Annotated in this window: 104 protein-coding genes, 4 tRNA genes, 4 pseudogenes and 2 CRISPR repeat arrays (1 of these 114 running past the window's edge); of the genes and pseudogenes, 79 read left to right on the top strand and 33 right to left on the bottom strand. The window is 71.8% G+C overall.

The window, feature by feature from the left end; translation table 11 throughout:
• Together L6E12_RS26525 and L6E12_RS26520 are read right to left on the bottom strand one after the other, a co-directional pair.
• Positions 1-552 carry the 5' portion of a phosphatidic acid phosphatase gene (locus tag L6E12_RS26525; protein ID WP_236230632.1) on the bottom strand. 174 nt of this gene lie to the left of the window's left edge, so 552 of the gene's 726 nt are visible here — the first part of the coding sequence; it begins with the start codon at positions 550-552; its stop codon lies off the left edge, out of view.
• 60 nt (positions 553-612) lie between these two features.
• Positions 613-1,458: a PPK2 family polyphosphate kinase gene (locus L6E12_RS26520; RefSeq protein ID WP_236230631.1), complete on the bottom strand. Its 846-nt coding sequence runs from the start codon at positions 1,456-1,458 to the stop codon at positions 613-615.
• Positions 1,459-1,583: 125 nt separating this feature from the next.
• Here L6E12_RS26520 and rocD point away from each other — a divergent pair, with 125 nt between their 5' ends.
• Both rocD and L6E12_RS26510 read left to right on the top strand, forming a co-directional pair.
• Positions 1,584-2,798: an ornithine--oxo-acid transaminase gene (gene rocD / locus L6E12_RS26515; RefSeq protein WP_236230630.1), complete on the top strand. Its 1,215-nt coding sequence runs from the start codon at positions 1,584-1,586 to the stop codon at positions 2,796-2,798.
• Between the two features lie 90 nt (positions 2,799-2,888).
• Complete coding sequence (locus tag L6E12_RS26510; RefSeq protein WP_236230629.1) at positions 2,889-3,881, top strand: hypothetical protein; 993 nt, start codon at positions 2,889-2,891, stop codon at positions 3,879-3,881.
• Positions 3,882-3,888: 7 nt separating this feature from the next.
• Here the strand turns inward: L6E12_RS26510 and L6E12_RS26505 are convergent, their stop codons facing one another.
• Genes L6E12_RS26505 through L6E12_RS26490 form a run of 4 tightly spaced genes read right to left on the bottom strand, consistent with a single transcriptional unit; the run spans position 3,889 to position 8,665 of the window.
• Positions 3,889-4,884 (bottom strand): TIGR03842 family LLM class F420-dependent oxidoreductase, encoded by a 996-nt coding sequence (locus L6E12_RS26505; RefSeq protein ID WP_236230628.1) that lies wholly within the window; start codon positions 4,882-4,884, stop codon positions 3,889-3,891.
• A gap of 10 nt (positions 4,885-4,894) precedes the next feature.
• A complete protein-coding gene (gene hydA, locus L6E12_RS26500; protein ID WP_236230627.1) occupies positions 4,895-6,280 on the bottom strand; it encodes a dihydropyrimidinase in 1,386 nt (461 codons plus the stop codon).
• Positions 6,281-6,291: 11 nt separating this feature from the next.
• Positions 6,292-7,134 (bottom strand): nitrilase-related carbon-nitrogen hydrolase, encoded by an 843-nt coding sequence (locus tag L6E12_RS26495; RefSeq protein WP_236230626.1) that lies wholly within the window; start codon positions 7,132-7,134, stop codon positions 6,292-6,294.
• The gene (locus tag L6E12_RS26490) at positions 7,127-8,665 is read right to left on the bottom strand and encodes an NCS1 family nucleobase:cation symporter-1 (RefSeq protein WP_236230625.1); all 1,539 of its coding nucleotides are present in this window, start codon (positions 8,663-8,665) and stop codon (positions 7,127-7,129) included. Before L6E12_RS26490 ends, L6E12_RS26495 begins: the two co-directional genes overlap by 8 nt.
• 229 nt (positions 8,666-8,894) lie before the next feature.
• A CRISPR array of direct repeats spans positions 8,895-9,774; the repeat unit is 28 nt; unit sequence GGAACAGCCCCGCTCGCGCGGGGAAGAC.
• 628 nt (positions 9,775-10,402) lie between these two features.
• Between L6E12_RS26490 and cas3 the strand changes: the two genes are divergently transcribed.
• Genes cas3 through cas2e form a run of 8 tightly spaced genes read left to right on the top strand, consistent with a single transcriptional unit; the run spans position 10,403 to position 19,250 of the window.
• Positions 10,403-13,144, top strand: coding sequence for a CRISPR-associated helicase Cas3' (gene cas3, locus L6E12_RS26485; protein WP_236230651.1), 2,742 nt, complete (start codon positions 10,403-10,405; stop codon positions 13,142-13,144).
• Positions 13,131-14,759 carry a type I-E CRISPR-associated protein Cse1/CasA gene (casA, locus tag L6E12_RS26480; RefSeq protein WP_236230624.1) on the top strand — a complete coding sequence of 543 codons (1,629 nt, stop codon included), beginning with the start codon at positions 13,131-13,133 and terminating at the stop codon, positions 14,757-14,759. Before cas3 ends, casA begins: the two co-directional genes overlap by 14 nt.
• Positions 14,760-14,776: 17 nt before the next feature.
• The gene (gene casB / locus L6E12_RS26475; protein WP_236230623.1) at positions 14,777-15,412 is read left to right on the top strand and encodes a type I-E CRISPR-associated protein Cse2/CasB; all 636 of its coding nucleotides are present in this window, start codon (positions 14,777-14,779) and stop codon (positions 15,410-15,412) included.
• 20 nt (positions 15,413-15,432) lie between these two features.
• Positions 15,433-16,578 (top strand): type I-E CRISPR-associated protein Cas7/Cse4/CasC, encoded by a 1,146-nt coding sequence (gene cas7e / locus L6E12_RS26470; protein WP_236230622.1) that lies wholly within the window; start codon positions 15,433-15,435, stop codon positions 16,576-16,578.
• Positions 16,575-17,288: a type I-E CRISPR-associated protein Cas5/CasD gene (gene cas5e, locus L6E12_RS26465; protein WP_236230621.1), complete on the top strand. Its 714-nt coding sequence runs from the start codon at positions 16,575-16,577 to the stop codon at positions 17,286-17,288. The genes cas7e and cas5e overlap by 4 nt, the downstream gene beginning before the upstream one ends.
• Entirely contained in the window at positions 17,285-17,953 is a 669-nt protein-coding gene (gene cas6e, locus L6E12_RS26460; RefSeq protein WP_236230620.1) for a type I-E CRISPR-associated protein Cas6/Cse3/CasE, read from the top strand. Before cas5e ends, cas6e begins: the two co-directional genes overlap by 4 nt.
• Positions 17,953-18,909: a type I-E CRISPR-associated endonuclease Cas1e gene (gene cas1e / locus L6E12_RS26455; RefSeq protein ID WP_236230619.1), complete on the top strand. Its 957-nt coding sequence runs from the start codon at positions 17,953-17,955 to the stop codon at positions 18,907-18,909. Before cas6e ends, cas1e begins: the two co-directional genes overlap by 1 nt.
• The gene (gene cas2e, locus L6E12_RS26450) at positions 18,906-19,250 is read left to right on the top strand and encodes a type I-E CRISPR-associated endoribonuclease Cas2e (RefSeq protein WP_236230618.1); all 345 of its coding nucleotides are present in this window, start codon (positions 18,906-18,908) and stop codon (positions 19,248-19,250) included. The genes cas1e and cas2e overlap by 4 nt, the downstream gene beginning before the upstream one ends.
• 61 nt (positions 19,251-19,311) lie before the next feature.
• Positions 19,312-19,767: direct repeats of the CRISPR family, unit length 28 nt; unit sequence GTCTTCCCCGCGCGAGCGGGGCTGTTCC.
• 33 nt (positions 19,768-19,800) lie between these two features.
• Here cas2e and L6E12_RS26445 read toward each other — a convergent pair.
• The gene (locus tag L6E12_RS26445; RefSeq protein ID WP_236230617.1) at positions 19,801-21,411 is read right to left on the bottom strand and encodes a PucR family transcriptional regulator ligand-binding domain-containing protein; all 1,611 of its coding nucleotides are present in this window, start codon (positions 21,409-21,411) and stop codon (positions 19,801-19,803) included.
• A 95-nt stretch (positions 21,412-21,506) separates the two neighbouring features.
• On the opposite strand from L6E12_RS26445, the gene L6E12_RS26440 reads away from it, so the two are divergent.
• Together L6E12_RS26440 and L6E12_RS26435 are read left to right on the top strand one after the other, a co-directional pair.
• The gene (locus L6E12_RS26440) at positions 21,507-22,814 is read left to right on the top strand and encodes an aspartate aminotransferase family protein (protein ID WP_236230616.1); all 1,308 of its coding nucleotides are present in this window, start codon (positions 21,507-21,509) and stop codon (positions 22,812-22,814) included.
• Positions 22,811-24,301, top strand: a complete 1,491-nt coding sequence (locus tag L6E12_RS26435) for a CoA-acylating methylmalonate-semialdehyde dehydrogenase (RefSeq protein ID WP_236230615.1) — start codon at positions 22,811-22,813, stop codon at positions 24,299-24,301. The genes L6E12_RS26440 and L6E12_RS26435 overlap by 4 nt, the downstream gene beginning before the upstream one ends.
• Positions 24,302-24,353: 52 nt before the next feature.
• Here L6E12_RS26435 and L6E12_RS26430 read toward each other — a convergent pair whose 3' ends face one another.
• Positions 24,354-25,718 (bottom strand): trypsin-like peptidase domain-containing protein, encoded by a 1,365-nt coding sequence (locus L6E12_RS26430; protein ID WP_236230614.1) that lies wholly within the window; start codon positions 25,716-25,718, stop codon positions 24,354-24,356.
• 134 nt (positions 25,719-25,852) lie between these two features.
• Here L6E12_RS26430 and L6E12_RS26425 point away from each other — a divergent pair, with 134 nt between their 5' ends.
• Positions 25,853-27,925: a S9 family peptidase gene (locus L6E12_RS26425; protein ID WP_236230613.1), complete on the top strand. Its 2,073-nt coding sequence runs from the start codon at positions 25,853-25,855 to the stop codon at positions 27,923-27,925.
• Between the two features lie 55 nt (positions 27,926-27,980).
• On the opposite strand, the gene L6E12_RS26420 is transcribed toward L6E12_RS26425, so the two are convergent.
• The 3 genes from L6E12_RS26420 to L6E12_RS26410 all read right to left on the bottom strand — a co-directional run bounded on the left by L6E12_RS26420 (position 27,981) and on the right by L6E12_RS26410 (position 31,212).
• Positions 27,981-28,808, bottom strand: a complete 828-nt coding sequence (locus L6E12_RS26420; RefSeq protein ID WP_236230612.1) for a helix-turn-helix transcriptional regulator — start codon at positions 28,806-28,808, stop codon at positions 27,981-27,983.
• An 88-nt stretch (positions 28,809-28,896) separates the two neighbouring features.
• Positions 28,897-29,847, bottom strand: a complete 951-nt coding sequence (locus L6E12_RS26415; RefSeq protein WP_236230611.1) for an LLM class F420-dependent oxidoreductase — start codon at positions 29,845-29,847, stop codon at positions 28,897-28,899.
• Positions 29,848-29,997: 150 nt separating this feature from the next.
• Positions 29,998-31,212 (bottom strand): folylpolyglutamate synthase/dihydrofolate synthase family protein, encoded by a 1,215-nt coding sequence (locus L6E12_RS26410; RefSeq protein WP_236230610.1) that lies wholly within the window; start codon positions 31,210-31,212, stop codon positions 29,998-30,000.
• 52 nt (positions 31,213-31,264) lie between these two features.
• Here L6E12_RS26410 and L6E12_RS26405 point away from each other — a divergent pair, with 52 nt between their 5' ends.
• From L6E12_RS26405 to L6E12_RS26335, 15 genes are all read left to right on the top strand, one after another.
• Positions 31,265-31,885, top strand: a complete 621-nt coding sequence (locus tag L6E12_RS26405) for a cyclodeaminase/cyclohydrolase family protein (RefSeq protein WP_236230609.1) — start codon at positions 31,265-31,267, stop codon at positions 31,883-31,885.
• Entirely contained in the window at positions 31,878-32,720 is an 843-nt protein-coding gene (locus L6E12_RS26400) for a bifunctional 5,10-methylenetetrahydrofolate dehydrogenase/5,10-methenyltetrahydrofolate cyclohydrolase (protein ID WP_236230608.1), read from the top strand. The genes L6E12_RS26405 and L6E12_RS26400 overlap by 8 nt, the downstream gene beginning before the upstream one ends.
• Before the next feature lie 98 nt (positions 32,721-32,818).
• Entirely contained in the window at positions 32,819-34,162 is a 1,344-nt protein-coding gene (locus tag L6E12_RS26395) for an aminotransferase class V-fold PLP-dependent enzyme (protein ID WP_236230607.1), read from the top strand.
• Complete coding sequence (locus L6E12_RS26390; protein WP_236230606.1) at positions 34,159-35,439, top strand: lysine N(6)-hydroxylase/L-ornithine N(5)-oxygenase family protein; 1,281 nt, start codon at positions 34,159-34,161, stop codon at positions 35,437-35,439. The genes L6E12_RS26395 and L6E12_RS26390 overlap by 4 nt, the downstream gene beginning before the upstream one ends.
• The gene (locus tag L6E12_RS26385) at positions 35,436-37,196 is read left to right on the top strand and encodes an IucA/IucC family siderophore biosynthesis protein (RefSeq protein WP_236230605.1); all 1,761 of its coding nucleotides are present in this window, start codon (positions 35,436-35,438) and stop codon (positions 37,194-37,196) included. The genes L6E12_RS26390 and L6E12_RS26385 overlap by 4 nt, the downstream gene beginning before the upstream one ends.
• Before the next feature lie 64 nt (positions 37,197-37,260).
• Positions 37,261-38,622: a glutamine synthetase gene (locus L6E12_RS26380; RefSeq protein ID WP_236230604.1), complete on the top strand. Its 1,362-nt coding sequence runs from the start codon at positions 37,261-37,263 to the stop codon at positions 38,620-38,622.
• Positions 38,623-38,962: 340 nt separating this feature from the next.
• Positions 38,963-39,304: a hypothetical protein gene (locus tag L6E12_RS26375; RefSeq protein ID WP_236230603.1), complete on the top strand. Its 342-nt coding sequence runs from the start codon at positions 38,963-38,965 to the stop codon at positions 39,302-39,304.
• Positions 39,305-39,386: 82 nt separating this feature from the next.
• A complete protein-coding gene (locus L6E12_RS26370; protein WP_236230602.1) occupies positions 39,387-40,061 on the top strand; it encodes a DUF6766 family protein in 675 nt (224 codons plus the stop codon).
• A 244-nt stretch (positions 40,062-40,305) separates the two neighbouring features.
• A complete protein-coding gene (locus tag L6E12_RS26365) occupies positions 40,306-41,109 on the top strand; it encodes a TIGR03084 family metal-binding protein (protein WP_236230601.1) in 804 nt (267 codons plus the stop codon).
• Positions 41,106-42,776, top strand: coding sequence for an acyclic terpene utilization AtuA family protein (locus tag L6E12_RS26360; RefSeq protein ID WP_308075325.1), 1,671 nt, complete (start codon positions 41,106-41,108; stop codon positions 42,774-42,776). Before L6E12_RS26365 ends, L6E12_RS26360 begins: the two co-directional genes overlap by 4 nt.
• Complete coding sequence (locus L6E12_RS26355) at positions 42,773-43,918, top strand: acyl-CoA dehydrogenase family protein (protein ID WP_236230600.1); 1,146 nt, start codon at positions 42,773-42,775, stop codon at positions 43,916-43,918. Before L6E12_RS26360 ends, L6E12_RS26355 begins: the two co-directional genes overlap by 4 nt.
• A gap of 88 nt (positions 43,919-44,006) precedes the next feature.
• Positions 44,007-45,605, top strand: coding sequence for an acyl-CoA carboxylase subunit beta (locus L6E12_RS26350; RefSeq protein WP_236230599.1), 1,599 nt, complete (start codon positions 44,007-44,009; stop codon positions 45,603-45,605).
• A gap of 5 nt (positions 45,606-45,610) precedes the next feature.
• Positions 45,611-47,578, top strand: coding sequence for a biotin carboxylase N-terminal domain-containing protein (locus tag L6E12_RS26345; protein WP_236230598.1), 1,968 nt, complete (start codon positions 45,611-45,613; stop codon positions 47,576-47,578).
• The gene (locus L6E12_RS26340; protein WP_236230597.1) at positions 47,575-48,732 is read left to right on the top strand and encodes an acyl-CoA dehydrogenase family protein; all 1,158 of its coding nucleotides are present in this window, start codon (positions 47,575-47,577) and stop codon (positions 48,730-48,732) included. Before L6E12_RS26345 ends, L6E12_RS26340 begins: the two co-directional genes overlap by 4 nt.
• Before the next feature lie 10 nt (positions 48,733-48,742).
• Entirely contained in the window at positions 48,743-49,345 is a 603-nt protein-coding gene (locus tag L6E12_RS26335) for a TetR/AcrR family transcriptional regulator (RefSeq protein ID WP_236230596.1), read from the top strand.
• Between the two features lie 192 nt (positions 49,346-49,537).
• Here L6E12_RS26335 and L6E12_RS26330 read toward each other — a convergent pair.
• The 3 genes and pseudogenes from L6E12_RS26330 to L6E12_RS26320 form a co-directional block, all read right to left on the bottom strand.
• Positions 49,538-50,457, bottom strand: a pseudogene (locus L6E12_RS26330) (PIN-like domain-containing protein).
• Between the two features lie 92 nt (positions 50,458-50,549).
• Positions 50,550-51,914 (bottom strand): cytochrome P450, encoded by a 1,365-nt coding sequence (locus L6E12_RS26325; RefSeq protein WP_236230595.1) that lies wholly within the window; start codon positions 51,912-51,914, stop codon positions 50,550-50,552.
• A 252-nt stretch (positions 51,915-52,166) separates the two neighbouring features.
• Positions 52,167-53,354 (bottom strand): TetR/AcrR family transcriptional regulator, encoded by a 1,188-nt coding sequence (locus L6E12_RS26320; protein WP_236230594.1) that lies wholly within the window; start codon positions 53,352-53,354, stop codon positions 52,167-52,169.
• A 130-nt stretch (positions 53,355-53,484) separates the two neighbouring features.
• On the opposite strand from L6E12_RS26320, the gene L6E12_RS26315 reads away from it, so the two are divergent.
• The 5 genes from L6E12_RS26315 (at position 53,485) to L6E12_RS26295 (ending at position 58,515) form a co-directional block, all read left to right on the top strand.
• Positions 53,485-54,699, top strand: a complete 1,215-nt coding sequence (locus L6E12_RS26315; RefSeq protein WP_236230593.1) for an acetyl-CoA C-acetyltransferase — start codon at positions 53,485-53,487, stop codon at positions 54,697-54,699.
• Positions 54,700-54,709: 10 nt separating this feature from the next.
• Complete coding sequence (locus L6E12_RS26310) at positions 54,710-56,872, top strand: 3-hydroxyacyl-CoA dehydrogenase NAD-binding domain-containing protein (protein WP_236230592.1); 2,163 nt, start codon at positions 54,710-54,712, stop codon at positions 56,870-56,872.
• 121 nt (positions 56,873-56,993) lie between these two features.
• Positions 56,994-57,377 (top strand): helix-turn-helix domain-containing protein, encoded by a 384-nt coding sequence (locus tag L6E12_RS26305; protein WP_236230591.1) that lies wholly within the window; start codon positions 56,994-56,996, stop codon positions 57,375-57,377.
• A complete protein-coding gene (locus L6E12_RS26300; protein WP_236230590.1) occupies positions 57,374-58,192 on the top strand; it encodes an alpha/beta fold hydrolase in 819 nt (272 codons plus the stop codon). The genes L6E12_RS26305 and L6E12_RS26300 overlap by 4 nt, the downstream gene beginning before the upstream one ends.
• Entirely contained in the window at positions 58,189-58,515 is a 327-nt protein-coding gene (locus L6E12_RS26295; protein WP_236230589.1) for a DUF4180 domain-containing protein, read from the top strand. The genes L6E12_RS26300 and L6E12_RS26295 overlap by 4 nt, the downstream gene beginning before the upstream one ends.
• Positions 58,516-58,940: 425 nt before the next feature.
• Here the strand turns inward: L6E12_RS26295 and L6E12_RS26290 are convergent, their stop codons facing one another.
• Both L6E12_RS26290 and L6E12_RS26285 read right to left on the bottom strand, forming a co-directional pair.
• Positions 58,941-59,762: a siderophore-interacting protein gene (locus tag L6E12_RS26290; protein ID WP_236230588.1), complete on the bottom strand. Its 822-nt coding sequence runs from the start codon at positions 59,760-59,762 to the stop codon at positions 58,941-58,943.
• A 43-nt stretch (positions 59,763-59,805) separates the two neighbouring features.
• Positions 59,806-61,254, bottom strand: coding sequence for a PucR family transcriptional regulator (locus L6E12_RS26285; RefSeq protein ID WP_236230587.1), 1,449 nt, complete (start codon positions 61,252-61,254; stop codon positions 59,806-59,808).
• Positions 61,255-61,378: 124 nt separating this feature from the next.
• On the opposite strand from L6E12_RS26285, the gene uraD reads away from it, so the two are divergent.
• The 5 genes from uraD (at position 61,379) to L6E12_RS26260 (ending at position 66,710) form a co-directional block, all read left to right on the top strand.
• Positions 61,379-61,873: a 2-oxo-4-hydroxy-4-carboxy-5-ureidoimidazoline decarboxylase gene (gene uraD / locus L6E12_RS26280; protein WP_236230586.1), complete on the top strand. Its 495-nt coding sequence runs from the start codon at positions 61,379-61,381 to the stop codon at positions 61,871-61,873.
• Positions 61,870-62,184, top strand: coding sequence for a hydroxyisourate hydrolase (gene uraH / locus L6E12_RS26275; RefSeq protein WP_236230585.1), 315 nt, complete (start codon positions 61,870-61,872; stop codon positions 62,182-62,184). The genes uraD and uraH overlap by 4 nt, the downstream gene beginning before the upstream one ends.
• Complete coding sequence (gene pucL, locus L6E12_RS26270) at positions 62,184-63,044, top strand: factor-independent urate hydroxylase (RefSeq protein ID WP_236230584.1); 861 nt, start codon at positions 62,184-62,186, stop codon at positions 63,042-63,044. Before uraH ends, pucL begins: the two co-directional genes overlap by 1 nt.
• On the top strand, positions 63,041-64,438 hold the full coding sequence (locus tag L6E12_RS26265; protein ID WP_236230649.1) for an 8-oxoguanine deaminase: 1,398 nt from the start codon (positions 63,041-63,043) through the stop codon (positions 64,436-64,438). Before pucL ends, L6E12_RS26265 begins: the two co-directional genes overlap by 4 nt.
• Positions 64,439-64,703: 265 nt before the next feature.
• On the top strand, positions 64,704-66,710 hold the full coding sequence (locus L6E12_RS26260) for a diguanylate cyclase domain-containing protein (RefSeq protein ID WP_236230583.1): 2,007 nt from the start codon (positions 64,704-64,706) through the stop codon (positions 66,708-66,710).
• 70 nt (positions 66,711-66,780) lie between these two features.
• Here L6E12_RS26260 and L6E12_RS26255 read toward each other — a convergent pair whose 3' ends face one another.
• On the bottom strand, positions 66,781-67,044 hold the full coding sequence (locus tag L6E12_RS26255) for a hypothetical protein (protein WP_236230582.1): 264 nt from the start codon (positions 67,042-67,044) through the stop codon (positions 66,781-66,783).
• Between the two features lie 341 nt (positions 67,045-67,385).
• Positions 67,386-67,904 (bottom strand): ATP-binding protein, encoded by a 519-nt coding sequence (locus L6E12_RS26250; protein WP_236230581.1) that lies wholly within the window; start codon positions 67,902-67,904, stop codon positions 67,386-67,388.
• A gap of 166 nt (positions 67,905-68,070) precedes the next feature.
• On the opposite strand from L6E12_RS26250, the gene L6E12_RS26245 reads away from it, so the two are divergent.
• Complete coding sequence (locus tag L6E12_RS26245; protein WP_236230580.1) at positions 68,071-68,493, top strand: hypothetical protein; 423 nt, start codon at positions 68,071-68,073, stop codon at positions 68,491-68,493.
• Positions 68,494-68,614: 121 nt separating this feature from the next.
• On the opposite strand, the gene L6E12_RS26240 is transcribed toward L6E12_RS26245, so the two are convergent.
• The 3 genes from L6E12_RS26240 to L6E12_RS26230 are packed head-to-tail and all read right to left on the bottom strand — an operon-like array spanning position 68,615 to position 71,957.
• A complete protein-coding gene (locus L6E12_RS26240; RefSeq protein ID WP_236230579.1) occupies positions 68,615-69,610 on the bottom strand; it encodes a polyprenyl synthetase family protein in 996 nt (331 codons plus the stop codon).
• Positions 69,607-70,587: a hypothetical protein gene (locus tag L6E12_RS26235; RefSeq protein ID WP_304523917.1), complete on the bottom strand. Its 981-nt coding sequence runs from the start codon at positions 70,585-70,587 to the stop codon at positions 69,607-69,609. Before L6E12_RS26235 ends, L6E12_RS26240 begins: the two co-directional genes overlap by 4 nt.
• Positions 70,584-71,957 carry a cytochrome P450 gene (locus L6E12_RS26230; protein WP_236230578.1) on the bottom strand — a complete coding sequence of 458 codons (1,374 nt, stop codon included), beginning with the start codon at positions 71,955-71,957 and terminating at the stop codon, positions 70,584-70,586. Before L6E12_RS26230 ends, L6E12_RS26235 begins: the two co-directional genes overlap by 4 nt.
• 358 nt (positions 71,958-72,315) lie before the next feature.
• Between L6E12_RS26230 and L6E12_RS26225 the strand changes: the two genes are divergently transcribed.
• From L6E12_RS26225 to L6E12_RS26195, 7 genes are all read left to right on the top strand, one after another.
• Positions 72,316-73,128 (top strand): PP2C family serine/threonine-protein phosphatase, encoded by an 813-nt coding sequence (locus L6E12_RS26225; RefSeq protein WP_236230577.1) that lies wholly within the window; start codon positions 72,316-72,318, stop codon positions 73,126-73,128.
• A gap of 208 nt (positions 73,129-73,336) precedes the next feature.
• The gene (locus tag L6E12_RS26220; protein WP_236230576.1) at positions 73,337-74,059 is read left to right on the top strand and encodes a DUF2306 domain-containing protein; all 723 of its coding nucleotides are present in this window, start codon (positions 73,337-73,339) and stop codon (positions 74,057-74,059) included.
• 51 nt (positions 74,060-74,110) lie between these two features.
• A complete protein-coding gene (locus tag L6E12_RS26215) occupies positions 74,111-74,611 on the top strand; it encodes a (2Fe-2S)-binding protein (RefSeq protein WP_236230575.1) in 501 nt (166 codons plus the stop codon).
• On the top strand, positions 74,608-75,612 hold the full coding sequence (locus L6E12_RS26210) for a xanthine dehydrogenase family protein subunit M (protein ID WP_236230574.1): 1,005 nt from the start codon (positions 74,608-74,610) through the stop codon (positions 75,610-75,612). The genes L6E12_RS26215 and L6E12_RS26210 overlap by 4 nt, the downstream gene beginning before the upstream one ends.
• Positions 75,609-77,690 carry a molybdopterin cofactor-binding domain-containing protein gene (locus L6E12_RS26205; RefSeq protein ID WP_236230573.1) on the top strand — a complete coding sequence of 694 codons (2,082 nt, stop codon included), beginning with the start codon at positions 75,609-75,611 and terminating at the stop codon, positions 77,688-77,690. The genes L6E12_RS26210 and L6E12_RS26205 overlap by 4 nt, the downstream gene beginning before the upstream one ends.
• 199 nt (positions 77,691-77,889) lie before the next feature.
• The gene (locus L6E12_RS35540) at positions 77,890-79,107 is read left to right on the top strand and encodes a cytochrome P450 (protein WP_236230572.1); all 1,218 of its coding nucleotides are present in this window, start codon (positions 77,890-77,892) and stop codon (positions 79,105-79,107) included.
• Between the two features lie 41 nt (positions 79,108-79,148).
• On the top strand, positions 79,149-79,748 hold the full coding sequence (locus tag L6E12_RS26195; RefSeq protein WP_236230571.1) for a phosphoribosylanthranilate isomerase: 600 nt from the start codon (positions 79,149-79,151) through the stop codon (positions 79,746-79,748).
• Positions 79,749-80,365: 617 nt separating this feature from the next.
• On the opposite strand, the gene L6E12_RS26190 is transcribed toward L6E12_RS26195, so the two are convergent.
• Both L6E12_RS26190 and L6E12_RS26185 read right to left on the bottom strand, forming a co-directional pair.
• Complete coding sequence (locus tag L6E12_RS26190) at positions 80,366-81,631, bottom strand: hypothetical protein (protein ID WP_236230570.1); 1,266 nt, start codon at positions 81,629-81,631, stop codon at positions 80,366-80,368.
• A 140-nt stretch (positions 81,632-81,771) separates the two neighbouring features.
• Positions 81,772-83,013 (bottom strand): lipase family protein, encoded by a 1,242-nt coding sequence (locus L6E12_RS26185; protein WP_308075317.1) that lies wholly within the window; start codon positions 83,011-83,013, stop codon positions 81,772-81,774.
• A 419-nt stretch (positions 83,014-83,432) separates the two neighbouring features.
• On the opposite strand from L6E12_RS26185, the gene L6E12_RS26180 reads away from it, so the two are divergent.
• From L6E12_RS26180 to L6E12_RS26160, 5 genes are all read left to right on the top strand, one after another.
• Complete coding sequence (locus L6E12_RS26180) at positions 83,433-85,034, top strand: PP2C family protein-serine/threonine phosphatase (protein ID WP_236230569.1); 1,602 nt, start codon at positions 83,433-83,435, stop codon at positions 85,032-85,034.
• Positions 85,031-86,113, top strand: a complete 1,083-nt coding sequence (locus L6E12_RS26175) for a B12-binding domain-containing protein (RefSeq protein ID WP_236230568.1) — start codon at positions 85,031-85,033, stop codon at positions 86,111-86,113. The genes L6E12_RS26180 and L6E12_RS26175 overlap by 4 nt, the downstream gene beginning before the upstream one ends.
• Positions 86,110-86,460: an STAS domain-containing protein gene (locus L6E12_RS26170; RefSeq protein ID WP_236230567.1), complete on the top strand. Its 351-nt coding sequence runs from the start codon at positions 86,110-86,112 to the stop codon at positions 86,458-86,460. The genes L6E12_RS26175 and L6E12_RS26170 overlap by 4 nt, the downstream gene beginning before the upstream one ends.
• Before the next feature lie 46 nt (positions 86,461-86,506).
• A complete protein-coding gene (locus tag L6E12_RS26165; protein WP_236230566.1) occupies positions 86,507-86,821 on the top strand; it encodes an STAS domain-containing protein in 315 nt (104 codons plus the stop codon).
• A gap of 78 nt (positions 86,822-86,899) precedes the next feature.
• On the top strand, positions 86,900-87,652 hold the full coding sequence (locus L6E12_RS26160) for an SDR family NAD(P)-dependent oxidoreductase (RefSeq protein WP_236230565.1): 753 nt from the start codon (positions 86,900-86,902) through the stop codon (positions 87,650-87,652).
• A 68-nt stretch (positions 87,653-87,720) separates the two neighbouring features.
• On the opposite strand, the gene L6E12_RS26155 is transcribed toward L6E12_RS26160, so the two are convergent.
• Complete coding sequence (locus tag L6E12_RS26155) at positions 87,721-88,530, bottom strand: TrmH family RNA methyltransferase (protein ID WP_236230564.1); 810 nt, start codon at positions 88,528-88,530, stop codon at positions 87,721-87,723.
• Positions 88,531-88,786: 256 nt separating this feature from the next.
• On the opposite strand from L6E12_RS26155, the gene L6E12_RS26150 reads away from it, so the two are divergent.
• Positions 88,787-89,848, top strand: coding sequence for a methyltransferase domain-containing protein (locus L6E12_RS26150; protein WP_236230563.1), 1,062 nt, complete (start codon positions 88,787-88,789; stop codon positions 89,846-89,848).
• A gap of 56 nt (positions 89,849-89,904) precedes the next feature.
• On the opposite strand, the gene L6E12_RS26145 is transcribed toward L6E12_RS26150, so the two are convergent.
• Together L6E12_RS26145 and L6E12_RS26140 are read right to left on the bottom strand one after the other, a co-directional pair.
• On the bottom strand, positions 89,905-90,585 hold the full coding sequence (locus L6E12_RS26145; RefSeq protein WP_236230562.1) for a TetR/AcrR family transcriptional regulator: 681 nt from the start codon (positions 90,583-90,585) through the stop codon (positions 89,905-89,907).
• A gap of 86 nt (positions 90,586-90,671) precedes the next feature.
• Positions 90,672-91,973: a cytochrome P450 gene (locus L6E12_RS26140; RefSeq protein ID WP_236230561.1), complete on the bottom strand. Its 1,302-nt coding sequence runs from the start codon at positions 91,971-91,973 to the stop codon at positions 90,672-90,674.
• Positions 91,974-93,037: 1,064 nt separating this feature from the next.
• On the opposite strand from L6E12_RS26140, the gene L6E12_RS26135 reads away from it, so the two are divergent.
• Positions 93,038-93,436, top strand: coding sequence for a type II toxin-antitoxin system death-on-curing family toxin (locus L6E12_RS26135; protein WP_236230560.1), 399 nt, complete (start codon positions 93,038-93,040; stop codon positions 93,434-93,436).
• A gap of 711 nt (positions 93,437-94,147) precedes the next feature.
• Here L6E12_RS26135 and L6E12_RS26130 read toward each other — a convergent pair.
• Both L6E12_RS26130 and L6E12_RS26125 read right to left on the bottom strand, forming a co-directional pair.
• Positions 94,148-94,936 (bottom strand): hypothetical protein, encoded by a 789-nt coding sequence (locus tag L6E12_RS26130; protein WP_236230647.1) that lies wholly within the window; start codon positions 94,934-94,936, stop codon positions 94,148-94,150.
• Positions 94,937-94,938: 2 nt separating this feature from the next.
• Entirely contained in the window at positions 94,939-95,766 is an 828-nt protein-coding gene (locus tag L6E12_RS26125) for a hypothetical protein (protein ID WP_236230559.1), read from the bottom strand.
• A 120-nt stretch (positions 95,767-95,886) separates the two neighbouring features.
• Here L6E12_RS26125 and L6E12_RS26120 point away from each other — a divergent pair, with 120 nt between their 5' ends.
• From L6E12_RS26120 to xerC, 17 genes are all read left to right on the top strand, one after another.
• Positions 95,887-96,246 carry a YdcP family protein gene (locus L6E12_RS26120; RefSeq protein WP_236230558.1) on the top strand — a complete coding sequence of 120 codons (360 nt, stop codon included), beginning with the start codon at positions 95,887-95,889 and terminating at the stop codon, positions 96,244-96,246.
• Between the two features lie 393 nt (positions 96,247-96,639).
• The gene (locus L6E12_RS26115) at positions 96,640-96,894 is read left to right on the top strand and encodes a hypothetical protein (protein WP_236230557.1); all 255 of its coding nucleotides are present in this window, start codon (positions 96,640-96,642) and stop codon (positions 96,892-96,894) included.
• A gap of 1 nt (position 96,895) precedes the next feature.
• Positions 96,896-97,084, top strand: coding sequence for a hypothetical protein (locus L6E12_RS26110; protein WP_236230556.1), 189 nt, complete (start codon positions 96,896-96,898; stop codon positions 97,082-97,084).
• A gap of 109 nt (positions 97,085-97,193) precedes the next feature.
• On the top strand, positions 97,194-98,591 hold the full coding sequence (locus L6E12_RS26105; protein ID WP_236230555.1) for an FtsK/SpoIIIE domain-containing protein: 1,398 nt from the start codon (positions 97,194-97,196) through the stop codon (positions 98,589-98,591).
• Positions 98,591-98,761: a hypothetical protein gene (locus L6E12_RS26100; protein WP_236230554.1), complete on the top strand. Its 171-nt coding sequence runs from the start codon at positions 98,591-98,593 to the stop codon at positions 98,759-98,761. Before L6E12_RS26105 ends, L6E12_RS26100 begins: the two co-directional genes overlap by 1 nt.
• Positions 98,761-99,711 carry a hypothetical protein gene (locus tag L6E12_RS26095; protein WP_236230553.1) on the top strand — a complete coding sequence of 317 codons (951 nt, stop codon included), beginning with the start codon at positions 98,761-98,763 and terminating at the stop codon, positions 99,709-99,711. The genes L6E12_RS26100 and L6E12_RS26095 overlap by 1 nt, the downstream gene beginning before the upstream one ends.
• 15 nt (positions 99,712-99,726) lie before the next feature.
• Complete coding sequence (locus L6E12_RS26090; RefSeq protein ID WP_236230552.1) at positions 99,727-99,978, top strand: hypothetical protein; 252 nt, start codon at positions 99,727-99,729, stop codon at positions 99,976-99,978.
• 2 nt (positions 99,979-99,980) lie between these two features.
• A complete protein-coding gene (locus L6E12_RS26085; RefSeq protein ID WP_236230551.1) occupies positions 99,981-100,307 on the top strand; it encodes a hypothetical protein in 327 nt (108 codons plus the stop codon).
• Positions 100,304-100,621, top strand: coding sequence for a hypothetical protein (locus tag L6E12_RS26080; RefSeq protein ID WP_236230550.1), 318 nt, complete (start codon positions 100,304-100,306; stop codon positions 100,619-100,621). Before L6E12_RS26085 ends, L6E12_RS26080 begins: the two co-directional genes overlap by 4 nt.
• Before the next feature lie 12 nt (positions 100,622-100,633).
• On the top strand, positions 100,634-100,870 hold the full coding sequence (locus L6E12_RS26075) for a hypothetical protein (RefSeq protein ID WP_236230549.1): 237 nt from the start codon (positions 100,634-100,636) through the stop codon (positions 100,868-100,870).
• Positions 100,867-101,214, top strand: a complete 348-nt coding sequence (locus tag L6E12_RS26070; protein WP_236230548.1) for a hypothetical protein — start codon at positions 100,867-100,869, stop codon at positions 101,212-101,214. Before L6E12_RS26075 ends, L6E12_RS26070 begins: the two co-directional genes overlap by 4 nt.
• A 33-nt stretch (positions 101,215-101,247) precedes the next feature.
• Positions 101,248-101,682: a hypothetical protein gene (locus tag L6E12_RS26065; RefSeq protein WP_236230547.1), complete on the top strand. Its 435-nt coding sequence runs from the start codon at positions 101,248-101,250 to the stop codon at positions 101,680-101,682.
• A 59-nt stretch (positions 101,683-101,741) separates the two neighbouring features.
• Positions 101,742-102,575: a hypothetical protein gene (locus L6E12_RS26060; protein ID WP_236230546.1), complete on the top strand. Its 834-nt coding sequence runs from the start codon at positions 101,742-101,744 to the stop codon at positions 102,573-102,575.
• Between the two features lie 23 nt (positions 102,576-102,598).
• Positions 102,599-102,952: a hypothetical protein gene (locus L6E12_RS26055; protein ID WP_236230545.1), complete on the top strand. Its 354-nt coding sequence runs from the start codon at positions 102,599-102,601 to the stop codon at positions 102,950-102,952.
• A 43-nt stretch (positions 102,953-102,995) separates the two neighbouring features.
• Positions 102,996-104,369 carry a replication initiator gene (locus L6E12_RS26050; protein ID WP_236230544.1) on the top strand — a complete coding sequence of 458 codons (1,374 nt, stop codon included), beginning with the start codon at positions 102,996-102,998 and terminating at the stop codon, positions 104,367-104,369.
• The gene (locus L6E12_RS34870; RefSeq protein ID WP_236230543.1) at positions 104,362-104,562 is read left to right on the top strand and encodes an excisionase family DNA-binding protein; all 201 of its coding nucleotides are present in this window, start codon (positions 104,362-104,364) and stop codon (positions 104,560-104,562) included. The genes L6E12_RS26050 and L6E12_RS34870 overlap by 8 nt, the downstream gene beginning before the upstream one ends.
• Positions 104,562-105,782 carry a tyrosine recombinase XerC gene (xerC, locus tag L6E12_RS26040; RefSeq protein ID WP_236230542.1) on the top strand — a complete coding sequence of 407 codons (1,221 nt, stop codon included), beginning with the start codon at positions 104,562-104,564 and terminating at the stop codon, positions 105,780-105,782. The genes L6E12_RS34870 and xerC overlap by 1 nt, the downstream gene beginning before the upstream one ends.
• A gap of 80 nt (positions 105,783-105,862) precedes the next feature.
• Here the strand turns inward: xerC and L6E12_RS26035 are convergent.
• Both L6E12_RS26035 and L6E12_RS26030 read right to left on the bottom strand, forming a co-directional pair.
• Positions 105,863-105,934, bottom strand: a tRNA-Val gene (locus tag L6E12_RS26035).
• Between the two features lie 49 nt (positions 105,935-105,983).
• The gene (locus L6E12_RS26030) at positions 105,984-106,394 is read right to left on the bottom strand and encodes a TIGR02611 family protein (protein WP_308075306.1); all 411 of its coding nucleotides are present in this window, start codon (positions 106,392-106,394) and stop codon (positions 105,984-105,986) included.
• Between the two features lie 386 nt (positions 106,395-106,780).
• Here L6E12_RS26030 and L6E12_RS26025 point away from each other — a divergent pair, with 386 nt between their 5' ends.
• The 5 genes from L6E12_RS26025 to L6E12_RS26005 all read left to right on the top strand — a co-directional run bounded on the left by L6E12_RS26025 (position 106,781) and on the right by L6E12_RS26005 (position 108,443).
• A complete protein-coding gene (locus L6E12_RS26025; protein ID WP_035281092.1) occupies positions 106,781-107,206 on the top strand; it encodes an SsgA family sporulation/cell division regulator in 426 nt (141 codons plus the stop codon).
• A 109-nt stretch (positions 107,207-107,315) separates the two neighbouring features.
• Positions 107,316-107,388: transfer RNA gene (locus L6E12_RS26020), tRNA-Gly, on the top strand.
• 53 nt (positions 107,389-107,441) lie between these two features.
• Positions 107,442-107,513 (top strand) — tRNA-Cys (locus L6E12_RS26015).
• Position 107,514: 1 nt separating this feature from the next.
• A tRNA-Val gene (locus L6E12_RS26010) sits at positions 107,515-107,589 on the top strand.
• 401 nt (positions 107,590-107,990) lie between these two features.
• Entirely contained in the window at positions 107,991-108,443 is a 453-nt protein-coding gene (locus L6E12_RS26005) for a MarR family winged helix-turn-helix transcriptional regulator (protein ID WP_236230540.1), read from the top strand.
• Here L6E12_RS26005 and L6E12_RS26000 read toward each other — a convergent pair.
• Positions 108,413-108,985, bottom strand: coding sequence for a carboxymuconolactone decarboxylase family protein (locus L6E12_RS26000; RefSeq protein WP_236230539.1), 573 nt, complete (start codon positions 108,983-108,985; stop codon positions 108,413-108,415). The two genes, L6E12_RS26005 and L6E12_RS26000, sit on opposite strands and share 31 nt — an antisense overlap.
• A 231-nt stretch (positions 108,986-109,216) precedes the next feature.
• On the opposite strand from L6E12_RS26000, the gene L6E12_RS25995 reads away from it, so the two are divergent.
• The gene (locus L6E12_RS25995) at positions 109,217-110,590 is read left to right on the top strand and encodes a PepSY domain-containing protein (RefSeq protein ID WP_236230538.1); all 1,374 of its coding nucleotides are present in this window, start codon (positions 109,217-109,219) and stop codon (positions 110,588-110,590) included.
• Positions 110,591-110,753: 163 nt separating this feature from the next.
• Entirely contained in the window at positions 110,754-111,023 is a 270-nt protein-coding gene (locus L6E12_RS25990; RefSeq protein WP_236230537.1) for a hypothetical protein, read from the top strand.
• A gap of 164 nt (positions 111,024-111,187) precedes the next feature.
• Here the strand turns inward: L6E12_RS25990 and L6E12_RS25985 are convergent.
• Positions 111,188-111,607: pseudogene (locus tag L6E12_RS25985) on the bottom strand (helix-turn-helix domain-containing GNAT family N-acetyltransferase); the annotation flags it as partial.
• A gap of 47 nt (positions 111,608-111,654) precedes the next feature.
• Here L6E12_RS25985 and L6E12_RS25980 point away from each other — a divergent pair.
• A pseudogene (locus L6E12_RS25980) lies at positions 111,655-112,721 on the top strand (flavoprotein); the annotation flags it as partial.
• A gap of 40 nt (positions 112,722-112,761) precedes the next feature.
• Here the strand turns inward: L6E12_RS25980 and L6E12_RS25975 are convergent.
• Positions 112,762-112,932 (bottom strand): annotated as a pseudogene (locus tag L6E12_RS25975) (low molecular weight phosphatase family protein); the annotation flags it as partial.
• 565 nt (positions 112,933-113,497) lie between these two features.
• Between L6E12_RS25975 and L6E12_RS25970 the strand changes: the two are divergent.
• Positions 113,498-114,127 (top strand): DUF2382 domain-containing protein (locus L6E12_RS25970; RefSeq protein WP_236230536.1); only part of this gene is annotated, 630 nt, incomplete at its 3' end.

Below are 114,127 nucleotides of genomic sequence, written 5' to 3'. Positions count from 1 at the left end.
ACTCGGGTAGTGGTAGGCGAGCCCGACGATCGCGGAGGCCGCGACCGCGGTCAGGACCAGCCCCGCCGCCCCCGACAGCAGCGCGGTCCGCAGCCGGGTGCCCGCCGGGGCGCTGCCCGCGCCCACCAGGGTGATCACCGCCAGGATCGACACCAGCGTGCCGGTGTGCCCGCTCGGGTAGGCGAGGTAGTCGTCGTGCGTGCGGTCGAACAGCGGCTTGAGCACCCAGGTGTTCACGGCGGCGGTGAGCACCGGCCCGGCCACCGCCAGCAGCGCCACCCGCGGCCTGCGCAGCCGCAGCGCGATCACCACCAGCACCACCATGAGCCCGACCATCGCCGCGGGGTGCGTCGAGTACGACAGCGGCTCCAGCACGCCGGGCACCCCGGCGAACACCCGGTCCACCGCCCCGGTCACCGCCGCGTCCGCGGCCCCGGCGTCGGCCTGGCCCGCCACCGGCAGCCCCAGGGCGAGCACGGCGGCGAAGCAGACCGCGGCCACCGCGGCGGCGGGACCGCGCAGCGGTCGGGGCAGCAGGCGGTCTCGTTCCACGGTTCCACTATGCCCGAGGCCCCGGTCCGTCCACACTGGTCGGTCGCCCCGGGGCGCCGATCAGCCCCAGGGGTCGGCGTAGGTGATCCGGGCCAGCTCCGCGGCCACGTCGTAGGTCGGCTCGGGCGGCGTCGGCGCCAGCTCCTCCAGCGTCTCCAGCAGCACGTTCGCCACGGCCCAGTTCCGGTACCACTTGCGGTCGGCGGGGACGATGTACCAGGGGGCCGCCGCGGTCCCGCACCGCTCCAGCGCCGCCCGGTAGGCCTCCTCGTACTCCGTCCACCGCGACCGGGCCACCAGGTCGGCCGGGTCGTACTTCCACTGCTTGGCCGGGGTCTCCAACCGGGCGATCAGCCGCTCCCGCTGCTCCTCCGGGGAGATGTGCAGGAACACCTTCACCACGGTCGTCCCCGCCTCGGCCAGCTCGGCCTCGAACTCGTTGATCGCGAAGTACCGCGCGTCCCACACCTCGCGCGGCACCAGCTCCTCCACCCGCGCGATCAGCACGTCCTCGTAGTGCGAGCGGTCGAACACGCCGATGTACCCCGGTGGGGGCACCTGCTTGCGGACGCGCCACAGGAAGTCGTGCCGCAGCTCCTGCCGCGTCGGCGCCTTGAACGAGGTGATCCGCAGGCCCTGCGGGTTGACCAGCCCGCAGACGTGGGAGACCGTGCCGCCCTTGCCGGAGGTGTCCATCCCCTGCAGCACCAGCAGCACCGAGCGCCGGGACTCCGCGTACAGCGCCTCCTGCAGCACGGCGAGCCGGTCGCCCGTCGCGGCGAGGAGGTCGGCCGCCTCGGCCTTGGTCGCCGGGCCCACCGGGGTGTCGCGCGGGCCCAGGTGCAGACCCGAGCCGGGGCGCACCCGCAGCGCGTCCCGGACGGACGGGACCGTCTTCTTCGCCATGCCCGAGAGCGTAGCCGGGTGGATGCAACGAACCCGCGCCAGAGTCGGTCAGCGCGCAACGAATGCACGCCACAAGCAACACCCGACGGCTGAAACCGACGCCCGCGTGCGCCTAGCCTGGTCGCATGACCGCGACCGTGCCCCCCGCCACCACCCTGCCCGACCACATCGCGCTGGCCGAGGAGTGGAGCACGCACAACTACCACCCGCTGCCGGTGGTGGTCGCCGAGGCGCAGGGGGCCTGGGTGACCGATGTGCACGGTCGGCGGTACCTGGATTTCCTGGCAGGCTACTCGGCGCTCAACTTCGGGCACCGCCACCCCGAGCTGGTCGCCGCCGCCGTCGACCAGCTCGGGAAGCTGACCCTGACCAGCCGCGCGTTCCACCACGACCAGTTCGGGCTGTTCTGCCGGGAACTGGCGGAGCTGACCGGCACCGACCTGGTGCTGACGATGAACACCGGCGCCGAGGCGGTCGAGTCCGCCATCAAGGTCGCCAGGAAGTGGGCGTACCAGGTCAAGGGCGTCCCGGCCGACACCGCCGAGATCATCGTGGTGGGCGGCAACTTCCACGGCCGCACCACCACCATCGTCTCCTTCTCCACCGACCCCACCGCCCGCGAGGGCTTCGGCCCGTTCACCCCCGGTTTCCGCGTGGTCCCCTACGGCGACACCGCCGCGCTGGAAGCGGCCATCACCGACCGCACCGCCGCCGTCCTCGTCGAACCCATCCAGGGCGAGGCGGGCGTGGTCGTCCCGCCGGTGGACTACCTCCCCGCCGTCCGCCGCCTCTGCGACGCCAACGACGTGCTGCTCGTCGCCGACGAGATCCAGTCCGGCCTGGCCCGCACCGGCACCCTGTTCGCCCTCGACCACGAGGGCGTCCGCGCCGACCTCTACACCCTGGGCAAGGCCCTCGGCGGCGGCATCCTCCCCGTCTCCGCGGTCGTCGGCCGCCGCGACGTGCTCGGCGTGCTGCGCCCCGGCGAACACGGCTCCACCTTCGGCGGCAACCCGCTGGCCTGCGCCGTCGGCCGGGCCGTGGTGCGCCTGCTGGCCACCGGCGAGTTCCAGGAGCGCTCCACCACCCTCGGCGCCCACCTGCACGGCAGGCTCGGCGACCTCGTCGGCCACGGCGTGACCCGTGTCCACGGCCGCGGCCTGTGGGCGGGCGTGGAACTCACCGACCGAACCGGCCGCGCCGCGTCGGAGGACCTGATGGCGCGCGGTGTGCTGTGCAAGGAAACCCACGGCACCACGCTGCGCATGGCCCCGCCGCTGGTCGTCACCGAAGCCGAGGTCGACCACGCCGTCGACACCCTGGCGCAGGTCATCGCCTGACCGCAGGCAGGCGTTGCCAACCGACCGCCCTGCCACAGGCGAGGCTGCCGGGGGCATTTCGGTCGACAACCCGTGGGTCGCATCGGTTGAATGGCCGACGTGCGGGTGATCCTCGATACCAATCTCTGGTCCTCGATCGGGGACGAGGGGGTGGTGGACGAGTTCACCCGGCTCATGGCCGCGCACTCGCTGCGGGTGTTGATGCCGCCGAGCATCCTCATGGAGGTCCTCAGGATGCCCGCCTCGGCAGCTGAAGCCCGAGGGCGCATCGTCCACGCGCTGGTACGGGGTTCTCGCCACCGGTTGAGCACCGAGGCCGAGTCGGAGGCCGCCGAGGTCGTCGCCGAGGTCAAGCGGTTGCGGCCCGCGTGGCTGCGCGCCATGCCCGACACCGCGCGAGTGGCCTCACTGCATGGCTTCTGGACGAAGGCGATCTGGCGGCAGGCGAGCCGGGATTCGTCACCTCTGCACCGGTACGAGGTCGCGAACACGCAGAAGCACGACCACGTCATTGCCACCCAGAAGCGGCAGCGCAGCCTGTTCCTCCAGGACAAGGCCCCGCTGCGCCCGCTCACCGGGCTGATGGTCCACGAAGCGGCCGACGCGGGCCGTCACCTACCCGGGTGGGACGGTCGGCCGGTCGAACCCTGGCGGGTCGCCGCCCGGGCGTTCCACTGGTACGAGTTGGTCCAGGTGACCGCTCGGGCGTTGCTCACGCGAGAGGACACCACCACTGCCGACTGGGTGGGGGCTCACGTCGACCTCGCGCGACTGCGCGCGGATCCGGAGGACTTCACCAGGTTCTGGTTGCAGGATGTGCGAGTCGACGCCCTGCGCAGGCAGTGGGTGAGGTGGGCGGTGAACCTCCTGCAGGCCGACCAGAAGATCACCAAGGGGAACCCCGCTGACGAGCAGCACTGCTCGTACCTCGTCGACTGCGACCTCTTCCTCTCGGCTGACGCACGCTGCGTCGCCGTGTTCGAGATCGTCAACGAGGATGCGCCGTTCCCCGTCGCGCGACCCGTTCTCGTGTCCGGCGATCGGGGCGTGCCGGTGTTGGAGCGGATCGCCCGCGTGCTGTGAGGGCTGGTCAGCGCAAGGCCGGGATGACCTCGTCCCCGTAGGCCGCCAGCGTCTTCTCCCGCTCGTCGTGCATCAGGTAGACCGCGAACTGGTCCACGCCCAGCTCCTTGAGCTGCCGGAGCCTTTCCACGTGCGCCGAGGCGGGACCCACCAGGCAGAAGCGGTCCACGATGTCGTCGGGCACGAAGTCCGTCGACGGGTTGCCCGCCTTGCCGTGGTGGGCGTAGTCGTAGGACTCGCGGCCCCGGATGTACTCGGTCAGCTCCTTGGGGACCGGCCCGGACTCGCCGTAGCGGGCGACCAGGTCGGCCACGTGGTTGCCGACCATGCCGCCGAACCAGCGCAACTGGTCGCGCTGGTGCGGCAGGTCGTCGCCGACGTAGGCCGGGGCGGCGACGCACACCGTGATCCCACCGGGGTCGCGCCCCGCTGCGCCCGCCGCCTCGCGCACCGCGCCGATGGTCCACTCGGCGATGGCCGGGTCGGCGGTTTGCAGGATGAACCCGTCAGCGTGCTCGCCGACCATCTTCAGCGCCTTGGGCCCGTACGCGGCCATCCACACCTCCAGCCGCCCGTCGCGCACCCACGGGATGCGGACCGGTCCGCCGTGGTGCTCGACCTCGCGGCCCTCGGCCAGCTCCCGGATGACGTGCATCGACTCGCGCAGCACCGCCAGCGACGCGGGCCGTTGCCCGATTACCCGGCGGGCCGAGTCACCCCGGCCGATGCCGCAGACGGTGCGGTTGCCGAACATGTCGTTGAGCGTGGCGAACAGCGACGCCGTCACCGACCAGTCGCGGGTGCTCGGGTTGGTCACCATCGGCCCGACCACCAGCGACCGGGTCTGCGCCAGGATCTGCGAGTAGATGACAAACGGTTCCTGCCACAGCACGCACGAGTCGAACGTCCAGCCGTGGCTGAACCCGCGCTGCTCGGCCTCCACCATCAGCCGCACCACGTCGCTCGCGGGCGGGTCGGTCTGCAACACCACACCGAAGTCCATGCCGAGCCTCCTAGAGCAGGTACTGGGAAAGATCGCGCTTCAGAAATCGGCCGTGCCCGGGCTTCCCGTGGAACGCGCCGTCGGCGATGACCACCGAACCCCGGGAGAGCACCACCTCGACCCTGCCGGTGATCTCCATGCCCTCGTAGGCGGAGTAGTCCACGTTCATGTGGTGGGTCAGCGCGGAGATGGTCTGCGTCGCCGCCGGGTCGTAGACCACCACGTCGGCGTCGGCCCCGGGGGCGATGGTCCCCTTGCGCCCGGCCAGGCCGAACATCCGCGCCGGGGTGGTGGAGCTGATCTCCACCCAGCGCTCCAGGGTGATCTCCCCGGCCACCACGCCCTGGTGCAGCAGGTCCATCCGGTGCTCCACGCCGGGCATCCCGTTCGGGATCTTCGAGAAGTCGTCCTTGCCGAGCACCTTCTGGTCCGCGAAGCAGAACGGGCAGTGGTCGGTGGAGACCACCGACAGGTCGTTGGTCCGCAGCCCCCGCCACAGGTCCGCCTGGTGGTCCCTGGTCCGTAGCGGCGGCGAGGCCACGTACTTGGCGCCCTCGAAACCGGGTTTCGCCATGTCCTCGATCGACAGGTACAGGTACTGCGGGCAGGTCTCGGCGAACACGTTCTGCCCGGTGTTCCTGGCCGCCGCCACCGCCTCCAGCGCGTGCCGGGCCGACAGGTGCACGATGTAGAGCGGCGCCCCGGTGACCCCCGCCAGGGCGATCGCCCGCGACGTCGCCTCGCCCTCCAGCTCCGGCGGCCGGGTCAGCCCGTGCTCCACCGGGGCGGTCCGGCCCTCGGCCAGCGCCTGCGCCACGAGCTGGTCGATGGCGATGCCGTTCTCCGCGTGCATCATGATCATCGAGCCGGTCTCGGTGGCCCGCCGCATGGCGCGCAGGATGTCGCCGTCGGTGGAGTAGAAGACGCCGGGGTAGGCCATGAACATCTTGAAGCTGTTCACCCCCGCGTCGATGCACGGCCGCATCTCCTTGAGCGAACCGTCGTCCACCTCGGAGATGATCATGTGGAAGCCGTAGTCGACGGCGCAGTTGCCGTCCGCCTTCGCGTGCCACTTGTCCAGCGTCGACAGCAGCGACGTGCCGCGTGCCTGCACCGCGAAGTCGATGATCGTGGTGGTGCCGCCCCACGCCGCCGCCTCGGTGCCGGTGGCGAAGGTGTCGTGCGAGAACGTCCCGCCGAAGGGCATCTCCATGTGCGTGTGCGCGTCGATGCCGCCGGGGATGACGTACTTGCCGGTGGCGTCGATCCTCCGGTCCGCCTCGGTGATCAACCCCGGTGCGGTGACCGCGGTGATGACCTCGCCGTCGACGACCACGTCCGCGTGCGCGCGGCCGGTGGCGTTGACGACGGTCCCTCCCGTGATGATGGTGCGCATCCGTGGGCCTCTCAGGGCTTGGTGAGCGAGTCGTAGCTGTCGGGGCGGCGGTCCCGGTAGAACTGCCACAGGTCCCGCACCTCGGCGAGCAACCCCATGTCCAGGTCGCGGACCACGACCTCCTCCTCGGTGTCCGACGCCGCCTCCCCGACGAGCTGCCCGCGCGGGTCGGCGAAGTAGGTCTGCCCGTAGAAGTCGTTGTCACCCAGCGGCTCCACGCCGACCCGGTTGATCGCGCCGACGAAGTACTCGTTCGCCACGGCCGCCGCGGGCTGCTCCAACCGCCACAGGTACTGCGACAGCCCCCGGCTCGTCGCCGACGGGTTGAACACGATCTTCGCCCCGGCCAGGCCCAGCGCCCGCCAGCCCTCCGGGAAGTGCCGGTCGTAGCAGATGTAGACGCCGATGCGGCCCACGGCGGTGTCGAAGACCGGGTAGTCCATGTTGCCGGGGCGGAAGTAGAACTTCTCCCAGAACCCCTTCACCTGGGGGATGTGGTTCTTGCGGTACTTGCCCAGGTAGGTGCCGTCGGCGTCGATCACCGCGGCGGTGTTGTAGTAGACGCCCACCTGCTCCTGCTCGTACATCGGCGCGACGATCACGATCCCGTGCCGGGCCGCGACCTCGCACAGCAGCTCGGTCGTCGGGCCGTCGGGGATGCCCTCGGTGTAGGAGTAGTAGTCCGCGTCCTGCACCTGGCAGAAGTACGGGCCGTAGAACAGCTCCTGCAGGCACACCACCTGGGCGCCCTGCGACGCCGCGGTCGCGATGTGGTCCACCGCGGCCCTGATCATCGAATCCTTGTCGCCGGTCCACTTCTGCTGGATGAGACCGGCCCTGACGACGTCAGACACGGACTTCCCCTTCCTGTGGGCGGGAGTTGTCCCGGTTGGGCAGTGACACAATGGTGTGGACGAGGAGGGCGGACACGAACCCGACCGCCCAGTTGTAGTCGTAGAGCGGCTTGAGGAACGGGATCAGCCCGTCGTCGGGGAACGGCCCGCCGTACGCGCCGCCCACGGCCAGCACGGCACCGACCACCGACGCCAGCACGGCCTTGGGGTTCCACCCGCCGGTGAACCAGTAGCGGCCCCCCTCGGTGTAGAGGTCGGCCACGTCGAGCCGGGTCCTCAGGACGAACCAGTACCCCGCGACCAGCACCCCCGCGATCGCCGCGAGCACCCCGCCGTAGAAGCCCAGCCAGGCGAAGATGTAGATGCCCGGGTCCGAGATCAGCCGCCACGGCATGATCACGATCCCGATCACCCCGGTGATCAGCCCACCCGCGGCGAAGGTGATCCGCTTCGGGAACGCGTTGGAGAAGTCGTAGGACGGGCTGACCACGTTCGCCGCGAGGTTGCACGAGACGGTCGCCAGCACCAGCGCCACCAGGGCGATCACCACCAGCACGGGGTTGTCGAACTTCGCGGCCAGCAGCGCCGGGTCCCACAGGTCCGGGTCCTCCCCGTAGAGAAGCTGCCCACCGGAGGTCGTCAGGATCGCCACCACCGCGATGAACGTCATCGTCGTCGGCAGCCCCAGGACCTGCCCCCGCACCTGCGTCTTCTGCCCGCCACCGAACCGGGTGAAGTCCGGCATGTTCAGCGACAGCGTCGCCCAGAACGCGATCATCGCCATCAGCGAGGGCGCGAACACCGCCCAGAACCCCGAACCCCACCCCAGCTTCGACGGCGCCGCCAGGATCGGCCCCAACCCACCGGCCTTGACCAGCACGTACCCCAGCAGGATCAGGAACCCCACCGACACCAGCGGGGCGGTCCAGTTCTCAAACCGCCGGATCGCCTCCATCCCCCGCCAGATGATCGCCATCTGCACGACCCAGAACAGCAGGAAGCTCACCCACAGCGTCCACGGCTGCCCGGCCACCCGCGCCGCGTCCACCCACCCGGCCCCGGCGAGCTTGCCCACGATGACGTACACCGCCTGCCCGCCCACCCAGGTCTGGATGCCGAACCACCCGCAGGCGATGAACCCCCGCAGCAGCGCGGCCAGGTTCGCCCCGCGCACCCCGAAGAACGCCCGGGCGAACACCGGGAACGGGATGCCGTACTTGGTGCCCGCGTGGCTGTTGAGCAGCATCGGCACCAACACGATCAGGTTGCCGATCACGATCGTCATCAACGCCTGCACCCAACTCATCCCCAACGCGATCAACGAGGCGGCGAGGGTGTAGCTGGGGATGTTGTGCGCCATGCCCATCCACAGCGCGAAGTAGTTGTAGGTCGTCCAGGTACGCTGCGCCACCGGCACCGGCGCCAACTCGGCGTTGTGGAACCGGCTGCCCTCGATGCCGGACGGGTCGGTGAGTTCGACCCGGCCGTCCGGGAGGGTGCGCTGGGTGCCGCCGGTTTCCGCAGTGGCCATCGTCTGCTCCGATGCTCGGGATCAGAGTTCCATCCCGGCATCCTTCGGGCAGGTTGAGGTCACCCGGCAGTGTCACTGTGTTCAGCCTTCAGCCGGATGACACGCACACTGCCGATTGCCAATGGGGCCGTGGGTGTGTTGCCGAGACGCGATTTACGCCATGGCAATTGCACTGTCATCCCTCGGGCGATCGAGAATTCGGCGATTACATCGGTTGCGGCCAGCTCGGCCGGAATAGCCCCGCTCGCGCGGGGGGCGCACGCTCACCAATCCGACCACCAACCCAGGCCCGGGAACAGCCCCGCGCGCGGGGAAGACGTGCTGAGCTACTCGACCCTCGGCACGAGCTGGGAACAGCCCCGCTCGCGCGGGGAAGACGCCCTGCACCTCCGTTGAACCCCCGCCCGCTGCGGAACAGCCCCGCTCGCGCGGGGAAGACAAGTGTCGCAAAGCGCGAGAAGTCTTTATCGGGGGAACAGCCCCGCTCGCGCGGGGAAGACGGCCCGCAGGACGCATGGGTGATCAGCACCGACGGAACAGCCCCGCTTGCGCGGGGAAGACCCCGCCGATCAGCGTGAGCGGCTCCTCGGGGCGGGAACAGCCCCGCTCGCGCGGGGAAGACAGCCCGACCCGCTCCACCCGCCAGCGCGCCGCCGGAACAGCCCCGCTCGCGCGGGGAAGACGGAGGCTTCTCCGGCGTCGAGGCGTGTCGCAGCGGAACAGCCCCGCTCGCGCGGGGAAGACGAAGCCTGGCAGTCAGCGGCCTTGGGCACGGAGGGAACAGCCCCGCTCGCGCGGGGAAGACGGCCCGCCCCGGCCCGGCTGGACGTCCTTGAGCGGAACAGCCCCGCTCGCGCGGGGAAGACCCGTGGGTGGTGGGGCGGGGGGTGTACAAGACGGAACAGCCCCGCTCGCGCGGGGAAGACAGCGCCACCAGTGCTGCTCTGGTCGGGTCGGGGGGAACAGCCCCGCTCGCGCGGGGAAGACGATTGTTGGTCGAGCGTGGTTCGGTGTCGAATGGGAACAGCCCCGCTCGCGCGGGGAAGACTGACGCACCGCCGCAGACCTGTGCTCCGAGGTGGGAACAGCCCCGCTCGCGCGGGGAAGACACTTGTTGACCTGGACGTTTACGACGCTTGGAGCGATTTTAGCATCACTTTCAAGCGAGCCAGAGACTTAAGTAGCGACATGGTCACACTCTGTGATAGTAGATTGATTCTGGTTGTCTCGTGCCGTAGCGGCTGCGGATGTGAGTTGGGCAAGACCGCCTCCTGGCATCCATCGCATGCGTTCGGCTGCACTGTTGGCTGACAGGCATCTTGTCGGTGCGCGAACCCCGTCCGTGTGATCATGGGGTGGAAGGTGTGGGTGGGTGGCTCGGACCCGCTGGTCTCGCTTTCGCTGCGAAGCGTCATCGTTGCATCGCCTTCGATGGAGATCGAAACCGAGAGGGTGCCCATGGGTGTGCTGGTGCTGTCGCGGATGCTTGTCGGTTGATCACTGGGGTGGCCCGGACGACATGGTCGGCGTGGTGCCGGGGTGCTGGGTGGCCGGTGCTATGACTCTGGGTCGGACAGATCGGATGAGGGCTGTCGGGGGTCTGCTGTCTGGGGCATTGGTTTGCTTCGTTGGGGCCATTCGGGTGAATCCGGGTTGATCCCGAAACGAAATCGAGGGGTCTGGGGATTTGAGACGGCAGTACGCCGAACGCTTGATGGGGGGATCTTGACGACGCTTGTGGACGCTTGGGCGACCGTCTGGGCGAAGACCGAGTTCGATCCTGATGGGTCAGCCCCCGAGTGGTTGCCGTTGTGGCAGCACCTCGATGACACCGCCGGTGTTGCCGCTCTGCTCGTCCGGGAGTGGTTGTCCCCCTTGGTGATCGCTCGGATGGCGCGGGAACTCCCCGGTGGTCGGGAGGGTGTCGTCCACCTCGCACAGTGGCTCGCGGGCGTGCACGACGTGGGGAAGGCCAGTCCGGCGTTCGCCGTGCAGGCGACCGCAGTGCGGGCGGACGGCCTCCTCGACCACATGCGACACGCGGGTCTCGTGGTCGACCTGCGGCTCCAGCATGATCCCCAGCGGGGCGCGGTGAACCACGCCCTCGTCGGTCACCTGGCCGTGCGGGATTGGCTTCGGGGTCGCGGGTTCGACCGGCGGATTGCGGGTCAACTCGCATCGGTGGTCGGCAGTCACCACGGCATGACGCCGAACGGCGACCAGTTGGCCAACGCTGGTGACCGGGCGGAGCTGGCGGGCGTCGGGGTCTGGGGAACAGTGCGGGCCGCGTTGCTTTCCCGCGCGGCCGACCGGTTCCCCGGGCTCGGGGAGTTCTCGACGTCGGACCTGAGTGTGCCGACGCAGGTGATCTTGACCGGGGTTGTCATCGTCGCCGACTGGATCGCGTCCAACTCCGAGCTGTTCCCGTTGTGGCCCCTGCACTGGCCTCCCTCCCTTCCCGACGACGAGGTCACCGCTCGACGGGTGGCCGACGGTTGGGGGCGGTTGGCCCTCCCGCGCGGGTGGCGGGCGACCGCGTTGGGTGGGGACCCCGATGCGGTTTTCCGGGCGCGGTTCGACAAGCCCTCGGCCAGGCCGGTGCAGCGGGCCGCCGTCGCCGTGGCCGAGGGGGGTGAGCCGGGGATCGTGGTGATCGAGGCGCCGATGGGGTCGGGCAAGACCGAGGCGGCCCTGTTGGCCGCAGAGGTGCTCGCCCACCGGACCGGGGCCGACGGGTGCTTCCTCGCCCTGCCGACGCAGGCGACCACGGACGCGATGTTCAGCCGGGTTCGCCACTGGATCGACCGGTTGCCCGCCGACGCGGCGGTGTCGGTCACCCTCGCCCACGGCAAGGCGCACCTCAACGACGAGTACTCCGGGCTGGTCCGCCGTGGCCGCTACGTCGGGGTCGGTGAGGGCGACGACGACTGCGGCGCGGTCGCGCACCAGTGGCTCAGCGGGCGGAAGAAGGCCGGGCTCGCGTCCTTCGTGGTCGGCACCATCGACCAGGTCCTCTTCGCGGGGCTCAAGAGCAGGCACCTGATGCTGCGCCACCTCGCGCTCGCGGGCAAGGTCGTGGTGATCGACGAGGTGCACGCCTACGACGTCTACATGTCCCGTTACCTGCACCGGGTACTGCACTGGCTCGGCGCCTACGGTGTCCCGGTCGTCCTGCTCTCGGCCACCCTGCCCGATGCCCGCCGCGCGGAGTTGGTGCGCGCCTACTCCGAGGGGAAGGGAGTGGTTGCGACGATCGCCGATGGCCATCCCGGCTATCCGGCGATCACCACGGCCGCGGGGTCGACACCGGTCCACGACACCGTTGTGCCCACCGCCGTCCACCTCGACCGGCTCGCCGACGATCTGGACACGCTTGTCTCCCACCTCCGGGAAAACCTCGTTGACGGCGGGTGCGCAGTGGTCGTGCGCAACACCGTCACCCGCGTGCAGGAGACCGCCGAGCGGCTCGCCGCCGAGTTCGGTGCCGACGCCGTGACCATCGCCCATTCCCGTTTCCTGGCCTGCGACCGCGCCGAGATCGACCGGTCCCTGGTGCGCCGGTTCGGCCCCGGTGGCGCCGATCGGCCCGGCCTGCACATCGTGGTGGCCTCGCAGGTGGTCGAGCAGTCCCTCGACGTCGACTTCGACCTGATGGTCACCGACCTGGCGCCCATCGACCTGGTGCTCCAGCGCCTGGGCAGGCTGCACCGGCACGACCGTGTCCGCCCCGACCGGTTGCGGGCGCCGCGGTGCGCGCTGGTCGGCGTCGAGGATTGGGCCGCCGGTCCGGTGGCGCCGGTGCCGGGGTCGCGTCGCGTCTACGGTGATCAGACACTGCTGCGCTCGGCCGCGTTGCTGGTGGACCGCGACCGGATCGTCCTGCCCGACGACATCGCCCCGCTCGTGCAGCGCGGCTACGGCGAAGGCGTGCTCGGCCCCGAGTCCTGGCAGCGGGCGATGGCCGCCGCCGCGTCGGTGGCGCTGGTGAGCCAGCGGCAGCGGACCGAGGCCGCGGACGCCTTCCTGGTCGGGCGAGCGGTCGACCCCGGCTCGCTGGTGGGCTGGTTGGTCGCCGGGGCGGGCGAGGCGAAGGACGAGGTGCGGGGCGCGGCCCAGGTGCGTGACGGCGCGGAATCGCTCGAAGTCCTGGTCGTCCAACGCGATGCGGACGGTGGACTGCTGGTGCCCGACTGGGTCAAGGGCGGCGGTGAGCAACTCCCGCTGTTCGAGCAGGTGCCCCGGGCGCAGGCGAAGGTGGTGTCGGCGTGCTCGGTGCGGCTGCCGGTTGCGTTGAGCCACGGCGGGGTCATCGACGCCGTCATCGCCGAGTTGGAGCGGACCCGCATCACCTCCTTCGACCTCACCCCCCTGCTCGCGGGGCAGCTCGTTCTCGTGCTCGACCACGACCGCCAAGCCGACCTGCACGATTTCCACCTGACCTACGACCCGCGCCGAGGACTGCTGCATGAGCGACTCTGAACCCTCCTTCGACCTGATCGAGCAGCCTTGGATCCTGGTCAGGCTGGACAACGGCGACGTGGTCGAGCTGTCCCTGGTGGACACCGTGCGGCGCGCGAAGGAGGTCGTGGCCCTGCTCGGAGACGTGCCCACCCAGGTCTTCGCCGTGACCCGCCTGCTCTTGGCGGTCCTGCACCGCGCGGTCCGCGGACCCGCTGACCTGGACGAGTGGGAGCGGATGTGGTCCGGGGGGCTCCCGGTCGACACCGTGCGGCGCTACCTCGACGAGCACCGGGAGCGCTTCGACCTGCTGCACCCGCTCACCCCGTTCCTCCAGGTGGCCGACCTGCACACCCCCAAGGGCGAGTTCTCCGAGCTGAGCAAGCTGATCGTCGACGTGCCCAACGGCCGCCCCTTCTTCACCACCCGCATCGGTGGCGGGCTCAGCCTCTCGTTCGCCGAGGCGGCCAGGTGGGTCGTGCACTGCCAGGCCTTCGACCCCTCCGGCATCAAGTCCGGCGCGGTCGGCGACGAGCGCGTCAAGGGCGGCAAGGGGTACCCGATCGGCCAGGCCTGGTCGGGTCACCTCGGCGGGGTGCTGGTCGAGGGCGGGAACCTGCACGAGACGCTCCTGCTCAACCTCGTCACCACCGACTTCGAACGGGCCGAATCCGATCGGGAGGACCTCCCGGTGTGGGAGCGGCCGGTGCTCGGTGCCGCTGAAGAGGTGCCTGGAGGTCGCGCCCCCGCAGGCCCGGTGGAGTTGTTCACCTGGCCGAGCCGCCGCATCCGCCTCGCCGTCACCGGTGATGAGGTCACCGGTGTGCTGATCTGCAACGGTGACCGGCTCACCCCGCAGAACCTGAACCGCTTCGAGCCGCACACGGCGTGGCGGCGCAGCAAGGCCCAGGAGGCCAAGCACAAGCAGGCGACCGTCTACATGCCGCTGGAGCACGACCCCTCGCGGGCGATCTGGCGCGGATTGCAGGCCATGCTCCCGGCCGCGACCGCCTCCCCGGGCGGCGGCGAACCGCCTCCCCGGCTCTCACCCGGGGTGGTTCGCTGGGTGGGGCGCCTCAGGGTGGAGGAGGCACTGCCCGCCGACTACCCGGTCCACCTGCACACCCTGGGCGTGCTCTACGGCAGCAACAACTCGGTCGTCGACGAAATCGTCGAGGACCGCATGTCGGTCGCCGCGATGCTGCTCACCCAGGACGCCGCCGCTCTCACCGCGGTGGTCCTCGCGTGCGTGGCCGCGGCCGAGGCGGCGGCCAAGGCGCTGGGATCGCTCGCCGCCAACCTGGTCGAAGCGTCCGGTGGCGAGCACGCCGGGCCCCGGTCCCGCGCCCTGGAATCCGCCTACGACGCGCTGGACCCGCTGTTCCGGTCCTGGGTGGGCGGGTTGGGCCCGGACACCGACCCCACCACCTGCCAGCAGGAGTGGCACGAGAGGGCCAAGCGGGCCATTCGCGCGCTCGGCGTCGACCTGCTCGCCCAGGCGCCCGCGGTGGCGATGGCGGGCCGGTCCCGCGGCGGTCGCCTCCTCACCGCCTTCCACGCCGACCGCTGGTTCGACAAAGCCCTGCGCGACGCCTTCCCGATGGCCGGTCGGCGCGTTCCCGAGCCGATCGCTTGAACACCCTGGGAGAGTCCATGACCACCGAAACCACCGGGGTACCGGCAACCCCCGAGCAGCCAGTCGAGGAGCGCCCAGCTCGGGACCACTCGACCCTGAGCGGGATCGTCGGTGCCCGCGCGACCGCGTTGCAGAGCGGCTACCTGCGCAACGTGTCCTCCAGCGTGGCGGCCCTGGCCCAGTTGCGGCGGGCCGTGGGCAAGGAACCCGGGAGCGTCCCGGAGATCCTCGTCCACACGCTGCACCCGGTCTTCGCCCGCGGCGCGCGCTCCGACGAGCCGACCCACGACGAGATCGCCGCCCACCACTGCCTGACGCTGTTCGCGCTGCACCAGCAGTCCCAAGCGCAGTGGATGCACAAGCGCGGCGTGCGCCTGGGCGCCGCGATGCGTCAGCTCGTCAGCCCGGACAGCCCCCCTGACAACCCGGTCCTGCGCCGCTTCGCGATGCTCAGCACCGCGGACTCCCCGCAGGAACTGGTCCACCACCTGCGAGGGGTGGCGCAGTTGTTGCGCGGCAGGCGGATCCCCCTCGACTACGGGCAGCTCGCCCAAGACCTGTCCGACTGGCAGCGTGGTGGAGACCGGCGGACCAGGGTCGTCCTGGCCTGGGGCCGTGGATTCCACTTCGTCACCACAACCGACCAAGCCTGACCACCGAGAGGAACGGCACCGTGCCGCGCACCATCGTCGACATCCACGTTCTCCAGACCGTCCCGCCGAGCAACCTCAACCGCGACGACACCGGCAGCCCCAAGAGCGCCGTCTACGGCGGTGTCCGCCGCGCCAGGGTCTCCAGCCAGGCGTGGAAGCGCGCCACCCGCGACGCGTTCGACGGCCTGCTCGACCCCTCCGACCTCGGTGTCCGCACCAAGCGGGTGGTCGAACTGCTCACCGACGAGATCACCCGCCAGGACGCCGCCCTCGCCGACTCGGCGCCCGCGCTGGCCAAGGACGTGCTGACCGCCGCGGGCATCAAGATCGTGGCGGCGAGGAAGAAGAAGGATGCGCCCGAGGTGCCCGACGAGTCCGGCTACCTGCTGTTCCTCAGCAACCGGCAGGTCGAGAACCTGGCGGCACTGGCCGTGGCGGCCGCCCACGCCGCCGACGGCGGGAAGGTCACGATCGAGAAGTCGGCGGCCAGGGCGCGCGCCGACCGGGCCCACTCGGTGGACGTGTCGCTGTTCGGCCGCATGGTCGCCGACGACACCGCCCTCAACGTCGAGGCCGCCGCCCAGGTCGCGCACGCCATCAGCGTGCACGCCGTGGCGAACGAGTACGACTACTTCACCGCCGTGGACGACCACAAGAAGGCCGACGAGGACGAGGACGCGGGCGCCGGGATGATCGGCACGGTGGAGTTCAACTCCTCCACCCTCTACCGCTACGCCAACGTCGACGTCGACCAGCTCCACGCCAACCTGGGCGACCCCGAGGCCACCAAGCGCGCGGTGGCCGCGTTCGTGCGCGCGTTCGTGGCGAGCATGCCCACCGGCAAGCAGAACACCTTCGCCAACCGCACCCTGCCCGACGCCGTGCTCGTCGTGGCCCGCGAGACCCAGCCGATCAACCTGGCGGGTGCGTTCGAGGAAGCCGTGGTCGATGGGGAGAAGGGCGGTCGGGTCGCCGCGTCCATCGCGCGCCTGGCGGACCAGGCCACCGAACTGCACCGCGCCTTCGACGAGACCCCGATCGGCTGCTGGTCGTTCGGGGTGGGGGAGCGGATGCAGCCGTTGGACGAACTGGGCACCCGCTCGACCTTCGACGCCACCGTGCGCGCCGTGGCCGACCTGGTCGAGCAGCGCGTGGGGCAGCCGTGACCGCCCTCCTGCTGCGGTTCGCGGGCCCGTTGCAGTCCTGGGGCACCGCCAGCCGGTTCTCCCGGCGTGAGACCGGTCGGGTGCCGAGCAAGAGCGGGGTGATCGGCTTGCTCGCCGCCGCGGACGGCCGCCGCCGGGTCGACTCGATCGCGGATCTGGTCGACCTGCGGGTCGGGGTGCGGGTGGAACAGCCGGGGCGGATCGAGCGCGACTTCCAGACCGCCCGGTCGCGCGACGGCTCCGAGTCCATGCCGCTGTCCTACCGGTTCTACCTGTCCGACGCGGTGTTCCTGGTCGCGGTGGAGGGCGAGGAAAGCCTGCTCACCGGCCTGCGCGACGCATTGCGGCGGCCCGCGTTCCCCCTGGCCCTGGGCAGGCGGTCCTGCCCCCCGGTCGGCAAGCTCGAACACGGTCTGCACCCCGGAACCGCCGAACAGGTGCTCACCGAGGCGCCGTGGATGGCGTCCAAGCGGACGGTCGCTGGCACCCGCACGCGGTCGGTCACCCTCGATCTCGTCGTCGACTGCGCCCCCGATGCCGTCGGCGCGGACCTGGTCCGAGACCAACCCGTCACCTTCGACCCGGCCAATCGCTCCTACGCCTGGCGGTCAGTGGTCCGCCGTCCGGTCACCGTGCCGAACCCGTCGTGGACCACACCCCCGGCGCAGGCCGCCCACGACCCGATGGACCTGTTGGAGCCCCAGCGATGAGCGCCTTCCTCACCCGGTTCGAGATCAACAAAGCCCGGCGGGGTGCGCGGGACCTGCTCTCCTCACCACACCGCCTGCACGCCGCCGTCCTCAACGCCTTCCCCGCCGCGCACCGCACCCCGACCGACGAGGGCCGGGTGCTGTGGCGGCTGGACCGGGACGAGCACAGCACCCTGCTCTACGTCCTCAGCCCACACGAACCGGACCTGACCCACCTCGTCGAGCAAGCGGGGTGGCCCACCACCCAGGGTTGGGACACCCGCGACTACACGCCGCTCCTGGACCGGGTCGCCGTCGCCGACCGCTACGCCTTCCGGCTTACCGCGAACCCGGTCAGGAGCCAACGCCGCAAGGCCACCGCCACCCGGTCGCAGCGGTACGCGCACGTGACGGTCACCCAACAAACCCAGTGGTTGCTCGACCGGGCGGACAAACACGGCTTCACCATCTCCGCCGGGGTGGAGAAGGAACCGGACGTCGCCGTGCACGCCCGCCACACCTGGCGCTTCACCCGCGAGACCAGCACGGTGACCCTGTCGACCGCCACCTTCGGGGGGCTGCTCGAAGTGACCGAGCCCCAGGCTCTCCGCGCCGCGCTGGTACACGGAATCGGACCGGCCAAGGGCTACGGCTGCGGCCTGCTCACCCTGGCCGCGGTCCGCTGATGGAGATCCCGGGCGCCCGGCCGGTCCCGATCTCCCAGCTCAGCCGAGCACAGGACCGGCTGACGTTCGTCTACCTCGAACACTGCGTGGTCCACCGCGACGCCAACGCCATCACCGCCAGGGACGCGCGCGGAACCGTGCACATCCCCGCCGCCACCGTGGGGGCACTGCTCCTCGGCCCGGGGACGAACGTCAGCCAGCAAGCCATGGTGCTGCTCGCGGAAAGCGGCTCCACGGCGGTGTGGGTGGGGGAGCACGGTGTGCGGTACTACGCGCACGGGCGCACCCTGGCCCGGTCGTCACGGCTGTTGGAGCGGCAGGCCGAACTGGTCTCCAACCGCACCTCGCGCCTGCGGGTCGCCCGGTCGATGTACGCCATGCGCTTCCCCGACGAGGACACCTCGGGCCTGACCATGCAGCAACTGAGGGGCCGAGAAGGATCACGCGTCCGGCGCATCTACCGCGACCACGCCAAGCGGACCGGGGTGCAGTGGGAACGCCGGGACTACGACACCTCGGATTTCGACAGCGGCACACCGATCAACCAGGCCCTGTCCGCCGCCAACACCAGCCTCTACGGGGTCGTGCACGCCGTCACGGTCGCCCTGGGCTGCGCCCCCGGTCTCGGCTTCGTCCACACCGGACACACCAGGTCGTTCGTCTTCGACATCGCCGACCTCTACAAGACAGAGATCACCATCCCGACCGCCTTCGACATCGCCGCCCGCGAGGTAGCCGACATCGGCGCCGAAACCCGCCGCGCCATCCGCGACCGGATGAAGGACGGCAGGTTCCTCGAGACCTGCGTCCGCGACATCAAGGCACTACTGGCGGACGAGGACGACGTGGTCGAATACGGCCCCGAGTCGTTCGAGGACCCGGACGTCGTGATGCTGTGGGACTACAACGGCCGCAACGTCGCAGGGGGCGTCGCCTACGACGAGGACGAGGGATGACGGTCATCGTGGTGGCGGCATGTCCCGTCGGTCTGCGCGGCCACCTCACCCGATGGCTCCTGGAGATCTCACCGGGCGTGTTCGTCGGCCGCATCAGCGCCAGGGTGCGGGGCCTGATGTGGGAACGGGTGGTCGAAATGGTCAAGACCGGCCGCGCCATCATGGTCCACCAAGCCGACAACGAACAGGGCCTGGCCTTCACCGTCCACGCCAGCGAATGGGTCCCGGTCGACTTCGAGGGCGTCACGCTGATGCTGCGCCCGTCGGCGGTGGATGAGGCACCGGGAACCGGCGCCAAGAAGGGCTGGAGCACCGCAGGAAGACGCCGCCGCTACGGCTAACGATAGACAAAAAGTGAAGCAGAAACACTGTTACCGTTTGGAAACTCGCAGGTCAACAAGTGTCTTCCCCGCGCGAGCGGGGCTGTTCCGCGGTGGAGCGAAGAAGCCGGGCGGCAAGAGCAGTCTTCCCCGCGCGAGCGGGGCTGTTCCCCGGCAGCGAACGCCACGTTTGCCAGGTCGGCAGTCTTCCCCGCGCGAGCGGGGCTGTTCCCCCGCACCGCGACCGGCCGCCTCTTCGTCAGCGGTCTTCCCCGCGCGAGCGGGGCTGTTCCCACCGCGGTGTCGTCGGGCAGTGCGCAGGCCAGGTCTTCCCCGCGCGAGCGGGGCTGTTCCTCTCGGTGAACGAAAGGACGGAACCCGGGGCGCGTCTTCCCCGCGCGAGCGGGGCTGTTCCCCGCCACGCCGACCTCAACCAGTGGCAACTGGAGTCTTCCCCGCGCGAGCGGGGCTGTTCCCCGGGCGACGGTGAGCAGCATCCGATCCCCGGCCGTCCTCCCCGCGCGAGCGGGGCTGTTATGACCGAACTGTGACAGAGCGGGGCCCGTCCCGGTCACTCGGCCGCGGGTGGCCGGTTCGTGCGGATCTCGGTGGCCAGCAGGGCGACGTGCAGGGACAGCACCGACTCCGCGGACTCCAGGGACACACCCAGGATCTGCTCGATCCGCGCCAACTGCTGGTAGTACGCCGTCCTCGACATGTGCGCCGCCGCAGCGGCGGCGGACTTGTTGCCGCCGTGGTCGCAGTAGTGGCGGAGGGTGTCCACCAGGCGGCTGCCGTGCGCCTTGTCCCTGGCGGCGAGGGCGCCGAGTTCGCGGTCGGCGAAGGCGAGCAGGCGGTCGTCGTCGGCCAGGAGGTGCAGGAGGCCGCGGAGGCGGACGTCTTGGAGGCGGTGGAAGGGTTTCGCCGAGGGGGTGCTCAGGGCGGCTTGGGCGACGTGGGCGGCTTCGGTGAGGCTGCGGCGGGCTTGGCCCACCTCGGTGACCGTGGTGCCCGCGGCCAGGACCACCGGTTGGTGCAGTTCGCGCGACAGGCGGTTGAGCACACCCTCCACATCGGCCGCCGTGGTCAACGACAGCAGGGTGCGCACGCTGACGTCGTCCACGATGCCCACCAGGGCCGCGACTCGGGCGCGGCGGGCGGCCAGCGCTGTCGCTTCGGCGAGGTCGCGCAGGGTTTCCGCCACGGCCATGGCGTGCGCTGTGCCCACCGCCGTCGACGGGCGCACGCACACGCCGACCAGTCGCCGGGCCCGCAGCGGGATTCCCAGTGCCTCCGAGCGGGCCACGAGGTCCCCCGGCGGTGTCGGGGAGGCCAGCAGTTCCGCCAGCAGCGTCCGGTGCGCGTGCCGCTCCAGCCCCTCCCGCTCCCGGGCCGCCAACCGGTGCACCGCCAGCGCCGACGCCGCCCGTTCGGCGATGACCACGTGCCGGTGCGCGGGTTCCGACGGGCACAGCAGGACCAGCCGCCCCCAGTCGTTGCCGCGGGCGCCGACCACCGTGACCAGCCAGCCCGCCTGCGCGTGGTAGCCCGTTCGCTCCGACAGGACCACGGTCCTGGACCGCTGCGCCCAGTCCGCCAGGAGTTCCCCCGGTGGGCCGCCCGCGGTGTCGTAGGCCAGCACGTCGTGCCCCAGGGTTTCCAGGACGACCGGGAGCCCCGCCGACCGGGCCACCTCCCGCAGGACCTCCGCGGGTTCCGCCCCGGCGACCGTCAGCGCGGTGAACGTCTCGTGCACCTGTCCGGCCGCCCGCAGTTCCGCCACCTGGGCGTCCACGATGAGCCCGGCGACGGCCTCGGTCACCGCGACGAAGCGGGTTTCCCGGCCCAGCGTGACCAGGGGCAGCCCGCGCCGCTCGGCGGCCGAGGACAGGGCGGGGGGCAGGGCGTCGCTCCAGTGGCGGACCAGTTCCACCACCAGGCCCGCGGCGCCGACGTCGGCCAGGTCGTCGACGTAGCGGGTCAGGCCGGGTGGGTCGTCGGGGAGGGCGATGCCGGTGGTGAGGACGAGTTCGCCACCGCGCAGCAGGCCCGCGATGTCGGCGACCTCGGCCGCGTGCACCCAGCGCACCCGCGACGACAGGCCCGCCGCCCCGGCCACCACGGTCGGGACCCCGTGGCGGAACACGGGCAGGGCGAGGACTTCCGAGACCGTGGGGTACACCGGCACAGTGTAGGGACAGGTTGTGCGGTCGGAGTGGTTCGACCGGCACACTTTGTCCATGGCGCCGGGGTCGGTGGGCGGTCACACTCGCGACCATGGCCGACACCGAGCAGATTCCGCTGATCGACCGCCACCGGGCCGTGCTGCCGTCCTGGCTGGCCCTCTACTACCAGGACCCGATCGAGATCACCCGCGCCGAGGGCAGGCGGGTGACCGACTCGACCGGCACCACCTACCTCGACTTCTTCGCGGGCATCCTGACCAACGCCATCGGCTACGACGTGCCCGAGATCAGCGGCGCGATCCGCCGCCAGCTCGACACCGGGGTGCTGCACACCTCGACGCTCTACCTGATCCGGCAGCATGTGGAGCTGGCGGAGAAGATCGCGGAGCTCTCCGGCATCCCGGACGCGAAGGTGTTCTTCACCAACTCCGGCACCGAGGCCAACGAGACCGCCCTGATGCTGGCCACCCAGTTCCGCCGCAGCAACCAGGTCCTGACGCTGCGCAACTCCTACCACGGTCGCGCTTTCGGCACCGTCGGCATCACCGGCAACCGCGGGTGGTCCACGAGTTCGCTCTCCCCGGTGAAGGTCAGCCACGTGCACGGCGGCTACCGCTACCGCAGCCCGTTCGGGCACCTGCCCGACGCCGACTACGTCGCCGCCTGCGTCGAGGACCTGCGCGAGGTCCTGCTGACCACCACCTCCGGCGACGTGGCCTGCATGATCGTCGAGCCCATCCAGGGCGTCGGCGGGTTCAGCTCCCCGCCCGACGGGCTGTTCGGGGCGTTCAAGGAGGTCCTCGACGAGACCGGCATCCTGCTGATCTCCGACGAGGTGCAGACCGGCTGGGGCCGCACCGGTGACCACTTCTGGGGCATCTCCGCCCACCGGGTGACCCCCGACGTGATGACCTTCGCCAAGGGCCTCGGCAACGGCCTGGCCATCGGCGGCGTGGTCGCGCGCGGCGACGTCATGGACTGCTTCACCGCCAACTCCATCTCCACCTTCGGCGGCAACCCGCTCGCCACCGCGGGCGCCAAAGCGGCCCTGGACTACCTGCTGGACAACGACCTGCAGGGCAACGCCGCCAAGATGGGCGCCCGCCTGAGCGCGGGCCTGCACGACATCGCCGCGGGCAACCCGGTGGTGGGGGACGTGCGCGGCAAGGGCCTGATGCTCGCCGTCGAGCTGGTCGAGCCGGGCACCCGCGAACCCGACCCGGCCGCGGCGGTGACCGTGCTGGAGCAGACCAGGGCCCGCGGGCTGCTGGTCGGCAAGGGCGGCCTGCACAACAACGTCATCCGGCTCGCGCCGCCGATGACGCTCACCGAGGACGAGGTGGACGAGGCGCTCGACGCGCTCGGCCACGCCGTCGCGGCGGTCGGTGAGGGCGAGTGAGCAGGCTGATCACGCACTGGATCGGCGGCGCGGCCTGGTCGGGCACCGCCGAGCGGACCGGTGAGGTGTTCGACCCGGCGACCGGACGGGTGGCCGGGCACGTCGACTTCGCCGGGCCCGCGGAGGTCGAGGCGGCGGTGGCCGCGGCCCGCGCCGCCTTCCCGGGGTGGCGGGACGCGTCGCTGGCCCGCCGGTCGAGCGTCCTCTTCGGATTCCGCGAGCTGCTCAACGCGCGCCGCTCCGAGCTGGTCGAGATCGTCACCGCCGAGCACGGCAAGGTCCTCGACGACGCCGCGGGCGAGGTCCAGCGGGCGCTGGAGGCCGTCGAGTTCGCGTGCGGGGTGCCGACGCTGCTCAAGGGCGGGTACAGCGAGAACGTGTCGGGCAACGTGGACGTGTACTCGATCCGGCAGCCGCTGGGCGTGGTCGGGGTGATCTCGCCGTTCAACTTCCCGGCGATGGTGCCGCTGTGGTTCGTGCCGAACGCGGTGGCCTGCGGGAACGCGGTGGTGCTCAAGCCCTCGGAGAAGGACCCGTCGGCGGCGGTGTTCATCGCCGAGCTGTTCGCCGAGGCCGGGCTGCCCGCCGGTGTGCTCAACGTCCTGCACGGTGACAAGGTCGCCGTCGACGGCCTGCTGGAGCACCCCGACGTCCGCTCCATCTCGTTCGTCGGTTCCACCCCCATCGCCCGGTACGTCTACGAGACCGGCACCCGCAACGGCAAGCGCGTGCAGGCCCTCGGCGGCGCGAAGAACCACATGGTCGTGCTCCCCGACGCCGACCTGGACCTGGCGGCGGACGCGGCGGTCTCGGCCGGGTTCGGCTCCGCGGGCGAGCGGTGCATGGCGGTGTCGGTGGTCGTCGCCGTCGACCCGGTCGGCGACGACCTGGTGGCCCGGATCACCGACCGCATCGGCAGGCTCAAGGTGGGTGACGGCAGGCGGCCCGGCTGCGAGATGGGGCCGCTGGTGACCGCCGCGCACCGCGACCGGGTCGTCTCCTACGTCGAGGACCCCGAGGGCGCCACCCTCGCCGTCGACGGCCGCGGCCACGAGGTCGACGGCGACGCGGGCGGTTTCTGGCTGGGTCCGACCCTGTTCGACCACGTCCGCCCCGACACGGCCCTCTACCGGGACGAGATCTTCGGCCCCGTGCTCTGCGTGGTCCGCGCCCAGTCCTACTCGGACGCCCTGGAATTGGTCAACGCCAACCCCTACGGCAACGGGACCGCCATCTTCACCAACGACGGCGGCGCCGCCCGGCGCTTCCAGAACGAGGTGGAGGTGGGCATGGTCGGTGTCAACGTCCCCATCCCGGTCCCGGTCGGCTACTACTCCTTCGGCGGCTGGAAGGACTCCCTCTTCGGCGACACCCACGCCTACGGCCCCGACGGCATCCACTTCTTCACCCGGACCAAGGTCGTCACCAGCCGCTGGCCAGACCCCTCCCACGGGGGTGTCAACCTGGGCTTCCCCCGCAACACCTAGGCGAGCCGGTGCCCGAGTCCGTCCGGGGAGGCGGGCTCGGGCACGGGTGGGTTCAGCTGATCCTGGAGATCACCTCCTCGGCGGTGTCGATCGGGATCGAGAAGCCGATGCCGACGCTGCCCGCCGCGCCGTCCGAGGTGGACACGGGGGAGTAGATGGCGGAGTTGATGCCGATGACCCGGCCCGCGGTGTCGAACAGCGGTCCGCCGGAGTTGCCCTGGTTGATCGAGGCGTCGGTCTGGATCGCCTTGTAGGACACCGTCGAGCCGCCGGACACGCGGCTGGTGGGGCCCTCCGAGCCGATGTTCACGTCGCGGTCGAGGGCGCTGACGATCCCCGTGGTCACCGTCCCCTGGAGACCGGCGGGGGAGCCGATGGCGATCACCTGGTCGCCGACCTTGACCGAGGAGGAGTCGCCCAGGGTGGCGGCGGTCAGCCCGCTGACGCCCTGGGCCTGGATCACCGCGAGGTCCGCGCCGGTGTCGGAGCCGACGACGGTGGCCGGGGCGGTCCTGCCGTCGGAGAAGGTCACCGTGATGTCGCGGGCACCCTCGACGACGTGGTTGTTGGTCAGGATGCGGCCGTCGGCGCTGAGCACCACCCCGGAGCCGATGCCCTCGGCGTTGCCCAGCCGCACGGTGATCTGCACGACGCTCGGCATCACCTTCGCGACGATGGCGGACACGTCGGTGGCCGTGGTCGCCGACAGCGGCGCCGCGTTCGTGGTGGTGGTGGTCGAGGTCGCGGTGGATGCCCCGTCGGAGCCGATGACCGCCCCCGCCGCTCCGCCGAGCAGACCCGCGCCGAGCACCGACGCTGCCACCAGGGCCACCGCGCCCCGCCGGAGCCTGCCCTGCCTCGGCTGCGGCAGCACCTGCCGCTGGTGGAAGGCGGGGATCTGGCCCTGCTCACCCCGGCCCTGCTGGGCACCCGCGGCCTGCTGGTGAGCCGCCTGTGGGTGGCCCGCCTGCGCGGCGGCCGGGTTGTGCTGCCCGCTCGGGGCCTGGTGGCCGCCGGGGTGGGGGAACCGGTGGTTGCCGGGCCGCTGCCCGTGCCCGCCCTGCTCCACACCTGCGGCTTCCGGGACAGCGGCCTGGTTGGGGCCTGCCTGCGGGTGGCCTGCCTGGGCGGTGGTCGGGTTGTGCTGTCCGGTCTGGGGTTGGTGGCTGCCGGGGTGCTGCGACTGCTGGGCGGTCTGGTGCGGGGCACCCGTGGCCGGGGGCTGCGGACCGGGGACCGCGGCCTGGGGTGCCTGCGGGGCCGGGCGCTGCTGCGGGTGGCCGGGTCCGCCCGGACCGGCAGGCTGCTGCCACGGCTGCGGGAGGCCGCCGGTGGACGCGGGGTGCTCCCGCGGTGGCTGCCACGCGGCGCGCGGTTCGGGGGTCTCGTTCGGCTGCTGCGGTCCGGGGTTCGTCATGGCATGGACTCTCCTGCCGGATCTTGAGAACAACCTGTGCGCAGGCGAGGGATTGCCCAAGAGAGCGGACCCGCCCCCGGCGGCAGCGGGTCGTCGGGTCCCCTCGCCCGGTCCGCCCGACTAGGTTGGGGGCCGTGACCAGTGACACCTCCTTCCTCCGCCTCCAGGCGCGCACCCAGCGCTTCACGCTCGGCTCCCCCCGCGAGTTCCGCGTCGCCGCCGACGGCAGCCACGTCCTGTTCCTGCGGTCGTCCTCCGGGGAGGACCGCACGCACGCCCTGTGGTTGCAGGACCTGTCCACCGGGCAGGAGACCCGGCTGGGCGACCCCGGCGAGCTGCTGCTGGGCGGCACCGAGGAGCTGTCGGCCGAGGAGCGGGCCCGGCGCGAGCGCTCCCGCGAGCAGGGCGGTGGCGTGACCGGCAACGCCACCGACGCCGCCGCCAGGGTGTGCGCGTTCGCGCTGTCCGGGCGGCTGTTCGTGGCCGACGCGCTGACCGGCGCGGCGGGCGAGGTGGCCACCGCCACCCCGATCATCGACCCGCGGCCCGACCCCGGCGGCACGCACGTCGCGTACGTGTCCGGGGGTGCCCTGCGGGTGGTCGGCATCGATGGCGCCGACGACCGGGCGCTGGCCGAGCCCGGCGGCCCGGACGAGACCTACGGGCTCGCCGAGTTCATCGCCGCCGAGGAGATGGGCCGCTCGCGCGGCTTCTGGTGGTCCCCGGACGGCACCCGGCTGCTGGTCGCGCACGCCGACAAGAGCGCGGTGCGGCGCTGGCACATCGCCGACCCGGCCGACCCCGCCGCCACCCCGCACGTGGTGTCCTACCCGGCCGCGGGCACCGACAACGTGACCGTCCGCCTGGAGGTCATCGGCCTCGACGGCACCCGCGTCCCGGTCGACTGGGACAACCGGGCCACCCCGTACCTGGTGACGGTGCACTGGTCGGCCGCGGGCAAGCCGCTGATCGCCGTGCAGTCCCGCGACCAGAAGACGGTCGAGGTCCGCGCCGTCGACCCGGACACCGGCGCCACCGAGCTGCTGCACACCGACACCGACGACACCTGGGTCGAGATCTCCCCCGGGGTGCCCGCGTGGACCCCGGGCGGTGACCTGGTCCGCATCGCCGCCAGCGACGGCGCGAACCGGCTCTTCGTCGGCGACGAGTGCGTCAGCGGCGACCTCCAGGTGCGCTCGGTGCTGCACGTCGGCGACGACGTCCTGTTCTCCGCCTCCGCCGAGGACCCCACCCAGGTCCACGTCTACACCTCCGGCCCGAACCGGGTGTCCACTGAGGACGGAGTGCACAGCGCGACCCGGGCGGGCGACGTCATCGTGCTGGTGTCCTGGTCGCTGGAGTGGGCCGGGCCGAAGGTGCGGGTGCTGCGCGGCGGCGAGGAGATCGGCACCATCACGAGCCTGGCCACCGAGCCGCCGATCGTGCCCGACGTCCGGCTGCTCACCGTCGGCGAGCGCGGGCTGCGGGTGGGCCTGCTGTACCCGACCGGGCACGTCCCTGGCACCAAGGTCCCGGTGCTGATGGACCCCTACGGCGGCCCGCACGCGCAGCGGGTGCTCTCGACCCGCAACGCCTTCGTGAACCCGCAGTGGCTGGCCGACCAGGGCTTCGCCGTCCTCGTCGCCGACGGCCGCGGCACGCCGGGGCGCGGCCCGGAGTGGGAACGGGCGATCGCCGGGGACTTCGCGGGCGTCACCCTGGCCGACCAGGTCGACGCGCTGCGCGCCGTCGCCGCCGAGCACCCCGACCTCGACCTGGACCGGGTCGGCATCCGCGGCTGGTCCTACGGCGGCTACCTGTCCGCGCTCGCCGTGCTGCGCGCCCCCGAGGTGTTCCACGCCGCCATCTCCGGTGCCCCGGTCACCGACTGGCGCCTGTACGACACCCACTACACCGAGCGCTACCTCGGCCACCCCGACGAGCGGCCCGAGGTGTACGCGCGCAACTCGCTCATCGACGACGCGCCCAACCTGGACCGGCCGCTGCTGCTCATCCACGGCCTCGCCGACGACAACGTGGTGGTCGCGCACTCGCTGCGGCTGTCCACCGCGCTGGTGGCGGCGGGCCGCCCGCACGCCCTGCTGCCGCTGCCCGGGGTCACGCACATGACCCCGCAGGAGGACGACGTGGCGGAGAACTTCATGCTGATGCAGTTGCGCTGGCTCAAGGGCGCCCTCGGCGGGTGAGCGCCGCGGCGGCGGGGAACCCCGGTGGCAGAACGGGTTCCCCGCCGCCGTCGTTTCAGCTCCGGTCGTGATCGGCCGCGATCCGGGTCATCAAGTTCACCGAATCGATATGGTCGAGCGCCGCCGAGGCGATGGTGGCGGTGATCGCGGTGAACAGCTCGACGTGCTCGGGGGCGTCCAGGAACCCCGAGGAGCCCTCGTGCTCCAGGTAGACCAGCGGGGACGACTTGCGGAAGCGCAGCACCGCGAACCGCCCCGGGTTGCGGTAGCCGCCGTGGCGGAACGGCACCACCCGGACGGTCACGTTGGACTGCCGCGCCCGGCTGATCAGCCACCGGATCTGCGCGGCCATCGCCACCCCGCCGCCCACCGGCCTGCGCAGCACGGCCTCGTCCAGGAACGCCACGTACTCCGGCGCGGACAGCTTCGACAGCACCGCCTGCCGCCCCACCCTGGCGCGCACCCGCTGCTCCAGCGCGGTGCCGAACTCCATGCTCTGCGCCTGCGCGGCCCGGGCGTACTGGGCGGTCTGCAGCAGCCCGGGCACCGAGGTCGGGGCGAAGTCGACGATCGTGGTCGCCTGCGCCTCGAACCGGGCCAGCGCGGCCGGGTCCGGCGCCATCCCCAGCCAGCCGGGGACGGGGAGTTCACCCGCCAGTTCCAGCACCGCCCTGCGGTCGTCGGTGGTGGCGCCGTAGACGGCCAGCATGCCGCCCAGTTCCTCGGTGGAGGCCTCGCGCTTGGCGTTCTCGGTGCGGTTGAGGCTCGCCGAGGAGATGCCCAGCCGCCGGGCGGCGCCCCGGGTGGTCAGCCCGGAGCGGACCCGCAGCGTGGTCAGCTCGGTGGCGAGCGCCCGCATCCGCGCGGACAGTCGTTCACTCATGCGGCCACAATGGGCACTCGCGGGCCGCGAAGCAACCGCCGCAGATGGTGGAATGGTTGCAGGACTTGAAATCCAGCGTGAGAGCCGGTTACTTCGGCGCCAGCGCCCGCACCATGTCGGCCGGGTCGGCCGCGGTGGGCAGCACGGCGATGACCGGGGTGGTCAGCCCGTTGTCCACGTAGGACTGGACCTGCTCCCGGCAGCTCTCCGGCGACCCGTGCACGACCAGGTCGTCGACCACCTCGTCGGGGATGGCCGCGTTGGCGGCCTTGCGGTCGCCCGCCGCCCACGCCTCGTGCATCGGGCGCAGCAGCTCACCGCGGCCGAGCCAGTCGTGGAAGGCGGCGTAGGCGGGGACGGTCAGGTAGCTGCTGATCAGTAGCCTGCCCAGCCCGCGCGCCGCCTCGGCGTCCTCGGTCGGGCAGACGAACACCCTGGCCACCAGCTCGGCGTCCGACCCCATCTCGGCGCGCACCCTCGGCACGTCGCGCGCGCCCAGCCAGTTGGTGATCGCGCCGTCGGCCTCGCGCGCGGCCAGCCGCAGCATCCCCGGCCGCAGCGCGGCGAGCAGGATCTCCGGCGCGGTGGCGGGCGGGCGCTCCAGCCGGAACTTCGACACGGCGAAGGTGTCGTACTCGGCGCTGACCTTCTCCCCGGCCAGGGCCGCGCGCAGGAACCGCAGCGTGTCCCGGGTCCGCTTGAACGGCTCGGTGAACTCGGCGGCGTTCCACCCCTGCACGATCGTCGGCGACGAGGTGCCGATCCCCAGCGCGAACCGGCCGGGGGCCAGCTCGGCGATGGTGGCCGCGCTCATCGCCAGCAGCCCGGGACCGCGGGTGTAGACCGGGACGATGGCGGTGCCCAGCCGCAGCTCCGGTGCCCACTCGGCGGCCAGCGCCAGCGGGGTGAACGCGTCGGTGCCCGCCGTCTCGGCCGTCCAGGCGTCGGTGTACCCGAGGTCCGGCAGCTCCTTGACCAGCTCGCGGTGCGCGGCCAGCGGCACCCCGGTCAGCGGCAACGTGATACCCCACCGAGCCATAACGACCTCCTCGTCCGAACCGTCGAGGCCGACCCTACCGCGTGGTAACCCCGGCGGTGGTGGTCGTGCGCGGGTGGCACGGCCCGCCGGGTCGCCAGTTCGTCCACATGAGACAAGTGGTCGCCCCAGCCGATCTTCCTGTCCGAAGCGCTAGAGCGCTTGCCCGGGGTCCGACAGCAGCGCCCGCACCTGGCTGACCAGGTAGAGCGACCCGGTGACCAGGTGCGTCGGCTCCGGCCGGGCCCGCAGCACGGCCAGCGCCCCCGGCAGCCCGGGGCACACCTCGACCGAGGTGAACCCCAGCGCGGTGGCCCGCTCGGCCAGCTCCGCGGCGGGCACGGAGCGCTTCGGCAGGTCGCCCAGCACGGTGAACTCCGGGACCACCAGGTGGGCCGCCAGCGGGCGCAGCGCCAGCAGGGCGGCGTCCAGCTTCGCCGGGGGTGACACCAGCAGGTTGGCCAGGACCGCGGCCGAGGTCACCCCGCGCTCGGCCAGGCTCTCCCGCAGCGCGTCGAGCTTCTGCGGGTTGTGCGCGCCGTCGAGCACCAGGTCGCCGTACTGCTCCAGCCGCCCCGGCGGTTGCGCGGACACCAGCGCCGACGGCGTCACCGCCCGGCCCAGGACCGCCGACGTCGCGGCCCTGGCCAGGGACCAGTTGCGGCGCTGGAACAGCGGCAGGTCGGCGGGTCCCTCGTCGTGCACCACGGTCAGCTCCGCGCCCACCCGGTCGGCGTGCCCGCGCACGACGGCCATCGCCACCGGGTCCTGCGCCAGCAGCAGCGCGGTGTTGCCGGGGTGGATGATCCCGGCCTTCTGCGCGGCGATCTCCGGCAGCGTCTCGCCGAGGACCTCGGTGTGGTCGAGGCCGATGTCGCCGATCGCGCACACCTTGTCGGCCCGGGTGGCGGTGTTGGTCCCGTCGAGCAGGCCGCCGAGGCCGGTCTCGACCACCGCGACGTCCACCTCCAGCTCGGCGAACGCCCAGTAGGCGAAGGCGACCAGCACCTCGAAGTAGGTCAGCGGACCGGTGACCTTCGGCAGGAACCGGTCCAGCAGCTCCAGGAAAACCGGCTCCGGCAGCGGTTCCCCGTCGACCTGCACCCGCTCGGTGATCGAGGTGATGTGCGGCGACACGGTCAACCCCGTCCGCACTCCGGCCTCGTGCAGCATGGCGCGGGTGAAGTAGGCGGTGGAGGTCTTGCCGGAGGTCCCCGCCACGTGCACGACCCGCAGCCGGTCCTGCGGTGCGCCGACGTCGTCGAGGAAGGACCGCAGCCGGTCGAGGGAGTAGCCGACGCGCAGCGCGGCACTGCCCGGGACGAACCGGTACAGCTCGGCCACGGCCTCGTCCAGGGACCTCAGCACCGCCGCTCCCGCACGCGTCTCCCGATCGGCGAGCCCGGTTACTATCCGGGCCATGAAGGATTCGACTATCGGCTCGTGGCTCGCCGAACTCGGGGATCGTACCCCCACGCCCGGCGGGGGCGGCGCGGCCGCGCTGCTGGCCGCGACCGGCGCCTCGCTGGTCGGCATGGTGAGCTCGTACACCACCGGGGGCAAGTGGGCCGACCGCGAAGCCGACATGCTGGCCGTCAAGGCCGAGTCCGACCTGCTGCGCGAGCAGGCCCTCGCCCTGGCCGACGCCGACGCCGAGGCGTTCGCCGCGGTCGGCGCCGCCTACGGCCTGCCCCGCGCCACCGACGAGGACAAGGCCGCCCGCCGCACCGCGATCCAGGCCGCGCTGCGCGGCGCGGCCGAGCCGCCCGCCGAGGTCGGCCGGGTCGCCACCCGGATCGTCGAGCTGGCCGACGGCCTGGTCGAGCGGGGCAACCCCAACGTCGTCTCCGACGTGGCCGTGGCCGCCTCCAGCGCCGCCGCCGCGCTGGAGTCCGCAATCGTCAACATCGAGATCAACGTGGCCTCGATCAAGGACACCGAGGTCGCCGAGGGGCTGCGCGCCAGGGTCACCGAGCTGACCGGGGCGATCGAGCGCGCCCGCGGGATCGTCGAGCGCGTCCGGGAGGGTCTGCGTGGCTGAGAACCTGAGCGGCAAGGCACTCGCCACCGCCATCCGCGCGGACGTCGCCGAGCGCGCCGCGAAGCTCACCGCCTCCGGGGTCACCCCGGCGCTGGCCATCGTCGTGGCCACCGACGACGACGGCACGCTCTGGTACGTGCGGTCGATCGTCAAGGCCGCCGAGAAGGTCGGGGTCCGCGCGGTCATCCACACCGTGGACGACCCCACCGCGGACGCCATCGCGGCCACGCTGACCGAGCTGGCCGCCGACGACGACACGCACGGCATCATCCTCCAGACGCCGCTGCCCGAGGGCGTTTCCCTCACCGACCTGGCGCACCTCATCCCGGCCGCCAAGGACATCGACGGGGCGAGCCCGGTCAGCGCGGGCAACCTGGTCATCGGCACCCCGGCGTTCGCCCCGGCCACCGCCGAGGCGTGCCTGGAGCTGCTGGCCCACCACGGTGTGCCGCTCAGCGGCAAGCGCGCGGTCGTCATCGGGCGCAGCGCCGTGGTCGGCAAGCCCGTGGCGCAGTTGCTGCTGCGCGCCGACGCCACGGTGACCGTGACGCACTCGCGAACCGTGGACCTCCCGGCGGTCGCGCGCACAGCCGAGGTGCTGGTCGTGGCCATCGGGCGGGCGGACTTCGTGACCGTCGAGCACGTGTCGCCGGGCGCGGTCGTGATCGATGTGGGCACGAACACCGCGGCCGACGGGTCGCTCGTCGGCGACGTCGAGGCGGCGTCGGTCGACGGGGTGGCGGGCGGGCTGTCCCCGGTGCCGGGCGGTGTCGGGCCGGTGACCACGGCATTGCTGCTGCGGCACGCGGTGGCGGCGGCCGAGGGCGGCTTCTGAACCCGTCGCGGGCTGCGGGGCACGTCACCATCGCCGGGGGGTGATCCACTCGTATTGTCGGTAAGGGTTGCCTCACTTGTCGACGTCGAAGGGGTCAGATGACCTACGAGCCCGCGGCCCTGGCCGCGCCGGACGCGGTGCGCGCCCTGGTGTCGGTGGCGCTGGATGCCCTGGCCGAGGGGGCTCGCCAGCGCGGCGGGCCGGTGCCCGCGGGCGGACCCGCGGCGCTGGCCGTCGCCGACGACCCGGTGCCCGCCACCGGGGTCGGCGCGGTCGCCGCGCTGGCCGCGCTGACCAGGCGGTTCGCCGCCGGGTCAGCCGACCCGGCCGACCCGTGGTGCGCGGCGCACCTGCACTGCCCGCCGCTGGCCGTGGCCGCCGCGGCCGACCTGGTGGCCAGCGTGCTCAACCCGTCGATGGACTCCTGGGACCAGGCGCCGGTGGCCAGCGAGCTGGAGGGCGAGCTGACCAGGGGACTGGCCCGGCTCTGCCACCCGGCGGCCCCCGCGCCGGACGCGCTGGTCACCACCGGCGGCACCGAGTCGAACCTGATCGCCCTGCTGCTCGCCAGGGAGGCCCTGGGGCCGGTGACCGTCGTCTGCGGGCGCAACGCCCACCACAGCGTCGCCCGCGCGGCGTGGCTGCTGGGGCTGGCCGAGCCGGTGCCGGTCGACTGCGTGGGCGACCGGATCGATCCGGCCGCGCTCGACGCCGCGCTGGCGCGGATCGCGGGCCCGGCCGTGGTCGTGGCCACCCTGGGGACCACCAACACCGGCGCCATCGACCCGCTGCCCGAGATCGCCACCAGCGCCCGCGCGGCCGGGGCGTGGCTGCACGTCGACGCCGCCTACGCGGGCGCGCTGCTGTTCAGCGACCGCCGGTCCCTGCCCGCACTCGACCAGGCCGATTCCGTCGCCCTCGACCTGCACAAGTTCGGCTGGCAGCCGATCGCGGCGGGCCTGCTCGTCTGCGCCGACTCCGAGGTCCTGCGCGCGCTGAGCACCAGCGCCGACTACCTCAGCGCCGACGACGACGCCGAGGCCGGCCTGCCCGACCTGCTCGGCCGCTCGCTGCGCACCTCCCGCCGCCCGGACGCGTTCAAGATCGCCGTCACGCTGCGCGCGCTGGGCCGCTCCGGGGTGGGCGCCCTGGTCGACCACTGCTGCGACACCGCCACCGCCGTCGCCGGTGCCGTCCGCGCCCACCCCCGGCTGCGGCTGTGGGCGGAGCCGACGCTGTCGACGGTCCTGTTCCGGCCGGTCGACGCCCCCGACGCCCAGGTCGCCGAGATCCGCCGCGACCTGCTGCGCTCGGGCACCGCCGTGCTCGGCCGGGCCCAGGTCGACGGCGAGCTGTGGCTCAAGCTGACGCTGCTGCACCCGCACACCGCGGTCGAGGACTACGCGCCGCTGCTGGACCTCGTCGCCGGGCGGGCGGGATGACCCCGCTCGACCTCGCGGGCATCGGCGTCGGCCCGTTCAACCTGTCGCTGGCCGCGCTCGCCGACGGGGTCGACGGGCTGTCGACCGCCTTCTTCGAGCGCGAACCCGGGTTCCGGTGGCACCCGGGGATGATGATCGACGGGACGACGCTCCAGGTCCCGTTCCTGGCCGACCTGGTCAGCCTGGTCGAGCCCGCGCACCCGCTGTCGTTCCTGAGCTACCTGCGCGCGCACGACCGCCTGTTCCCGTTCTACTTCGCCGAGAAGTTCCACATCCCGCGCGCGGAGTACGACGACTACTGCCGGTGGGCCGCGCGCCGGTTGCCCTGCCGGTTCGACAGCCCGGTGGGCTCCGTCCGGTGGTCCGACGCCGAAGGGGCGTTCGTGCTCGATGTGGCCGGTGAGCGGGTTCTCGCGCGCTCGGTCGTCCTGGGCGTGGGAACCGGCCCTGTCCTCCCGGAACCACTACGGGGACTGGACCGCGTGACCCACTCCGCGCAGTACCTCGCCGCCCGTGACCGGTTGGTCGACGCCGACGACGTCACCGTCATCGGCTCCGGGCAGTCGGGCGCGGAGGTGTTCCTCGACCTGCTCCGCCGCCGCCGGGGCGCGGTGCGCTGGCTGACCAGGACCAGGGCCTTCGCGCCGATGGAGTACTCCAAGCTGGGGCTGGAGCAGTTCACCCCGGACTACACCCGCTACTTCCGCGGCCTCGCCGGACCGGTCCGCGCCGCCCTGGTGCCCGCGCAGTGGCAGCTCTACAAGGCGATCAGCGCCGAGACCATCGACGAGATCCACGACGAGCTGTACCGGCGCACGGTCGGCGGCGGCTGGCCCGACGCCACCCTCGCCCCCGGCGTCGAGGTCGTGGCGGCGACCGCGGCGCCCGACGGGGTGGAGCTGCGGCTGCGACACGTCGACGCGGGGACGACCAGCTCACTGCGCACCACCGAGGTCGTGTGCGCCACGGGTTACGCGGAACGCGACCTGGGCGGGCTCCTCGGTGACCTGCCCGCCTACGACGACGAGGGCAGGCTCGTCGTGGACGGCGACTACCGGGTCGCGGTGCGCCCCGGGGTGACCGGCCGCCTCTACGCGCAGAACGCCGAACGCCACACCCACGGGGTGGGCGCCCCGGACCTGGGGTTGGCCGCGTGGCGGGCGGCGACGATCCTGAACTCGGTCTGCGGACGGGTCGTGCACCGACTCCCGGAGCGCACGGCCTACACCACTTTCGGGTTCACTGGGGACCGGACAACCGAGGGGAGTGCGACGTGACGGCGTGGCGCGAGGCCGGGTCACTGGTGACCCACAAGGCGCTCGGCGAACTCAGCTACGAGGGCCTGCTGCGCCCGGTGCCCGACGGCGAACCGGACGACCGCGGTCACCGCCCCTGGCGGCTCGACCTCGCGGGCGGCGCCGTCTACCGGTTCGCCGCCCGACCGGGCGCCTTCGAGTCCTGGTCGGTCCGCGCGGGCAGCGCCACCCGCGACGGCGCCCCCGCCGACGACCCGCGCACGCTCGTCGTCGACGCCCGCGCCGAACTGGGCCTCACCGGGCTGCGGCTGGCCGACGTGCTGGCCGAGCTGACCGCCACCGTCGCCAACGAGGCCGCCCGCCTCGACCGCTCGGTCACCGCGGCGGAACTGCTCGCCCTCGACTACGACACCGCCGACAGCCACCTCACCGGCCACCCCCGCATCGTGCTCAACAAGGGCCGCGTCGGCTTCTCCGCCACCGACCGCGACCGCTACGCCCCCGAGTCGGGGCGCACGTTCGCCCTGCCGTGGCTGGCCGTGCACCGCGACCACGCCGCCTTCCGCTGCGTCGACGGCCTCACCGCCGACAGCCTGCTCACCGACGAACTCGGCGCCGAACTGCTCGCCGAGTTCCGCGCCAAGCTGGACTCCCCGCAGGACTACGTGCTGGTCCCGGTCCACCCGTGGCAGGCGGACGAGGTCGTCGGCACCCTCTACGCGGCCGAGGTGGCCACCGGTGTGGTCGTCCCGGTGGGGGAGAGCCGTGACCGCTACCGGCCGCACCAGACCGTGCGGACCCTGGCCAACACCACCGACCCCGTCCGCCGCGACGTCAAGACGGCGGTGTCGGTCCGCAACACCCTCGTCTACCGGGGTCTGGCCTCGGCGGCGACCCTGGCCGCGCCGGAGGTCACCACCTGGCTGCGCACCGTCCACGAGTCCGACCCGCTGCTGCGCGACGAGTACCGCTTCGACCTGCTCGGCGAGGTGGCCAGCGTGTCGGTGCGGCACCCGCTGTTCGGCGCGGTCGAGGAACTGCCGTACCGGTTCCACGAAACCCTGGGCGCGCTGTGGCGGGAACCGATCCGCACCCGCCTGGCACCGGGGGAGCGGGCCCTGTCGTTCGCCGCACTGCCCTACCGGGGTCCCGACGGCGAGTCGGTCATCGCCCACCTGATCACCTCCTCCGGCCGCACCGCCGACGAGTGGCTGCGCCGCACCCTCGACCTCGCGCTGACCCCGCTGCTGCACTGGCTCCTGGAACACGGCGTCGGCTTCTGCCCCCACGGCCAGAACCTCATCCTCATCACGGATGAGAAGGGGGTACCCCTGCGCGTGGCCATCAAGGACTTCGCCCAGGGCGTGGACCTGCTCGACGAGCAACTCCCGGCCTACGAACTGCTCGGCGCCGCCGCCGCGGCGGACATGCTCCGCTGGCCCGCCCACCTCCTGGTGCAGTCGCTGTTCAGCTCCGTCTTCGCGGGCCAACTGAGGTTCCTCGCCGAAATCCTCTACGACGACCTGGACTACCCCCGCCCCCGCCTGTGGTCCCACGTCCGCGAGATCGTCGCCGCCTACCGCGACGCACACCCGGCCACCACCGCCCGCTTCGACGCCTGCGGCCTGTTCGCCCCCGACGTCGAACGCGTCTGCCTCAACCGCGAACACCTCGCGGGCCAGGGCTTCGACAAGATCGACCGAGACGACGAGTTCGACGTCCGCTCCGGCCGCGCCCTGAACCCCCTCGCCGCCCCTGACCCCCAGGGCGCCTGGTGAACCGTCCCCCGTCGACCACAGTGGACGCGCGGCCCCCGTGCCCGCCCCACCCGGAGACCGCCCGATGACCCTGCTGGACCACCGCCGCCCGGTCGGCCCCCGCCCACTCGCCGACCGCGCCCGCAAGGCCTCCGCCCTCGCAGGCAGGCTCCGCGACGCGGTCGCCGACGGCAGCATCCGCCGCGTCGTCTGCCTCGTCCCCGACCCGCACGCCCGCTTCGACGCGGTCGAACTGGGCGCCCCCTTCTTCGTCGACTCCGTCCTGCCCGGCGGCTACGGCATGTGCGCCTACCTGTTCGGCACCAACGCCGAGCGCGAGGTCATCAACGCCCCCGCCGTCGACCAGTTCCTCGGCGGCTACGGCGACCTCCGCCTCCGCCCCGACCTCGCCACCCTCGCCCCGGCCCCCGGCCGCCCCGCCACCTGGCTGGTGGTCTGCGACGTCGAGTGGCCCGACGGCCGGCCCATCCCGGAAGCCCCCCGCACCACCCTGCGCGACCGGTTGGCCGCCCTGGAGCAGGTCGGTGTCGTCCCGTCCGTCGGCATCGAGCACGAGGTCACCTTCACCACCCCCGGGGGAACCCCGCTCACCACCACCGGCCTCGACTACGCGGTCCACGCGCTCACCCCGCTGCGCACCGTCCTGTCCGCAGTGGACACGGCACTCGACGAACTGGACCTCGGCCTGGAGTCCGCCCGGGGCGAAGTCCACCCCGCCCAGTACGAGTACGTCCTCCGCCACCGAGACCCCCTCGCCGCCTGCGACGACGCCATGCTCCAACAACTGGCCGTTCGAGCCGCCGCAGCCGCAGTGGGCGTCCGAGCGGGCTACCTCGCCGCGGAGGCCCCCAATACCGGCAGCTCCTGCCACGTGCACGTCTCCCTGAACGACCCCGGCGGCGCCCCCTTGGGCGCGGGAGCCCGCCCCACGGAGATGTCCACCCTCTTCGGCCACTTCCTGGCGGGCGTCCTCCGGGCCGCCCCGGACCTGACGGCGTTCTGGGCCCCCACCTGGAACTCCTACGTCAGACTCCGCACGGCTCCGTTCTCCCCCCGCCAGGTGAGCTGGGGCACCGACAACCGCACCACTGCGGTCCGCCTGGCGGGGCAGGGTCCCAACCTCCGCCTGGAAGCCCGCTTCGCGGGCGCCGATGCCCAGCCCCACCAGGTCGTCGCCGCCCTCCTCGCCGCAGGTCTCTCCGGCATCACCGACCGCCTCGACCCCCCACCCGAAGGCCGCATCCAGGGCGACCTCGCCCGAACCCCCTGGGAAGCCCAACACCGCCTCGCCACCTCCAAACTCGCCCCCACCCTGCTGGGCGAGGAGGTCGTCGCCCACAAGCTGGCCATCTTCACCGAGGAACTCACCCAATCCCTGGACCCCGTCACCCCCTGGCACCGCACCCACGGCGACCTCCGCGCCTGACCACCGAGCCCCCGAACCACGAACCCCGTCGACCAGCACCGAACCCACCGCCCCGGCAACCACCCACCCGGGCACCGCAAGCACGGTCTCCGGGCTCTGCACCGTTGCCGGTCATCGCCATCGTGCGGCGTGGGGAGCGGAACCAGAGGTCGTAGGTGTGACCGGTGCCGGGTGCTGTGTCGCGGATTCGCGTGTTCGAGCGGTAATATGTCCATCGAGGACCGAACGGTGGTCGATCCTCTCCACCGGTGCGCGGTGAGCCATTCGATGACGCGGGGAAGTCGTGCACTGAGAGGAGTTCGTGTCGGTGAGGGACCGTCGTCCGACATCGCGTCCAGCAGTGCTGCTGTCCGCGCTGTTGCTGCTGGGCGGGTGCGGTTCGGGCGCCGAAGACCTGGTGCGGCGGGCGGCGGGCGACTTCCTGTCCGCGGTCGCCGGGGGCGATGCGGCACGAGCCTGTGAACTGCTGACCGACGAAGCCCGCGAGGACGCCGACTGCGGCGCGTTGGGGATCACCGGCGGCGAGGTGGAGCAGGTCGAGGTGTGGGGTGACGCGGCCCGGGTGCGCACCGCGAGCGGGGTGTTTTTCCTGCGGGAACTGGCGGTCGGGTGGCGCATCTCGGGCGCCGGGTGCGAACCCGGTGGTGACCGCCCGTACGAGTGCGAGGTGGGTGGGCGGTGATGCGGCGTGGGATGTTCTACGCCTACCTCGTGGGCGTACTGGCCCTGCTGGTGTGCTTCACCGCGATCGGGTGGGTGGGGATATGAAGCGGTTCCTGCGCGACAACGGTCTCGGCTTGGTCTTCGGCCTGCTGTTCCTGGCGGCACTGGTCGGCCAGGCGTTCGCGGGCAACGCCGACCTCAACCAGCGCAGGCTCGCCGACGGCGGTGACCCGATCGGCCTCGGGCAGTACGTGGTGTCGTCGGACTTCGCTGTTGACGTCGCGGAGAACTGGCAGTCGGAGTACCTCCAATTCGTCCTGTTCGTCTTCGCCACCGTGTGGCTGACGCAGCGGGGGTCGACGGAGTCGAAGCCCTTCGACCGGCGTGGCAGGGAGACTGACGAGCAGCAGTTGTCGGGCGAGCACGTCGAGGAAGGGTCCCCGCCGTGGGCCAAGGCGGGCGGGTGGCGCACCAGGGTGTACTCCAACTCGCTGGGCCTGGTGATGCTGGCGCTGTTCCTGGGTTCGTGGGGCGCGCAGTCCGTCGCCGGGCGCAGCGCCTACAACAACGACCAACTGGTCAACTTCCAGGACACCGTGACCTGGTGGGAGTACGCGGGGTCATCGGACTTCTGGAACCGGTCGCTGCAGAACTGGCAGTCGGAGTTCCTGGCCATCGGCTCGATGGTCGTGTTCAGCGTGTACCTGAGGCAGCGGGGCTCTTCCCAGTCCAAACCGGTGGGCAGCCCGCACACCGACACCGACAAAAACGGGTGATCGGCACCCCGTCCCCGTCCGACTGCGCCGAGCGGGCCGAAGACCCCCGGTTTCGAGACTGACCCGCCCGGTCGCCTTCAGCAGACCCGACACCTGAAGCGCGCAGCCTGGTGAACCCCAGCGTCGAACCGCCCCCGGGACGAGCTGCCCCGCCCACCCGCCTTCTGCTGCCCGACGACCCCACCCCAAAAACAATCAAGCACGAATGCTTGATAATCCCCTCACCCCGTGCCACGGTGAACCCGTGGTCGACCTCAGCTCCCTCCTCACAGACCTCCGCGCCGAAGGCGACGAACTGGACTCCTGGCTCGCGGACCTCCCCGAACCGGCCTGGCGCACCCCCACCCCCGCCCCCGACTGGACCGTCGCCCACCAGGTCGCGCACCTGGCCTGGACCGACGAACGCGCCCTGCTCGCCACCACCGACGCCGCCGCCTTCCAGGCCGAGATCGTCGAGGCCCTCACGTCCGACCCCGACCCCCAGCGCTTCGTCGACCAGGGCGCAGAGGACGGTGCCCGGCGATCCCCGCGCGACCTCCTCCACCACTGGCGCGAACGCCGCACGGCCCTCCACAACGCCCTCGCCGCCACCCCCGGCGGCGTCAAGCTCCCCTGGTACGGCCCGCCCATGAGCCCGGCCTCCATGGCGACCGCGCGCCTGATGGAGACCTGGGCGCACAGCACCGACGTCGCCGACGCCCTCGGGGTCCGCAAACCGACCACCGACCGGATCCGGCACGTCGCCCACCTGGGAGTCCGCACCCGCGACTTCGCCTACCTGGTCCGGCAGAAGCCCGTCCCCACCGCTGCCTTCCGGGTGGAGCTGACCTCCCCGAGCGGTGACCTCTGGACCTGGGGCCCGGCCGAAGCGGAAGCCGCGGTCACCGGCCCCGCCCTCGACTTCTGCCTGCTCGTGACCCAACGCGTCCACCGGGCCGACACCGCGCTCGAAGCCACCGGCGCGGCCGAGGAGTGGCTCGGCATCGCCCAGGCGTTCGCAGGCCCACCCGGTGACGGCAGGCCCCGCCAGGCAGGGGTGACCCGGTGATCCGCATCGGCAACGCCTCCGGCTTCTACGGCGACCGCCTCAGCGCCGTCCGCGAGATGCTCACCGGCGGCGACCTCGACGTCCTGACCGGCGACTACCTGGCCGAGCTGACCATGCTCATCCTCGGCCGCCAGCGCCTCAAGGACCCCGCGGGCGGCTACGCCAAGACCTTCCTCCGCCAGTTGGAGGACTCCCTGGGCACCGCGGTCGAGCGCCGGGTCAAGATCGTCTCGAACGCGGGTGGCCTCAACCCGGCCGGGCTCGCCGACGCGGTCCGCGCCCTGGCCGCGCGGCTGGGCCTCGACATCACCGTCGCCCACGTCGAGGGCGACGACCTGCTGCCGCGCGCCGCCGAACTCGGCCTCGACGGCGCGCTGACCGCCAACGCCTACCTCGGCGCCTGGGGCATCGCCGAGTGCCTGAACGCCGGGGCGGACGTCGTCGTCACCGGCCGCGTCACCGACGCCTCCCTGGTCGTCGGCCCCGCCGCGGCCCACCACGGCTGGGCGCCCGGCGACCTCGACCGGCTCGCGGGCGCCACCGTCGCCGGGCACGTCATCGAGTGCGGCACCCAGGCGACCGGCGGGAACTTCTCCTTCTTCACCGAACTCGACGACCTGGGCCACGCCGGTTTCCCCATCGCCGAGATCGCCGAGGACGGGTCCGCGGTCATCACCAAGCACCCGGGCACCGGGGGAGCGGTCACCGTCGAGACGGTCACCGCGCAACTGCTCTACGAGATCCAGGGACCGGACTACCTGGGGCCGGACGTCACGACCAGGTTCGACACGATCACCCTGGCCGCCGACGGCCCGGACCGTGTGCGCATCAGCGGGGTGCAGGGCTCGCCGCCACCGGAGACGGTCAAGGTCTGCGTCAACACCCTCGACGGCTTCCGCAACAGCGCGACCTTCGTGCTCTGCGGCCTCGACGTCGAGGCCAAGGCCGCCCTGGCCCGCCGCCAGCTCGAAACCGCCGTCGGCGCGGAGGGCCTGCACTGGACCCTCGCCCGCACCGACCACCCCGACGCGGACACCGAAGAGACCGCAAGCGCTTTCCTGCACGCCACCATCCGCACGCCGGACCCCCAACGCGCCAAGGCGTTCTCCCGCGCGACGGTGGAACTCGCCCTCGCCAGCTACCCCGGCTTCACGCTCACCGCCCCACCCGCTGACGGAACCCCGGTGGGTGTCTACCGCGCGGACTACGTGGACCGATCCGAGGTGGCAGCGGTCGCGGTCATCGCCGGGGAGCGCAAGACCATCCCCTGGGGCGAAGCCACAAGGGTCGAACCGCGCTCCATCGACTACCCCGCCTCGACAGCCGAGTACGGCCCCACCCGCGCGGTCCCGCTGGGCCACGTCATCGGCGCGCGCTCCGGCGACAAGGGCGGGGACGCCAACCTCGGGGTGTGGGTGCGCAAGCCCGAGGCCTTCGCCTGGCTGCTCGGTGAGCTGACCACCGACCGCCTCCGGGAACTCCTCCCGGAGACCCGGGGCCTCGACGTCGAGCGCCACCCCTTCCCCAACCTGAACGCGGTGAACTTCCTCGTGCGCGGGGTCCTCGGCCAGGGCGTCGCCGCCTCGACGCGGTTCGACCCGCAGGCCAAGGCGCTCGGCGAGTGGCTGCGGTCCCGCGTCGTCGACGTCCCGGAGGCGTTCCTGTGAACCCGTTCGACACCGCTGAACGCCGTGAGCTGCGGGCGACCGTGCGCGGCTTCACGACCAGCGAGGTGCTGCCGCACCTCGACGACTGGGAGCGCGCGGGTGAGCTGCCCCGGTCGCTGCACAAGTCCGCCGCCGCGCTCGGCCTGCTCGGCATCGCCTTCCCGGAGGCGGTCGGCGGCGAGGGCGGGTCGCTGGTCGACGCCATGGTCGTGGTCGAGGAGATGCACTACGCAGGTGCGTCCGGCGGGCTCATCGCGTCCCTGCTGACCTGCGGGATCGCTGTGCCGCACCTGGCCGCGGCCGCCGATCCGGAGCAGGTCGGGCGGTGGGTGCGGCCGACGCTCGCGGGCGACCTGATCGGGTCGCTGGCGATCACCGAGCCCGACGGCGGCTCCGACGTGGCGGGCATCCGCACCACCGCGGTCCGCGACGGCGACCACTTCGTCGTCAACGGGGCCAAGACCTACATCACCTCCGGCGTGCGGGCCGACTTCGTGACCACGGCGGTGCGGACCGGCGGCCCCGGCGCGCACGGGGTGTCGCTGCTGGTGGTGGAGAAGGGCACGCCCGGGTTCGCGGTCAGCCGCAAGCTGGAGAAGATGGGCTGGCACTGCTCCGACACCGCCGAGTTGTCCTACGTGGACTGCCGGGTGCCGGTGTCCAACCTGGTGGGGGCGGAGAACACCGGGTTCGTCCAGATCGCGCAGAACTTCGTGGCCGAGCGGCTGACCCTCGCCGTGCAGGCGTACGCGACGGCCCAGCGGGCGCTGGACCTGTCGCTGGAGTGGTGCAGGCTCCGCTCGACGTTCGGCAGGCCGCTGATCTCCCGGCAAGCCGTGCAGAACACCCTCACGGAAATGGCCCGCCGCATCGACGTGGCGCGGGTCTACGCGCGCGACGTCGCCCTGCGGCACCTGGCGGGCGAGGACGTCATCGCCGAGGTCTGCTTCGCCAAGAACACCGCCGTGGAAGCGGGGGAGTGGGTCGTGCGCGAGGCGGTGCAGCTCTTCGGCGGGCTCGGCTACATGCGCGAGTCCGAGGTGGAGCGGCACTACCGCGACATCCGCATCCTCGGCATCGGCGGCGGGACCGACGAGATCATGACCATGCTGGCGGGCAGGCGACTGGGGTTCGCGCAATGACCCGATCGGGGGATGGGGACAACTTTTTGACGGTTTCCGGCGCCCGGCGGATCGTATTCCCGGACACCACGAGCGAAGGAGGTGCGCGATGACGGTGCTGAGGTCCGCTGTGGACACCACGGCCACCGAGTTCGCGGCCAACCGCGAGGCGATGCTGGCGAAGCTGGCCGACCTCGACGCCGAGCACGCCAAGGCGGTGGCGGGCGGCGGCGAGAAGTACGTCAGCAGGCACCGCGCCCGCGGCAAGCTCCTGGCCAGGGAGCGGGTCGAGCTGCTGCTCGACCCGGACTCGCCGTTCCTGGAGCTGTCGCCGCTGGCGGCCTGGGGCACCGACTACCAGGTCGGCGGCAGTCTGGTCACCGGCATCGGGGTGGTCGAGGGCGTCGAGTGCCTGGTCAACGCCAGCGACCCCACCGTCAAGGGCGGCGCGATCAACCCCTGGGGGATGCGCAAGGGCTTCCGCGCGGCCGACATCGCCGCGCAGAACGGGCTGCCGACGGTCAACCTGGTCGAGTCCGGCGGCGCCGACCTGCCCACCCAGAAGGAGATCTTCATCCCCGGCGGCCGCACCTTCCGCGACCTGACCCGGTCCTCCGCGGCCGGGGTGCCCACGGTGGCGCTGGTGTTCGGCAACTCCACCGCGGGCGGGGCGTACCTGCCGGGCATGTCCGACCACGTGGTGATGGTCAAGGACCGGGCGAAGGTGTTCCTCGGCGGACCGCCGCTGGTCAAGATGGCCACCGGCGAGGAGTCCGACGACGAGTCGCTCGGCGGCGCGGAGATGCACGCCCGCGTGTCCGGCCTCGCCGACTACCTCGCCGTGGACGAGCGCGACGCCATCCGGCTCGGGCGGCGGATCGTCGCCCGGCTCAACTGGCGCAAGCGGGGGCCCGCCCCCGCCGCCGACTACGCCGAGCCCGAGCACGACCCGGAGGACCTGCTGGGCATCGTGCCCACCGACCTCAAGGTCCCGTTCGACCCGCGCGAGGTCATCGCCAGGGTGGTCGACGGGTCGGACTTCGACGAGTTCAAGCCGCTCTACGGCAGCAGCCTGGTCACCGGGTGGGCGCAGGTGCACGGCTACCCGGTCGGCATCCTGGCCAACGCCCGCGGCGTGCTGTTCTCCGAGGAGTCGCAGAAGGCCACCCAGTTCATCCAGTTGGCCAACCAGACCAACACCCCGCTGCTGTTCCTGCACAACACCACCGGCTACATGGTCGGCAAGGAGTACGAGCAGGGCGGCATCATCAAGCACGGCGCCATGATGATCAACGCGGTGTCGAACTCGAAGGTCCCGCACATCTCCGTGCTGATGGGCTCCTCCTACGGCGCGGGCCACTACGGCATGTGCGGCCGGGCCTACGACCCCCGGTTCCTGTTCGCCTGGCCCAGCGCCAAGTCCGCGGTCATGGGGCCGCAGCAACTGGCCGGGGTGCTCTCGATCGTCATGCGCCAGGGCGCCGAAGCGCGCGGCCAGGCCTACAACGAGGAGCACGACGCCGCCATGCGCGCCATGGTCGAGAACCAGATCGAGGCCGAGTCCCTGCCGACGTTCCTGTCCGGGATGCTCTACGACGACGGCATCATCGACCCGCGCGACACCCGGACCGTCCTCGGCATCGCCCTGTCCGCCGTCCACACCACCACCGTCGAGGGCGCCGACTCCTTCGGCGTCTTCCGGATGTGAGCCCGATGATCACCAGCCTGCTCGTGGCCAACCGCGGCGAGATCGCCCGCCGGGTCTTCCGCACCGCCCGCGACCTCGGCATCGCCACCGTCGCGGTCCACTCCGACGCCGACGCGGACTCCCCGCACGTGCGGGAGGCCGACGCGGCCGTCCGGCTCCCCGGCTCCAGCCCGGCCGAGACCTACCTGCGGCCGGACCTGCTCATCCGGGCCGCGCTCGACGCCGGGGCCGACGCCGTGCACCCCGGCTACGGCTTCCTGTCCGAGAACGCCGAGTTCGCCAGGGCCGTCCTCGCGGCGGGCCTGACCTGGGTCGGACCACCGGTCGAGGCCATCGAGCGGATGGGCTCCAAGATCGAGTCCAAGCTGCTGATGGCCGAGGCGGGCGTGCCGACCCTCACCGACGTCGCCGAGCCCACCGAGGCCGACCTGCCGCTGCTGGTCAAGGCCTCCGCGGGCGGCGGCGGGCGGGGGATGCGGGTGGTGCGGCGGCTCGCCGACCTCGACGGCGAACTGGCCGCGGCCCGGTCCGAGGCCGCGTCCGCGTTCGGCGACCCGACCGTGTTCGTCGAGCCCTACCTGGAGACCGGGCACCACATCGAGGTCCAGGTCATGGCCGACCGGCACGGCACGGTGTGGGCGGTGGGGGAGCGCGAGTGCTCCATCCAGCGCCGCCACCAGAAGGTCGTCGAGGAGGCGCCGTCGCCGCTGGTGGAGCGCACGCCGGGGATGCGCGACCGGCTGTTCGACGCCGCCCGCAAGGCCGCGGGCGCCATCGGCTACGAGGGCGCGGGCACCGTCGAGTTCCTCGCCGACGACGCCGGTCGCTTCTACTTCCTGGAGATGAACACCCGCCTGCAGGTCGAGCACCCGGTCACCGAGTGCGTCACCGGCCTGGACCTGGTGGCCCTGCAACTGTCCGTCGCGGAGGGCGCGCCGCTCGCGGCCGACCCGCCCGGGTCCGCCGGGCACGCCATCGAGGTCCGGCTCTACGCCGAGGACCCGGCGCTGGACTGGCGGCCGCAGAGCGGAACCCTGCACCACTTCGACGTCCCCGGCGTCACCGCGCACTTCACCGCCGCGGGTGAGCGCGGGCTGCGCCTCGACTCCGGCGTCGAGTCCGGCTCGGTCGTCGGGGTGCACTACGACCCGATGCTGGCCAAGGTCATCGCCTGGGCACCCGACCGCACCGCCACCGCCCGCGCCCTTTCCGGTGCCCTGGCCAAGTCCCGGGTGCACGGCGTGCACACCAACCGCGACCTGCTGGTGCGGGTGCTGCGCCACCCGGCTTTCCTGGCGGGCGAGACCGACACCGCGTTCTTCGACCGGCACGGCCTGGGCACCCTGTCCGAACCGCTGGCGGACAAGGACACCGAGGCGCTGTCCGCCCTCGCCGCCGCACTGGCCGACGCCGAGGCGAACCGGGCCGCCGCCCGGGTGCTCGGCCGCGTCCCCGGTGGCTGGCGCAACGTGGTGTCGCAGCCGCAGGTCAAGGTGTACACGGGGGCCACCGGCGAGCACGAGGTGCGCTACCGGGTCGGCCGCGCCGGGCTGGCGGCCGACGGGTTCACCGGCGTGCGGCTGGTGTCCGCCACCGCCCGGGTGGTCGAGCTGGAGGTCGCCGGGGTCCGGCGGCGGTTCGAGGTGACCGCGGTCGGCGGCTCGGTGTGGGTCGACTCCGCGCTGGGGCCGGTCGCGCTCACCGCGGTCGACCGGTTCCCCGACCCGGCCGACCAGGTCGCCGCGGGGTCGCTGCTGGCCCCGATGCCCGGCACCGTCGTGCGGGTCGCGGTGTCCGCCGGGGACTCCGTCACGGCCGGGCAGCCGCTGCTGTGGCTGGAAGCGATGAAGATGGAACACCGCATCGACGCCCCCGCCGACGGGGTCGTCGCCGAGCTGCCGGTGTCCGCCGGGGACCAGGTCGACGTCGGCCGCGTGCTCGCGGTCGTCCGCACTGCCGAGGAGGGGTCATGAGCTTCACCGAGTCCGAGGAACGCCAGGCGCTGCGCAAGGCGGTCGCCGAACTGGGCCGCAAGTACGGCCACGAGTACACGCTCAAGGCGGCGCGCTCCGGCGGCCACACCACCGAGCTGTGGAACGAGGCGGGCAAGCTGGGCTACCTCGGGGTCAGCGTGCCCGAGGAGTTCGGCGGTGGGGGCGGTGGCATCGGCGACCTCGCCGCGGTGTGCGAGGAACTCGGCGCCACCGGCACCGGCCTGCTGCAGATGGTCGTCTCGCCTGCCATCTGCGCGACGATCATCGCCCGCTTCGGCACGCCGGAGCAGAAGTCGCGCTGGCTGCCCGGCTTCGCCGACGGCACCCTGCGGATGGCCTTCGCCATCACCGAGCCCGACGCCGGGTCCAACGCCCACCGGCTCACCACCACCGCCCGCCGCGACGGTGACGGCTGGGTGCTCAACGGCCGCAAGATCTACATCTCCTGCGTGGACGAGTCGCAGTCGGTGATGGTGGTCGGCCGCACCGAGGACGCCAAGACGGGCAAGCTCAAACCCGCCCTGTTCGTCGTGCCCACCGACGCCCCCGGCTTCGAATTCCAGCGCATCGAGATGGACGTCATCGCCCCCGACAGCCAGTTCCAGGTCTTCATCGACGACGTCCACCTCCCCGCCGAGGCCCTGGTCGGCTCCGAGGACGCGGCGCTGATGCAGTTGTTCGCGGGCCTCAACCCCGAGCGCATCATGGCCTCCGCCTACGCCGTCGGCATGGGCCGCTTCGCCCTGGACAAGGCCGTCGAGTACGCCAAGACCCGCACCGTGTGGAAGGAACCCATCGGCGCCCACCAGGCCGTGGCGCACCCCTTGGCCAAGGCGAAGGTCGAACTGGAACTGGCCAAGCTGATGACCCAGAAGGCCGCCGCCCTCTACGACTCCGGCGACGACATGGCCGCGGGCGAGGCCGCCAACATGGCCAAGTACGCCGCGGGCGAGGCCGTGGTCAACGCCGTGGACGCCGCCGTCCAGACCCACGGCGGCAACGGCCTGGCCAGCGAGTACGGTCTGGGCGCCCTGGTGGCGGCCTCCCGGCTGACCCGCATCGCCCCGGTCAGCCGCGAGATGATCCTGAACTTCGTCGCCCAGTTCTCCCTGGGCCTGCCCAAGTCCTACTAGGAGCACCGCGATGGTCGAGGCAGTCCGCGAACCCCGCCAGGACCGCAGCCGGGTCACCCGGCAGCGGCTGCTGGCCGCCGCCGTGGACTGCCTCGCCGAGGTCGGCTGGTCCGGCAGCACGGTCTCGGTCGTCGCCGAACACGCGGGCGTCTCCCGGGGCGCCGCCCAACACCACTTCCCCACCCGCGAAGACCTCTTCACCGCCGCCATCGAGTACGTCACCGAGGAACGCCTCACCCACCTCCGCGCCAACCTCCCCAACCTGCCCCCCGGCCGCGACCGCACCGAGTTCGTCGTCCACACCCTCGGCGAGATGTTCACCGGCAAACTCTTCCGCGCAGCCCTCCAACTCTGGGTCGCGGCGGCCTCCGACGAATTCCTCAAGGCTCAGGTGGTGCCCCTCGAAGCCCGAGTGGGCCGCGAAACCCACCGCCTCACCCTCGAAGCCCTCGGCGTGGACGAATCCCGCCCCGGCATCCGCGAAGCCGTGCAGGCAACCCTGGACATGGCCCGAGGCCTGGGCCTGGCCAACGTCCTCACCGACGACACCAAACGCCGCCGCCGAGTCCTCGACCAGTGGACCGCCATGCTGACTACCGCGATCACCGACTGATCCGGACGGCCGCACTTTCTAGAGCCCCGTTTGCGCACGTACGTGTCCTCGATGCCAAACCGGCTGGCGACCCGCTTCAGGTCAGCGCAAGTCACCTGCGGCACGGCACTGTTCCGCTCCCGGTTCTGCGTTTCCTTGCCGAAGTCCTTCGGCCGTTGCGCTCCGAGTGGGCGTACATCCAATCCGCTAGTCTCACCATCTTCGCGGGCTCGTTCGTTGTCTGGCGTATCTGAGGAATAGCTGCTTCGCCAATTGCTCGTCGTCAGGCCGGGGTGTGGTGTTCAGCAAGTGGTCGACTCGCTCAACCTCGGCTGCCGAGGTGGGGCTGATGTTCGCGTTGATGGTGCTGCCGATGTCCCGCAGGAATTCCTGGGGTTGCAGCATGAACAGCATCCGGCCCGTACGTCGTCGGAACTCCTCGACCAGTTCGAGTCGCGGGCCCAGTGCCCGGTCCCGGTTGCGGCGCCACCAGTCCTCCTTGGTGTCGCTGGTGACGAAGAGCGCGTCGCACCCGGCGTTCGCCGCCGCGCGGAGGAGTTGTTCCCAGACTAGATAGTCGCCCGCGCGGGATGCCTCGTCCTTGTCGCTGTCCCGGTAACCGGGGGGCAGTTGGGCTTGGATTCGCCGTTCGGCTTCTTTCAGTGCCGTGGCGTGGTCCTCGTCCGGGAGTGGCGGTCCGACCCGGCCCTCGAGGATGCGGGCGAGTCGGGTGACGATGGGGTCGAGTGCGGTGTCCTGGGCGCCATTGACGCGGTCCTTTTCCGCTTGTGCGTTGATCGAACCAATTGCCCGGTCGAAGGCGGGGCCGAGTTCACCCAACACCTCATCGCGCAGGTCGTCGGCCAAGGCGGCCTTCTTGGCCCAAGTGGACATCGTAGCTCGGTGGCCCGGCGCGCTTTCTCCAGCGCCCCGACCGCCTCTTGGGCGCCTGCCCACGCACTCTTGGCGGTGGCTTCGCGGTTGCGCCAGAATTCCTTCAACGCCTGGTGCGGCACCCACAGTCGGGCACCGATCATTTCCATGAGCGACATCAGGTCGTTGCGGGTGGCTTCGTTGTACCGATAGAGGTTCAACAGGACGTTGGCGTCCAAGGCGATGAGGCCGGAGGTCACAATGTCCTTGTAGTCCCCGGGTTGTGGGGTGCGATAACCCTCAAAACCGTCGAAGATCCCCGATCCGCCCGCCGTCGGTGGTTCTTCCTCGCTCACAACCGTTCCAGGCGGATCGGGAGGTTGTCGGCGGGGACGGGGATGGAACTGGTGTCCCACACCAGTTCGTAGTCCGGTGGGAACTCCCAGCGGTAGGTGCGCAGGATCGCGTGCAGCAGGGCCTTCACCTCGAACATCCCGAAGTGCATCCCCAGGCACTTGTGCGCGCCGCCGCCGAAGGGCATCCAGGCGTAGCGGTGGGACTTGTCCTCGCGGCGGGGTTCGGCGAAGCGGTCCGGGTCGAAGCGGGTGGGGTCGGTCCAGTAGTCGTCGAGTTTGTGGCTGATGCCGGGGGAGAGGAAGACCAGGGTGCCCTCGGGGACGTAGTGGCCTTGCAGGGACGTGTCCTTGACCGTGCGGCGGGCCAGGGTGGGCAGGGGGGCGACCAGGCGCAGGGATTCCTTGACCACCAGGTCCAGGGCGGTGAGGCCGCCCAGCGAGGTGACCGTGGGCGGGTCCACCGACAGGCACTCGGCCCTGGCCCGGTCCTGCCAGTCGGGGTGGTGGCCAAGCTGGTGCATGGCCGAGGTGAGGGCCGTGGTGGTGGAGTCGGTGGCGGCCATGATGATGAAGATCATGTGGTTGACGACGTCGTCGTCGGTGAACATGTGGCCCTCGTCGGTGCGGGCCTGGCACAGCGCCGTGAACAGGTCGGTGGCGGTGCTGGTGCGGCGTTCGGCGATGCGCGGGCGGAAGAAGTCCTCCAGGGCCTTGCGGCCGCGCAGGCCCGCCGACCAGCGGCCGCCGGGGACCGGGTGGCGGACCACCGCCATCCCCGCCCGGGAGGTGTCGGTGAAGGCCCGCTGCAGGGCGGCGGAGTCCTCGACCGGGGCGTCCATGAACACCTCGGTCGCCACGTCGAGGGTGAGGCGGCGCAGCGCCGGGTAGACCGGGCCGGGTTCCCACGTGGGCACCACCCGCTTGGCCAGGGTGTCGACCCGGTCCAGGTAGCCCTCGATGCGGCTGGTGGTGAACGCCTCCTGCATGAGCCTGCGGTGGTGCAGGTGCTCCTCGCTGTCGAGCAGGAGCAGGCCGCGGTTGAGGAACGGGCCGACCAGGAAGGTCCAGCCCGCCTGGGAGAACGCCTTGTCCCGGTTGACCAGCACCTCCTGCGCGGCGTCCGGGCCGGTGGCGGCGACGATGCGCGTCCCGAACGCCCGCGCCCACGACACCGGGCCCAGTTCCCGGTGTCGGCGCAGCCCGAAGTCGCCCTGCCGGAACATCGACAGGGTGTGCCCGAGCACCGGGGGACCCGCGTCCCCGGGCACCGGCCGCAGGTCGCTGTCGGCGGGGGGTGCCGCCAAGTCGGTCACCGGCCACCGCCGGTCCGACAACCACCGGTCGAGCATCCCCGTCGCCATGTCCCACTCCCCGCGGCCCGGCCCGCGCGCACGGTGCGCGGTGAAGATCAGCAGACGATAGCCAGTGGCCCGCATGCTGCCGCACCGGACCTGCTCCGTTGTGTGATCAACCGGATTCGCGTGGTGAGTGCCGCCGTTCGGTCCAACACGTGCGGCCGGACGCCGTCACCCGGGGGTCACCGCAGGCGGTCAGGAGGTGGTGGGAACGGGCGCTCGGTGGTCACCCGCCGGTCGCGCGACGGTGTGGTTCCGTCACCGGTCCTCGGCCGCGGCGCGCAGCACCGTGTCCGCCAGCGCGGACAGCTCGTCGGCCAGGCCGGGGCGGGTGGTGAAGCGCTGGGTGCGCGGGATGTCGTTGACGATGGTCAGCGCGGCGTGCACGGCGACCCGGGCCGCGGGCTCGTCCAGCCCGGGGGCGACCTCGCGCAGCAGCCGGACCCACTCGGCGACGTACCCGCGCTGCATCGCCCGCAGCTCCCGGCCGTCGCGCTCGGGCAGGTTCGCCAGCTCGGTGGTGTAGACGGCGATCAGGTCGTCGGAGCGCAGGACCGTGTCCACGTAGGAGCGGGCGAGCCTGCGCAGCGCGTCCGCCGGGTCGGTGGCGGTGGCCAGCGAGTCCTCCAGGCCCAGGGTGAGCCGGTCGGCCATCCGGCGCGAGGCGGCCAGCAGCAGGTCGGACTTGCCCGCGAAGTGCCGGTACACGCTCGGCCCGGCGATCCCGGTGGCCGCGCCGATGTCGTCCATGCTGACCGCGTGGAACCCGCGCTCGCGGAACAGCCGGGTGGCCGCGGTCAGCAGCTCCTCCCGGCGCGACGGGGTGGGTGCGACCCGGGTGCGCCACTCGTCCGCGCGCGGTGCCGGGGTGGGCAGGTCGGCGCGCACCACCGCCTCGCCGAGGTGGGCCAGCAGCGGCGCGAACCCCGAGCGCGGGGTCGCGCGGTGGTCGCCGACGCTGCCGAACACGCTCAGCGCGGCGAAGCACAGCAGGTGCGCCTGCCCCGACGACAGCTCCGGGCGCAGGCGGCGCAGGCCGGTCAGCCACGCGCTGAGCAGCGTCGTGGCCCGCCCGCGCAGCTCCTTCTGGTCGGCTTCGCGCAGGTGGCGGCCCTGCCAGCGCCACAGCGCGGTCAGCTCCCTGCGCTCGATGGAGACCTCGGCTGCGGCCAGCAGCAGCGGCGCGAGCCTGCTCTGCGGGTCGTCGGCGAGGCCGGACACCGCGTCGTGCACCCGTTCGGCCAGCTCGTCCACCCCGGTGAGCAGCACGTGCCCGAGCACGTCCTGCTTGTTCTGGAAGTGCCGGTAGAGCGCGGAGGCGGTGATGCCCGCCGCGGCGGCGATGTCGCCGACGCCGACCGAGTGGTAGCCGCGCTTGCCGAACAGCGCCGCCGCCGCGTCGGCCAGCTGGGCCCTGCGGTTGCGCGGCCTGCTCCGAGCGGTCACCGGCGCCCCTTCCTGGGTGAGGTTCGGATTGCAACCATAGGGTGGCCGTCTCACATTGACAACCAGCGGATTCGGGGCATTATGTGAATCGTCATTAGCGCACACGTACCGTCGGAAGGACTGGACGAGCGTGAGTAACGAAGCCTTCATCTACGAGGCGATCCGCACGCCGCGCGGCCGTGGCAAGAAGAACGGCTCGCTGCACGGCGTCAAGCCCATCTCGCTCGTCGTGGGACTCATCGACGAGCTCAAGACCCGCCACCCGGACCTGGACCCGGCCACGATCGACGACATCGTGCTGGGCATCGTCTCCCCCGTCGGGGACCAGGGCTCGGTGCTCCCGCGCACCGCCGCGATCGTCTCGGGCCTGCCCGACAGCGTCGCGGGCGTGCAGCTCAACCGGTTCTGCGCCTCGGGCCTGGAAGCGGTCAACACCGCCGCGGAGAAGGTCCGCTCCGGCTGGAACCAGCTCGTCATCGCCGGTGGCGTCGAGTCGATGTCGCGGGTGCCGATGGGCTCCGACGGCGGCGCGTGGGCGATGGACCCGGAGACCAGCTACGAGAGCTACTTCGTCCCGCAGGGCATCAGCGCCGACCTGATCGCCACCATCGAGGGCTTCTCCCGCGCCGACGTCGACGCCTACGCGGTCGAGTCGCAGAAGCGCGCGGCGGCGGCCTGGTCGGCGGGCTACTTCACCAAGTCCGTGGTGCCGGTCAAGGACCGCAACGGCGTGGTGCTGCTCGACCACGACGAGCACATGCGCCCGGAGTCCACCGTGGAGGGCCTGGGCAAGCTCGGGCCGTCGTTCGCGGGCATGGGCGAGATGGGCGGCTTCGACGCCGTGGCGCTGCAGAAGTACCACTGGGTCGAGAAGATCGACCACGTGCACACCGCCGCGAACTCCTCCGGCATCGTCGACGGCGCCGCGCTGGTGCTGGTCGGCAACGAGGCGGCGGGCAAGGCCGCGGGCCTGACCCCGCGCGCCCGCATCGTCTCCGCCGCGGTGACCGGCGCCGAGCCGACCATCATGCTGACCGGGCCCACCCCGGCCGCGCAGAAGGCGCTGCGGCTGGCGGGCCTGACCCCGGACGACATCGACGTCTGGGAGCTGAACGAGGCGTTCGCCGCGGTCGTCATGAAGTTCATGAAGGACCTGGACATCCCGCACGAGAAGATCAACGTCAACGGCGGCGCCATCGCCATGGGCCACCCGCTGGGCGCCACCGGCGCGATGATCACCGGCACCGTGGTCGACGAGCTGGAGCGCCGCGGCGCCCGCCGGGGCCTGGTCACCCTGTGCATCGGCGGCGGCATGGGCGTCGCGACCATCATCGAGCGAGTCTGAGGCCGGGAAGATGACCGAGAACATGATCAAGTGGGAGTCCGACGCCGACGGCATCGTCGTGCTCACCATGGACGACCCGAACCAGTCCGCGAACACCATGAACGACACCTTCCGGGAGTCGTTCGGCGCCACGGTCGACCGGCTGGAGGCCGAGAGGGACTCCATCACCGGTGTGGTGATCACCTCCGCGAAGAAGACCTTCTTCGCGGGCGGTGACCTCAACCAGCTCGGCAAGGCCGGGCCGGGCGACGCCGCGGAGATCACCGAGCGGGTCGACGGCATGAAGGCGCAGCTACGGCGCCTGGAGCAGCTCGGCAAGCCGGTCGTGGCGGCCATCAACGGCGCCGCGCTCGGCGGCGGCTACGAGATCGCGCTGGCCACCCACCACCGCGTCGCCCTCGACGCCAAGGGCAGCGAGATCGGCCTGCCCGAGGTGAGCCTGGGCCTGCTGCCCGGCGGCGGTGGCGTGTCGCGCACCGTGCGGCTGCTGGGCATCCAGAGCGCGCTGCTCAACGTCCTGCTGCAGGGCCAGCGGCACAAGCCCGCCAAGGCCAAGGAGCTGGGTCTGGTCGACGAGCTGGTCTCCACCCCGGAGGAACTGCTCGCCGCGGCGAAGGCGTGGGTCAAGGCCAACCCCGAGGCCGTGCAGCCCTGGGACGTCAAGGGCTACCGCATCCCCGGCGGCACCCCGTCGAGCCCGTCGTTCGCGGCGAACCTGCCCGCGTTCCCGGCGAACCTGCGCAAGCAGCTCAAGGGCGCCCCGATGCCCGCCCCGCGCAACATCCTCGCCGCGGCCATCGAGGGCTCCCAGGTCGACCTGGACAACGCCACGAAGATCGAGACGCAGTACTTCGTGGACCTGGTGTGCGGCCAGGTGTCGAAGAACATGATCAAGGCGTTCTTCTTCGACCTGCAGGCCATCAACAAGGGCAACTCCCGCCCCGACGGCCAGCCGAAGTACACCGCGCGCAAGGTCGCCGTGCTCGGCGCCGGGATGATGGGCGCGGGCATCGCCTACTCCAGCGCCCGCGCGGGCATCGAGGTCGTCCTCAAGGACGTCACGATCGAGGCGGCGCAGAAGGGCAAGGCGTACTCGGAGAAGATCCTGGCCAAGGCCGTGGGCCGGGGCAAGCTGACCCAGGAGAAGGCCGACGAGGTCCTCGCCAGGATCACCCCGACCGCCGACCCGCAGGACGTCGCCGGGGTGGACCTGGTCGTCGAGGCGGTGTTCGAGTCGCCGGAGCTGAAGAAGAAGGTCTTCGGTGAGATCGAGGACCTGGTGGCGCCGGACGCGCTGCTGGGCTCCAACACCTCCACGCTGCCGATCACCCTGCTGTCGGAGGGGGTGAAGCGGCAGGAGGACTTCATCGGCCTGCACTTCTTCTCCCCGGTCGACAAGATGCCGCTGCTGGAGATCGTGGTCGGCGAGAAGACCTCGGACGTGGCGCTGGCCAAGGCGTTCGACTACGCGCTGCAGATCAAGAAGACCCCGATCGTCGTCAACGACAGCCGCGGCTTCTTCACCAGCCGGGTCATCGGCACGTTCATCAACGAGGCCGTGGCCATGGTCGGCGAGGGCCTGGTGCCCGCGTCGATCGAGCAGGCGGGCACCCAGGCCGGGTACCCGGCGCCGCCGCTGCAGTTGCTCGACGAGCTGACGCTGACCCTGCCGCGCAAGATCCGCGACGAGACCAAGGCCGCGATCGAGGCCGCGGGCGGCACCTGGCCGGGGCACCCGTCCGACGGGGTGGTGGACCGGATGGTCGATGAGTTCGACCGCAAGGGCCGTTCGGCGGGCGCGGGTTTCTACGAGTACGACGACGAGGGCAAGCGCGCCGGTCTGTGGACGGGGCTGCGCGACGCCTTCGGCGGCGGCAACGAGATCCCGTTCAAGGACATGCAGGAGCGGATGCTCTTCGCCGAGGCGCTGGAAACGGTGAAGTGCTTCGACGAGAACGTCCTGCGCACGGTGCCGGACGCCAACATCGGCTCCATCTTCGGCATCGGCTTCCCGCCCTGGACCGGTGGTGTCATCCAGTACATCAACGGCTACCCCGGTGGGATCGCGGGCTTCGTGGCCAGGGCCAACGAGCTGGCGGCCGCCTACGGCGAGCGCTTCACCCCGCCCGCCTCCCTGGTCGCCAAGGCCGAGAAGGGTGAGATCTTCGAGTAGTCGTCCCCTCGACCGCTCGTCCCCTAGCAGGCGCTCCGACTCCGGTCGGGGCGCCTGCTGTTGTCTCTATGACTCCCTACGTATCGATGTTAAAGTCGTTTAGGGAAGTTTAGGGAGTGATATGGACTGGCTGTCGGTGGACCAGGTCGCCGAGGCGCTCGGGCTGCACGTGCGGACCGTGCGCGGGTACATCCGCGACGGGCGGCTGCGCGCGCAGCGGATCGGCAAGCAGTACCGGATCTCGCGGGCGGACCTCGACGCGTTCACCGGCGTGGCCGCGCAACCGGGGTCCACAGTGGACGTCACGACGATCATGCAGGTGGAGGACATCGACCGGGCCAACGCCGACCGGGTGACGACGGCGGTGATCGCGGTCGCCGGGCAGGGGTTGCGGGTGCAGACGGTGTTCGACGAGAAGCGCGGCCGGTTGCGGGTCATGGCCTTCGGCGACCCGGGCGCCTGCGCGGAACTGCTGCGGATCGTGGAAGCGGTGGTGCGCGGGTGAGCGGCATCTACCGGGCGCGCGGTGACGAGGTCCGCGCCGCCTACCGGGACCTGCTCGACCGCTGGCCGGTGCCCGCCGAGCGGCTGGTGGTGCCGACGCGGCACGGGGACACGTTCGTCGTGGTGTCCGGCCCGGTGGACGCGCCGCCCGTCGTGCTCGTGCACGGCTCCGGGTCGAACACGGTGATGTGGCTGGACGACGTCGCCGAGTGGTCGCGGGAGTTCCGGGTGGTCGCCGTGGACGTGCCGGGTGAACCCGGCCTCAGCGCCGAGACCCGGCTCCCGCTCGACGGCCCGGGGCACGCGGAGTGGTTCGACGACGTGCTCGACGCGCTGGGCGTTGCCGATGCGGCGTTCGTCGGGGTGTCGCTCGGCGGCTTCCTCGTCACGGACTACGCACTGCGCTCGGACCGGGTGCGGCGGCTGGTGCTGCTCAACCCGGGCGGGTTCGCGCCGCGCCGGGCCGGGTTCATGGTGAAGGGCGTGCTGCTCGCGCTGCTCGGCGAGTGGGGGCTGCGGCGGTCGATCAAGGCCGCCGTGGGGGCGGTGCCGCCGGAGTTGGTGGAGTACCTGGTGTTGGTCTTCGGCAACTTCAAGCCCCGGATGGAGCCGCTGCCGGTTTTCGGGCAGCTCGGGTTGGCGATGCCGGTCCTCGCCCTCCTGGGCGCCCGGGACGCGATGCTCGACGCGGCGGCGACCGCTCGTCGGCTCGCCGCCGAGGTCCCGCACGCCGACGTCCGGGTGCTCCCCGAGCAGGGGCACTACCTCACCGGCCAGACCGCGCCGATCCTCGAATTCCTCCGGGAGGAACCATGATCCTGCACGTGCCGCCCACCGGACCCGTGCTCGACGCGGCGGGCGCGATCGACCTGATCGGCGACGCCTGGGCGGCTGAGGCCACGTGGGTGGCGATCCCGGCGCAGCGGCTGGGGGCGGACTTCTTCACGTTGCGCACCGGGGTGGCGGGCGAGATCGTGCAGAAGTTCGTCAACTACCGCCTCGGTTTGGCCGTGGTCGGCGACATCTCCGGGTACACGGCCGGGAGTTCGGCCCTGCGGGCGTTCGTGGCCGAGAGCAACCGCGGCAGGCAGCTCTGGTTCACCGCTGATGTTGCGGAGTTCGAGGCCCGGCTGCTGTAGGCCGTGTCCAGCTCTTGAAAGCCCGGTCGTTTGTCGGTGGTGCCCGGGTGGGTGGATCTGCTTGGGCGGGGCCCCTACAGCGATCATGTGCCCGGTGTGACTGAGTGGGGCGAAAAGAGTGCCCCACTGCCCGGGCAGGCTTGCACATGATCGCTTCCCCCACCCAAGCAGATCCACCCACCCGGGCATTGGCGTAGCCGGGCCTGCGGTTGCGGGGGTGGCTGGTTTTCGCTGCGCCGGTGGGGTTCCAGGTGGCTGGCCGTCCGGCTGGCGGTTGGTGGGGTGGTCGGGAGCTGCGCATGGTGGGATTCGATGTGACGAGCCGCTGGCCGCCGGTTGCGAGGGTGGCTGGTTTTCGCTGCGCACGGCGAGGTTTCGGGTGGCAGGTGGCCGGGCAGCGGTTTGTGGGGTGGTTGGCCTGCTTCCTAGCCGTCGCGGGCGACGCGTTCCCGGGCGTCGGTGAGGTCTTCGGGGGTGGGGGCGTCGTCCTGGGTGAGGGTGTGGCGCCAGTAGCCGGTGAACTCGATGCGGGGTTTGGGGATGCCCCGGTCGACCAGGTGGCGGCGGAGGGTGCGGGTGATCGTGGCCTCGGCGGCGACCCACGCGACGGTGCCGGGGGTGATCGCCGCGGAGCGGACCGCGTCCAGCAGGAGCGTGCTGTCGGCGGGTGCAGTCGAGCCGCGGGGGAGCCAGGTGACCGGGTGGGGCAGGTCCTGGGCGTCGGCGAGGTCGGGGACCTCGATGAAGACCTGGGCGGTGGCCGGGTCCGGGAGGGACTCCAGGAGCGTGGCGATGGCCGGGAGGGCGGCGAGGTCGCCCGCGAAGAGGTGGTCGTCGCCGCGGGGGAGGGCTCGGGCGTACTGGCGGGCCGGGCCGTAGCGGGCCAGGGTGTCGCCCACCCGCGCCCCGGCCGCCCACTCGGTGGCCGGGCCCGGGGTTTCGTGCAGGGCGAAGTCGACGTCGATCTCGGCTGCCCTGCGCCGGAGGTGGCGGACGGTGTAGCTGCGCATCCAGGGGCGTTCCGGTTCCGGGATGGCCATGAACGCCTGGTACCAGCGCATCACGTCGGCCGGGTGCTCGGCCGGGACCCTCGGCTCGGACTGGCCCGCGCGCGGGAAGCACAGCTTGAGCTGCTGGTCCGGCCACCGGGTCAGGGTGTCCAGGCCGTCGCCGGTGAAGGTGACGCGGGTCGTGTGCGGAGTCAGCCGCCGGACGGCGGTGACGTGGACGGAGGACACCGGAGCCATCGCGAACCCCCTTGCGGACCCCTTTGTGGACCGGAGCGCCAAGTCAAGCGGACCCGAGTTCCAGCGCCAGCACCAAGTCCACCTGCGCGGCCAGGGACGACAGGTCGCGGCCGGTCAGCTCCTCGACCCGGCCGACCCGGTAGCGCAGGGTGTTGACGTGGACGTGCAGCTTCTCCGCGGCCCTGGTCCACGAGCCGGAGCAGGCGAGGAACACCCGCAGCGTGTGCACCAGGTCGGACTGGTGCTCGGCGTCGTAGTCCAGGACCGGCCCGAGGACCCAGCGGCGGAACGCGGCGCGCTGGTCGTCGGGGACCCCCACCAGCAGGGTGTGGAAGGCGCCCAGTTGCACGCCGTCCTGCACCCCGGCCCGGCAGTCGCGGCGCTCGGCGACCAGGCGGGCGTTGCGGGCCTGCTCGACCGAGGTGGGCAACCCCGCCGCGTCGGTGACCCCGCCGACGCCGATGGCCACCCTGGCGTCGCCGAACCCGCGCTCCAGCAGCCGGGCCAGCTCCACCAGCTCGTCGAGCACCCGGTCCCGCCGGTTGCGGCGCACCCCGAGGACGGCGAACACCTCCTCGTCCACCTCGGTCACCACCGCCGCCAAGCCCAGCGTCTCCGCCAACTCGGCCAGCACCGCCGCGGCCACGTCCGGTGTCGCCTTGTCCGCCGAGGCGCTCAGCACGCACAGCTCGTCCGGCCGGGTGAACCCGGCCGCCACCCGCTCCAGCGGCACCCGAGTCGCCGCGCGGCGGGCGCTGTCCAGCGCGGACTGCTCGTTGGCCGCCGCCGCCGCCAGGACGTCCACCAGGTGCCGCTGGTGCGACGACCACTGGGCCTGGTCGCCCTGCACCGCCACGAACCAGTCCAGCGCGCGCGTCCCGGTCACCGACGCCTCCGCCACGGTGTGCGGGGGGTGGCCGGGGCCGCGCACGGTCAGCGGCAGCCGGGTCGCCTCCAGGAACCGGCGGACCAGCCCGTGGCGCAGCCCGATCGGGGGCACCGAGGTCGTGCCCGCGACGACCCGGCCGGTGGGGGAGAGCACCCAGCAGCCCGCCTCCAGCGCGGTCGCCGCGTTCGCCACCGCCGTGGCCAGGTCCGGCACGCCCTCGCCCGCGCGTGCCCTGGTCCGGGCCGCCCCCAGCACCACGTACTCGGTGACCGAGGCGAACGACACCTCGCGCGGCACCTCGAACAGCGGCACGCCGTGGCGGAAGCACGCCGCGATCAGCTCCGCGGGCACCTCGCCCGCATCGGTGACCCCGGTGCCCAGCGCCACCGCGCCCGCCTCGGCCAGCGCCGCCACGAACGCCTCCGCCCGCTCCGGCCGCCACCAGACCAGGCCGGTCAGCACCAGTTCGCCCCCGGTCAGGTAGCGCGACGGGTCCGGCTGGTCGGTGGTGTAGACGTAGCGGACCGGCCGCTTGGGGTCCTCGGGCGGGACGTGCACCTCCAGCCCCAGGTCCGGGTGGTCGAGGAGCGACTCCAGGTTCACTCAGGTCCTCCGGGGTGGCGGGCCGGTCAATTGGAGGAACCTACAAGAGATCCCCGGGGGGCCTGCTGTTTCTTCGTCGCTTTTGCCGGTGGCCTGTTTCTGCTAGCGCGTGTTGACTGGCGTCGTGCCGGGCGACCTCCTCACCACCACCGACAGCGTCGACACCGCTGACCTGCTCTCCTGCTGCGCCTCGCGCCAGTGGGCCGAGGAGGTCGCGGCGCGGGGCCCGTTCGACGACCTCGACGACCTCGTGGCGGCCTCCGCCGAGGTGCTCGCCGGGCTGGACTGGTCGGACGTGCTGGAGGCGCTGGAGGCGCACCCGCGGATCGGGGACCGGGCGGGCGGCGCCGACCGCGAGTCCGGCTGGTCGCGGCAGGAGCAGTCGGCCGCCGCCACCGCCGACGACCGGATCAAGGCGGACCTGGTCGAGGGGAACAGGGTCTACGAGGGCCGGTTCGGGCACGTCTTCCTCATCTGCGCCACCGGGCTGCCCGCCGAGGCCGTGCTCGCCGCGCTGCGCCACCGGCTGACCAACGACGAGACCGAGGAGCGCCGCGCCGTGCGCGAGGAGCTGGCCAAGATCGTCGAGCTGCGGCTCGGGAAGCTGGTGGGCGGATGAGCCTCACCCTGTCCACCCACGTCCTCGACACCGCCGTCGGCCGACCCGCCGCAGGTCTGCGGGTCCGGCACGAGCGCCGCGACGGCGACACCTGGGTGCCCGTCGGCGAGCACACCACCGACGACGACGGCCGCGTGCCCGGCTGGGCCGCCGAGCCCGGGGAGCACCGGTTCACCTTCGACACCGGCGCCCACCTGGGCCCCGACGCGTTCTACCCGGAGGTCAGCGTCGTCTTCCGGGCGGCAGGGGGCCACTACCATGTGCCGCTGCTGCTCAGCCCGTTCGGCTATTCCACATACCGGGGAAGTTGATGACATTCGAGCTCGGCGAGAACCAGTACGGCAAGGCGGAGACCCGGCTGGTGCGGGTGGACCGCGGTCCCCAGGCGCACGGCATCACCGACCTCAACGTCACCACCACCCTCGCCGGTGACCTCGCCGCCACGCACCTGACCGGCGACAACACCGGCGTCCTGCCCACGGACACGCAGAAGAACACCGTCCACGCCTTCGCCCGCGACGGCATCGGCGAGATCGAGGAGTTCGCGCTGCGCCTGGCCCGCCACTTCGTCGACTCCGCCCCGGCGATCACCCGCGCCAGGGTGCGGGTCGAGCAGTACGGCTGGGAGCGCATCCCCGCCACCGGGCACTCCTTCACCCGCACCGCGGGCACGCGCACCGCGTCGGCCACCTACGACGGCACGACGGCGTGGGTGGTCTCCGGCGTCGAGGGCGTCACCGTCCTCAACACGACCGGCTCGGAGTTCCACGGCTTCCCCCGCGACCGGTACACGACGCTGGCCGAGACCTCCGACCGGATCCTCGCCACCGACGTCACCGCGCGCTGGCGCCACGCCGACCCCACCCGGACCGACTGGGCGGCCTCCTTCGCCGGGGCCAAGGACCGGCTGCTCAACGCCTTCGCCGCCACCTACAGCCACTCGTTGCAGCAGACGCTGTACTCGATGGGCCAGTACGTGCTCAGCGGCGACGACGGCCTCGCCGAGGCCCGGCTGGCGCTGCCGAACAAGCACCACTTCCTGGTCGACCTGGAACCGTTCGACCTGGACAACCCGCAGCAGGTCTACCAGGTGGCCGACCGGCCGTACGGGCTGATCGAGGGCACCGTCCGCCGCACGGGCGCACCCGATCCCGGACTCGCCTGGTGGTGACCCGGACGGTCGTCCAGGGCGCGGCCGTGGCCACCGTGGACGCCCGCGGCACCGAGTACGCCGAGGGCCACGTGATCGTCGACGGCGGCCGGATCACCGCCGTCGGCGCCGGGCCCGCCCCGGTCGGACCCGGTGACCGCGTCGTCGACGGCCGCGGCTGCCTGGCCACCCCGGGCCTGGTCAACACCCACCACCACCTCTACCAGTGGGCGACCCGCGGCTACGCGCAGCAGTCCGACCTGTTCCACTGGCTCGTCGAGCTGTACCCGGTGTGGGCCGGGCTGGACGAGGACACCACCCGCGCCGCGGCCACCGCCGGGCTGCTGCGGCTGGCCCGCACCGGCTGCACCACCGCCGCCGACCACCACTACGTGTTCCCCGCCGCGGGCGGCGACCTGCTCGGCGCCACCGTCGACGCGGCGGGCGCGGTCGGCATCCGGCTGCACGCCGCGCGCGGCTCGATGGACCGCGGCGTCTCCCACGGCGGCCTCCCGCCGGACTCGCTGGTCGAGACCACCGACGACGCCCTGGCCGGGACCCAGGCCGCGATCGAGCGCTGGCACGACCCGGCGCCGGACGCGTTCACCCGCGTCGCGGTGGCGCCCTGCTCCCCGTTCTCGGTCAGCGCCGAGCTGATGTCCGGCGCGGCCGAACTGGCCCGCGCCGCCGGGGTCCGCCTGCACACCCACCTCGCCGAGACCGTGGGGGAGGAGGTGCAGTGCCTGGCCGAGTACGGCTGCACCCCGGTGGAGTACGCCGAGCGCACCGGCTGGATCGGCCCGGACGTGTGGCTCGCGCACGGGGTGCACCTGTCCGACCGGGCCATCGCGGTCCTGGCCGCGGGCGGCACCGGCGTCGCGCACTGCCCCACCTCGAACGCCCGGCTCGGTGCGGGCACCGCCCGGGTCGCCGACCTGCTCGCCGCCGGTGTCCCGGTCGGGCTCGGCGCGGACGGCGCGGCGTCCAACGAGGACGGCGGTCTCGGCCCGGAGCTGCGCCAGGCCGCCTACCAGGCCCGGCAGCGCGACGGCGCGGACGCCCTCGACGTCCGGCAGGCGCTGTGGCTGGGCACCATGGGCGGCGCGCTGTGCCTGGGCAGGCAGGACGAGCTGGGCTCGCTGGAACCGGGCAAGCTCGCCGACGTCGCACTGTGGCGGCTCGACGGCCTGGCGCACGCGGGTATCGCCGACCCGGTCGCCGCCCTGGTGCTCGGTTCCCTGCCGCCGCTGCGGCTGCTGCTGGCCGGTGGGCGGACCGTGGTGGAGGACGACGTCGCCACCCGGGTCGACGAGCACGCCGCCGCGCGGGTACTGGCGGCGGCCAGCACCCGGCTCGCGGTCGCGGCGGGGCTGTCGGGGCCGTCGAACAGCAGTGCGCTGCGTCACACCCGTTAGTCGCTCTCCGTGGTTGTCGCCAGGGGCGATGGTCCTCGATCGGCGGACCCGACGACCCGCTTGATCGGGTGCTTGCGCCGAATGGGCACATCCGACCAGAGCCCTTGTGCCCGAACGGTCTTCGCCCTACTGGGTGTGTTGTCCCCTCGCGACCGATCACACCCGATCGGCCTATCGCCCGATCCCCGCCCGATGGGTAGGAAGGTGGCACTCGGTACCCGATCGGGTGCAGAGTTGTTGCCGCCCCCGGAATCTAGGACGGACCATGACCAGCCCACCCCGTGCCGAGCTGGCCGTCGGGTGGGCGACCGCGTTGTCCGCGCTCGTCTTCGTGCCCACGCCGCACGAGGACGTCGAGGCCGAACTCGGTGCCCTGCTCGACGACATGCTCGCCCACGCCCGCGCGGGCGACCACACCGCCGCCGCCGGGATCGGCGCGCGGTTGGTGGACGCGGGCTTCGCCACCGCCGACTGCCTGCGCGTCTCGCTGCCGCTGCTGCGCCGGGCGCTCACCGCACTGCCCGACCTGGACGACGCCGCCGTGGCCGAGGTGGTCGCCGCGGTCGCGGTCGGGTTCACCGAGGCCTCCCGGGAGCGGGTCTTCACCGAGCAGCGCGGTCTGCGCGAGTCCCTGCTGCACCGGCGGGAGAACGCCGAGCGCGAGCTCGCCGCGGTCGAGGAGCGGTTCGAGGCGGTGTTCGCCGCGGCCGTGCAGGGCATGGTCCTGAGCACCCCGGACGGGCGGGTCCTGCGGGCGAACGAGGCGCTGGAGGTCGTGCTCGAACACCCCGCGGGCACGCTGCCGGGCACCGTCGCCGACCTGTTCCACCCCGAGGACCGCGCGTACCTGGTGGACCGCTACGCCGAACTGGTCGCGGGCGACTGCGCCCGGGTCGACGAGCAGCGCATCCGCTTCCTGCGCCGCGACGGCGAACCGGTCTGGGTGCGCGTCGTGGTGCTGCCGCTGCGCGACCGCGACGGCGCGACCACCGGCCTGGTGACCATGGTGGGCGACTTCACCGACCTGCACCTGCTCGAGCACAAGATGAGCTTCCAGGACACGCACGACCTGCTGACCGGGCTGCCCAACCGGGACGCCTTCGTCGGCAGGCTGGAGGAGGCGCTGGAGACCGGCGCCGAGCTGTCCGTGCTGCACCTGGGCCTCGACGACCTCGCCGTGGTCAACGACGGCCTCGGCCGGGCCGCGGGCGACCGCGTGCTGCGCGAGGTCGCCAACCGGCTGGAGTCCGTGGTCGAGGGCCGCGGCGCCGCGGTCGCCCGGATCGGCGGCGACGAGTTCGCCGTGCTGCTCCCGCACACCCCCACCACCCGGGTCGGCGACCTGCCCGCGGAGATCAACGACGCGCTGGCCGAACCCACCTACGTCGCCGGGGGCGGGACCGCGGCCTCGGCGACCATCGCCGTGGCCAGGCTGCCCGCGCGCGGCACCCGGCCCGAGGAGCTGCTGGCCGCCACCGACGCCGAACTGCGCGCGCTCAAGGCGCAGGGCAAGCGCCAGTGGGGCCTGGTCGACGCCGACGAGAACGCCCGCCGCCGCGAACACCACCGGCTCGCCGCGTCCATCCCCGGCGCCTGGGAGTCCGGCGAGCTGTCCGTGGAGTTCGAGCGCGTCCTGGCCGTGCCGTCGGGGGAGGTGGTCGCGGCCCGCGCCCTGCTGCGCTGGGACCACCCCGACCACGGCAGGCTCGACGACGCCCGCTGCCGCGCGCTGCTCGCCGACACCGGCCTGGGCGTCCCGCTGGGGCACTGGGTGATGGAGCGCGCCCTCGACGCCGACCTGGGCGGGGTTCCCCCGTACCTGGAGCTGACCGTCGAGCAGGCGGCCGACCCGGACCTCGTCGCCGCGGTCAGCCGGGTGCTCACCACGGGCGGCGCGCTGGAACTGGGGCTGCCGGTCGCCGCGCTGTGCGAGGTGGACAGCCCGGCGGAGGAGAACCTGGGCGTGCTGGTCGACCTGGGCGTGCGCACGGTCCTCACCGGTTTCGGCCGCACCCGCGGCGACCTGGCCTGCCTGGAGGACCTGGGCGACCTGCGGGCGGTCAGCCTGGACGCCACGGTGGTGAGCCGGGTGGCACGGGCCGACGGGTCGTCGATGTTCGTCCGCGCCATCCGCGACCTGGTCCCGATGGTCCGCGACACCGGCCGCTCGGTCATCGCGGGCGGCATCACCGACGCCGCGCAGCTCGACTGGTGGGTATCGGTGGGCGTGGACCGCGCCTTCGGCCCGCACCTGGGCGAGCCGCTGGTCTGAGGGGGTCCCGACCGGCCCCGGAAATGCGAAAAGCCCCCGGGACCGGGGGCCATGCGCAGGTCGGCAACCGTCAGGCGGCTACCGGGGCGGACAGCGCCGCGGTGCCCGCGGGGCTGAGCGTCGCCGGGACCAGTTCGCCGAAGCGGCCGGTGGCCGGGGTGATCAGGCCCGCGTGCGTGAGCAGGTGGGCGGTGAACTGGTCGCAGCACGGGACGCCGTCGATGTAGAGGTCCGGTTCGGCGCTGCACGCGAGCTGGGCGCGGCCCTGGGCCACGGCCCGCAGCATGGCGAGTGCTCTGCGGTTGAGTTCGTGCGGTTCGGTGGTGCTGGTCATCTCTCCCCCTGGTCGAGGCTCTCGTCGGTCTTCGTCGCGACCGACCGCGTGGATGTGGAACTCCGCTCGGTGGTTTCATCGAGTTGAGACCCGCACCACGTTACGGCCGGTGTCCGGTTTGCGAATCACGAACTGCGTTAAACCGTCATTTCCGGTCGTTCACAGCGGTCGGTTGGGTCGGGTGAAAGTCGCTGACCTGGGGGAACGTCGTTCCGCCCGACTTGGTCGATTGTTTTCCCGTCTTCCCATATAGCAGGACAACCGTCCGGTGAAGCTCCCGGATGGCGGGAACGGCGAAGGCCGCGACCGGGGGTCCGGTCGCGGCCTTCGCCGTTCGGGTCCTACTTCTGGTGCCTGCTCTGCGAGCCGTTGAGGCCGTAGAGGATGCGCCCGAGCACGTCCGGGTCCGGCGGGGCGCCCGCCTCCTCCTCGGCGGCGAGCCGCGCGGCCTCCGGCGAGGGCCTGCGCTGGCGGCGGGGCAGTGGGACCGCGCCCGCGTCCATCCCGCCCGGCAGCGGCATCGTCAGCCACAGCATGTGCCTGCCCGGACCGAGGTCGTCGGCGCCGCAGCGCCCACCGGCGGGGGCCGACGGCGCCCGCGCGGGCCGCGACGACTCCACCTCGATCACCAGGTTGCCGCCGGAGAGGCGGACCCGGGCGGTGATCATCCCCGGCGACCCCGGCTCGGCCGCGTCCACCACGGCCCGCGCCAGCCTGCCCGCGGCCGCGGCCGCGTCGTCGCGCATCGACCGCAGCTTCCACTCGGTCAGGGAGAACCGCACGAACATCTCCGTGCACCCCACGGCACTGGGTAGGGCGACCAGTTGAAGGTCGTCCATCTGCTCGGTCCGGTCGGTCATAGGGTGCCTCCTTCGCGTGCGCCAGATGGTGTCACGTCATCCCTCGACTGTGGGACGTCAGGTCCATGTCTCACTCAGCGTGTCCATCTGTCCGCGAATCGGTCACGCACCGCCGCCGATGCGTGGCTGTCTCAAGCTCTAGAACGATGGTGTATCAGTTGACCCCGTGTATGCGAAGCGGTCGGACGGTAGCGACCTTATCGCCGACTTCACCGTCACCCCCGGCGGCGACACGCTGACCCTGGTGATCGAGGCAGCCGGACCCGACGCGGTCAACCCCGACTACGTGGAGGCGCTGACGACGCTGTTGCGCAGGTTGAGCGTGCGCGGCGCCGAGATCGTCACCGCTGAAACGGACACCCGGGTGCTCCTCACCGAGCCCATCGCGCTGGACGGCAACACCGAACCGGAGAAGGTCCGGATGCGGCTGCTCGTCGACCTCGCCGCACCGCCCGCGCACGCGCCGAGGGCGGTGGACATGCTCACCCCGATGATCGGCATCTCGCTGACCTCGGTCGTCGGTGGCGCGGTCAACCGCATCCTGGACGTCTCGGAGAAGACCGTGCTGGTCTCCACGACCCCCCTCTGAGACGGGATTCACCGCCTGCCGCGCCGGGCCGTCGGGTGACCAGTGGGGCGCGCTGTCGTTGACGCTGTCGACGAACCGTTCGAACCACGCGTCGCGGCAGCAGAGCGATCGCTTGGTGCGGTCAGTGGTCCCGGTCCACCACCGACGCGGCCAGGGCGCGCAGGTGCGTGTGGGCGGCCGGGTCGAGGTCCAGGTCCTCCAGGTGCGACCAGGCCAGGTCGAGCCTGCGCGCCGCCTCGGCCTCGGTGGCCGCTCGGCCGCCCGCCTCCTCGACCAGCGCGCTCGCCCGCGCCACGTCCGACTCCGACAGCGGGGCCGCGTAGAGCCGGGCCAGTTCGCGTGCGGCCGGGCCGTCGGCGGCGAGCGCGGCCACGACCGGGGCGCTCTGCTTGTGCGCGCGCAGGTCCGCGCCCGCGGGTTTGCCGGTCACCGCGGGGTCGCCCCAGATGCCCAGGAGGTCGTCGGTCAGTTGGAAGGCCACACCCAGGTGGGTGCCGAAGGCGTCGAAGCGGGGCTGCCAGTCCGGTCGGGCGACGCCGAGGCGGCAGGCGGCGCCGAGCAGCACGCCCGTCTTGCCGACGATCATGCCGGTGCTCTCCGCGACCCCCACCCTGGCCAGCCGCTCGAACCGCAGGTCGTCCTCCTGCCCTCGGGCCAGCAGTCGCAGCGTCGTGGCCAGGTGCGCGACGTCGGCGACCGGGGCCGAGGTGGCGAGCGCCTCGAAGGCCAGCGCGATCAGCGCGTCCCCGGCCAGGATCGCCGCGGGCACCCCGAAGCGGGCCCACAGCGTCGGGCGGTGCCTGCGCTCGCGGTCGCCGTCCATGATGTCGTCGTGGACCAGGGAGGCGTTGTGCAGCAGTTCCACCGCCACCGCGGCGGGGACCACCCCGGCCGGGTCGGCGCCGGTCGCCGCCGCGCAGAGCAGGGTGAACACCGGCCGGACCAGTTTGCCGCCGACGGTCCCGGTGGGGGTGCCGTCCGCGGTGCAGAGGCCCAGTTGGTAGCCGCAGGTGGTGCTCAGGTGCCCGCCCAACCGCGCCGTCCACCGGTGCAGCGCCGGGGTGAGGAGGGCGCGCGCCGACAGCACCGCCGACGGCAGCCCGACAGCGGTGGTCACGGCCGCCTCCCCACCAGTTCCGACTCCACGTAGGAGCCGACAGCGGCGTCCCGGTAGCGCCGGGTGCGCGCCGACCAGTCGAGGTTGCCGCGCATCCACGACCGCATCCCCGCCAGGCACCCGGCCACCTCCGGACCGCCCACCGCCGCGGCCGCCCGTTCCAACCGCAGGTAGTCCGCCACCCGCTGCACAACCCGCTCGGTGACCAGTTCCAGCGCCTCGGCCACGCCGATGCCGCGGCCGTGCCGCACGACGGCCACCAGGTTGTGGCACTCGCCGAGCGAGACCTCCTTGTCGTGGGAGTACAGGTCGTTGGTCCAGCACACCACGTCGCACGCCGCGCGCAGGGCCGCCTCGAATCGCTCGTCGGCGTAGGCCGCCCCGGGCACCTCGCCCGCCCCGACGACCTCCACCAGGTCCAGGCACACGTAGATCGCCCCGGTGTGCCGCCGCCGCTCCACGTAGGTCTGTTCGTCCGGCACGCTCCCGCGCGCCCGGTTGTCGGCCTCCCACCCGGCCGCCATCCCGCCCGCGACGACGTGGTCGACGAACCGCTGCCGCCACGCCGCGCCCGCCGGGTCCGCGGTGCGCCGCCACAGGTCGGCCAGCGCGCCGACCAGGGCGGGCGCGTCCGGGGGCGGCGGGGTTCCGCGCAGCACGTCGAACATCATCGCCAGCAGCTCACCCGTGCGGCCGGGGTCGCGGCCGAGCAGGCCGTCGTCGAGCTGGTCGTCGAGCAGGAACAGCCAGGCGAACCAGTCCGCGACCAGGCACAGCCCGGTCTCGTCCGCGCCCGGGTGGGTCACCGCGGCGAACCACCCGAAGTCGGCGGCGGTGAACCGCTCGCGCGCCTGCGGTCGCAGCACGACGCCCTGCTCGGTGACCCACCGGTCCAGGTGGGCGCTCGCGGCGGCGACGTGCGGGTTGCACTCCGGGGGGATCGGCGCGAAAGCCGCCCACAGTCTGTCGGTGTTCATCGGCGGGTCACCCGGACGTGCACGCCGCCCTTGGGCTGCAACGTGATCAGCGGTGAGATCTCCACGTCGGGCAGCTCCGGGGGTACCTCGATCCGGTAGCGCTGCACCATCATCGCCAGGATCACCGTCAACTCCGTGCGGGCGAAGTGCTTGCCGATGCAGTTGCGCGGCCCCGCCCCGAACGGCAGGTACGCCGACTTGGGCCGGGCGGCGACCGCCTCCGGCCGGAACCGCTCCGGGTCGAAGGCTTCCGGGTCCGCCCAGAACTCCGGGTGCCGGTGCAGCGTGTAGACGTTGAGGTAGATGTCCGACCCGGCGGGGATGGCGAACCCGCCGATCTCGTCGTCGCCGATGGCCCGCCGCATCGTCTGCCACGAGGGGCTGTAGAGCCGCAGCATCTCGTCGACGACCATCCTGGTGTAGCCCAGCTCGGCGAGGTCGTCGAACCCCGGGGCGCGCCCGCCGAGCACCCGGTCGACCTCCTCGTGCAACCGCTCCTGCACGTCCGGGTGCTTGCCGACCAGGTAGGACAACCAGGACACGGAGTTCGACGTCGTCTCGTAGCCGCCGATGATCAGGTTGAGCACTTCCCGGTGGAGCTGGGTGCGGGACATGTGCTCGTCGGTCTCGTCGTAGGTGGCCGCCATCAGCGCGGCGAGCAGGTCGTGGTGCTCCTCCCCGGTCGCGTCCCGCTCGGCGATGACCTCGTCGACGTAGCCGTCCATCTGCCGGATGATCTGCCGCAGCCGGTTGTGCTTGCGGGTGGGCCAGCTCAGCGGCGGCACCGGGAACCGGAAGTAGTCCCCGGCGATGGTGTTGGCCTCCAGGAACATCCCCTCGATGACGTCCCCCCGGTCGCCGACCCGGGCCCCGAACAGCGAGCGGAACACGATCCGCATGGCAAGCTGCCCCAGTTCGGTGCTGACGTTGACGATGTCGCGCGGACCGTACTGGCCGTCCCAGCGGTCGAGCATGACCGCCGACTCCTCGGTCATGTTCCGGACGAACCCGGCGATCTGCGGCCGGTGGAACGACGGCTGCATGAGCCGCCGCTGCCGCCGCCACGGTTCCCCGCCGACCACGCCGATCAGCCCGCCGCGCAGGATCGGGTCGACCGTGCGGAACAGGAAGGCGTCCTTGTCGTAGTTCCCGTGGTTGCGCACCAGCACGTGTTCGAAGTGCGCGGGGTGGTTCACCAGCGCCATCCGCATGCCCAGCATCCGGATCCAGGCGATGTCCCCGTGCTTGACGATCACCTCGGACAGGAAGTCGACCTGCCTGCCCGCGCGCAGCGCCAGCACCCCGCGCACCTGCTCGCCGAACCCCAGGCTGGGCACCTGCCGCGCGCCCGCCACCGCACTCGCTGCCATCCCGCCGCACTCCTCCCGCTCGCAGAACCGTTGCCAGGCGCGGAAAGCGCCGAGCCGGTCCCCGACGCGAGCGACGCTACCGGTTGCCCCCGACCTTGGTAATCCTCCGAATGCCCTCTGCCGCAACGGTTTCGAAGTGACAGTCGCGGCCGGAACGCACACCCCCCGGCAAACGTGCGTCCCGGCGGACAAGGGTTCGCGCGTTTCGCTCACCGGTCGACGAAAGCCGAAATTCGCTGAGCCCAACTCATCATTCGCCGCCGCGTGCCCACTTCACAGGATGGCCGCACCGAAATCACAGGAGAACCACAGGATGCGGGAGCACCGTGGAGGACACCACCCGAAGAGGAGGCCCGCGATGCTCAGCAGCACGATCGCCCGGACGGCCAGCAGCCGGGGTGAGCGCACCGTGAACGCGGACGCCGTGGCCTCTTCCCCCGACCCCCGCACCGGCCGGGTCCGCTACGCCCTCGCCGACGGGGTGGGCGACGACCTGGGCGCGGCCCGCGCCGCTCGGCTGGCCGCCGCCGCGGCGGTCCGCTCGGGCCTGGGCGCGGTCGAAGCCGTCCTCGCCGCCCAGGCCGCGGTGCGCGGGGCGGGGTCCGGCGACTGCGTCCTGGTCGTCGCGGTCCCCGACGCGGACGGCTACGACATCGCCTGGGTCGGCGACGCCCGCGCCTACGCCTGGACCGCCGGTGGCCTGCGCGCGCTCACCACCGACCACACCCTCGCCCAGTACTTCCGCGACCACGGCACCCCGGTCACGCCCCGGATGGAACACCTGGTGACCACCAGCGTCCGCACGGTCGAGCCGCACCGCGTCGGCACCGCCCGCGTCGGCGAACCCGCCTCCCTGCTGCTGACCAGCGACGGTGTCCACAAGGCCCTGGGCGACGCGGTGATGGCCCAGCTCCTGCGGTACTCGGCCGACGCCGCCACGGCCCTGGTCGAGGCGGCCACCGCGGCGGGCACCTCGGACAACGCCACCGCGCTGGTCGTGCACTGCGCCGAGCGCCCCACCACCACCCTGCCCGACCGCGCCCCCGACCTCAGCACCGCCGCGCTGCCGGTCCCCACGGTCCCGGTCGCCACGCTGCCGGTCGCCACGCCGCCGGTCGCCACGCCGCCGATCGCCACGCTGCCGGTCGCCACAGTCCCCATGGCCGCCTGACCGCCGAGCCACCCGAGGTCTTCACCCTCCCGGAGAGCCACATCCCGGGAGGGTGAAGCGCTTGCGCACCAGCAAATGGAGCAACGCGGAACCACCGCCCGGCAGCGGGTGGTAGGGCCACCCCCACCCCGCACCCGGTGGCGCGCTCCATGTCCGCGCCGGTCGGATCGCCCTAGCTTTTCCCCACAGGCAATCACGAGGGGGAACCATGGCGGTCACCGAACCACGTCCGAAAACCCCACCCGCGCCGGTGCCGTGGTGGCGGCGCCCGTGGGTGGCGCCGCTGGCGGCGTTGATCCTGGTGTTCTTCGCCATGTCCCTGCCCCGGTACGCCACCCTCGACCCGGCGCTGTCGCGGGTGCCGCCGGTCGAGGGCTTCGCGTTGCACTACCCGCTGCTGGTCGCGCACATCCTGTTCGGCACCGTCGCGATGGTGACCGGGTTCCTCCAGGTCTGGCCGTGGTTCCGCCGCCGCTTCCCGGCCGCGCACCGCCACGTGGGCCGGGTCTACGTCTTCGGCGGGGTGCTGCCCGCCGGGCTCGCCGGGCTGGTGGTCGGGGCGGTGTCGCCGTTCGGGCCCGTCACCCGCGTCAGCAACGTCGTGCTCGCCGTGCTGTGGTTGGCCTTCACCGCCGTCGGCCTGCGCCGCATCCGGCAGCGCCGCCACGCCGAGCACCGGGTGTGGATGCTGCGCAGTGTGACCCTCACCATGTCGATCATCTTCAACCGGGTGGTCGGCATGGTGGTGGGCCCGCTGCTCGGTCCGCGCGTGGACACCCTGTTCGGCGGCAGTGAACTGGCCATGATGCAGACCGTGGCGCTGTTGAGCGCCTGGCTGGGCTGGGTGGTGCCGCTGGCGGCGGTGGAGTGGTGGCTGCGGCGGGGTTCGCGCAGGGCACAATCACAGATGCGGCAAACGGGTCGCGTCTGAACCCGGGCCGGTCCATGATCGTGTCCCCGGTGCGGAATCGGAAGGGCACCCATGGAAGCGGACATCACCCTGCGGGTGGACGGCGAGGACCGGAAGGTCACCGTCGACACCCGCACCACCCTGCTGGACGCGCTGCGCGACCGGCTCGGGGTCACGGCCCCCAAGAAGGGCTGCGACCACGGGCAGTGCGGGTCGTGCACGGTCCTGGTGGACGGCAGGCGGGTGGTGAGCTGCCTGTCGCTGGCGGTGGCCCGCGACGGCGCCGAGGTCACCACGGCCGCGGGCCTGGCCGACGCGGACGGGCCGCACCCGGTGCAGCGCGCGTTCGTCGCCAACGACGCCCTGCAGTGCGGTTTCTGCACCCCGGGGCAGGTCTGCTCCGCTGTCGGGGTGCTCGCCGAGGTCAAGGCGGGCTGGCCCAGCGCGGTCACCGAGGGCGACGCCGCCCCCAAGCTGACCGACGCCGAGGTCCGCGAGCGGATGAGCGGCAACCTGTGCCGCTGCGGCGCCTACCCCGGCATCGTGGCCGCCATCCGCGAGGTGGGCGCGTGAAGCCGTTCGCCTACCGGCGCGCGACCGACGCCCGCTCCGCCGTGGCCACCGTCGCCGCCGACCCTGCCGCCGCCTTCCTCGCGGGCGGCACGAACCTGGTCGACCACCTCAAGCTCGGCGTGGCCAGCCCCTCACTGCTGGTCGACGTCTCCGACCTCGCCGCCGACCTGGTCGAGCACCTGCCCGACGGCGGGCTGCGGATCGGCGCGGGCACCCGCAACAGCGACCTCGCCGCGCACCCGGTCGTCCGCGCGCACTACCCGCTGCTGTCGGAGGCGCTGCTGTCCGGCGCGTCCGGCCAACTGCGCAACGCGGCCACCACCGCCGGGAACCTGCTCCAGCGCACCCGCTGCGGCTACTTCCGCGACACCACCGCGCCGTGCAACAAGCGCGAGCCCGGCTCGGGTTGTCCCGCCGTCGAAGGCCACAACCGCCACCACGCGATCCTGGGCGCCTCCCCGGACTGCGTGGCCACCCACCCGTCCGACCTGGCCGCCGCGATGGTCGCCCTCGACGCCACCGCCGTCGTCCTCGGCCCCGACGGTGAGCGCCGGGTGCCGATCGGCGGGCTGTACCGGCTGCCCGGCGACGACCCCACCCGCGACACCGTGCTCGCGCACGGCGAGCTGATCACCGCGGTGGAGCTGCCCGCCCCGTTCGGCGGCCGGGCCCGCTACCGCAAGGTGCGCGACCGCGCGTCGTTCGCCTTCGCCCTGGTCTCGGTGGCCGCCGCGGTGCGGATGCACGACGGCGTCGTGGAGGACCTGCGGCTGGTCTTCGGCGGCCTCGCGCACCGCCCGTGGCGCGCGGCGCACGCCGAGGACGCGCTGCGCGGCTCCGCCCCCACCGAGGTCGCCCTGCGCGCCGCCGCGGACGCCGAACTGCTGGACGCGCGCACCCTGTCCGGCAACGGGTTCAAGGTCCCGCTGGCCCGCAACACCCTGGTCTCGGTGCTGCGCGAGCTGACCGACGTGGCCGCCGAACCGGAGGACGACGCGTGACCGACCAGCTCACCCCGGACGCCATCGGCCGCGACGTCGCCAGGGCCGACGGACCGCTCAAGGTCCTCGGTGCCGCGCCGTACGCCTACGACCAGCCGCTCACCGACCCGCTGTACCTGTGCACCGTGGACGCCACCGTGGTCCGCGGGCGGGTCACCGCCGTCGACGCGAGCGCCGCGCTGGCCATGGACGGCGTGGAACTGGTGCTGACGCACGAGAACGCCCCCGAGGTCTCGACCGAGGACGGCGAACTGCGCGTCCTGCAATCGCCGGAGGTCCACTTCCGCGGCCAGGTCGTCGCCGCCGTGGTCGCCACCACCACCGAGGTCGCCGCCGCGGCGGCCGGGGCCATCGTGGTCACCTACGACACCGAGCCGTTCTCCGTCACCGCCGAGTCGGACCCGGCCGGGTCGTACGCACCGGAGAAGGTCAACGCCGGGTACCCCACCGACACCGACGAGGGCGACCTCGACGCCGCCATGGCCGCGGCGGCGTTCACCGTCGACGAGGAGTACACGACCGCCCGCACCCACAACAACCCGCTGGAGCCGCACACCACCGTCGCCACCTGGACCGGCGAGGACCTGCACGTGTTCGAGGCCAGCCAGTCCGTCTTCGGCGCCCGCCGGGTGCTGGCGGGGGTCTTCGGCCTCGACCCCGAGCGGGTCCGCGTCACCTGCCCGTACGTCGGCGGCGGGTTCGGCTCGAAGGGCTCACCGCACGCGGGTGCCGTCGTCACCGTGATGGCCGCCAGGATGCTGCCCGGTCGGCCGGTGAAGTTCGCGCTGACCCGCAGGCAGATGTTCCGCCTGGTCGGCTACCGCCCGCGGATGACCCAGCGGGTCCGGCTGGCCGCCGCGGCCGACGGCACCCTGACCGGCCTCGGCGTGGACGTGGTGCAGGAGTCCGCGCGGATCAAGGAGTACGCGGAGCAGACGGCGGTGGCGGCGCGGATGATGTACGCCGCCCCGAACCGCCGCACCAGCCACCGCCTGACCCCGCTCGACATCCCGGTGCCGAGGTGGATGCGCGCCCCCGGCGAGGCCCCGGGCATGTTCGCGCTGGAGACCGCGATCGACGAACTGGCGGCGCGGGTGGGCATCGACCCGGTCGCGCTGCGGGTGCGCAACGAACCGGAGCGCGACCCGGCCACCGGCAAGCCGTTCTCCAGCCGCCACCTGGTCGACTGCCTGCACGAGGGCGCGGACCGCTTCGGCTGGTACGACCGGGACCCGCGCCCGCGCTCGCGCCGGGTCAACGGCTGGTTGGTCGGCTACGGCGTCGCCGCCTCCACCTACCCGGCCTACCGGATACCCGGCAACTCCGCCGTCGTCCGCTACACCGCCGACGACCGCTACCGGGTGGAGATCGGCGCCTCCGACCTGGGCACCGGCGCCTGGACCGCCCTCGCCCAGATCGCCGCCGACGCCCTGGGCGTCCCCCAGGGGGCGATCGACCTGGCCATCGGCGACACCCGGCTGCCGCGCGCCAGCGTCGCGGGCGGCTCCTCCGGCACCGCCTCCTGGGGCACCGCGATCGTCGAGGCCGCCCGCGCCTTCCGCGACAAGTTCGGCCGGGACCCCGAACCCGACGACGAGGTCCTCGCCGACGCCCCGGAGAACACCGCCGCCAGGGACTTCGCCCTCCACGGCTACGGCGCGCAGTTCGCCGAGGTCCGGGTGCACGAGGACACCGGGGAGATCCGCGTCCACCGGCTCTACGGCATGTTCGACGCGGGGCGGGTCATCAACCCGCGCACCGCCCGCTCCCAGCTCGTCGGCGGCATGACCATGGGCCTGTCGATGGCGCTGCACGAGGACAGCGTCATGGACACCACCCTCGGCCACACCGCCAACCCCGACCTCGCCGAGTACCACATCGCGGCGAACGCCGACGTCCACGACATCCGCGCGGACTGGCTCGGCATCCCCGACGAGCGGCTCAACCCGATGGGCAGCAAGGGGATCGGTGAGATCGGCATCACCGGCACCGCCGCCGCGATCGCCAACGCCACCCACCACGCCACCGGCGTCCGGGTGCGCGAACTCCCGATCACCCTGGACAGGTTCCTCCGCTGAAACCCCCGGCCCCGCCCTGCTCGGTCCACCGTGGACTGGGCAGGGCGGGGCCGGTTCGCGCGCGGTCTGATCAACCGAGGCCGATTGTTGTCAGCCTAGTGAGTGAATTTCGGTCGATTTGCTCATCAAGTGCACACTTCCTGCCGAAAACACACGAGGATGCGAAGAACGATCTTCGCCCGCGTGCAGGAGGAGAGCCGTGCAGACGACCGTCACCCGACCGTTGGACGACACCGGGTGGTGCCGCTCGCTGACCCCGGCCGACCCGGCTCGACCGGACGCCGGGGTGTACCGGATGGAGCTGGTCAGCGGCGTGCGGGTCTGGGTGGTCGCAGGCTACGACCGGGCCCGCGCGGCGCTCGCCGACCCCCGGCTGAGCAAGGACGTCACCGGCCTGACCCGGATCATGACCGGGCACCTCGCCGCGATCGGCGCCGACACCGAGCTCAGCGGCATGTACAGCCCGCACATGCTGTTCCAGGACGGCGTCGAGCACACCAGGCTGCGCGGCCTGGTCAGCACCGAGTTCACCCGCGCCAGGGTCGACGCCCTGCGGCCCAGGGTCGCCGGGATCGTCGCCGGGCTGCTGGACCCGCTGCCCGTCGACGAACCGGTCGACCTCGTCGACGCGCTGGCCTACCCGCTGCCGATCCGGGTCATCTGCGACCTGCTCGGCGTCCCGGAGGCCGACCAGGACCGGCTGCGCGGCCTCACCGAGGCGCTGATGGACGACGACAACGCCCGCAACGTCCCCGCCTCGCACGAGCTGCACGGCTACTTCACCGACCTGTTCGCCGCCCGCCGCGCGGAACCGGGCACCGACCTGCTCTCCGCCCTGCTCGACCCGGCCAACGCCGACCGCCTCACCCCCGACGAGCTGATGGCCACGGTCTTCCTGCTGTTCGTGGCGGGCCACGAGACCTCCACCAACCTCATCGGCAACGCCATCCGCTGGCTGCTCGAAGACCGGGACCGCTGGCGTGCCCTCGGCGCGGACCCGGCCCTGGCCCCCCGCGCGCTGGAGGAGGTCCTCCGCTTCGACTCCCCGGTGCGCATGTCCACCCACCGCTTCACCGCCGAACCGGTCGAGTACGGGGGCACCACCATCCCCGCGGGCGAGATCGTCATGGTCTGGCTGCACGACAGCAGCCGCGACGAGTCCAGGTTCACCGACGCCACCCACTTCGACCCCGACCGCCGCGACGCCGCCGCCCACCTCGGCTTCGGGTACGGCCCGCACTACTGCCTCGGCGCCCCGCTCGGCCGGATGGAGGCGCTGGCCGCCCTCACCCACCTCGCCCGCCACCACCCGGACGCCCGGCTGGCCGTCCCCGGGGGCGACCTGGTCCGGCAGCAGAGCGCGATCATGAACGGGTACCGCGCCCTCCCGGTCGTCCTCGGCCCCCGGGTGGGCTGATCCCCGCCACCCGGGTCCACCGCTGCGGCTACGCTCGGTGCGTGTTCATCAAGGTGTGCGGCCTCCGCACCGAGGCCGATGTGGCGACCGCGGCGGAGGCGGGCGCGGACGCGGTCGGCTTCGTCTTCGCCGCCAGCCCCCGCCGGGTCGACGAACCCACCGCCCGCAGGCTGGTGGCGGCTGCTCCGCCGTCGGTGCTCACGGTGGGGGTGTTCAAGGACATGCCTCCCGCCGAGGTCGCGGTACTGGCCCGCGCCACTGCCGTCGGCGCTGTCCAGCTCCACGGCGACTACCCGCGGTCGGCTTTCGACGAACTGCTGGAGCAGGGGTTCCGCCTGATCCGCGCCACCGCGCTGACCTCGGCGACCGACGTCACCACGGGGGCGTACGGCGAGGACATGCTGCTCCTCGACTCCCCGGTGGCGGGGTCTGGCGAGCGGTGGGATCTGGCGGCGCTGGTCGGCCGTCCTCCCACCGGTGACTGGCTGCTGGCGGGTGGGTTGAGTCCGGACAACGTGCGGGCTGCGGTTGCCGAGGTCGCGCCTTGGGGCTTGGACGTGTCCAGTGGGGTGGAGTCCAGTCGTGGTGTGAAAGACCACGGGCGGATTCGCGCTTTTCTGGCTGCTGCTCGCGCTGCTTGAATCTCGCGGCTTTTGCGCGTTGGAGCGCGGTTCTGGCGTGGTGCCTCGGGTGGGTCCGCTTCGCCGGGATCGCTTCGTGTGGCTCAAAAGCCGGGATTTTGTCGCTGGTGCCCGGGTGGGTGGATCCGCTTGGGCGGGGCCCCTACAGCGATCATGCGCCCAGTGTGACCGAGTGGGGCTGAAGAGATGCCCCACAGCCCAGGCAGGCTTGCACATGATCGCTCCCCCCACCCAAGCACATCCACCCACCCGGGCCTCTGCGTAGCCGGGCCGGCGGTTTTCGGGGTGGCTGGCAGCTGCGCCGCTGACGGCTCGGGGTGGCTGGCCGTCAGGCCGGCGGTTGGCAGGGTGGTCGGCGGCTGCGCATTGTGGGGTTTCGGGTGGCCGGTCGCCAGAGTGGTGGTTGCGGGGGTGGTCGGCGGCTGGATCGGTGGTGTTCCGGGTGCCTGGTGGGTGGGTCTGTGGTTGGCGGGGTGGCTGGTTTCGCTGCGCCTGGGGGCGGGGTGGCTGGTCGCTGGGTCGCTGGTTTGGGGTGGTGCGCGGCTGCGCCGGTGGGGAGTGCAGGGGCGGGTAGTCGAGCAGTCGGGGGGTGTGATCGGGTCGGTGGTGGGTGGGCTCTAGGTGGACCTCCGGTGGTGGGACTGATCCGCGCACTCGTGGGTGATGTGCAGTGCGGTGCGGCGGGCGAGGGCGGCCTCCGCGTGGTCGCCCGCGCGGGCGAGGACGCGGGCCAGGGATCGCCACGCGGTGGTCTCGGCGGTGGGGTCGCCCAGTTCCCGGTGCAGTTCGATGGCTGTGCGGTGGACCGCCGCGGCTTCGGTGAGGTGGTCCGCGGTCTCCAGCAGGTGGGCCAGGCGGGTGTTGGCGTGTGCTTCGGCGGGGCGGTTGCCGGATTCGGCGTGGTGGTGGGTCGCCGTGGCGGCCAGGTCCAGGGCTTCGGGGAGTGCGCCGTCGGTGGCCAGGACTTCGGCCAGGGCCAGTGCGGCGGTTCCGGCGCCGTCGTGGTCGCCGAGGGTGCGCAGGGTTGTCAGGGCTGCGCGGTGGGCGGTTGCCGCGTCGGTGGGGCGGTGGTGGGCCAGGAGGGTGTGGCCGAGGTGGTGGCGGGTCAGGGCTTCGGCGCGGTGGTCGCCGAGGGTGTGGAAGTGGTGGAGGGCGCGGTGGTGGTGGGTGAGGGCCGTGGTGAGGTCGCCGGTGTCGGCGGATACCGCTGCCAGGCCCGCGAAGGCCGTCGCGGCTGCGTGGTGGTCGCCGTGGCGTTGGGCGGTGCGCAGGGCTGCCGCGTGTTCGCCTGCCGCCGCCGAGTAGTGGTGGTGTGTTCTGAGGGTGGTGCCGAAAGCGTTGTGCGCGAACGCGTTGTCGGTCAGGTCCAGGGCGCGGCGGTGTGCTGATTCCGCTTCGTCGAGGCGGTGGGTGGTGGCCAAGGCCGTGCCCAGGGTGGTCAACGCTGTGGCGGACCGGGTCAGCGGGGTCAGCGCACCGATGGCTTCGAGTGGGCGGTGCAGGCGTAGGAGTGCTTCCGCCGAACCGATTTCCGCCTCGGTGGTCGGTTGGCCGGACGAGCGCAGCCACCCCCTGGCCAGGCGGTGCGCGGTCAGGCCCTCCTCCGGTCGGCACGCCCCGGTCAACGCCGAACCCCAGCCCACCGCCGCCCGGCCCCGGTCGGCTCCGCGCAACGCCGGGACCGCCCGCGCGTAGACCTCGGCCGCGTCCGCGAACCGCCACCACCGTGCGTGGATCGCACCCAGCTCCGCGAGTGCCGCTCCGCCCGGGTTCCGCGCGCACCGCCGCACGGCCTCGTCGACCTCCGCCGCGACCCGGGCGGGTACGTCGGCCAGCGCGCACGGCGCACCCACCGCGCTCCGCTTCCGCGACATCCACGTCATGGCGGCACCCCCGACCACCCCAGTATCGGCGGCGCTCCCACTCCGGACAAGAGGGCACCCCAGGTGCCGACCCGTGGGCAAAAACGGGCGCCCCACGGGAAAAGATCTCCCGTGGGGCGCCCGTCGAAGCGGGGGAGCGGTCAGCAGTTGCTGGGGGCTGTCTTGCCCGCGAATCGGTCTTTGATCCATTTTCCGGCGTCGGCGTTGCCTGCGAAGATGCCGGAGAGGTGGTCGGAGATGTAGGTGTTCCACTGCTCGGTGACTCCGGCGGCGCAGTAGGACCTGTGCAGTGCGTCGCCCTGGGGGGTGTTGACGATTTCGTCGGTGGAGGCGTGGTACTGCAACACCGGCACCCTGGGTGGGTTCTGTCCGAGCTTGTTCTGTGCCAGTCGGGCCTGCCACTTGGGGTCGTTGAGGGGGTTGGAGGTGGTGTAGCCGGCGATGGTCTTGAACGGGTAGTTCACCAGCAGCTCGACCACGCAGGCGTTCTGCTTGGCGTCGGCGAGGTCTTTGCGGCCGGTGTCGTTGAGGTAGGAGTCGAGCTGCAGCTCGGGGTAGGTGTTGTCCAGGCCGACCGCGGCGAAGGCGAGGAACCCGAAGCCCAGGTACCCGTCGAGGCCCTTGGCGACCTCGGTCAGGTCCGCGGGGACACCGCCGGCCACCACACCGACGAGGTTGAGGTCGGGGGCGTAGGAGGGTTGCTTCTCCGCGGCCCACAGTGCACCGCCGCCGCCCTGGGAGTACCCCTGGAAGATGACCTTGGCGTCGGCGCTGAGCTTGGTCTGCGGCAGGCGTTGTGCGGCGCGCACCGAGTCGATGACCGCCGGGCCCATGGACTGGCCCACGATGTAGGTCGGCTTGTTCGCCGCACCCGGGCGGTAGCCCTCGTAGTCGGTGACCGCGACGGCGTAGCCGGCGCTGATGGAGTCGTTGATGGCGGGCTGGTCGTAGAGGGTGCCGCGCTCGATGGCCTTCGACGGCGTGCACTTGAACGCCGGACCCTGCGTACCCACCGCATAGCCGACGATCGGCGCCTTCGTGGTGTCGGCGAACTTCGGCGTGAGGATCGTGCCGGTCACCGCATTCCGTTCGCCCAAGGCGTTCGTGGACAGGTACATGACCTGCCAGGCGTTGGCGTTGAGCGCGTTCAGCGGCGGGATGGTGGGGCGCCAGCGGATGACGTCGCCGGGCTCGCCTGCGGGCAGCGGGCTCGGCGGCTCGTAGAAGGCGTCGCCCGCGGGGCCGGGCAGGGCGGGCGCCGCGGCCTTGATCACTGCCGCCTCGGCGGGGGACTGGACCGTGCCGTTGACCACGACCACCGCGACGGCTCCCGCCACCACCGCGGCGACCGCGCTCGCGATCCGCCGGTGAGTTCTGGTCACCAATGACCTCCAGACAGGGAAAGGGATAGCCGTACTATCCGGATCTGCGTATCCCCAGGTCAACCATTGCCGGGGAAGTGCGGAAAAGATGTCGGCGGGTGCGGGTTCCGGCGGCCGGATTCACACTGCGCTGACGACTTCTGCGGGCCCTTTTCGGGTACTTCGACGTTCTTCACCCTGCTGGTCAGCGGCCTGCGACGGCCCTCGCTCCCGGCGGCGCCGTACGCCTTACCGCTGGTCGGCGTCGTGCCGTTGTGGCCGCGGGAGCGCGCCCGTGGGGGGTTGGCCGATTGCGCGATCAGTTGGTATGCTGGTGGATCCACTCCAGCAAGAACGCCGACCAAGATATGGCCTGTGCGATACTTGCCATGAGCCAACCAAGGTTCGAGTGAGTGGCGAAGAGGTGAAACGACTTCCCCGTGACTGAGCCACGACAGTCCACCCGCACAGCCCCCGTCTCGATCGACAAGGGTTGGTGGGGTGCTCCCTACCCGGCGGTGGTGCTGGACGGGAACGGCGCCCTGCTCGCTGCGAACGAGGTGGCGACCCTCCTCGTGCCCCCGGGCGACGCCGTCCCCGACTGGCTGGCCACCGCCTCCGCCGCGGACGGCCACGCCCACGGCGACGTCGGCGGGCGCGGCTTCGAAGCCCACCCGGTCCCGCACGGCGACGACGACAGCGTCACCTGGTGGTTGGTGGAGGACACCGACACCCGGCTGGCCATTGAGGCCCTGCGCGTCGAGCGGGAGCGCACCGCCCTGCTCAGCGACGTCTCCTCCGCGCTGCTGGCCTCCCTGAACCTCGACCGCTGCATGGACGTCACCGCCCGGCTCGCCGCCGAGCACCTCGCCGACGCCGCCGTGGTCATCGCCCCCGCCGCCCGGCACCGCTACCCCGCGGTGCTGTGCCTGCGCGGCGGGGACCCCGTCCGGACCCGGCTGCGCGTGCGGCCGGAGGACGTGCCCGGCCTGGCCGAGGCCCTGCAGGGCTTCCCGCCGGTGCCCTCGCGCTGGATCGACCCGGCGAGCACCCCCGACTGGCTGCGGCCGGACGGGTTCGGCGAGATCGGCTCGGTCGTGGTCACCCCGCTGCCCGGCCTCGGCGTGCCCGCGGGCGCGCTGGTGCTGCTGCGCCGCGCCGGGCAGCCCGCCTTCGACGAGGGGGAAGAGGTCTTCGCCCGGCTCTTCGCCGCCAGGGCGGGCGCGGCCATGTCCGCGGCGCGGATGTTCGCCCAGCAGAACTCGATCACCGAGACGCTGATGCGCGAACTGCTCCCGCCCACCCTGCACCAGGTGGGTGGCGTGGAGTTCGCGGGCCGCTACCGGGCCGCCCAGGACACCGAGCGGGTCGGCGGCGACTTCTACGACGTGCACCCGGCCGCCGACGCCGACGAGTCGCTGGCCGTGCTGGGCGACGTGTGCGGCAAGGGCCTGGAGGCCGCCGTCCTCACCGGCAAGATCCGCAACACCCTGCACGCGCTGCTGCCGATGTCCGGCGACCACCTGCGGGTGCTCAACCGGCTCAACGACACGCTGGTCCACCCGCACAGCACCCGCTTCGCCACCATGGTCCTCGCCTCGGTGCGCCGCGAGGGGGCGGGCGTGCGGCTGCGGCTGACCTGCGCGGGCCACCCGCCGCCGTTCATCGTGCGCGCCGACGGCCAGGTCGAGCAGACCTCCAGCCGGGGCAACCTGGTCGGTGTCATGCCCAGGATCGAGGCCACCAGCGCCACCGTGACCCTGGCCCCGGGGGAGACCTGCCTGCTGTTCACCGACGGCATCACCGAGGCCCACGGCGGGCCCCTCGGCGACGAGATGTTCGGCGAGGACCGGCTGCGCCGGGTGCTGGCCGACTGCGCGGGCATGCCCGCGGAAGCCATCGTGGAGCACGTCCAGATGCTCGCCGCGCAGTGGATCGGCGAGCGCCCGCACGACGACATGGCCGTGGTGGCCATCACCGCGCCTCGGGGTTCGCACCTGACCGCGGTCGGGGGGCACGGTCCCGGCAGGTACACCGCATGACGCAGACCGAACCTACCCGCATCGAACAGACCTCCGCCGAGCACGTCGAACGGCTGTGGGCCGCGGTGTGCGACCGCGACGAGCACGCCGCCGCCGAGGCCGTCACCGGTGCCGCCGCCGACGGGCTGCCGCCGGAGTCGGTCCTGCTCGACGTCATCGCCGCCGTGCAGCGCCGGGTCGGCCAGGAGTGGGCCGACAACCGGATCACCGTGGCCCAAGAGCACGCCGCGACCGCGATCAACGAGCGCGCCCTCGCCGCCTTGGCGCTCGCCGCCCCCACCCCGGCGCCGACCCTGGGCACGATCACCGTCGCCTGCGTGGACGGCGAGTGGCACGCCCTGCCCGCCCGCCTGCTGGCCGAGGTGCTGCGCCTGCGCGGCTTCCGCGTCGACTACCTCGGCGCACAGGTCCCGGCGCCGCACCTGATCACGCACCTGCACCGCACCGGCCCGGACGCGGTCGCGCTGTCCAGCTCGATCGCCACCCGGCTGCCGTCGGCGCACGCCACCATCACCGCCTGCCAGGCCGCGGGCACCCCGGTCATCGCAGGCGGCGCCGCCTTCGGCTCCGACGGCCGCTACGCCCGCCTCCTCGGCGCCGACGCCTGGGCCCCGGACGCCCGCACCGCCGCGGACCACCTCGCCCGCGCGCCGCTGAACCGCCCCGCCGGGGGCCACCAGCCCATCGACGACCTCCCGCACCTGGCCGACCAGGAGTACACGATGGTGTCACGCACCTCGGGTCAGTTGGTGAAGGCGATGCTGAGCGGCCTGGAGGAGACCATCCCGGCCATGCGCTCCTACACCGAGGCGCAGCGCGAGTACACCGCCCAGGACCTCGCCCACATCGTCGACTACCTCGGTACCGCCCTCTACGTGGACGACCCGGACCTGTTCACCGGCTTCCTGGACTGGACCGCGGGCATCCTCACCGCCCGCTCGGTCCCGGCCAGGTTCCTCGTCCCCGCCTTGGACCTGCTGGCGGCGGAGCTGCGCGACTTCCCCCGATCCACCGCCCTGCTGATGAAGGGCAGGGCCGCCCTGCCCGCCCACGACGTGCCCGGAGACCACGACCGATGACCCCCCGCCCCCTCACCACGAGCTGGACCGCCCCCGACCGCGACTCGGTCCGGGTGCGGTTGGACGGCGACCTCGACTTCGACACCGCCGACACCCTGCTGCGCGAGGTCATCGCCCGCCTGCCGAACACGCGGGCCCTGCACCTGGACATGTCGACCCTGGGCTTCTGCGACTCCTACGGCCTGTCCACCCTGTTGATGATCCGCCGCCACGCGGACGCCGCGGACGCCTGCCTGCACCTGGAGAACCGCCCCGCGGGCCTGGACCGCATCCTGCGGATCACCAACACCCTCAACCACCTCACCGGCACCACCGCCGAGGCCCACCAGCAGACACCGCAGCCGTGAGCGGGCAGGCCGTGCGGTGTGCCCGCCGGTGCGGGAAACTGGGGGCATGACGAGCGAGGGAATCGGTTCGGCGGTGGTGGTGCCCGTCGGTGACCGCGTGGACACGGACACCCTGAGCGCGGTCGCCGACCACATCCCGACCCGGCCCGCCGCGATCGTGTTGGACCTCACTGCTGTTTCGTTCCTCGACTCGGCTGGGCTGAGCCTGCTGGTGACCGAGCACAACCGCTGCGCTGAGCACGGCGTCCCGTTGCGGTTGGTGGCGGATACGTCTGTCGTCAACCGGCCGATCGAGCTGACCGGGCTGGACCGGCTGCTGGACATCCACCCCACTGTGGAATCCGCGGTCCGGGCGGGGTAGCCCGCCCCCGACGCGCACCGTCCCAAGTGGACCCGAGTGTGGTTCCCCCGGCGCGGGTCGCCCGCTAGCGTGGTCCCCGTGACCACGGACAACACCCCCACCGCGATCGTGACCGGCGGCGGCACCGGCATCGGCCGGGCGATCGCCCGCGACCACGCCAGGGACCACCGGGTCCTGGTCGTGGGCCGCAGCGAGTCGGCGCTGGCCGAGACGGCCGGTGACCACCCCGCCATCCGCACCCTCGCCATCGACATCACCACCCCCGACGCCGCGGACGTGGTCATCGCGACCGCTCTGCGCGAGTTCGGCAGGGTCGACGTCCTGGTGAACAACGCGGGCGCCGCCACGCCCGCCCCGCTGTCCGCCGTCGACCGGGCCACCACCGCCGAGCAGTTCGCGGTGAACCTCAGCGCCCCGATCTTCCTCACCCAGGCCGCGCTCGACGCCCTGGCCGAGGCGCGGGGCACCGTGGTCAACATCAGCAGCGCGGGCTCCACCGGCGGCCGGGCCTGGCCGGGCTTCTCGGTCTACGGCGCGGCCAAGGCGGGGCTGGAGTTCCTCACGCGGACGTGGGCGGCGGAACTGGCGCCTCGGGGCATCCGGGTCGTGGCCGTGGCCCCGGGGGTGGTCGAGTCGGGGATGGGGCTGCGCATGGGCTCCACCCCGCAGCAGTACGCGGAGTTCCTCGCCGGGGCCGCCGCCACGACGCCGGTGGGCCGGGTCGCCCAGCCCGAGGAGATCGCCTGGTGGGTCCGCACCCTCACCGCCCCGGAGGCGGGCTTCGCCACCGGTTCGGTCTTTGTCGTCGACGGCGGCATGAGCCTGGGCTGAACCCCGGACCCGGCCCGCCCACAGCGACGGGCATGGTGTCCGGTGTGGACACTTCGGGGGCCGCGTGGTCAGCGGTTCTTCGGGGACCGCTGCCGGGACGTCTCGTACAGCACCGCTGTCGCCGCGTTGGCGGCGTTGAGCGAGCTGGCGCTGCCCACCATCGGGATCCGGACGAGGTGGTCGCACAGCTCGCGCCAGGTGGAGCTGAGCCCGGCGGTCTCGTTGCCGACCAGCAGCAGCACCGGCCCGGTCAGGTCGAAGTCGAAGACGTCGGCCTCGCCGTGCTCGTCGGTGCCCACGATCGCCACCGGGACCCCGGCGGCGCGCTTGGCCGCCACCCAGGACGTGACGTCGCGGGGCGCGGACACCCGGACCGACGGCAGGGAGAACAGCGAACCGGTGCTGGCCCGGACGGACTTGGGGTCGTAGACGTCCGCCGCGTGGCCGGTCACGATCATCCCGTGCGCGCCGAAGGCATCGGCCGATCGGATGATCGAACCGATGTTGCCGGGGCTGGTGGGCCGGTCGAACAGGACACCGAGGAAGTCGGCGCCCACCTCGATCCGGTCGAGGTCGTCCGGCGGCAGCTCCAGCACCGCGACCACCTCCGCGGCCGACTCGTTCTTCTCGCTCAGCTCGGCCATCAGCTCGCCGGACAACGCGAACTGATCCGCGGGCACGGTGTCGAACAGGTCCCGCGCCCACCGCGACATCACCTGGTCGGCGTTGTGCAGCAGTGCCCGGACCGGCCAGCCGCGCTCGACGGCGATGGTGATCGGCCGTACCCCCTGGACCAGGAACTCCCGCGACCGCTGCCGCTTGTTCCGGTTGGTCAGCAACGCCTGCCACTGCTGGAAGCTGGCGTTGCGCGAGGTCACGCGCCGCACCGAACCACCGCCCTCCGGACCCCGTGGGCCCGGCGCCGACAGCGACCCGCCCCTCGCCGGAGATGGTCGCACGCGGCGGTCACCCGCCTGGTCGGGGCCCATCCCCGGAACGGGCTCGCCGACGCCCCCGGTCTCCTTTCGGCGTGCCGCAACCCTATGATGTGCCGTCGACGACGCGTCGAATCCCACCCGGACACCCGTGTGGTTGCGCGTGCGGTTCCTCCGCCGAGCGAAGGGGTGTGGGGCAGTGGCCGTCCGTCTGCTGGCGAGGACCCTGCGCGGCCTGGAGGACGTCGCCGCCGGGGAGCTGGCCGGGCGCGGCCTCGGCGAGGTCGAGCACCGCCGCCACCGCGAGGTGTGGTTCACGGCCCCGCGCGCCGACCCCGGCCTGCTGGACCTGCGCACGGTCGACGACCTGTTCCTGCTGGCGGGCGTCCTCGACGGCGTCGGGCACACCAAGGCCGAGCTGGCCAAGTTCACCGCCGCCGCCAGGTCCGCCGACCTGGCCGGGCTGCTGCGGCAGCGGACCCGCTGCGGCGGGGCCGCGGAGGCCACCGGCGTCGACGTCGCCGCGTCGTTCCTCGGCAAGCGCAACTACAACCGCTTCGACATCGAGGACGCCGTGGGCGCCGAGGTCGCGGGGGCGCTCGGCCTGCCCTACCACTCCCGGCGCGGCGGCGCGGCCCCACCGGCGGGGACGCTGTCGTTCCGGGTGACGGTCGAGGGTTCCCGGGCGGCGCTGGCCCTGCGGATCGCCGACCAGCCGCTGCACCGCAGGCCCTACAAGCAGACCTCCACCCAGGGGACCCTGCACCCGCCGCTGGCTGCGGCGATGGCGCTGCTGGCGGGCGTCGAGCGGGCGCACACCGTGCTCGACCCCTGCTGCGGCACCGGCACCATCGTGATCGAGACCGCCGCGCTGGCCCCCGGGGCCCGGCTGCTCGGTGCCGACCACGACCCCCGCCCGCTGGCCGCGGCCACCGCCAACGCCGCGCTGACGGCCACCTCGGCGCTCTGGCTGCGGGCCGACGCGGGTCGCGTCCCCGTGCGCGGGGGACAGGTCGACCGGGTGGTGAGCAACCCGCCGTGGGACCGGCAGGTCGCCGCCCTGGGCACGCTGGCCGCGCGCCCGGACCGGCTCTTCCGCGAGGTCCGGCGGGTGCTGGCGGAAACGGGCCTGGCGGTCTTGCTGCTGCACGAGGCGGAGGACCAGCGCGCCGCGGCGGAGTCCGCCGGGCTGCGCGTCGGCGACGTGCGCCCGCTGAGCCTGTTCGGCGCGCACCCGTCGATCGTCACGCTCACCGGCTGACCGGATCGCGCAACCGGACTGTCCGGTGAGGACTCGGCCGTGCCCCGGCGGGTGGATCAGCGCGAGGGGGCCCGGGTGCCCGGCCGGTCGAGGCCCGCGGCCAGGTGGGAGAGGGCTTCGTCGACCTCCTCGCGCAGGGTGGCGGAGGTCGGGGTCTCGTCGGTGTCCGCGGTGCGGCTGAGCCAGCGGGAGAGGACGACGCGCAGGGTGGCCAGGGTCGCGGACGCGCACAGCTGCGGGTACACCCCGGGCGGGTCGGCGGGGTCCGCGGCGGCGAGGCGCTCGGCGATGGCGTCCGCCAAGGCTTCCTCCTGGGCGATGAGGACGGCCATCTGCTGCGGCAGGAGCGCGGGGTTGTGCTGCATGAGGCGCAACACCCTGATGTGGTCGCGGCCGACGGCGTCGTCGCGGTCGACGACCACGAGGACCGCCTCCCGCACGGCGCGCAGGACGGATTCGCCCGGCGGACGGGCCCGGAACTCCTCGACGAGGGCTTCGGCGCCCGCGGCCGCCGCGGCGAGGATGGCCTCCTCCTTGCTGGAGAAGTGGTTGAAGAACGTGCGCAGGGCCAGGTCGGCCTCGGCGGCGATCTGCTCGACCGTCACGTTCTTCACGCCGTGGCGCACGGCCAGGCGCAGCGCCGCCTCGCGCAGGGCGGTGCGGGTGGCCTGCTTCTTGCGCTCGCGGCGCCCCGGGACCCGCGCGGAGGGGGTGACCCCGGCCTGGGGCTGGCTCACTCGGCCCTCTCCTCTGCTGTTCGGCGGGCGGGCTGCCCATTATGGACGAACAGCGGACCACCACCCCGGGTGGTGACGCCCTCGGGTCAGTCCCAGGTCACCGGCAGGGAGTGCACACCGAAGATCAGCATGTCGTTGCGCAGGGGCACCTCGGCGGCGGGGGTGGCCAGGCGCAGGCCCGGCAGGCGGGTGAACAGCTCGGTGAAGCCGACGCGCATCTCGATGCGGGCGAGCTGCTGGCCGAGGCACTGGTGGACCCCGTGCCCGAAGGCCAGGTGCGGGGCCCGCTCGCGGCGCAGGTCCAGGCGGTCGGGGTCGTCCCAGTGCCGGGGGTCCCGGTTGACCTCCGGCACCCCGAGGACCACGGTCGCCCCCGCCGGGATGTCCACACCCCCCACGGTCACGTCCTGAGTGGCGACGCGGGTGACCCCGAGCTGGATGATGCTCAGGTAGCGCAGCAACTCCTCGACGGCCTGGTCGACCAGCCCGGGGTCCTCGCGCAGCGCGGCGAGCTGCTCGGGGTTCTCCAGCAGCGCGAAGGCACCCAGGGCCAGCATGTTCGCCGTGGTCTCGTGCCCGGCACCGAGCAGCACCAGGGTGACGTCGATGAGCTGGGCGTCGGTCAGCGGCGGGTCGGCGTCGTGGATGAGGCCCGAGATCAGGTCGTCACCCGGTTCGGCCCGCTTGGCCGCGACCAGCCGGGCGATGAACCCGTACAGCTCGCCACCCGCCCGTGCCCGCTCCTCGTCGGTGGAGGCGGAACTGAGCGCGGTGGCGGTGTTCTCCTGGAAGGCGCCCCGGTCCCCGTAGTCGACCCCGAGCAACTCGCAGATCACCAGCGACGGGATGGGCAGGGCGTAGGCGGGGACGAGGTCGGCCCCGTTCCCACCCGCCCGCATGGCCTCGACGTGCTCCACGGCGATCTCGGTGACCCGCTCCTCCAGCGCCTTCATCCGGCGCACGGTGAACTGCCCGGTCAGCAGCCGCCGCAGCCGGGTGTGCTCCGGCGGGTCCATGAAGATGAACATGCCGTCGGCACGGGCCTCCACGGGCACCGGGCATACCGGCGCACCCGCCTGCGCCGCCACCTCGTCCGCCCCCATCTGGGTGGCGTCGCGGTGGCGAACCCGGTCGGAGCTGAACCGCAGGTCACCCAGCACCTGCCGGGCCTCGGCGAACCCGGTCACCAACCAGGCCCGAGCCCCGTTCCCCAACTCCAACGGCTGCACCGCCCCCTGCCCCCGCAACCCCTGCAACCCCGGCGCCGGGTCGAACGGACACCCCCCACTGCGCTCCAGCAACTCCCCCGGGATCAACTGCCGCAACGCCACCGGCGCCGCCTTGGTCCCGTCCACCCGCTCCTCGGCCTGCCCCTGGGAAAGGTCCATCACCCGTCCTGTCCCGGGACCGGCACCCCGCCCCCGTAGCCACCAGTAGTCCCCCCAACCCTACCCGTAACCATGCACAAACTGCATCAATGCACACCACGCACTAATAAACTGCCCAGTCTCAAGCCGAGAGCCACGCGGAGGACTGGTGCAGTAACGGCCCCGGCCCCGAAAACACGAATGGCCCACCGGTGAACACCACCGGCAGGCCGCACAACCCACTCACCCCACCACGGACCTGAAAGGTCCCCAAGCCAACCCCGCCACCCCGACGCGCAACACACCGCACCGTGGGGGTCCGGGGGGTCGCCCCCCGGAAACGATGACGGCCGACCCCGTTCGCGCTCTCCGCGAACATGGATCGGCCGTCGGTCGTGGGCGATACTGGGATCGAACCAGTGACCCCTTCGGTGTGAACTCCGGGCAGGTAGGTCACTGCTGGTCAACTGGGGTCTCAACCAGCCGACTGGGTGCTACCTGCGCCACGCTAGGCCAGGCCGGTTGCTGTACTTCGCTGCTGTACCCGGCGGCCGGTCAGCGGTAGCGCGTGAACTGCGTCTGACCTGCGGCAACGTTAGCGGAAGCCTCCTGACCTGCGGATTAGTGCCGTTGCGTGATGACTGGTGCGGCCTGGTGTCAAGCTGGATCTGTACCCGACCTGTACCGGCCCGCAGCTGGATCCTGCATGTGGGCATGCCTCTGACGTAACGTTCGTACAACTGGTGTAACAGGCGGGCGACGGTATCTGATACTTGCCGGAGACACGAGGGTGATTCTGGGTACGGTGGATGCGCGTCCTCTGGACAGCGGTTGTATCTTCGAGGTTGTCCAGAGTCGCGTACGGAAGGGGTGCAGTCATGACGTCGTCAAGCACTGTCCGTGAGCGCATCGCCAAGAAGGCGGCTGAGGTGCCACTGCCTCCCGCTGAGGATCTGCCATCCCTGGGTACCTGTGGCCCCCTGCCGCCGGGGGCGTCCTGTAGCCCCATGTCATCCGACGATGCGGTGCGGTTGATCAAGCAGCGGTATGCCGCTGCTATTGACCTCTTGGGCAAGATCTGACCGTTGGCTACCCAAGATTCCGGGTGGAACTACCCGGAAGCTGACGATGTGCTGGCGATCATGGTTGCCTTCGACCTCGTGCTGGATCTTAGAGATCGCGGTGCCCTTGAGGCCGCCTGCGCGTCGCCGCGCGTCTCTGTTGGTGGGGTTGACGTGCATACTGATGTGTCAGCGAAGGCCGCCGCTCTGGCGTGGTCGCTGTGCAAGCTCCATCCGTTCGTAGATGGAAACAAGCGCTGCACAGCGATCATGCTGCCTTACTTCTGCTTGACGAACGGCTGGGATCCCAAAATCACCCCAGGTGAACTGGTGGCAGTAACTCTCGAAATGGCACGAGGGCAGATGCACCGAGACGAACTCGCAGCCTGGCTGAGGCGACGCTGTGAAGGTGGTCCGTCATGAGGTCGCCCATGCGCAGTGCAGGTGGTCTGACCTGGGAAAATAGCAAAATTGAGAGCTTGATCGTCCATTGCGACTAGGCTGCGCTCGCTAACAAAGCAGGACAGTTGTGCGCAGCCTAGTCGCAATGGACGATCAAGGCAATAGTTTGTGGGGAACCCCTCAAATCGTACCACTTGCTTCAACCCACAAGGAGGGGGCTTCCTGCCTCGCCGCCGTCTGGGCGCTTTCGATCAGTCTGGCCATCAGGGTGCAGCCCTCGACGGACACCGGCGGCCGACCACTGCGGGCTCTGCGCCCTGGTGGCCAGGCTGATAGCCCGTGTTCTGACGGCGGCGAGGCAGGCAGACCCCGACGAAACCGGCGGCCGAACGCCTGACCCCTCCTCGCTGCTGGCCTGCCCGCGCGGCGAGCGCATTCTTTGTCCCTGGACCTGCCCGATCCGGCTCCCGCAGCTCCCGGGACAGCTGTGTTGCTCGGCGGCCTGGTGCTCGTTGCCCCGGCCTGGTCCCCGCGGCTTCCCCTCGTGCTGACCTCTCCTGGTTGGCTGCCTGGTGCTCATCGTCTGGCACGCCTCGCCGGTCGGTGCCCGCGCGGGGTCGGCCGGAGGCCGCACGCCCCGCGCGGGTGTGCCGACCGGAGAGAGCGCAGCGTGCCAGCGGGCCGCCGCAGGCGGGCCGCCTTGATGAAGAGAAGAAACTTTGAACACGCCTGTCACGGCCGTAGGACGACCAGGGTCTTGTCGTCGTGGCGTTTGGCGCGGGGAAGGTGGCTGCCGGTGGGATCGGTGGTGGCTTCCCAGGCATGGCAGGTACCCAAGAGGTTCGCCAACTGGTGATCGTTGTGGGTGGCGATGGTGGGCCAGTCGTCCAGCCCGAGATGCGTCAGGGGGTCGTAGGCGCCATCGGTAGTCAAGATGCACCAGGGGACGCTGCCTCGGGGATGTTCGGCGGTGAGTGCGTGGGCTGCGGCGGCCGGGTCCGCTTCGGCGATCCAGTAGCCGCCCGGCGTGTTGCGTCGTTGGGCCTGCTTGATCTGCAACGTGCTCAACGTGTCGCGGTGTGTGTCGTCGTATCCGCCGCCGTGTGCGAGGCGTTCTCGGTAGGCGGCTGACTCTGGTAGTCCGAGGCTGTCCAATCGGTCATCGATAAGCGTCTTGTTCGGCAGCATGATCGGGCTGTCGCCAAGTACCAAGGTGTCAATGGTGGTGTCGTTGACGCGAACGATCGACACCGTGGCTGAGGGGGAATGCCCGGGGTGGAGTTGCAGGGCTTGTGCGGTGCACCTGATGGCGTGGGCCAATGCGGTGCGAAGGTCTTGGTCCTGGTCCTCCTTGAGGGCCGCGAAGATATTGGCTCCGAGGGTTTCGGCATAGGTGCCGGGATCGACGGGGACCGGGCGGAAAGCGCTCGCGCCGTCGAGCACCGCAACCGCATTGGGCATGAGTACCACTTGGTCCTGGTTGGACCGGCCTCCAGCAAGTTGTGCCTGGCAGATTTCCATGGTCACCACATGATCGGGTCGACTAGGGCTGAGCTGGTCGTGATGGTGATGTCGTCGCTGTATTCGCAGCGGATCACCATGCTGAACTCGACGTCACCCACTGCGGCCCAGAGGTCGGACAGGTTGCGAGTGAGGTAGTGCAGGACTCCGCTGGAACCCACAGCGGTGATCCCGGCGACGTGGACGACAACCCGGCCGTCGATGAGGTGGCGGGCGAGATAGCCGATGTCGGCGTTGACCGGTGGTGTGTCACCGCGCGGCGACCCGAACTTCTCGCCGGTTTGCTGGTTGATGATCCACCACCGACCGTCCACCTTGCGAACGTCCAGGTGTTCGTCGCGAGCGAGCAAGGCCGCGCCGACTGGAGCTGACTTGGGGCCGCAGATCACCACGGCATCACCATCGAAGGGCTCGGCCCTTTCAGGCCGGATCGGGTTGTCCAAGGCGGCGAGAGATAGAGCCGCGAGCTGTCGTTCTGTTTCCTTCTGCGCCAGCGCATCGGCTGCGTCGATGTAGGTCCGCATCCGGTCGTCTGTGCCGAACCTGAGTGGCACTCCCACTGTGACCGGACCGATGCCGAAGAACGCGCGTTCAGCAGGCGGCGCGCTGCTACGGATCTGACTGATCCTGCCCTTGCTGACGCCGAACGCCGCAGCGATCTCGGTGTAGCTCATGCCCTGTGCGTTGGCCTGGTCGATTGCAACGCGCCGCACGCGAGCGAGCTCGTGTTGGCGCTGCCGATACGCCTCGCTCAGCTCACCTGCGCGGCGGGCGCGACGTAGAGGGTCCGGGTCGGTCGTGACCGCGTCTAGCTCATCTCTCCAGCTCATCGGCCTGTTTAGACCCCCTTGACACGAACCGACGTGGTCCGTACATTGTGTTTAGACCCCCTCGACGAGGTCTCCGACTCTTCAGAGTTTAGACCCTCTACACGGAAGTGAGGCAACGACATGCTGCGGAACCTGCCGGTCCTGTTGGACGGGTACAAGCTGATGGTGACCGAGGACCCGACGGTGAAGATGTACGAGAAGGACGGCAAGCAGGTGCTGGCGACGGACACCGAGGGTGCGTCGCTGTACACGGTGACGCTGTTCGTGAAGCCCCCGGCGGACTCCTCGGGTCGGATGGGCAAGGGCATGGAGGTCAAGGTGACCTTGGAGACCGACCCGGGTGAGGTCGGGGAGGGTTCCCGGGTGGAGTTGGTGAACCCCCGGATCTCGCAGTGGGAGATCGACGGCCGGGCCGGTGTCTCGTGGAGGGCGACCGGGGTCAAGCCCGCCAGTCCGCAGCGGACCGTGACGGCCGCGTAGTCGCTGTTCCGGGTGCTGGGCGCCCGTTGTGTCACCGCCTTGGAGTCCCGGTTGATGGAAGTCCCGGTGTGATTCCTCGATAAGCATTGTTGTTTGACAATTCCACAGTGGCTATACCCATGCCTTTTTACGGCTTGTCACCGTGAATGGTTTCGGTTTCCCCTGGTTTCGGCCGGGGGTTTCCGTGCCCGTTCAGGGCTTGTCGATCCGAGAGGGGGCAAGGGATGAAGAGGGTGAACGGTACGCGGTTGGTTCACCGCCTGGTGGCGTTGCTGGATCACCGGATCCGGTCGCCGTTGCCGCCGGGGGTGTTGGGGATGTCCCCGGAGTTCTGTGAGGGCTACCGGGAGGGGCTGCGCATCGCGCGGCAGACGATCCGAAGGGGAACAGCTGATGGCTGAGGCAACACCGGAAGCGCAGGAGAAGTACATGGCGCTGGTGTCCGGGATGGACGTGGTCCAGGAGGGCCTGGACGAGCTGACCCGGCTCATCAAGCGCTCGTATGTGGGGATCGACTCGAACTGGCGCAGCAAGTCCCGCCGGGAGTTGCAGGCGTTGCGGGAGAAGGCGCAGGACGCGCTGGACGACTTCCGGGACATCGCGAAGCGGTACGAGACCGACATGGTCGCCAAGGAATGGAGGGCCTGAGATGTCGCAGCAGGTGGAGAACGCGTTGGTGGAGGTGGATGAGGCGATGCACAAGTTGCGCGACGCCTACAACGACATCCGCATCCGGCAGGACTTCCTCGGTCTGGGCTACAAGACCCTGACCACCGCCATGGCCCGGCTGACGGTGGAGGTCGGGGACAACATGGCCGGGTTCAACACCAAGGACTGAGCGCCCCTGACGGGGTGAGAACAACCGAACAGCAACAACCGTGACCGGCCCCATGCACCAGGTGGTGTGTGGGGCCGGTCGCTGTCGGAGGACAAGAAGGGAGTGAGGAATGGCGGAGCAGCAGAGCAAGCGGCGCAAGGGGATCGAGTTCCGGGCGGCGACGTGGATGGTGCGCCACCCCGGGTGGTTGGCGTTGCCGACCGGTCTGCCGACCTCGGCGGCACTGTTCGGGGTGGACACCACGGCCGGTGTCGGTGGGGTGGCGTTGGCGGCGGGTGCGGCGGTGTGCACCGGGTGGTACCGGGGTCACCCGGACAGCTTCGACCGGTTCGCGGCCCCGGTACTGCGGGCGTGGCGGCGCCGCTGGTGGACGTACATGGGGTGGCGGTGGCGCAACGCGGTGGAGGACTGCGGTCTCACCACCGAGAACCGCAGAACCGGGGAGGTCCGGCGTCCGCGCATCCTGCGGGTCCGGTCGTGGACGCCGACCACGGACGTGATCACGGTGAAGATGGTCCCCGGGCAGGCGGTGAGCACCTGGGAACAGCAGCTGCCGGTCCTGACCGAGGCACTCAAGGCCGTGCGCCTGGGTGTGGCCAAGGTCAAACCCCGGGTGATCAACCTGGTGATCCAACGCTCTGAGCCGTTCACCGAGGTGATCCCGGCACCGGAGATGCCCGGTGATGTCCGGGAGGTCGACCTGGACCGGGTGTATGTGGGGGAGACCGAGTACGGCACGGACCTGACGGTGTCGTTGACCGGGGATCACGTGTTCATCGCCGGGGCGACCGGGGCGGGGAAGAACTCGATCCCGGCGTCGATGCTGCGCGGTATCGCACCGTTGGTGCGCGATGGGGTGGTGCGATTGTGGATCGCTGACCCCAAGCAACTGGAGTTCTCCGCGCTGGCCCCGGTCGCCTACAAGTACGCGACCAGCACTGAAACCGATGTCGAGGACGGCGCGTACACGATCGCCGACCTGATCAAGGAATTCCGCAAGGAGATGGAGGCCAAGCAGGCGGCCATGTCCGCCGCCGGGCTCCGCTCGATCACCCCGTCGCGGGAAACCCCGCTGGATCTGCTGATCCTGGATGAACTCGGGGCGATCACCGCCTACGGCGACATCATGCGCCTGGTTCGCCGCGACTTGGCGGTCATCGCCACCCAGGGGCGGGCGACGCTGTCGCGGATGTGGGGCTTGGTGCAGGAACCCACGAAGGACACCGTCCCGATCCGGGACCTGTTCACCTTCAAGGTGTGTTTGCGGGTCACCGCGTCCGGTCAGGTGGACATGGTCCTCGGCGACAACGCCCGTGCCCGTGGCGCCCTGGCCGATGAGATCCCCAACATCCCCGCCGAAACCGCCGGGATCGGGTTCGTGATGGACCAGCGCACCCGCGTCCCGATCCGGGTCCGCGCCGCCTACGTCACTGACGCCGAACTCGCCGAGTTCGTGCGGTTCGTTTCCCCCGGTCACCCCGGGGCCTCCCTGAAAGTGGTCGCCTGATGATCGCCAACTTCGTGCGCCTGGTCGCGGCCGGGCTCCTGATCGTCCCTGCCGGTGGGCAGATCGGCACCGTCGCCGACATCCCCGCGTTCGCCCTGTTCGTCGCCCTGGTGCTCACCGTGCTGTTCAGCACGAAGCTGTTCAGCACCCGCGCGGAGAAGGCCCGGTAGTGAGCACCGCGCTGTGTGAGCCGGTGACGTACCCCGAGGTATCCAGTTTCCTGCTGGGTACTCATCAACCGAAGTGGTTGGAGACGGCCGGAGTGCCGCTGTTCGTCTCCGACACTCGGTTGCGGGACCGCAAGACCCTGCCGCGCGCAGCTGCTGCGTGGGCACTTGACAGCGGGGGCTTCACTCAACTGCAGAAGCACGGGAAGTGGACGATCACCCCGCAGGACTACGCCGCGCGGGTCCGCCGTTACCGGGATGAGATCGGCCTGCTGATGTGGGCGGCACCGCAGGATTGGATGTGCGAGCCCATCGTCATCTCCGGCGGCCGAGTGGGGCGGCAGGTGTTCGTCGGAACCGGGCTCAGCGTCGCGCGACACCAGCAACTCAGCACCGACAACGCGGTCACCTTGAAGACGATCGCCCCCGATCTGCCCTGGCGGTGGGCGGTGCAGGGCGACACGGTCGAGGACTATCTGCGCCACGTCGACATGTACCTTGCGGCCGGGATCGACCTCACCACCGAACCACTCGTGTTGGTGGGGTCCATGTGTCGCCGCCAAGGCACCGACGAAGCCCACCGCATCATCCTCGCTCTGCGCGCCCGTGGACTGCGCCACCTGCACATCCTCGGCGCCAAGATCCTCGGACTGCGCCTCTATGGCGACCTGGTCACCTCGACTGACTCTCTTGCCTGGTCGGCGGATGCGTTCTACGCAGCCCAGAAACACCCGGACAACCGGCTCATCCTCTGCGGCACCAACCACCCCCGAGGCGGCAAGAACTGCGCGAACTGCCTGCCCTACGCCCTGCAGTGGCGACAAAAGGTTCTCACAGCAGCCACTGCGACCAACCGCACCAACTGCTCTCGTCACGTCCCGCCGCGCCGACGCCCCCGGATCACCACTGCGCACCGCACCCCCGAACAGCTGTCGCTGTTCGCCTCAACGTAGAAACGGAAACCACCCATGACCACGATCCTGCACAGGCCGACCACTGAACGCCCGAAGCCCTGGCCGCTCGGCTCCGCCCTCGACCTCACCGACATGCTCGACACCTGCGAGTGCTGCACCGGCACCGAGTTCATCCCGGCCCCCGGCGGTGGGGACACCTGCCACGTCTGCCACGGGGTGGGCCTGGCTCGGCTCTGCGGCGACTGCCACGGCCTGAACACCGCGCAGACCTGCGACGGGTGCGACGGTCACGGGCAGGTGGCCTGAGCATGCCGACCCTGCGCGAATACATGACCATGTGGGAGATGCGCGAGCGTGCGGCGACGGTGATCCGCCGCGCCTCGCGGGGTGAGCTGTTCGGCACCGACACCACCGTGTTCATCACCTCCGATGCCGTCTTCGTACGAACCGAGAGGCGGTTGGTTCGGGTGCTGTCGTCGGAGCTGGAGGTGACGCTCGACCTGATCGCCTTCGGGTTCCTCATCATGGCCGGTGGCCCCGGTCAGACCCTGCCCACCGAGGACGGTGAGGTCACCGTGTGGCAGTTCGTCCCCACCACCACCGGACTCGCCCTGCTCGACCGGCACCAGTCATGACGCCCTCGACGCAGGAGTTCCTCGCCCTGGGGTTGTGCGAGGCGCCGGACATGGTCGCCGTGTTGGAACTGGCCGTGGCGGGGGAGTTGTTCCACGACGCGGGCGAAACCTACCGGTTGGTTGACGGCCGGTTGTCCCTGGTGTCGGCGGAACTGCGTGACGCGGCCAGTGAGCTGTGGGACCACTGGTTCCTGCTGGAGGACACCACCTACCGGGCGTTGTTGACCGATGACGCCGAACCGATCGCCGTACTCGAATACACCATCACCCCCACCGGCAGAGCCCTGCTGGAGCACCTCACCACCACGCGTTAGGAGTGACTCGTCATGTCTCTGTGGACACTGGGTTTCCGCATCTGGTCGACCTACAAGACCGCCACCGTCACCACCCCCGGTATCGCCCTCGCCGCGCTGGTCCTGTTCGCCCAGGGGCCGACGCTGCTGTTCTGGATCATCGCCTCGGTCACCCTCGGGGTCTTCCTCGGCGCCCGCCTGGTCCTGGTCGACTTGGCCCGCCGCGAGGGCGCCGACAAGCCTCCCACCACGGTCAAGGCACGCCGATGAGCACCGCCGAAACCGGGAACTACTTCGAGGGCCGCGACTTCGACACCACAGTGTTGCTGTGGACCCTGCTGAACGCCGCGCGCGGCACCGGCTTGGCCGTGTCCGCGACCGCCAGCGCGGCGTTCATCTACGACGAGATCACCGGATGGTCGCGGGTCGACTCCGGCGACCTCGCCACGGTCGGGTCGCTGATCGACGGCGGGTACGTGCGCGACCTTGGCCCCCTCACCGTCCGCCCCGACAACGAGGACGAACCCACCCCCGCCCACGAATACACCCTCACCTGGCAGGGCAGCAACTTCCTCGCCCGGGTGGAGACCGCCGTGTGGGGTCGCTACCGCTGACCCGATCTGATCTGACAGTGAGGAGAACAGCTCATGGCACGACACACCAACCCCGCCAGCTCCGATCAGTTCGACCTGTTCGCCGTGGATGACGCACCCGCCCCGGCCCGGCAGTGCGCGGCACCGCCCACCCCGACCCGCACTGCGGCTCGCACCCCGTCCGGCATGACCCCGGGTGTCGCCGTGGACATCCTCACCGACATCACCTCCCACACGCTGGGCCTGCTCGACGACACCGACCGGGTCGTCACGATCGACGGTGACACCGGCCGTGCACGGGAAATCCACGACGCCGACGTGGTGCACCACCTGATCGCCACCGGCTACGTCGAACGGTCCCCGCGCCGCGACACCCTCGACTGCAAATGGGGCATCACCCGCAAACCGGTGACCCCGCTGCGGTTGACCGCCACCGGCCGCGCCCTGCTGGCCCGCTGGTCGGCACTGCGCTCCCTGCGCACGACGTAACACCCCGCCACCCCCTGGCCGGGAACAACCACAACAGCAACGAAAGGAGGTACCCCCGCATGTCCGGAAAGGAGGGAACCGAGGAGGGCAACGGGATCACCCGGGCCGTGCGCAAGCTCGGGGACGACCTGGCAGAAGCCCGGCAGATGGCACCGCTGATGGCGGACCCGCTGCTCAACGCCATCCGCGTGGAACGCCTGCGGGTCTCCATCACCCGGTCCCTGTGGTTCTTCCTGTGCTGCGGCCTGGGCTACACCACCGCCGGGGTCCAGGCGTTCCTCGCCAACGGCCGCACCCCCGCAGACCCCGCCTGGTGGGCCGCCTGGCTCGTCGAACCCGCGTTCGCGGGCATCCTGGTCACCCTGCTCCGCTGGGAAGCGGAAATGCTCGCCAGGGGCCTGCACGTCACCGCCCGCGCCGCCACCACGCTGAAACGCATCCTGCTGGGGGCGACCCTGTTCATGAACGTCTACCCCACCATCCGCCCACCCGAGGGGGAGCGGTTCAGCCTCGGCGCCGCGTTCGTGCACCTGGTCATCCCCCTGGTCGTGTTCTTCCTCGCCGAAGTCATGCCTGTAGTGCAACAGCTCTGCACCCAGGCCAAGACCGCCCCCGGGTTCACCGTGCCCGCTCCTGTCGACGACCACCAGGCGCAGCAGGAACCCCTGCGAACCTCTCCCGCGACGCTCCCCGAACCCGCTCGACCCACCACCGCCCCCACCTCCACCCCGACCACTCGGCCCAAGCTTCCCCCTGTCGTGCTCGCCCAGGTCCGCGCCGAAGTCGACGCCGCCCGCGCGGCCGGGCGCACCCCCACCGTCGCCGACGTCACCCGGGTCGTCGACCTCCCGGTCACGACCGCCGCACTTGTCCTGGCCGACCTGGCCGCCTGACCTCGCCCGAACTGGAGAAGCCCGTGTACGACCTTCCGCTCACCTGGCGGCCGTCCTCGCCACAGCAGCGTGACAGCCTGCTCGCCGTCTCCCGTCACGCCGAACGGGACTGCCTCGGCCTCACGGTCGGCGGTACACGCTGGGCATGGAGCCCCTACCGCCCCAAGGTCTGGCAGTGGCTCAACCCCGCCGACCAGGAGGCCGCCCACTTCATGCTCGAACACGGCCTCCTGGTCGAGTACCACCGCGCTGGCTACCTCGTGGACGGCGAGAGCACGAACCTGATCCTGTTCGACTCCCGCTCCCCGTCCGACCCGAACCCGGACACCTTGTCCTGGTTGGACTTCCGGGAAGTGCTGCGCCAGCACAAGTTCTGAACCACCCACTGTCCACCCCGGGCGGGCCGTGACCCTTGTTGTCATGGCCCGCCCATTCTTATGCACCGAAGGAGGTTCTCTCGTGCACACTCTGGAAGACCGCATCGCCGATCGCATCCGCGCGGCGGACTATCGCGACTGGCGGGCCAAGGTGCAGGGCATCGGCGGGTGCGCCAAACCGGTGCACCTCAAGGGTGGTTACCACCTGGTGGACACCACCACCGACCGCGTCATCCACACCCACCGGGGCGATGTCCTCGTCCCCTGCAACAACAGGCGGGAGAGCGTCTGCCCGACCTGCTCGCAGCGCTACGCCGCCGACGCCTTCCACCTCGTCCGCGCGGGCCTTTCCGGTGGACACAAGGGCGTCCCCGAGACCGTCACCGGCCACCCCCGGGCGTTCGTCACCCTCACCGCCCCCTCCTTCGGCCCGGTCCATAACCGGGTCACCACCGCCTCGGGCAAGACCCGCCGCTGCCCGTGCGGAGAGACCCACCACGAAGCCGACACCCGGCTTGGTGCACCGATCACCCCCGACACCTACGACTACGTCGGCACGGTGCTCTGGCAGGCCAACACGGGCAAGCTGTGGTCGGAGTTCACCCGGCGCCTCACCCGCGCCTGCGCGCAGATAGCCGGGCTGACGATCAAGCGGTTCAAGGAACTCGCCCGGGTGTCCTTCGGCAAGGTCGCCGAATACCAGCGGCGCGGCCTCGTGCACTTCCACGCCGTGATCCGCCTCGACGGCCCCGAAGGACCCCAGGACCCGCCCCCCGCGTGGGCCACACCGACCCTGCTCGACGGAGCCGTGCGTCTCGCCGCAGCTGATTCCCTCGTCGCCACCACCCGCCCGGACGGCACCCCCCTGCACCTGGTGTGGGGGTCGCAGGTCGACATCCGGCCCGTGGTCGCCGGAGAGGTCGAGGACGGGGCCGGGCAGATCAGCGAAGCCAAACTCGCCGGGTACGTCGCCAAGTACGCCACCAAAGGCACCGGCAAGTCCGAAGCCGCCGACCGCCCCATACGGTCGCAAATGGACATCGACTTCCTGCGCGTGTCCACCCACCACAAACGCATGATTCAGACCGCGTGGGACCTGGGGGCACTGCCCCAGTACGAAACCCTGAAACTGCGCCGCTGGGCGCACATGCTGGCCTTCCGGGGCCACTTCCTCACCAAATCCCGCGCCTACTCCACCACCTTCAAGACCATCCGAGGCGACCGCCGCGCCTACCGCCTCCACGAATCCCTCACCGCCGCCGAACTCGACCCGCACACCACCCTCCTCATCGGGCACTGGGACTTCCACGGCACCGGCTACCGCGACGACGCAGAACGCGAGCTGGCTGCCGCGATCGCCGAACGCACACAACTCGAACGCGCCCGCAAGTATCGAAAGGAGACTCATCGTGAGTGAAAATGGACGGTTCATTGCTGCGAAGTGGCACACGGTGGCTGAAGTTGCCGTCCTGCTGGGCTTTGGTTTGTCGAAGACGAAGATGCTGATTGCCTCGCGTGCGATCCGATCGGTCAAGGTGGGCGGCAGCAGGCGCATCTTGCCGGAGTGGGTTGACGAGTACATCCACCGTGTCACCTCGGATGTGGCGTGATGGCAGGGAAGGCACGCGCCAATGGCGAAGGGTCCATCTACCCGTACCGCAACGGCTACGCGGCGTATGTCTGGGTTGATCTGCCCGGGGGAGAGCGCAAGCGCAAGTACGTGTACGGCGGAACCCGTGACATCGTGCACGAGAAGTGGTTGAAGCTCCACCAGGCCGCGCGCGAGAACAAGGTCACCGACGGCAAGCACACCGTCGAGCGCTACCTGACGGAATGGCTCCGGGAGGTGATTGCCCCGACGGCGGCGCCGTTGACCTTGTCCACCTACTCTGGTCACATCCGGCTGCACATCCTCCCGGAATTGGGGGACAAGCGCCTGGACCGGTTGACCACCCGTGATGTGCAGAAGTGGGCGAACAACCTCGCCGCCCGCTGCCAGTGCTGCACGCAGGGCAAGGACCAGGCCCGGCCGGAGGACAAGCGCCGGTGCTGCGCGGTGGGCAGGTGCTGTGAGGGCAGGTTGTCGGCCCGCTCGGTGAGTGACGTGCGGGCTACGTTGAGGTCCGCGCTGTCCGACGCCTTGGCCGAGGAGTTGGTGGTCCGCAACGCGGCAGCCGCAGTGAAGCTCAGGGCGGTCCGCAAGCCCAAGCGGAGGCGCTGGACCAGCGATGAAGCACGCAGGTTCCTGGAGTCGGCACGGAGGGACAACGATCCCCTCTACGCCGCGTACGTGCTCGTCCTGGTGCTCGGTCTGCGTCGGGGGGAGGCGTTGGGTCTGCCGCTGGACTCGGTGGACTTCGAGGCGGCCGAGATCGACATCCGTTACCAGTTGCAGCGGGTGGATGGCAAGCTCTATCACCGGGAGACCAAGACGGAGGCCTCCGACGACTCCCTGCCGATGCCGGGCATCGTGTCGACCGCGCTGCAGCTGCGGAAGCGTCGGCGTGCGGAGGACCGGGTGGAGGCGGACATCACATGGCAGGAGTGCGGGCTGATGTTCACCACCGGTCACGGCACGCCGATCGAGCCGCGCAACTTCAACCGCTCCTGGGCGACCCGCGTCCGCAAGGCCGGTGTTCCGCTGATCTCCAGCCGCTCGGCTCGGCGGACCTGTGCGTCCTTGCTGGCCGACCTGGACGTTCACCCGAGAGTGGCGATGCGCATTTTGCGGCACGCACAGTTCACGGTGACGATGGAGATCTATACCGACGCCTCCGACGAAGCGACGCGAGCGGCGCTCAAGAAGCTCGGGGATAGCCTGGACGGCTGAGCGGCTCACTGCTGTACTTCGCTGCTGTACTCCACGGCAGAGGCCCGGCAACCTGATGGCTGCCGGGCCTCTGACCTGCGTGGGCGATACTGGGATCGAACCAGTGACCCCTTCGGTGTGAACGAAGTGCTCTCCCGCTGAGCTAATCGCCCGGCGCGGTTTCCCGCGTCGATGGTGAGAAGGTTAGCAGGGTGGTGCGCGTCAGTTGAACAGGGGGGAGGACAACCAGGCCCAGTGGATGCCGAACCAGCCGCCGACCAGCGCGAACGCGTTCAGGAGCCAGAGGGTGGCCACGACGATGAGGGCGGTGGCGGCGAGTACCAGGAAGCGGACGAGCAGGCTCTGGCGCTTGAGCCAGTCGGTCCAGGCGTCGTACTTGCCCCGGGCGTAGGTGAGGATGCGGCGGGCCCAGGTGAACTCGGTGGCGAGGATGGCGAGGCCGCCGAAGACCACCACCCAGCCGGGGCCGGGGTAGGGGATGAGGATCACACCCACGACCAGGACCAGGGTGCCGACGACACCCACCCCGGTACGCCAAACGGCGCGGGTGGTGGGGTTCCGATCGGCCCAGTCGGGTCGAATGGGGCCTTTCCGGCGGGTCTCGTTGGTCACCGGTTCACCACCTTCCTCGCTTGTCGCCCACATTCTGCCGCCTGCGGGCGTACGGGGCACCCGCGACCGCCTGACCTGGGCCAACCAGGTGGTCCTGCCCACAGATCACCACCCCGTCCGCAGGTCAGCGCGGTATTGGCGGACTGGTACATAAACGGTCCCGATAATTCGTGCGCCCGCAGCTACCCCTGCCGTGGGAAACCGGTCAATATGGAAGTGCCTCCACGCGGGCCGATCACCGGGTGCGCAGGCTCGACTGCACTACGCACTGGGGTGTGGGCCGGACGGGTGATCTCACCGCGATCCGCGTTCGGATCCCGGCGCTGGGGCGTCACAACGATGTGCCTCAGTCGTTTGGCTGGGAAGGGAGCAGAAGGGTAGCGACGATGCGAAACGATCACGTCACGCTGCGGTCGACAGCGGTGTTCGACCTGTTGGCGCCGAGGACCCCGGCGGTCCCGGTGAAGGTCGAGCTGCGCTACGACACGCGCGACCCGTACGCGGTGGTGGCGGCCTTCCGCACCGGCCGCGCGGGCTGGGTCGAGTGGGTCTTCTCCCGCGACCTGCTGGCCGACGGCCTCATCGCCGAAGCGGGTGACGGCGACGTGCGCATCCGCCCGGCCGTCGACGACCCCGAGGTCGTCGTCATCGAGCTGAGCTCCCCCTCCGGCCACGCCGTCTTCGAGGCGTCCGCCCAGGAACTCGCCGACTTCCTCGACCGCACCTACGACGTGGTCGTCCCCGGCAACGAACACCTGTGGGTCGACGTCGACGAGGCGCTCACGCACCTCATCTCAACCGATCTGACCTGAGGGAACAGCTCAACCCGACCCCCGATTTGGAGCCCGGATCGGGCATCGGATAGAGTTCTCCTCACACCACGGCGGACGGGGACACCAGGCCCCGGAAGTCGCGGAGTACGCGGATGTAGCGCAGCTGGTAGCGCATCACCTTGCCAAGGTGAGGGTCGCGAGTTCGAATCTCGTCATCCGCTCGGAAGTGGTTCGGCCACGGCCGGTCCCCTGGGGCCCCAGGCTCCAGAACGCTGGCGGAGTGGCCGAGTGGCTTAGGCAAGGGCCTGCAAAGCCCTGTACGCGGGTTCGATTCCCGCCTCCGCCTCGGGCGATTAGCTCAGTGGGAGAGCACTACCTTGACACGGTAGGGGTCACTGGTTCAATCCCAGTATCGCCCACCAGCGCTTGTGCGCAGGTGACACAGCCCTCCCCCTCGATCAGAGGGGGAGGGCTTCTGCGTTCCCGGGATGGGCGAGTGGCGAAGTGCCGGGGGGACCGCGAGAGCGGTGGTCGGTCGTGGAACGCCAGGAACGGGGTCCAGCCGAGTGTGCGTCCTCAGTGGAGCGCGGCGGCGCCGGGTGGCTGGCGGGACGTCGCTGATCCCTCGGCCTCCCTGGGAGGGTTTCCCGCCGACCCCACTCGCGCGCCAGTCCTCTGTCGACCGCACCTGTTCCGACTCGTTCGACCGGAATCAGGCGACGGCTGATCGCTGGGCGTGTGATCCACCGTGGCAACGGGCACGCCGATGACGCGTACCGTTGCGGCAGCACGACGTTGAGGTGCTCGACCACCGGAGGGGCCGTTGACCGCCGAAATCCCCGCCCTGCTGGCCATGGCGTTCCGCACCGTCATGGACCAGGTGCACGAATCCCTTGCCGCGGAGGGGTTCGACGACGTCCGGCCCGCGCACGGGTTCGTCTTCCAGTACCTGTCGCAGTGCGAGGTGGGGGCCACCGCGGTCGAGTTGGGGGCCCACCTCGGGGTGACCAAGCAGGCCGCCGTCCAGTTGGTGGACGAGCTGGAGCAGCGCGGCTACGTCGAGCGCGGGCCGCACCCGACCGACCGCCGCAGCAGGATGGTCGTGCTGGCGCCGCGGGGCCGGGCGTGCGTGGCGAGCGTGGTGCGGCGCTGGGGTGAGGTCGAGGCGCGCTGGGTCGACCTGATCGGGGCCGACCGGGTCGACCACCTGCGCGCCGACCTGCGGCGGATCGTCGCCGACTCCGGTCAGGCGGTGGCGCTGCGCCCGGTGTGGTGAGGTTCCCAGCGGTGCGCCTCGAAGGCTGCGTCGAGCGGGGCGCCGGTCAGCCGGTTGGCGAACGTGGACAGCGTGTACGTGCCGACGCCGAGCACCACGTCCAGGGCGTTGCGCCGGTCGTGGCCCGCGGCGAAGAACGCGTTGAGGTCCTCCTCGGCCACGCCGCCGCCGGTCGCCAGCACCGCGTCGGTGAACCGGCGCAACGCCTCCAGCTTGGTGTCGGCGAGCGGTCTGCCCTCGCGCAGCGCCGCGATGACCTCCGCGTCGACCGCCTGGCGGGTCATCGTCGCCGAGTGCAGCGCCACGCAGTAGTGGCACTCCACCCGGGTCGCGAGGGTCATGATGACGACCTCGCGCTCCAGGGTGCCGAGCGACGAGCGGTCGAACGCGGCGGTGTTGCCCAGGAAGGTCGCCAGCAGTTCCGGCGACTCGGCGATCCGCGCGACGGGTGCGGGGACGAAGCCGAACTTCCTCCGCGCGCCCTCGACCATCTCCTTGGAACCCTCGGGCGCGGTTTCGGCCGTGTGACTGGCGAATGTCATGTGGATCTCCTCTGCTCGTCCGCTCGAACTGTGCCCGCGTTCCGGCAACTAGTCAAGCTGCTTGACTAGTTGCGGAGCTGTGGCGGCGGAGGCGCCTGCCGTGATCTGAGCGCCGTCGATGATGGCGACCGGGCCGTCCATCACCCTCGCCACAAGGTGAACATCACGGGAACCGGCGCCCGTCCCGGGCCGACCACCTCGCCAAGCACCGCACGAGCGAAGGAGTCCGGGATGACCGTCGACGAGCACGAGGCGCCGCCACCCGAGCAGCAGCGGCGGCGAGCGACCGGCGGGTGGGCCGGGGTCCGACCGCTGCTGATGCGCCTGCACTTCTACGCGGGGGTGTTGGTCGCGCCGTTCCTGTTGGTCGCCGCGCTGAGCGGGCTCGCCTACATCTACACCCCGCAACTGGAGCAGGTCGTGCACGACCACGAACTGCACGTGCCCGCCGCCGAGGTGTCGGTGCCGCTGTCGCGGCAGGTCGAGTTGGCCAGGCAGGAGGTGCCGGAGGGCAAGCTGGTGTCGGTGCGCCCCGGGGCGACCGCGACCGACAGCACCCAGGTCGTGTTCCACCTCCCCGGCGCGGGCTCCAGCTTCAACCAGACGGTCTTCGTGAACCCGCACGACGGGGAGATCCGCGGCTCGCTGGAAACCTACGGCTCCAGCCAGGCCCTGCCCGTGCGCGCGTGGCTGAGCGGGTTGCACCGCAACCTGCACCTCGGCGAGTTCGGCAGGCTCTACAGCGAACTCGCGGCCAGTTGGCTCGGGGTGCTCGTCCTGGTCGGCCTCGGGCTGTGGGTGGGCAGGCGGCGCGTGCTGCGCAGGCTCGCCCGCCGGGACAACCCCGCCGCGGGTCCCGCCGTGAAGCGCGGGCGGACGGTGTCCCGCCACGCCACGGTCGGGGTGTGGGCCGCGATCGGGCTGCTGTTCCTGTCCGCCACCGGGTTGACCTGGTCGGCGTACGCGGGGGAGAACGTCTCGGACCTGCGCACGGCGCTGGACTGGACCACCCCGTCCGTCGCCAGCGCCGTCGACCCGTCCCCCACCGGCACCGACGTCGGCATCGACGCGGTCCGCGCCGCCACCGCCGCGGCCGGGCTGGCCGACCCCGTCGAGATCCGCGTGCCCGCCGCCGCGGGCAAGGCGTACGTGGTCACGCAGGTGGAGAAGGGCCTGCCGGGCAAGGCGGACTCCATGGCCGTCGACCCGGCGACCGGGCAGATCACCGACACCCTGCGCTTCGCCGACTACCCGCTGATGGCGAAGCTGACCAAGTGGGGCATCGACGCGCACATGGGGATGCTGTTCGGCCTGCCCAACCAGATCGTCCTGACCGCGCTGGCCCTGGCGATCGTCGGGCTCGTCGTCTGGGGCTACCGGATGTGGTGGCTGCGCAGGCCCCCGCTCGGCGGCAACCGCTTCGGCAAGGCCCCGCCCCGCGGCACCTGGCGGCGGGTGTCGCCCACCGTGCTGGTGCCGCTGGTCGTCGTCGGCGCGCTGCTCGCCTGGTTCCTGCCCGTCTTCGGGGTGTCGCTGGTCGCGTTCCTCGTGGTCGACGCCCTGGTCGGGTTCAGCACCAAGGAGGAGCCCGTCAAGACCGGCTGACCGCCGCCACCCCGCCGCGGGGAGAGTCACCCATTCGCGTTCGTTGGGCCATATGTACCATCGGCCAAGATCCAAGGTTGGGCCGAATGGCCTACGTACCGGGTGACGATGTGCATCGTCTCCACGTCGGACCCACCGCAGCAGGTGGGTGAAGGAGTACCTCATGAACGTCCACAAGCGTACCGCCGCGACCCTGGCCATGCTGGCCACCGCCGCCACCCTGTCCATGGCCACCGCGGGTGTCGCCTCCGCCGCCCCGGCCGCCGCCGACGACAACGGTCCCCTCGGCCTGCTCGGTGCGCTCGGCGCGCTCGGTGACGGCGGTCCCCTCGGTGACGGCGGTCCCCTCGGTGACGGTGGCCCCCTCGGGAGCAGCGGTCTCCTCGGTGGTGCGGGCGGCGGTCTCCTCGGCGGCGGTCTGCTCGGTCGCTGACCGATTCGGTCGCGCACGTCTGTGAACCGGCTCCCGATCCTAGGAGCCGGGATCGGGTGGGGCTCCGCCGAGCCGCTGCTGCGGTTCGGCGGAGCCCCACCCGTCGGCCCGCACCCGGATGAAGAGTCCACAGGGGACTGATCCGGTGGCGGGCCGTTGTCGTGTCAGCCGGTGGGTGAGCGGCGTTCGATGAGGACGGTGTCGTGCCAGGTGCCGTCGACCTGGGCGATGCGCTCGCGGATGCCGACGGCCCGGTAGCCCGCGGAGTGGTGCAGGGCGATGCTGGTGCGGTTCCGGGTGAAGGTCGACGATTGCGGGGTCCAGGTGCCGTCGGCGTCGGCGGCGTGCGGGAGCCCGGCGCAGCAGGCCTCGGTGACGGTGACGATCGTGGCGGTGCCCTCCCTGTGCAGCCGCACGAAACCGACGTCGGCGAGTTTGCGCAGGTGGTGCGAGGTCGTGGACTGGCTGGTGCCCAGGACCGCGGTCAGCGCGCCGACGGTGGTGCTGGTGGCCACCGCGTGCGGCAGGCGGACGCGGACGGGCTCGGCGAGGCAGGCGAACCACTCGGCGTAGGTGGCGGCCTCACCCCGGGCAGGGTGTCCACCAGGGGCGGCGCGATCGGCACCCCGCCGGCCACCCCACCGGCGCGGAGTGGGCCGGGTCGTACCTGCGCCCGCTGGCCGAGGCACTCGGTGACCGGGTGCGCTTCGGTGCCGAGGTCGTCGGTGTGGCCCGGCGCGGCCGGGACCGGGTCGTCGACGCGGTCCCGAGCCGTTGACGGTGCACGTGCGCACCGCGGGCGGCGATGAGGAGCGGATTGCCGCGGGCCGTGGTCGACGCCTCCGGCACGTGGACCTCCCCGAACCCGCTGGGCGGGGACGGCCTGCCCGCGATCGGCGAAGCCGCCGCCGCCGACCGGATCGCCTACCGGGTGCCCGATCTCGCCGACCCCGGGGTCGCCGCGCGGTACGCGGGCGGGCACGTGGTGGTGGCGGGCAGCGGGCACTCCGCGTTGACCGCGCTGGTGGCCCTCGCCGGGGTGGCCGAGCGGGAGACCTCGACGAGGAGCACCTGGCTGCTGCGCCGGGGCGCGGTCGGGGCGGTGTTCGGCGGCGGCGCGGCCGACCAGCTCCCCGCCCGGGGCGCGCTGGGCCTGCGGGCGCGAGCCGCCGTCGAGGCCGGGCACATCTCGGTGGTCACCGGCTTCCGCGTCGAGGCCGTCGAGCGCGACGGGCGGGACCGGGTGGCGCTGGTGTCCGACGAGGGGCAGCGGGTGGAGGGCGTCGACCGGGTCGTGGTGCTGACCGGGTTCCGCCCGGACCTGTCGTGGCTGTCGGAGGTGCGCCTCGACCTGGACGCGACGTTGCAGGCGTTGGCGCCGCTGATCGACCCGAACACCCACTCTTGCGGAACCGTCCACCCCACGGCGTCAAGGAACTCGCGCACCCGGAACCCGGTGTGTTCCTGGCCGGGATGAAGAGCTACGGCCGCGCGCCGACGTTCCTGGCCATGACCGGCTACGAGCAGGTCCGCTCCCTCGCCGCCGCCCTGGCCGGGGACCGGGAGGCGGCCGAGCGGGTGGAGTTGGTGCTGCCCGAGACGGGTGTCTGCGGCGGGGCCGGGGTGTTCGACGCGCCCGCCGAGGACCAGGGCGGTTGCTGCGCCACCCCCGTCACCGTCCCGTCCCCGGTCCGCTGATCCGGCGCGTTGAGGTCGCTCACGCGGTCGGCGCGGGGGCGATGTCGGCGATCAGGCCCTCGACCAGGGACTTGACCTCGTCGGCGGGCGCGGACCCGGCGGAGCGGACCTCCACCCGGTCCCCGGCCAGGTGCTCCAGCCAGGCGGCGGCCGTCTGGGAGCGGCCCGCGTTGTGGACGCACACGAACAACACCGACGCCTTGGCGCACACGTTTCCTCCTGTGTGGACTGCGGTGGTATTGGCCGGGTGGGGCAGGACGACGTCCTCGGCATGTGCCGGGGCGTGCGGGTACAGGGCGCGCAGCAGCGGCACCGCGATCGCGGCGGCGACGAGCTGGGCGAGGACCCAGGCGGGGACCGAGGACGGCGCGATGCCCGCGAAGCTGTCGCTGAACACGCGCCCGACGGTGGTGGCGGGGTTGGCGAAGCTGGTGGAACTGGTGAAGAAGTACGCCGCGCCGATGTAGGCGCCGACCGCGGCGGGAGCGGTGGCGGCCCGGCCACGCCGAACACAAAGGCGGACACTGCGTCACACGACTGTGGCCACATCCACCCGTCAGCGCGAAGCGGGGCGTCCTGCACACACACTGTCCGATGTCGACGCTCAGCACCGCACTCGTGTTCTCACCCCAAGGGGTGCATCAATGTTCAGGTCGCGATCGCCGGGTACGTCCTAGGTGGCGGAAAGAACGGGGCGCCGGGGTCCTGCCCGACGCAGCACTCGGGATCGACCCCGCCACCCGGCTCCGATGACCACAACAGGAGGAACACGCATCATGGGTTTTCCGAAGCGAGCTGAGGACATCATCGGTCTGACCGCGCACGACCGGTCCGGTGACAAGGTCGGCAAGATCGGTCAGGTCTACTACGACGACCAGACCGAGCAGCCCAAGTGGGTCACCGTCAACACCGGCCTCTTCGGGATGAACGAGAGCTTCGTCCCGCTGCAGGACGCCCGCGCCGACGGTGACACGGTGGTCCTCGCCCAGGACAAGTCGGTCATCAAGGATGCACCGAACGTCGGCCACGACCAGCACCTCTCCGAGGCTGAGGAGATGGAGCTGTACCGCTACTACGGGCTCAGGGTCGAGCAGGGCCAGACCCAGCGCGGTATGGCCACCGAGCGCCGGGCCGAGCCCGCGCGCGCAGGCCGGGGCAACGGCGAGGCCACCATGACCCGCTCGGAGGAGCGGCTCAACGTCGGCACCCGCACCGAGGAGGCGGGCAAGGTCCGGCTGCGCAAGCACGTCGTCACCGAGGAGCAGCAGGTGTCGGTGCCGGTCCGGCGCGAGGAGCTGCGGGTCGAGCGCACGCCCATCACCGAGGCCGAGCGCGGCGCGGCGGGCAGGCACGCCGACTTCACCGACGCCGAGCAGGAGGTGACCCTGCACGAGGAGCGCCCGGTC

It is taken from the genome of Actinokineospora sp. PR83 (genome assembly GCF_021056305.1).
Taxonomy (GTDB): Bacteria; Actinomycetota; Actinomycetes; order Mycobacteriales; family Pseudonocardiaceae; genus Actinokineospora; species Actinokineospora spheciospongiae.
This window is presented reverse-complemented; position numbering and strand designations above follow the sequence as displayed.

Bases quoted from the DNA above. Each gene is read 5' to 3' on its own strand.
- cas1e (WP_236230619.1), top strand. From the start codon at position 17,953: ATGGAGATCCCGGGCGCCCGGCCGGTCCCGATCTCCCAGCTCAGCCGA.
- L6E12_RS25995 (WP_236230538.1), top strand. From the start codon at position 109,217: ATGACCGTCGACGAGCACGAGGCGCCGCCACCCGAGCAGCAGCGGCGG.
- L6E12_RS26370 (WP_236230602.1), top strand. From the start codon at position 39,387: ATGAAGCGGTTCCTGCGCGACAACGGTCTCGGCTTGGTCTTCGGCCTG.
- cas2e (WP_236230618.1), top strand. From the start codon at position 18,906: ATGACGGTCATCGTGGTGGCGGCATGTCCCGTCGGTCTGCGCGGCCAC.
- L6E12_RS26065 (WP_236230547.1), top strand. From the start codon at position 101,248: ATGGCACGACACACCAACCCCGCCAGCTCCGATCAGTTCGACCTGTTC.
- L6E12_RS26250 (WP_236230581.1), bottom strand. From the start codon at position 67,904: ATGACCGACCGGACCGAGCAGATGGACGACCTTCAACTGGTCGCCCTA.
- L6E12_RS26085 (WP_236230551.1), top strand. From the start codon at position 99,981: ATGCCGACCCTGCGCGAATACATGACCATGTGGGAGATGCGCGAGCGT.
- L6E12_RS26130 (WP_236230647.1), bottom strand. From the start codon at position 94,936: ATGGAAATCTGCCAGGCACAACTTGCTGGAGGCCGGTCCAACCAGGAC.
- pucL (WP_236230584.1), top strand. From the start codon at position 62,184: ATGACATTCGAGCTCGGCGAGAACCAGTACGGCAAGGCGGAGACCCGG.
- L6E12_RS26490 (WP_236230625.1), bottom strand. From the start codon at position 8,665: ATGGCCACTGCGGAAACCGGCGGCACCCAGCGCACCCTCCCGGACGGC.
- L6E12_RS26310 (WP_236230592.1), top strand. From the start codon at position 54,710: ATGACCGAGAACATGATCAAGTGGGAGTCCGACGCCGACGGCATCGTC.
- L6E12_RS26335 (WP_236230596.1), top strand. From the start codon at position 48,743: ATGGTCGAGGCAGTCCGCGAACCCCGCCAGGACCGCAGCCGGGTCACC.
- L6E12_RS26025 (WP_035281092.1), top strand. From the start codon at position 106,781: ATGCGAAACGATCACGTCACGCTGCGGTCGACAGCGGTGTTCGACCTG.
- L6E12_RS26505 (WP_236230628.1), bottom strand. From the start codon at position 4,884: ATGGACTTCGGTGTGGTGTTGCAGACCGACCCGCCCGCGAGCGACGTG.
- L6E12_RS26090 (WP_236230552.1), top strand. From the start codon at position 99,727: ATGACCACGATCCTGCACAGGCCGACCACTGAACGCCCGAAGCCCTGG.
- L6E12_RS26520 (WP_236230631.1), bottom strand. From the start codon at position 1,458: ATGGCGAAGAAGACGGTCCCGTCCGTCCGGGACGCGCTGCGGGTGCGC.
- xerC (WP_236230542.1), top strand. From the start codon at position 104,562: ATGGCAGGGAAGGCACGCGCCAATGGCGAAGGGTCCATCTACCCGTAC.
- L6E12_RS26235 (WP_304523917.1), bottom strand. From the start codon at position 70,587: ATGAACACCGACAGACTGTGGGCGGCTTTCGCGCCGATCCCCCCGGAG.
- L6E12_RS26510 (WP_236230629.1), top strand. From the start codon at position 2,889: ATGGCCGACGTGCGGGTGATCCTCGATACCAATCTCTGGTCCTCGATC.
- L6E12_RS26105 (WP_236230555.1), top strand. From the start codon at position 97,194: ATGGCGGAGCAGCAGAGCAAGCGGCGCAAGGGGATCGAGTTCCGGGCG.
- L6E12_RS26190 (WP_236230570.1), bottom strand. From the start codon at position 81,631: ATGACGTGGATGTCGCGGAAGCGGAGCGCGGTGGGTGCGCCGTGCGCG.
- L6E12_RS26120 (WP_236230558.1), top strand. From the start codon at position 95,887: ATGCTGCGGAACCTGCCGGTCCTGTTGGACGGGTACAAGCTGATGGTG.
- L6E12_RS26225 (WP_236230577.1), top strand. From the start codon at position 72,316: ATGCTCAGCAGCACGATCGCCCGGACGGCCAGCAGCCGGGGTGAGCGC.
- L6E12_RS26420 (WP_236230612.1), bottom strand. From the start codon at position 28,808: ATGAGTGAACGACTGTCCGCGCGGATGCGGGCGCTCGCCACCGAGCTG.
- L6E12_RS26405 (WP_236230609.1), top strand. From the start codon at position 31,265: ATGAAGGATTCGACTATCGGCTCGTGGCTCGCCGAACTCGGGGATCGT.
- L6E12_RS26110 (WP_236230556.1), top strand. From the start codon at position 96,896: ATGTCGCAGCAGGTGGAGAACGCGTTGGTGGAGGTGGATGAGGCGATG.
- L6E12_RS26340 (WP_236230597.1), top strand. From the start codon at position 47,575: ATGAGCTTCACCGAGTCCGAGGAACGCCAGGCGCTGCGCAAGGCGGTC.
- L6E12_RS26260 (WP_236230583.1), top strand. From the start codon at position 64,704: ATGACCAGCCCACCCCGTGCCGAGCTGGCCGTCGGGTGGGCGACCGCG.
- L6E12_RS26295 (WP_236230589.1), top strand. From the start codon at position 58,189: ATGATCCTGCACGTGCCGCCCACCGGACCCGTGCTCGACGCGGCGGGC.
- L6E12_RS26075 (WP_236230549.1), top strand. From the start codon at position 100,634: ATGTCTCTGTGGACACTGGGTTTCCGCATCTGGTCGACCTACAAGACC.
- L6E12_RS26070 (WP_236230548.1), top strand. From the start codon at position 100,867: ATGAGCACCGCCGAAACCGGGAACTACTTCGAGGGCCGCGACTTCGAC.
- L6E12_RS26215 (WP_236230575.1), top strand. From the start codon at position 74,111: ATGGAAGCGGACATCACCCTGCGGGTGGACGGCGAGGACCGGAAGGTC.
- L6E12_RS26175 (WP_236230568.1), top strand. From the start codon at position 85,031: ATGACGCAGACCGAACCTACCCGCATCGAACAGACCTCCGCCGAGCAC.
- L6E12_RS26350 (WP_236230599.1), top strand. From the start codon at position 44,007: ATGACGGTGCTGAGGTCCGCTGTGGACACCACGGCCACCGAGTTCGCG.
- L6E12_RS26000 (WP_236230539.1), bottom strand. From the start codon at position 108,985: ATGACATTCGCCAGTCACACGGCCGAAACCGCGCCCGAGGGTTCCAAG.
- L6E12_RS26220 (WP_236230576.1), top strand. From the start codon at position 73,337: ATGGCGGTCACCGAACCACGTCCGAAAACCCCACCCGCGCCGGTGCCG.
- uraH (WP_236230585.1), top strand. From the start codon at position 61,870: ATGAGCCTCACCCTGTCCACCCACGTCCTCGACACCGCCGTCGGCCGA.
- L6E12_RS26290 (WP_236230588.1), bottom strand. From the start codon at position 59,762: ATGGCTCCGGTGTCCTCCGTCCACGTCACCGCCGTCCGGCGGCTGACT.
- L6E12_RS26325 (WP_236230595.1), bottom strand. From the start codon at position 51,914: ATGGCGACGGGGATGCTCGACCGGTGGTTGTCGGACCGGCGGTGGCCG.
- L6E12_RS26060 (WP_236230546.1), top strand. From the start codon at position 101,742: ATGTCCGGAAAGGAGGGAACCGAGGAGGGCAACGGGATCACCCGGGCC.
- L6E12_RS26395 (WP_236230607.1), top strand. From the start codon at position 32,819: ATGACCTACGAGCCCGCGGCCCTGGCCGCGCCGGACGCGGTGCGCGCC.
- L6E12_RS26390 (WP_236230606.1), top strand. From the start codon at position 34,159: ATGACCCCGCTCGACCTCGCGGGCATCGGCGTCGGCCCGTTCAACCTG.
- L6E12_RS26440 (WP_236230616.1), top strand. From the start codon at position 21,507: ATGGCCGACACCGAGCAGATTCCGCTGATCGACCGCCACCGGGCCGTG.
- rocD (WP_236230630.1), top strand. From the start codon at position 1,584: ATGACCGCGACCGTGCCCCCCGCCACCACCCTGCCCGACCACATCGCG.
- L6E12_RS26170 (WP_236230567.1), top strand. From the start codon at position 86,110: ATGACCCCCCGCCCCCTCACCACGAGCTGGACCGCCCCCGACCGCGAC.
- L6E12_RS26080 (WP_236230550.1), top strand. From the start codon at position 100,304: ATGACGCCCTCGACGCAGGAGTTCCTCGCCCTGGGGTTGTGCGAGGCG.
- L6E12_RS26230 (WP_236230578.1), bottom strand. From the start codon at position 71,957: ATGGCAGCGAGTGCGGTGGCGGGCGCGCGGCAGGTGCCCAGCCTGGGG.
- casB (WP_236230623.1), top strand. From the start codon at position 14,777: ATGACCACCGAAACCACCGGGGTACCGGCAACCCCCGAGCAGCCAGTC.
- L6E12_RS26140 (WP_236230561.1), bottom strand. From the start codon at position 91,973: ATGGACCTTTCCCAGGGGCAGGCCGAGGAGCGGGTGGACGGGACCAAG.
- L6E12_RS26100 (WP_236230554.1), top strand. From the start codon at position 98,591: ATGATCGCCAACTTCGTGCGCCTGGTCGCGGCCGGGCTCCTGATCGTC.
- L6E12_RS26345 (WP_236230598.1), top strand. From the start codon at position 45,611: ATGATCACCAGCCTGCTCGTGGCCAACCGCGGCGAGATCGCCCGCCGG.
- L6E12_RS26115 (WP_236230557.1), top strand. From the start codon at position 96,640: ATGGCTGAGGCAACACCGGAAGCGCAGGAGAAGTACATGGCGCTGGTG.
- L6E12_RS26430 (WP_236230614.1), bottom strand. From the start codon at position 25,718: ATGACGAACCCCGGACCGCAGCAGCCGAACGAGACCCCCGAACCGCGC.
- casA (WP_236230624.1), top strand. From the start codon at position 13,131: ATGAGCGACTCTGAACCCTCCTTCGACCTGATCGAGCAGCCTTGGATC.
- L6E12_RS26165 (WP_236230566.1), top strand. From the start codon at position 86,507: ATGACGAGCGAGGGAATCGGTTCGGCGGTGGTGGTGCCCGTCGGTGAC.
- cas6e (WP_236230620.1), top strand. From the start codon at position 17,285: ATGAGCGCCTTCCTCACCCGGTTCGAGATCAACAAAGCCCGGCGGGGT.
- L6E12_RS25990 (WP_236230537.1), top strand. From the start codon at position 110,754: ATGAACGTCCACAAGCGTACCGCCGCGACCCTGGCCATGCTGGCCACC.
- L6E12_RS26255 (WP_236230582.1), bottom strand. From the start codon at position 67,044: ATGACCAGCACCACCGAACCGCACGAACTCAACCGCAGAGCACTCGCC.
- L6E12_RS26415 (WP_236230611.1), bottom strand. From the start codon at position 29,847: ATGGCTCGGTGGGGTATCACGTTGCCGCTGACCGGGGTGCCGCTGGCC.
- L6E12_RS26125 (WP_236230559.1), bottom strand. From the start codon at position 95,766: ATGAGCTGGAGAGATGAGCTAGACGCGGTCACGACCGACCCGGACCCT.
- L6E12_RS26305 (WP_236230591.1), top strand. From the start codon at position 56,994: ATGGACTGGCTGTCGGTGGACCAGGTCGCCGAGGCGCTCGGGCTGCAC.
- hydA (WP_236230627.1), bottom strand. From the start codon at position 6,280: ATGCGCACCATCATCACGGGAGGGACCGTCGTCAACGCCACCGGCCGC.
- L6E12_RS26380 (WP_236230604.1), top strand. From the start codon at position 37,261: ATGACCCTGCTGGACCACCGCCGCCCGGTCGGCCCCCGCCCACTCGCC.
- L6E12_RS26050 (WP_236230544.1), top strand. From the start codon at position 102,996: ATGGCCCGCCCATTCTTATGCACCGAAGGAGGTTCTCTCGTGCACACT.